At 62.1% G+C, this 111,662-nt stretch carries 117 protein-coding genes, 5 tRNA genes, 1 rRNA gene and 1 riboswitch (1 of these 124 running past the window's edge); of the genes, 86 read left to right on the plus strand and 37 right to left on the minus strand.

Annotated elements, in window-relative coordinates:
• Positions 1-183: 183 nt before the first annotated feature.
• From rrf to bfr, 51 genes are all read left to right on the plus strand, one after another.
• A 5S ribosomal RNA gene (gene rrf, locus J5M71_RS13020) occupies positions 184-299 on the plus strand.
• Between the two features lie 267 nt (positions 300-566).
• Positions 567-1,526, plus strand: a complete 960-nt coding sequence (birA, locus tag J5M71_RS13025; protein ID WP_207832713.1) for a bifunctional biotin--[acetyl-CoA-carboxylase] ligase/biotin operon repressor BirA — start codon at positions 567-569, stop codon at positions 1,524-1,526.
• Complete coding sequence (locus J5M71_RS13030) at positions 1,516-2,265, plus strand: pantothenate kinase (RefSeq protein ID WP_207832715.1); 750 nt, start codon at positions 1,516-1,518, stop codon at positions 2,263-2,265. Before birA ends, J5M71_RS13030 begins: the two co-directional genes overlap by 11 nt.
• 7 nt (positions 2,266-2,272) lie before the next feature.
• Positions 2,273-2,698: a hypothetical protein gene (locus J5M71_RS13035; RefSeq protein ID WP_207832717.1), complete on the plus strand. Its 426-nt coding sequence runs from the start codon at positions 2,273-2,275 to the stop codon at positions 2,696-2,698.
• 152 nt (positions 2,699-2,850) lie between these two features.
• Positions 2,851-2,934, plus strand: a tRNA-Tyr gene (locus J5M71_RS13040).
• A 24-nt stretch (positions 2,935-2,958) separates the two neighbouring features.
• Positions 2,959-3,032: transfer RNA gene (locus tag J5M71_RS13045), tRNA-Gly, on the plus strand.
• A gap of 29 nt (positions 3,033-3,061) precedes the next feature.
• A tRNA-Thr gene (locus J5M71_RS13050) sits at positions 3,062-3,137 on the plus strand.
• Positions 3,138-3,215: 78 nt separating this feature from the next.
• A complete protein-coding gene (gene tuf, locus J5M71_RS13055; protein ID WP_023382632.1) occupies positions 3,216-4,409 on the plus strand; it encodes an elongation factor Tu in 1,194 nt (397 codons plus the stop codon).
• A gap of 54 nt (positions 4,410-4,463) precedes the next feature.
• A tRNA-Trp gene (locus J5M71_RS13060) sits at positions 4,464-4,539 on the plus strand.
• 44 nt (positions 4,540-4,583) lie between these two features.
• Positions 4,584-4,952, plus strand: coding sequence for a preprotein translocase subunit SecE (gene secE, locus J5M71_RS13065; RefSeq protein WP_003257081.1), 369 nt, complete (start codon positions 4,584-4,586; stop codon positions 4,950-4,952).
• Between the two features lie 9 nt (positions 4,953-4,961).
• Entirely contained in the window at positions 4,962-5,495 is a 534-nt protein-coding gene (gene nusG / locus J5M71_RS13070; RefSeq protein ID WP_207832719.1) for a transcription termination/antitermination protein NusG, read from the plus strand.
• A gap of 119 nt (positions 5,496-5,614) precedes the next feature.
• Positions 5,615-6,046 carry a 50S ribosomal protein L11 gene (gene rplK / locus J5M71_RS13075; RefSeq protein ID WP_003255500.1) on the plus strand — a complete coding sequence of 144 codons (432 nt, stop codon included), beginning with the start codon at positions 5,615-5,617 and terminating at the stop codon, positions 6,044-6,046.
• Positions 6,046-6,741, plus strand: a complete 696-nt coding sequence (gene rplA / locus J5M71_RS13080) for a 50S ribosomal protein L1 (RefSeq protein ID WP_013970629.1) — start codon at positions 6,046-6,048, stop codon at positions 6,739-6,741. The genes rplK and rplA overlap by 1 nt, the downstream gene beginning before the upstream one ends.
• 197 nt (positions 6,742-6,938) lie before the next feature.
• Positions 6,939-7,439 carry a 50S ribosomal protein L10 gene (gene rplJ / locus J5M71_RS13085; protein WP_003257082.1) on the plus strand — a complete coding sequence of 167 codons (501 nt, stop codon included), beginning with the start codon at positions 6,939-6,941 and terminating at the stop codon, positions 7,437-7,439.
• Between the two features lie 78 nt (positions 7,440-7,517).
• Positions 7,518-7,886, plus strand: a complete 369-nt coding sequence (rplL, locus tag J5M71_RS13090; protein ID WP_011531883.1) for a 50S ribosomal protein L7/L12 — start codon at positions 7,518-7,520, stop codon at positions 7,884-7,886.
• A gap of 220 nt (positions 7,887-8,106) precedes the next feature.
• Positions 8,107-12,180 (plus strand): DNA-directed RNA polymerase subunit beta, encoded by a 4,074-nt coding sequence (rpoB, locus tag J5M71_RS13095; protein WP_013970631.1) that lies wholly within the window; start codon positions 8,107-8,109, stop codon positions 12,178-12,180.
• A gap of 64 nt (positions 12,181-12,244) precedes the next feature.
• Positions 12,245-16,444, plus strand: coding sequence for a DNA-directed RNA polymerase subunit beta' (rpoC, locus tag J5M71_RS13100; protein WP_063911036.1), 4,200 nt, complete (start codon positions 12,245-12,247; stop codon positions 16,442-16,444).
• Between the two features lie 211 nt (positions 16,445-16,655).
• The gene (gene rpsL, locus J5M71_RS13105; protein WP_003255492.1) at positions 16,656-17,027 is read left to right on the plus strand and encodes a 30S ribosomal protein S12; all 372 of its coding nucleotides are present in this window, start codon (positions 16,656-16,658) and stop codon (positions 17,025-17,027) included.
• A 106-nt stretch (positions 17,028-17,133) separates the two neighbouring features.
• Complete coding sequence (gene rpsG / locus J5M71_RS13110) at positions 17,134-17,604, plus strand: 30S ribosomal protein S7 (protein ID WP_003246741.1); 471 nt, start codon at positions 17,134-17,136, stop codon at positions 17,602-17,604.
• A gap of 30 nt (positions 17,605-17,634) precedes the next feature.
• Positions 17,635-19,782: an elongation factor G gene (fusA, locus tag J5M71_RS13115; RefSeq protein WP_061551336.1), complete on the plus strand. Its 2,148-nt coding sequence runs from the start codon at positions 17,635-17,637 to the stop codon at positions 19,780-19,782.
• Positions 19,783-19,809: 27 nt separating this feature from the next.
• Positions 19,810-21,003, plus strand: coding sequence for an elongation factor Tu (gene tuf / locus J5M71_RS13120; protein WP_023382632.1), 1,194 nt, complete (start codon positions 19,810-19,812; stop codon positions 21,001-21,003).
• 141 nt (positions 21,004-21,144) lie between these two features.
• On the plus strand, positions 21,145-21,456 hold the full coding sequence (gene rpsJ, locus J5M71_RS13125) for a 30S ribosomal protein S10 (RefSeq protein ID WP_003186070.1): 312 nt from the start codon (positions 21,145-21,147) through the stop codon (positions 21,454-21,456).
• 80 nt (positions 21,457-21,536) lie between these two features.
• Complete coding sequence (gene rplC, locus J5M71_RS13130; RefSeq protein WP_003257089.1) at positions 21,537-22,172, plus strand: 50S ribosomal protein L3; 636 nt, start codon at positions 21,537-21,539, stop codon at positions 22,170-22,172.
• Positions 22,173-22,184: 12 nt separating this feature from the next.
• A complete protein-coding gene (gene rplD / locus J5M71_RS13135; RefSeq protein ID WP_008089819.1) occupies positions 22,185-22,787 on the plus strand; it encodes a 50S ribosomal protein L4 in 603 nt (200 codons plus the stop codon).
• Positions 22,784-23,083: a 50S ribosomal protein L23 gene (rplW, locus tag J5M71_RS13140; RefSeq protein ID WP_003255484.1), complete on the plus strand. Its 300-nt coding sequence runs from the start codon at positions 22,784-22,786 to the stop codon at positions 23,081-23,083. The genes rplD and rplW overlap by 4 nt, the downstream gene beginning before the upstream one ends.
• 14 nt (positions 23,084-23,097) lie before the next feature.
• Positions 23,098-23,922, plus strand: coding sequence for a 50S ribosomal protein L2 (rplB, locus tag J5M71_RS13145; protein WP_015268750.1), 825 nt, complete (start codon positions 23,098-23,100; stop codon positions 23,920-23,922).
• Positions 23,923-23,938: 16 nt separating this feature from the next.
• Positions 23,939-24,214, plus strand: a complete 276-nt coding sequence (gene rpsS / locus J5M71_RS13150) for a 30S ribosomal protein S19 (RefSeq protein ID WP_003255482.1) — start codon at positions 23,939-23,941, stop codon at positions 24,212-24,214.
• An 11-nt stretch (positions 24,215-24,225) separates the two neighbouring features.
• Positions 24,226-24,558: a 50S ribosomal protein L22 gene (gene rplV / locus J5M71_RS13155; protein WP_003103908.1), complete on the plus strand. Its 333-nt coding sequence runs from the start codon at positions 24,226-24,228 to the stop codon at positions 24,556-24,558.
• A 13-nt stretch (positions 24,559-24,571) separates the two neighbouring features.
• Positions 24,572-25,258: a 30S ribosomal protein S3 gene (gene rpsC / locus J5M71_RS13160; RefSeq protein WP_003255481.1), complete on the plus strand. Its 687-nt coding sequence runs from the start codon at positions 24,572-24,574 to the stop codon at positions 25,256-25,258.
• 12 nt (positions 25,259-25,270) lie between these two features.
• A complete protein-coding gene (gene rplP, locus J5M71_RS13165) occupies positions 25,271-25,684 on the plus strand; it encodes a 50S ribosomal protein L16 (protein ID WP_003255479.1) in 414 nt (137 codons plus the stop codon).
• Positions 25,684-25,875, plus strand: a complete 192-nt coding sequence (gene rpmC / locus J5M71_RS13170) for a 50S ribosomal protein L29 (RefSeq protein WP_002555481.1) — start codon at positions 25,684-25,686, stop codon at positions 25,873-25,875. Before rplP ends, rpmC begins: the two co-directional genes overlap by 1 nt.
• Positions 25,876-25,877: 2 nt before the next feature.
• On the plus strand, positions 25,878-26,144 hold the full coding sequence (gene rpsQ, locus J5M71_RS13175; RefSeq protein ID WP_003255478.1) for a 30S ribosomal protein S17: 267 nt from the start codon (positions 25,878-25,880) through the stop codon (positions 26,142-26,144).
• A 23-nt stretch (positions 26,145-26,167) separates the two neighbouring features.
• Entirely contained in the window at positions 26,168-26,536 is a 369-nt protein-coding gene (gene rplN, locus J5M71_RS13180; protein WP_002555479.1) for a 50S ribosomal protein L14, read from the plus strand.
• Between the two features lie 11 nt (positions 26,537-26,547).
• Positions 26,548-26,862 (plus strand): 50S ribosomal protein L24, encoded by a 315-nt coding sequence (rplX, locus tag J5M71_RS13185; protein WP_013970637.1) that lies wholly within the window; start codon positions 26,548-26,550, stop codon positions 26,860-26,862.
• Positions 26,863-26,882: 20 nt separating this feature from the next.
• On the plus strand, positions 26,883-27,422 hold the full coding sequence (gene rplE, locus J5M71_RS13190) for a 50S ribosomal protein L5 (RefSeq protein ID WP_003257095.1): 540 nt from the start codon (positions 26,883-26,885) through the stop codon (positions 27,420-27,422).
• 13 nt (positions 27,423-27,435) lie between these two features.
• Positions 27,436-27,741 (plus strand): 30S ribosomal protein S14, encoded by a 306-nt coding sequence (gene rpsN / locus J5M71_RS13195; RefSeq protein WP_013970638.1) that lies wholly within the window; start codon positions 27,436-27,438, stop codon positions 27,739-27,741.
• 209 nt (positions 27,742-27,950) lie between these two features.
• Positions 27,951-28,343 carry a 30S ribosomal protein S8 gene (gene rpsH / locus J5M71_RS13200; RefSeq protein ID WP_009681971.1) on the plus strand — a complete coding sequence of 131 codons (393 nt, stop codon included), beginning with the start codon at positions 27,951-27,953 and terminating at the stop codon, positions 28,341-28,343.
• 12 nt (positions 28,344-28,355) lie between these two features.
• A complete protein-coding gene (rplF, locus tag J5M71_RS13205; protein ID WP_009681972.1) occupies positions 28,356-28,889 on the plus strand; it encodes a 50S ribosomal protein L6 in 534 nt (177 codons plus the stop codon).
• Between the two features lie 10 nt (positions 28,890-28,899).
• Positions 28,900-29,250: a 50S ribosomal protein L18 gene (gene rplR / locus J5M71_RS13210; RefSeq protein ID WP_009397496.1), complete on the plus strand. Its 351-nt coding sequence runs from the start codon at positions 28,900-28,902 to the stop codon at positions 29,248-29,250.
• A 3-nt stretch (positions 29,251-29,253) separates the two neighbouring features.
• On the plus strand, positions 29,254-29,754 hold the full coding sequence (gene rpsE / locus J5M71_RS13215) for a 30S ribosomal protein S5 (protein ID WP_003255465.1): 501 nt from the start codon (positions 29,254-29,256) through the stop codon (positions 29,752-29,754).
• Between the two features lie 2 nt (positions 29,755-29,756).
• Positions 29,757-29,933: a 50S ribosomal protein L30 gene (gene rpmD / locus J5M71_RS13220; RefSeq protein WP_003255463.1), complete on the plus strand. Its 177-nt coding sequence runs from the start codon at positions 29,757-29,759 to the stop codon at positions 29,931-29,933.
• A 3-nt stretch (positions 29,934-29,936) separates the two neighbouring features.
• Complete coding sequence (gene rplO / locus J5M71_RS13225) at positions 29,937-30,371, plus strand: 50S ribosomal protein L15 (RefSeq protein ID WP_003257107.1); 435 nt, start codon at positions 29,937-29,939, stop codon at positions 30,369-30,371.
• On the plus strand, positions 30,372-31,703 hold the full coding sequence (gene secY, locus J5M71_RS13230; protein WP_003257108.1) for a preprotein translocase subunit SecY: 1,332 nt from the start codon (positions 30,372-30,374) through the stop codon (positions 31,701-31,703).
• 28 nt (positions 31,704-31,731) lie between these two features.
• Positions 31,732-31,848, plus strand: a complete 117-nt coding sequence (gene rpmJ / locus J5M71_RS13235) for a 50S ribosomal protein L36 (protein ID WP_002555468.1) — start codon at positions 31,732-31,734, stop codon at positions 31,846-31,848.
• 131 nt (positions 31,849-31,979) lie between these two features.
• Complete coding sequence (gene rpsM / locus J5M71_RS13240) at positions 31,980-32,336, plus strand: 30S ribosomal protein S13 (protein WP_003257112.1); 357 nt, start codon at positions 31,980-31,982, stop codon at positions 32,334-32,336.
• 18 nt (positions 32,337-32,354) lie between these two features.
• Positions 32,355-32,744, plus strand: a complete 390-nt coding sequence (gene rpsK, locus J5M71_RS13245) for a 30S ribosomal protein S11 (protein WP_003255454.1) — start codon at positions 32,355-32,357, stop codon at positions 32,742-32,744.
• 15 nt (positions 32,745-32,759) lie between these two features.
• Positions 32,760-33,380: a 30S ribosomal protein S4 gene (gene rpsD, locus J5M71_RS13250; protein WP_003257114.1), complete on the plus strand. Its 621-nt coding sequence runs from the start codon at positions 32,760-32,762 to the stop codon at positions 33,378-33,380.
• Between the two features lie 22 nt (positions 33,381-33,402).
• A complete protein-coding gene (rpoA, locus tag J5M71_RS13255) occupies positions 33,403-34,404 on the plus strand; it encodes a DNA-directed RNA polymerase subunit alpha (protein WP_003255452.1) in 1,002 nt (333 codons plus the stop codon).
• A gap of 42 nt (positions 34,405-34,446) precedes the next feature.
• On the plus strand, positions 34,447-34,833 hold the full coding sequence (gene rplQ, locus J5M71_RS13260; protein WP_003255451.1) for a 50S ribosomal protein L17: 387 nt from the start codon (positions 34,447-34,449) through the stop codon (positions 34,831-34,833).
• Positions 34,834-35,005: 172 nt separating this feature from the next.
• Positions 35,006-36,445 (plus strand): catalase, encoded by a 1,440-nt coding sequence (locus J5M71_RS13265; protein ID WP_207832721.1) that lies wholly within the window; start codon positions 35,006-35,008, stop codon positions 36,443-36,445.
• A 163-nt stretch (positions 36,446-36,608) separates the two neighbouring features.
• Positions 36,609-37,073, plus strand: a complete 465-nt coding sequence (gene bfr, locus J5M71_RS13270) for a bacterioferritin (RefSeq protein ID WP_003257116.1) — start codon at positions 36,609-36,611, stop codon at positions 37,071-37,073.
• Positions 37,074-37,190: 117 nt separating this feature from the next.
• Here bfr and uvrA read toward each other — a convergent pair whose 3' ends face one another.
• The gene (gene uvrA, locus J5M71_RS13275; RefSeq protein WP_207832723.1) at positions 37,191-40,025 is read right to left on the minus strand and encodes an excinuclease ABC subunit UvrA; all 2,835 of its coding nucleotides are present in this window, start codon (positions 40,023-40,025) and stop codon (positions 37,191-37,193) included.
• A 129-nt stretch (positions 40,026-40,154) separates the two neighbouring features.
• Between uvrA and J5M71_RS13280 the strand changes: the two genes are divergently transcribed.
• From J5M71_RS13280 to J5M71_RS13290, 3 genes are all read left to right on the plus strand, one after another.
• Positions 40,155-41,549: an MFS transporter gene (locus J5M71_RS13280; protein ID WP_063911039.1), complete on the plus strand. Its 1,395-nt coding sequence runs from the start codon at positions 40,155-40,157 to the stop codon at positions 41,547-41,549.
• A gap of 9 nt (positions 41,550-41,558) precedes the next feature.
• Entirely contained in the window at positions 41,559-42,101 is a 543-nt protein-coding gene (locus tag J5M71_RS13285) for a single-stranded DNA-binding protein (protein ID WP_063911040.1), read from the plus strand.
• 166 nt (positions 42,102-42,267) lie between these two features.
• Entirely contained in the window at positions 42,268-43,137 is an 870-nt protein-coding gene (locus tag J5M71_RS13290; protein ID WP_207832725.1) for an EamA family transporter, read from the plus strand.
• Positions 43,138-43,330: 193 nt separating this feature from the next.
• Here the strand turns inward: J5M71_RS13290 and J5M71_RS13295 are convergent, their stop codons facing one another.
• Complete coding sequence (locus J5M71_RS13295; protein WP_207832727.1) at positions 43,331-44,713, minus strand: PLP-dependent aminotransferase family protein; 1,383 nt, start codon at positions 44,711-44,713, stop codon at positions 43,331-43,333.
• 198 nt (positions 44,714-44,911) lie between these two features.
• On the opposite strand from J5M71_RS13295, the gene J5M71_RS13300 reads away from it, so the two are divergent.
• From J5M71_RS13300 to J5M71_RS13340, 9 genes are all read left to right on the plus strand, one after another.
• Entirely contained in the window at positions 44,912-45,697 is a 786-nt protein-coding gene (locus J5M71_RS13300; protein ID WP_207832849.1) for a TSUP family transporter, read from the plus strand.
• A gap of 21 nt (positions 45,698-45,718) precedes the next feature.
• On the plus strand, positions 45,719-46,480 hold the full coding sequence (locus J5M71_RS13305; protein WP_207832729.1) for an SDR family NAD(P)-dependent oxidoreductase: 762 nt from the start codon (positions 45,719-45,721) through the stop codon (positions 46,478-46,480).
• Between the two features lie 257 nt (positions 46,481-46,737).
• The gene (gene fdnG / locus J5M71_RS13310; RefSeq protein ID WP_207832730.1) at positions 46,738-49,806 is read left to right on the plus strand and encodes a formate dehydrogenase-N subunit alpha; all 3,069 of its coding nucleotides are present in this window, start codon (positions 46,738-46,740) and stop codon (positions 49,804-49,806) included.
• Complete coding sequence (gene fdxH / locus J5M71_RS13315; protein WP_207832731.1) at positions 49,806-50,756, plus strand: formate dehydrogenase subunit beta; 951 nt, start codon at positions 49,806-49,808, stop codon at positions 50,754-50,756. Before fdnG ends, fdxH begins: the two co-directional genes overlap by 1 nt.
• On the plus strand, positions 50,753-51,409 hold the full coding sequence (locus J5M71_RS13320) for a formate dehydrogenase subunit gamma (RefSeq protein WP_063911045.1): 657 nt from the start codon (positions 50,753-50,755) through the stop codon (positions 51,407-51,409). Before fdxH ends, J5M71_RS13320 begins: the two co-directional genes overlap by 4 nt.
• Positions 51,410-51,413: 4 nt before the next feature.
• Complete coding sequence (gene fdhE, locus J5M71_RS13325; protein WP_063911046.1) at positions 51,414-52,334, plus strand: formate dehydrogenase accessory protein FdhE; 921 nt, start codon at positions 51,414-51,416, stop codon at positions 52,332-52,334.
• Between the two features lie 160 nt (positions 52,335-52,494).
• Positions 52,495-53,922, plus strand: coding sequence for an L-seryl-tRNA(Sec) selenium transferase (gene selA, locus J5M71_RS13330; RefSeq protein ID WP_063911047.1), 1,428 nt, complete (start codon positions 52,495-52,497; stop codon positions 53,920-53,922).
• Positions 53,919-55,841 carry a selenocysteine-specific translation elongation factor gene (selB, locus tag J5M71_RS13335; RefSeq protein ID WP_207832732.1) on the plus strand — a complete coding sequence of 641 codons (1,923 nt, stop codon included), beginning with the start codon at positions 53,919-53,921 and terminating at the stop codon, positions 55,839-55,841. Before selA ends, selB begins: the two co-directional genes overlap by 4 nt.
• Before the next feature lie 6 nt (positions 55,842-55,847).
• A tRNA-Sec gene (locus J5M71_RS13340) sits at positions 55,848-55,943 on the plus strand.
• A gap of 116 nt (positions 55,944-56,059) precedes the next feature.
• On the opposite strand, the gene J5M71_RS13345 is transcribed toward J5M71_RS13340, so the two are convergent.
• Both J5M71_RS13345 and J5M71_RS13350 read right to left on the minus strand, forming a co-directional pair.
• On the minus strand, positions 56,060-57,058 hold the full coding sequence (locus J5M71_RS13345) for an asparaginase (protein ID WP_207832733.1): 999 nt from the start codon (positions 57,056-57,058) through the stop codon (positions 56,060-56,062).
• A gap of 62 nt (positions 57,059-57,120) precedes the next feature.
• Positions 57,121-58,563 carry an alanine/glycine:cation symporter family protein gene (locus tag J5M71_RS13350; protein ID WP_207832734.1) on the minus strand — a complete coding sequence of 481 codons (1,443 nt, stop codon included), beginning with the start codon at positions 58,561-58,563 and terminating at the stop codon, positions 57,121-57,123.
• Between the two features lie 179 nt (positions 58,564-58,742).
• Between J5M71_RS13350 and J5M71_RS13355 the strand changes: the two genes are divergently transcribed.
• The gene (locus J5M71_RS13355; protein ID WP_207832735.1) at positions 58,743-59,552 is read left to right on the plus strand and encodes a helix-turn-helix transcriptional regulator; all 810 of its coding nucleotides are present in this window, start codon (positions 58,743-58,745) and stop codon (positions 59,550-59,552) included.
• 11 nt (positions 59,553-59,563) lie between these two features.
• Here the strand turns inward: J5M71_RS13355 and J5M71_RS13360 are convergent, their stop codons facing one another.
• Positions 59,564-60,409, minus strand: coding sequence for an alpha/beta fold hydrolase (locus J5M71_RS13360; RefSeq protein WP_207832736.1), 846 nt, complete (start codon positions 60,407-60,409; stop codon positions 59,564-59,566).
• A gap of 360 nt (positions 60,410-60,769) precedes the next feature.
• Here J5M71_RS13360 and J5M71_RS13365 point away from each other — a divergent pair, with 360 nt between their 5' ends.
• Entirely contained in the window at positions 60,770-61,654 is an 885-nt protein-coding gene (locus J5M71_RS13365; RefSeq protein ID WP_196176555.1) for a sugar nucleotide-binding protein, read from the plus strand.
• Complete coding sequence (locus tag J5M71_RS13370; RefSeq protein WP_207832737.1) at positions 61,647-62,579, plus strand: NAD-dependent epimerase/dehydratase family protein; 933 nt, start codon at positions 61,647-61,649, stop codon at positions 62,577-62,579. Before J5M71_RS13365 ends, J5M71_RS13370 begins: the two co-directional genes overlap by 8 nt.
• Before the next feature lie 132 nt (positions 62,580-62,711).
• On the opposite strand, the gene J5M71_RS13375 is transcribed toward J5M71_RS13370, so the two are convergent.
• Positions 62,712-63,155: a helix-turn-helix domain-containing protein gene (locus J5M71_RS13375; RefSeq protein WP_207832738.1), complete on the minus strand. Its 444-nt coding sequence runs from the start codon at positions 63,153-63,155 to the stop codon at positions 62,712-62,714.
• Positions 63,156-63,257: 102 nt separating this feature from the next.
• Here J5M71_RS13375 and J5M71_RS13380 point away from each other — a divergent pair, with 102 nt between their 5' ends.
• Positions 63,258-64,463 (plus strand): MFS transporter, encoded by a 1,206-nt coding sequence (locus tag J5M71_RS13380; RefSeq protein ID WP_207832739.1) that lies wholly within the window; start codon positions 63,258-63,260, stop codon positions 64,461-64,463.
• On the opposite strand, the gene J5M71_RS13385 is transcribed toward J5M71_RS13380, so the two are convergent.
• The 5 genes from J5M71_RS13385 to J5M71_RS13405 form a co-directional block, all read right to left on the minus strand.
• A complete protein-coding gene (locus J5M71_RS13385; RefSeq protein WP_063911057.1) occupies positions 64,451-65,134 on the minus strand; it encodes an OmpW family outer membrane protein in 684 nt (227 codons plus the stop codon). The two genes, J5M71_RS13380 and J5M71_RS13385, sit on opposite strands and share 13 nt — an antisense overlap.
• A 109-nt stretch (positions 65,135-65,243) precedes the next feature.
• Positions 65,244-65,756 carry a DUF3299 domain-containing protein gene (locus tag J5M71_RS13390; RefSeq protein ID WP_207832851.1) on the minus strand — a complete coding sequence of 171 codons (513 nt, stop codon included), beginning with the start codon at positions 65,754-65,756 and terminating at the stop codon, positions 65,244-65,246.
• Between the two features lie 126 nt (positions 65,757-65,882).
• Complete coding sequence (locus tag J5M71_RS13395; protein WP_063911060.1) at positions 65,883-67,148, minus strand: ABC transporter permease; 1,266 nt, start codon at positions 67,146-67,148, stop codon at positions 65,883-65,885.
• A complete protein-coding gene (locus tag J5M71_RS13400; RefSeq protein ID WP_207832740.1) occupies positions 67,148-67,858 on the minus strand; it encodes an ABC transporter ATP-binding protein in 711 nt (236 codons plus the stop codon). The genes J5M71_RS13395 and J5M71_RS13400 overlap by 1 nt, the downstream gene beginning before the upstream one ends.
• On the minus strand, positions 67,859-68,443 hold the full coding sequence (locus J5M71_RS13405) for a DUF2796 domain-containing protein (RefSeq protein ID WP_207832741.1): 585 nt from the start codon (positions 68,441-68,443) through the stop codon (positions 67,859-67,861).
• Positions 68,444-68,573: 130 nt separating this feature from the next.
• Between J5M71_RS13405 and J5M71_RS13410 the strand changes: the two genes are divergently transcribed.
• Positions 68,574-68,918, plus strand: a complete 345-nt coding sequence (locus J5M71_RS13410) for a hypothetical protein (RefSeq protein WP_207832742.1) — start codon at positions 68,574-68,576, stop codon at positions 68,916-68,918.
• A gap of 104 nt (positions 68,919-69,022) precedes the next feature.
• Here J5M71_RS13410 and trxA read toward each other — a convergent pair whose 3' ends face one another.
• The 3 genes from trxA to J5M71_RS13425 are packed head-to-tail and all read right to left on the minus strand — an operon-like array spanning position 69,023 to position 71,039.
• Positions 69,023-69,895, minus strand: coding sequence for a thioredoxin (trxA, locus tag J5M71_RS13415; protein ID WP_207832743.1), 873 nt, complete (start codon positions 69,893-69,895; stop codon positions 69,023-69,025).
• Between the two features lie 31 nt (positions 69,896-69,926).
• Positions 69,927-70,586 carry a 50S ribosomal protein L11 methyltransferase gene (locus J5M71_RS13420; protein WP_207832744.1) on the minus strand — a complete coding sequence of 220 codons (660 nt, stop codon included), beginning with the start codon at positions 70,584-70,586 and terminating at the stop codon, positions 69,927-69,929.
• Positions 70,587-71,039 (minus strand): YbaY family lipoprotein, encoded by a 453-nt coding sequence (locus J5M71_RS13425; protein WP_063911066.1) that lies wholly within the window; start codon positions 71,037-71,039, stop codon positions 70,587-70,589.
• Positions 71,040-71,145: 106 nt separating this feature from the next.
• Here J5M71_RS13425 and nrdR point away from each other — a divergent pair, with 106 nt between their 5' ends.
• From nrdR to J5M71_RS13485, 12 genes are all read left to right on the plus strand, one after another.
• Positions 71,146-71,610 carry a transcriptional regulator NrdR gene (gene nrdR, locus J5M71_RS13430; protein WP_009685710.1) on the plus strand — a complete coding sequence of 155 codons (465 nt, stop codon included), beginning with the start codon at positions 71,146-71,148 and terminating at the stop codon, positions 71,608-71,610.
• A 2-nt stretch (positions 71,611-71,612) separates the two neighbouring features.
• Complete coding sequence (gene ribD, locus J5M71_RS13435; RefSeq protein WP_207832747.1) at positions 71,613-72,743, plus strand: bifunctional diaminohydroxyphosphoribosylaminopyrimidine deaminase/5-amino-6-(5-phosphoribosylamino)uracil reductase RibD; 1,131 nt, start codon at positions 71,613-71,615, stop codon at positions 72,741-72,743.
• A gap of 42 nt (positions 72,744-72,785) precedes the next feature.
• Positions 72,786-73,451, plus strand: coding sequence for a riboflavin synthase (locus J5M71_RS13440; protein ID WP_003255399.1), 666 nt, complete (start codon positions 72,786-72,788; stop codon positions 73,449-73,451).
• Positions 73,452-73,469: 18 nt separating this feature from the next.
• Positions 73,470-74,561 carry a bifunctional 3,4-dihydroxy-2-butanone-4-phosphate synthase/GTP cyclohydrolase II gene (gene ribBA / locus J5M71_RS13445; protein WP_016484697.1) on the plus strand — a complete coding sequence of 364 codons (1,092 nt, stop codon included), beginning with the start codon at positions 73,470-73,472 and terminating at the stop codon, positions 74,559-74,561.
• Positions 74,562-74,653: 92 nt separating this feature from the next.
• Complete coding sequence (ribE, locus tag J5M71_RS13450; RefSeq protein ID WP_003255395.1) at positions 74,654-75,130, plus strand: 6,7-dimethyl-8-ribityllumazine synthase; 477 nt, start codon at positions 74,654-74,656, stop codon at positions 75,128-75,130.
• Entirely contained in the window at positions 75,127-75,627 is a 501-nt protein-coding gene (nusB, locus tag J5M71_RS13455; protein WP_013970674.1) for a transcription antitermination factor NusB, read from the plus strand. Before ribE ends, nusB begins: the two co-directional genes overlap by 4 nt.
• A gap of 18 nt (positions 75,628-75,645) precedes the next feature.
• Complete coding sequence (gene thiL, locus J5M71_RS13460; RefSeq protein WP_207832749.1) at positions 75,646-76,614, plus strand: thiamine-phosphate kinase; 969 nt, start codon at positions 75,646-75,648, stop codon at positions 76,612-76,614.
• Positions 76,611-77,114, plus strand: coding sequence for a phosphatidylglycerophosphatase A (locus J5M71_RS13465; RefSeq protein WP_004376077.1), 504 nt, complete (start codon positions 76,611-76,613; stop codon positions 77,112-77,114). Before thiL ends, J5M71_RS13465 begins: the two co-directional genes overlap by 4 nt.
• Positions 77,115-77,130: 16 nt before the next feature.
• Positions 77,131-77,874, plus strand: a complete 744-nt coding sequence (locus J5M71_RS13470) for a transporter substrate-binding domain-containing protein (protein WP_207832751.1) — start codon at positions 77,131-77,133, stop codon at positions 77,872-77,874.
• Between the two features lie 157 nt (positions 77,875-78,031).
• A complete protein-coding gene (ribA, locus tag J5M71_RS13475) occupies positions 78,032-78,649 on the plus strand; it encodes a GTP cyclohydrolase II (protein ID WP_003260612.1) in 618 nt (205 codons plus the stop codon).
• Positions 78,646-79,065: a hypothetical protein gene (locus tag J5M71_RS13480; protein ID WP_063911070.1), complete on the plus strand. Its 420-nt coding sequence runs from the start codon at positions 78,646-78,648 to the stop codon at positions 79,063-79,065. Before ribA ends, J5M71_RS13480 begins: the two co-directional genes overlap by 4 nt.
• Positions 79,065-79,877 carry a cobalamin-binding protein gene (locus tag J5M71_RS13485; protein WP_207832753.1) on the plus strand — a complete coding sequence of 271 codons (813 nt, stop codon included), beginning with the start codon at positions 79,065-79,067 and terminating at the stop codon, positions 79,875-79,877. The genes J5M71_RS13480 and J5M71_RS13485 overlap by 1 nt, the downstream gene beginning before the upstream one ends.
• Before the next feature lie 118 nt (positions 79,878-79,995).
• Here the strand turns inward: J5M71_RS13485 and dxs are convergent, their stop codons facing one another.
• The 4 genes from dxs to ribB form a co-directional block, all read right to left on the minus strand.
• A complete protein-coding gene (gene dxs / locus J5M71_RS13490) occupies positions 79,996-81,891 on the minus strand; it encodes a 1-deoxy-D-xylulose-5-phosphate synthase (RefSeq protein WP_063911072.1) in 1,896 nt (631 codons plus the stop codon).
• 177 nt (positions 81,892-82,068) lie between these two features.
• A complete protein-coding gene (ispA, locus tag J5M71_RS13495) occupies positions 82,069-82,956 on the minus strand; it encodes a (2E,6E)-farnesyl diphosphate synthase (RefSeq protein ID WP_207832755.1) in 888 nt (295 codons plus the stop codon).
• Entirely contained in the window at positions 82,953-83,195 is a 243-nt protein-coding gene (locus J5M71_RS13500; protein ID WP_003255380.1) for an exodeoxyribonuclease VII small subunit, read from the minus strand. Before J5M71_RS13500 ends, ispA begins: the two co-directional genes overlap by 4 nt.
• 207 nt (positions 83,196-83,402) lie before the next feature.
• The gene (gene ribB, locus J5M71_RS13505) at positions 83,403-84,053 is read right to left on the minus strand and encodes a 3,4-dihydroxy-2-butanone-4-phosphate synthase (protein WP_207832758.1); all 651 of its coding nucleotides are present in this window, start codon (positions 84,051-84,053) and stop codon (positions 83,403-83,405) included.
• 80 nt (positions 84,054-84,133) lie between these two features.
• Positions 84,134-84,275, minus strand: a riboswitch (FMN riboswitch).
• A gap of 91 nt (positions 84,276-84,366) precedes the next feature.
• Between ribB and J5M71_RS13510 the strand changes: the two genes are divergently transcribed.
• Positions 84,367-85,572, plus strand: a complete 1,206-nt coding sequence (locus tag J5M71_RS13510; RefSeq protein WP_207832760.1) for an RtcB family protein — start codon at positions 84,367-84,369, stop codon at positions 85,570-85,572.
• Between the two features lie 653 nt (positions 85,573-86,225).
• Positions 86,226-86,489 (plus strand): DUF3077 domain-containing protein, encoded by a 264-nt coding sequence (locus J5M71_RS13520; RefSeq protein WP_207832764.1) that lies wholly within the window; start codon positions 86,226-86,228, stop codon positions 86,487-86,489.
• A gap of 70 nt (positions 86,490-86,559) precedes the next feature.
• Here J5M71_RS13520 and J5M71_RS13525 read toward each other — a convergent pair whose 3' ends face one another.
• From J5M71_RS13525 to J5M71_RS13605, 17 genes are all read right to left on the minus strand, one after another.
• A complete protein-coding gene (locus tag J5M71_RS13525) occupies positions 86,560-87,237 on the minus strand; it encodes a c-type cytochrome (RefSeq protein ID WP_063911078.1) in 678 nt (225 codons plus the stop codon).
• Between the two features lie 9 nt (positions 87,238-87,246).
• Entirely contained in the window at positions 87,247-88,209 is a 963-nt protein-coding gene (locus tag J5M71_RS13530) for a copper resistance protein B (protein WP_207832766.1), read from the minus strand.
• Positions 88,199-88,498 (minus strand): hypothetical protein, encoded by a 300-nt coding sequence (locus J5M71_RS13535; RefSeq protein ID WP_207832768.1) that lies wholly within the window; start codon positions 88,496-88,498, stop codon positions 88,199-88,201. The genes J5M71_RS13530 and J5M71_RS13535 overlap by 11 nt, the downstream gene beginning before the upstream one ends.
• 14 nt (positions 88,499-88,512) lie before the next feature.
• Positions 88,513-90,306 carry a copper resistance system multicopper oxidase gene (locus J5M71_RS13540; protein WP_207832770.1) on the minus strand — a complete coding sequence of 598 codons (1,794 nt, stop codon included), beginning with the start codon at positions 90,304-90,306 and terminating at the stop codon, positions 88,513-88,515.
• Positions 90,307-90,702: 396 nt separating this feature from the next.
• The gene (locus tag J5M71_RS13545; protein WP_207832772.1) at positions 90,703-91,899 is read right to left on the minus strand and encodes an ABC transporter permease; all 1,197 of its coding nucleotides are present in this window, start codon (positions 91,897-91,899) and stop codon (positions 90,703-90,705) included.
• On the minus strand, positions 91,899-93,110 hold the full coding sequence (locus J5M71_RS13550) for an ABC transporter permease (protein WP_207832775.1): 1,212 nt from the start codon (positions 93,108-93,110) through the stop codon (positions 91,899-91,901). Before J5M71_RS13550 ends, J5M71_RS13545 begins: the two co-directional genes overlap by 1 nt.
• Entirely contained in the window at positions 93,110-93,796 is a 687-nt protein-coding gene (locus J5M71_RS13555) for an ABC transporter ATP-binding protein (protein WP_207832777.1), read from the minus strand. The genes J5M71_RS13550 and J5M71_RS13555 overlap by 1 nt, the downstream gene beginning before the upstream one ends.
• Positions 93,793-94,944: an efflux RND transporter periplasmic adaptor subunit gene (locus J5M71_RS13560; protein ID WP_207832778.1), complete on the minus strand. Its 1,152-nt coding sequence runs from the start codon at positions 94,942-94,944 to the stop codon at positions 93,793-93,795. The genes J5M71_RS13555 and J5M71_RS13560 overlap by 4 nt, the downstream gene beginning before the upstream one ends.
• Before the next feature lie 430 nt (positions 94,945-95,374).
• The gene (locus tag J5M71_RS13565; protein ID WP_207832780.1) at positions 95,375-96,076 is read right to left on the minus strand and encodes a helix-turn-helix transcriptional regulator; all 702 of its coding nucleotides are present in this window, start codon (positions 96,074-96,076) and stop codon (positions 95,375-95,377) included.
• Between the two features lie 369 nt (positions 96,077-96,445).
• Positions 96,446-96,973, minus strand: coding sequence for an inorganic diphosphatase (gene ppa, locus J5M71_RS13570; RefSeq protein WP_003255365.1), 528 nt, complete (start codon positions 96,971-96,973; stop codon positions 96,446-96,448).
• Between the two features lie 93 nt (positions 96,974-97,066).
• Complete coding sequence (locus tag J5M71_RS13575) at positions 97,067-97,882, minus strand: M90 family metallopeptidase (RefSeq protein WP_207832782.1); 816 nt, start codon at positions 97,880-97,882, stop codon at positions 97,067-97,069.
• An 8-nt stretch (positions 97,883-97,890) separates the two neighbouring features.
• Positions 97,891-98,538, minus strand: coding sequence for a DedA family protein (locus tag J5M71_RS13580; RefSeq protein ID WP_207832783.1), 648 nt, complete (start codon positions 98,536-98,538; stop codon positions 97,891-97,893).
• 248 nt (positions 98,539-98,786) lie between these two features.
• Positions 98,787-99,245: a GNAT family N-acetyltransferase gene (locus J5M71_RS13585; protein ID WP_207832785.1), complete on the minus strand. Its 459-nt coding sequence runs from the start codon at positions 99,243-99,245 to the stop codon at positions 98,787-98,789.
• 108 nt (positions 99,246-99,353) lie between these two features.
• Positions 99,354-100,172: an ethanolamine ammonia-lyase subunit EutC gene (eutC, locus tag J5M71_RS13590; protein ID WP_207832788.1), complete on the minus strand. Its 819-nt coding sequence runs from the start codon at positions 100,170-100,172 to the stop codon at positions 99,354-99,356.
• Between the two features lie 8 nt (positions 100,173-100,180).
• Complete coding sequence (locus J5M71_RS13595) at positions 100,181-101,575, minus strand: ethanolamine ammonia-lyase subunit EutB (protein ID WP_013970694.1); 1,395 nt, start codon at positions 101,573-101,575, stop codon at positions 100,181-100,183.
• Positions 101,576-101,621: 46 nt separating this feature from the next.
• Positions 101,622-103,070, minus strand: a complete 1,449-nt coding sequence (eat, locus tag J5M71_RS13600) for an ethanolamine permease (RefSeq protein WP_013970695.1) — start codon at positions 103,068-103,070, stop codon at positions 101,622-101,624.
• 227 nt (positions 103,071-103,297) lie between these two features.
• Positions 103,298-104,818, minus strand: coding sequence for an aldehyde dehydrogenase family protein (locus tag J5M71_RS13605; RefSeq protein ID WP_207832790.1), 1,521 nt, complete (start codon positions 104,816-104,818; stop codon positions 103,298-103,300).
• A 255-nt stretch (positions 104,819-105,073) separates the two neighbouring features.
• On the opposite strand from J5M71_RS13605, the gene J5M71_RS13610 reads away from it, so the two are divergent.
• From J5M71_RS13610 to J5M71_RS13625, 4 genes are all read left to right on the plus strand, one after another.
• The gene (locus J5M71_RS13610) at positions 105,074-107,050 is read left to right on the plus strand and encodes a sigma-54-dependent Fis family transcriptional regulator (protein ID WP_207832792.1); all 1,977 of its coding nucleotides are present in this window, start codon (positions 105,074-105,076) and stop codon (positions 107,048-107,050) included.
• A gap of 66 nt (positions 107,051-107,116) precedes the next feature.
• On the plus strand, positions 107,117-108,466 hold the full coding sequence (gene mpl / locus J5M71_RS13615; RefSeq protein ID WP_063911089.1) for a UDP-N-acetylmuramate:L-alanyl-gamma-D-glutamyl-meso-diaminopimelate ligase: 1,350 nt from the start codon (positions 107,117-107,119) through the stop codon (positions 108,464-108,466).
• A complete protein-coding gene (ubiX, locus tag J5M71_RS13620; protein ID WP_016715383.1) occupies positions 108,463-109,092 on the plus strand; it encodes a flavin prenyltransferase UbiX in 630 nt (209 codons plus the stop codon). Before mpl ends, ubiX begins: the two co-directional genes overlap by 4 nt.
• Positions 109,089-109,376: a YceK/YidQ family lipoprotein gene (locus J5M71_RS13625; RefSeq protein ID WP_207832794.1), complete on the plus strand. Its 288-nt coding sequence runs from the start codon at positions 109,089-109,091 to the stop codon at positions 109,374-109,376. Before ubiX ends, J5M71_RS13625 begins: the two co-directional genes overlap by 4 nt.
• Positions 109,377-109,484: 108 nt before the next feature.
• Here the strand turns inward: J5M71_RS13625 and J5M71_RS13630 are convergent, their stop codons facing one another.
• Together J5M71_RS13630 and J5M71_RS13635 are read right to left on the minus strand one after the other, a co-directional pair.
• Positions 109,485-110,129, minus strand: coding sequence for an oxidoreductase (locus tag J5M71_RS13630; RefSeq protein WP_207832796.1), 645 nt, complete (start codon positions 110,127-110,129; stop codon positions 109,485-109,487).
• A 27-nt stretch (positions 110,130-110,156) separates the two neighbouring features.
• Positions 110,157-111,662, minus strand: the 3' portion of a protein-coding gene (locus tag J5M71_RS13635) for a C13 family peptidase (protein ID WP_207832798.1). It continues 228 nt past the right edge of the window; the window shows 1,506 of its 1,734 coding nt (coding positions 229-1,734); the start codon falls outside the window, past its right edge; its stop codon occupies positions 110,157-110,159.

A 111,662-nucleotide genomic window follows, 5' to 3' on the forward strand; every position in this document is an offset into this window, starting at 1 on the left:
GCGCTGTGAGGCGTTGAGCTAACCAATACTAATTGCCCGTGAGGCTTGACCATATAACACCCAAGCAATTTGCTAGCGCAGATTGCGGTGGTGAAGACGAAAGAACCGAAAGTTCGCAACTTCACAAAATCACATATCCGGATTCGCTGGGCTGTCCATCTGGACATTCTGGCAACAGAATTTCTTGACGACCATAGAGCATTGGAACCACCTGATCCCATCCCGAACTCAGTAGTGAAACGATGCATCGCCGATGGTAGTGTGGGGTTTCCCCATGTGAGAGTAGGTCATCGTCAAGATTCATTTCGCAAAACCCCTATCTGCGCCTGCAGGTAGGGGTTTTGTCTTTGTGGCGCAAAAACTCCCGGGCATACGCGCCCCCTGTGGGAGCGGGTTCACCCGCGAACACCGGCAAAGCCGGTGCCATCCTCCGCGTCGTCTGCTTCGCCGCTAAAGCAGCTCTCACAGATTCGGCGCGGGCCCTTCGCCCTGCTGGCAGGCCCTTTTCCTATGCAAGCCAACAGCCCATAGCTATCATGCCTGCCTTATTCCAAGTCGAGACTGGCATGCTGAAGTTGTTGAATCTCCTCAAGGATGGTCGGTTCCATTCCGGAGAAGCTCTGGGGGCAGCCCTCGGGGTGAGTCGCAGCGCCGTTTGGAAGCAGCTGCAGCACCTGGAGAGCGAGCTGAACCTCACCATTCACAAGGTTCGTGGGCGCGGCTACCAGCTGGCAGCGCCACTGGCTTTGCTCGATGCCCAGGCGATCGCCGGGTTTGCCGAAGGCGAGCAGTGGCCCGTTTTCATCCATGAAACCATCGATTCGACTAACGCCGAAGGCCTGCGGCTCGCCGGGGAAGGGCAGACCGCTCCATTTTTGGTCCTGGCCGAGCGCCAGAGCGCTGGCCGTGGTCGGCGCGGTCGGCAGTGGGTCAGCCCGTTTGCCGAAAACCTCTATTACAGCCTGGTACTCCGTGTGGATGGTGGCATGCGCCAGCTTGAGGGCTTGAGCCTGGTGGTGGGGTTGGCAGTAATGCGTACCCTGCAGGCGTTTGGGGTAAAGGATGTGGGGCTCAAATGGCCCAACGATGTCCTCGTTCGGGGGCAGAAGATCACCGGCATTCTCCTGGAGTTGGTGGGTGACCCGGCAGATGTCTGTCATGTGGTCCTGGGTATCGGCATCAATGTGAACATGCAGACCAACGATCAGGTCGACCAGGTGTGGACCTCGATGCGGCGTGAAGTGGGTGCGACAATCGACCGTAACCGGCTGGTAGCGTTACTCAGTCAGCAGCTGCAACACGAATTGGCACGGCATCGTCGCTACGGTTTTGCCGCATTCCAGGAAGAATGGGAGCAGGCGCATCTCTGGCAGGGCTGCAAGGTTTCTCTGGTTGCGGGTAGTACGCGCATTGATGGCGTGGTTCTTGGCGTCGACGGGCAGGGCGGCTTGCGCCTTGAGGTGGACGGGGTGGAAAAGAGCTTCAGTGGTGGTGAGCTCAGTTTGAGGTTGCGTGATGATTCTTGAGCTCGATTGCGGTAACAGCTTCATCAAGTGGCGGGTAATCCATGTTGCTGATGCGGCGATTGAAAGCGGTGGTATCGTCGATTCCGATCAGGCGCTGGTGGCCGAAGTGGCTGCACTGGCTTCGGTGCGTCTTACCGGCTGCCGCATTGTCAGTGTGCGCAGTGAGGAAGAAAACGACGCGCTTTGCGCGATGATTGCCCAGGCGTTTGCAGTGCAGGCCCGTGTGGCGCACCCGGCCCAGGAAATGGCAGGTGTGCGCAATGGCTATGACGACTACCAGCGCCTGGGCATGGACCGTTGGTTGGCGGCGCTGGGAGCATTTCACCTGGCCAAGGGCGCCTGCCTGGTGATTGATCTGGGGACCGCTGCAAAAGCGGATTTCGTTGCGGCGGACGGCGAGCACCTGGGTGGCTACATCTGCCCGGGTATGCCATTGATGCGTAGCCAGTTGCGTACCCACACCCGGCGTATCCGTTATGACGATGCCTCCGCCGAGCGTGCATTGGCCAGCCTTGCGCCAGGGCGCTCGACTGTCGAGGCCGTCGAGCGCGGTTGCGTGTTGATGCTCCAGGGTTTTGCGCGTACCCAGCTCGAGCAGGCGCGTACGTTGTGGGGGGAGGATTTCACGGTATTCCTTACAGGTGGCGACGCGCCGCTGGTAAGGGAGGCCGTGCCGCAGGCGCGTGTCGTGCCTGACCTGGTTTTCGTAGGCCTGGCCATGGCCTGCCCATTGGATTGAGGTGCCTATGCGTTGGTTGTTTCTGCTGTTACTGGTGCTCAACGTCTTCTATTACGTGTGGCACCAGCAGGAAGCCCCGCTGAAGGTCAAGGAAGTCGCACCCTTGTCGCTGTACAAGGGGAGTCAGCAAGAGATTCGCCTGTTGCGTGAAACGGGTGTGTCGGCGCCACCCAAGCGCCGGGATGAGTGTCTGGTAGTGGGCGGTGTAACGGGGCAGGGCCAACTCGATGCACTGCGTCAGCGCCTGTTGAGCCTGGATATCGCCACGCTGCCGGTGGTAGGGCAGTTGCCTGGTGCAGATGGTCGTTGGCTCAAGGTTGCCCCGGAAAGCGAGCGTTTGCTGGACCAAACCGTCCTCGCGACTCTTTCCAACGATTTCAAAGACTTAAAACACAAAATTATTTTCTGCCAGGGTATTGCAACTGGCGAATAGCTTGATAGAATGGCGCCCGCTTCACAGGGAACACCACTCAGGTGGCAGAACTGGAAGCGGTGTCAAAGCAGCTAAGTTTCAGATTTGATTGAAAAAATTTGAAAAAACGCTTGACACTGGGGCGGCAGACAAATAGAATGCCGGCCACATCTGGAGGGATTCCCGAGCGGTCAAAGGGGACGGACTGTAAATCCGTTGCGAGAGCTTCGAAGGTTCGAATCCTTCTCCCTCCACCAGTTTTAGCGAGAGCCGCAAGCTCCGCGGGTATAGTTTAGTGGTAGAACCTCAGCCTTCCAAGCTGATGATGCGGGTTCGATTCCCGCTACCCGCTCCAAGTTTGCTGGATTTTGCACAAAGTGTTTCGCTCTTGTAGCTCAGTTGGTAGAGCACACCCTTGGTAAGGGTGAGGTCAGCGGTTCAAGTCCGCTCAAGAGCTCCATATAAACAAGGCAGATATGAAAATATCTGCCTTTGTTTTATCAGCGCAAGACTATTTCTTCTGCGGAGGATTGTATCGATGGCTAAGGAAAAGTTTGATCGTTCCCTTCCCCACGTTAACGTCGGCACTATCGGCCACGTTGACCACGGTAAGACCACTCTGACCGCAGCTCTGACTCGCGTCTGCTCCGAAGTTTTCGGTTCGGCAGTCGTTGAGTTCGACAAGATCGACTCGGCTCCGGAAGAAAAAGCGCGCGGTATCACCATCAACACCGCTCACGTCGAGTACAACTCGAACATTCGTCACTACGCTCACGTTGACTGCCCAGGTCACGCTGACTACGTGAAGAACATGATCACCGGTGCTGCCCAGATGGACGGCGCGATCCTGGTTTGCTCGGCCGCCGATGGTCCGATGCCACAAACCCGTGAGCACATCCTGCTGTCCCGTCAGGTAGGCGTTCCTTACATCGTGGTCTTCCTGAACAAGGCTGACCTGGTAGACGACGCTGAGCTGCTGGAACTGGTCGAGATGGAAGTTCGCGACCTGCTGTCCACCTACGACTTCCCAGGCGACGACACCCCGATCATCATCGGTTCGGCTCGTATGGCCCTGGAAGGCAAAGACGACAACGAAATGGGTACTACCGCTGTCAAGAAGCTGGTAGAAACTCTGGATGCCTACATCCCTGAGCCAGTTCGTGCCGTTGACCAGCCGTTCCTGATGCCGATCGAAGACGTATTCTCGATCTCGGGTCGTGGTACCGTTGTTACCGGTCGTATCGAGCGTGGTATCGTCCGCGTTCAGGATCCGCTGGAAATCGTTGGTCTGCGTGAAACTTCGACCACCACCTGCACCGGTGTCGAAATGTTCCGCAAGCTGCTGGATGAAGGCCGTGCTGGCGAGAACTGCGGCGTTCTGCTGCGTGGTACCAAGCGTGACGACGTTGAGCGTGGCCAGGTTCTGGTCAAGCCAGGTTCGGTCAAGCCGCACACCAAGTTCACCGCAGAAGTCTACGTTCTGTCGAAGGAAGAAGGCGGTCGTCACACTCCGTTCTTCAAAGGCTACCGTCCTCAGTTCTACTTCCGTACCACTGACGTGACCGGTAACTGCGAACTGCCGGAAGGCGTTGAAATGGTAATGCCAGGTGACAACATTCAGATGACTGTCACCCTGATCAAGACCATCGCAATGGAAGACGGTCTGCGCTTCGCTATCCGTGAAGGCGGTCGTACCGTCGGCGCCGGCGTCGTAGCAAAAATTATTGAATAAGTAGTTGATTTACTTGATCAGGCCGGTATAATGGCCGGCCTGATACAGCGTTACAGGTCAGTAGCTCAATTGGCAGAGCGACGGTCTCCAAAACCGTAGGTTGGGGGTTCGATTCCCTCCTGACCTGCCATTTCACCTCGGTGTGATGGCTTTCTTCTCACAGGATCCTCCTCGATGACTCCCAAAACTGAAGCCCAAGAATCGCGTTTTGATCTGTTCAAGTGGCTGGCTGTAGTGGCTTTGGTGGTTGTCGGCGTAGTGGGTAATCAGTATTACTCCGCCTCCCCGATCCTGTATCGCGTCCTCGCACTTCTCGTCCTGGCTGCTGTCGCGGGCTTTGTAGCTCTGCAGACTGCGAAGGGCAAGTCGTTCTTTGCGCTGGCGAAGGAAGCTCGTACCGAGATTCGTAAAGTCGTGTGGCCGACCCGCCAGGAAACCACCCAGACCACGCTGATTGTCGTGGCTGTCGTGCTGGTTATGGCACTGCTGCTGTGGGGTCTTGATTCCCTGCTCGGCTGGGCGGTCTCCTTGATCGTTGGCTAAAGGTGTCCCGTGGCTAAGCGTTGGTATGTTGTGCATGCTTACTCGGGTTACGAGAAGCATGTAATGCGCTCCCTGATCGAGCGCGTCAAGCTGGCTGGCATGGAAGACGATTTCGGCGAGATCCTGGTCCCGACCGAAGAAGTCGTCGAAATGCGCAACGGCCAGAAGCGCAAGAGTGAGCGTAAATTCTTCCCTGGCTATGTACTGGTCCAGATGGAGATGAACGAAGGGACTTGGCACTTGGTCAAGGACACCCCTCGTGTGATGGGCTTTATTGGCGGTACTGCAGACAAGCCTGCGCCGATCACCGATAAAGAAGCTGAGGCTATCCTGCGTCGCGTTGCTGACGGTAGCGACAAGCCGAAGCCGAAGACGCTGTTCGAGCCGGGTGAAGTGGTTCGAGTCATTGACGGTCCGTTCGCTGACTTCAATGGTAGTGTCGAAGAGGTTAACTACGAAAAGAGTCGCCTGCAGGTGGCGGTACTCATTTTCGGTCGCTCTACTCCGGTGGAGCTCGAGTTCAGCCAGGTCGAAAAGGTCTAGGCGGACAAAGCATCCCATACCCCGCAGCCCTGTGTGCTGCGGGGTTTTGTCGTCACTGGGATAAAACGCAAGTCATCCGGGGAGCCATCAGGCGTTCGTACCCGATATTGGAGTAGCTCATGGCTAAGAAGATTCAGGCTTACATCAAGCTGCAAGTTAAGGCCGGCCAGGCCAACCCAAGCCCACCCGTTGGTCCAGCACTGGGTCAACACGGTGTGAACATCATGGAATTCTGCAAGGCCTTCAACGCCCGTACCCAGGGTCAAGAAGCCGGTCTGCCGACTCCTGTGATCATCACTGTCTACAGCGACCGTAGCTTCACCTTCGAGACCAAGAGCACCCCTGCCTCGGTTCTGCTGAAGAAGGCTGCTGGCCTGACCAGTGGTTCGGCTCGTCCGAACACCGTTAAAGTCGGTACCGTTACCCGTGCTCAGCTGGAAGACATCGCGAAAGCCAAACAGGCTGACCTGACTGCCGCTGACCTGGACGCTGCTGTACGCACCATCGCTGGCTCTGCCCGCAGCATGGGCCTGAACGTGGAGGGTGTGTAATGGCTAAGCTGACCAAACGCCAAAAGGCAATCGCCGAGAAAATCGAAGCAGGCAAGGCCTACAACTTCGAAGAAGCGGCCACTCTGCTGGCTTCGCTGCCGGCTGCCAAGTTCGTAGAGTCCTACGACATCGCCGTTAACCTCGGTGTTGACCCGCGTAAATCCGACCAGGTCGTACGTAGCGCTACTGTGCTGCCACACGGCACTGGCAAGACCGTTCGCGTTGCCGTCTTCACCCAGGGCCCAGCTGCTGAAGCCGCTCTGGCTGCCGGCGCTGACCGCGTAGGTATGGACGATCTGGCTGCCGAAATGAAAGGCGGCGACCTGAACTATGACGTCGTCATCGCATCGCCTGATGCCATGCGTGTCGTAGGTCAGCTGGGTCAGGTTCTGGGTCCTCGCGGCCTGATGCCTAACCCGAAAGTTGGTACCGTGACCCCAGACGTAGCCGGCGCCGTCAAGAACGCCAAGGCTGGTCAGGTTCGCTACCGTACCGACAAGAACGGTATCATCCACACCTCCGTTGGCAAGGTCGGCTTCGAAGCTGGCAAGCTGAAGGAAAACGTTGAAGCCCTGATCGCTGATCTGAAGCGTATCAAGCCAGCTTCCTCGAAAGGTATCTACGTCAAGCGCGTTACCCTGAGCACCACCATGGGCCCAGGTCTGGTCATCGATCAGAGCTCGCTGAACGTGTAAGAACTTGGTGGCGCGACCTGTCGCGCCACCAGCAAAAATTGGGGTCCCTGCCTGGCGGGGGCTATCCAAGACCGTAGGCGGCGCAAGCCTTAAAACACCAGCCCACGCAGATGGTGCTCCCGATTCGTTACCGAATCAGACACCAAAACGACATCCGGCTTCGGCCAGATGAAACGGTAGAAACCAGGAGTAAACCCGTGGCAATTAAACTCGAAGACAAGAAGGCCATCGTCGCTGAAGTCAACGAGGCTGCCAAAGTCGCTCTGTCCGCTGTCGTGGCTGATGCCCGTGGTGTGACTGTAGGCGCAATGACCGGACTCCGTAAAGAGGCCCGCGAAGCTGGCGTTTACGTACGTGTCGTACGTAACACCCTGCTGAAGCGCGCTGTTGAAGGCACCGAATTCTCGATCCTCAACGACGCGTTCAAAGGCCCGACCCTGATTGCTTTCTCCAACGAACACCCGGGCGCTGCTGCTCGTCTGTTCAAAGAGTTCGCCAAGGGTCAGGACAAGTTCGAGATCAAGGCAGCTGCGTTTGACGGCAAGTTCCTTGCCGCTAACCAGATCGACGTGCTGGCAACCCTGCCAACTCGCGACGAGGCTATCGCACAGCTGATGAGCGTGATCCAAGGTGCAACCAGCAAGCTGGCTCGTACCCTGGCAGCTCTGCGCGACCAGAAAGAAGCTGCTGCTGCCTAAGGCACGCGCACCTCTTTCAAAATCATACGTTTAATTTGATGGCTGCGTAGGCTGTCACCCCAATACAGGATTTAAGTCATGTCTCTGACTAACGAACAAATCATCGAAGCGATCGGCCAGAAAACTGTTCTGGAAATTGTTGAACTGATCAAAGCGATGGAAGAAACCTTCGGCGTTACCGCTGCTGCCGCTGTTGCCGCTGGCCCAGCTGTTGCTGCCGCTGCTGCTGAAGAGCAGACCGAGTTCAACGTCGTTCTGACCGAAGCTGGCGACAAGAAAGTAAACGTGATCAAGGCCGTTCGTGAACTGACCGGTCTGGGCCTGAAAGAAGCCAAAGAGAAAGTCGACGGCGCTCCTCAGGTTATCGCTGAAGGCGTTTCGAAAGAAGCCGCTGAAGACGCGAAGAAGAAGCTGGAAGAAGCTGGCGCTAAAGTCGAGCTGAAGTAATCTCGACCTTGCGACTCCAGTCCGAGCGTTGAGCGAAGGGCTGATGGCTGGTGGCTTATGCCACCGGCCTTTTTCCGTTATTGGTGGCCGGTCAGGCCGGCCCCGATAACAAGCTGCAAGACACCCATGTGGGTGGCGCAAACCAAGGGGTTTGCACGATTTTCTGGCTGCTCCCGCCGGGAGAAGCCAAACAAGCAGGTGACCAAGCTGGGGAACGCTGATGGCTTACTCATACACTGAGAAAAAACGTATCCGCAAGGACTTTAGCAAGTTGCCGGACGTCATGGATGTGCCTTACCTCCTGGCCATCCAGCTGGATTCGTATCGCGAATTCCTGCAAGCGGGAGCATCCAAGGATCAGTTCCGCGACGTCGGCCTGCACGCGGCCTTCAAATCGGTATTTCCGATCATCAGCTACTCCGGCAATGCTGCCCTGGAGTACGTAGGCTATCGCCTGGGCGAACCCGCCTTCGATGTGAAGGAATGTGTCCTGCGTGGCGTGACCTTCGCGGTCCCACTGCGGGTCAAGGTGCGCCTGATCATCTTCGACAAGGAATCGTCGAACAAAGCGATCAAGGACATCAAAGAGCAAGAAGTCTACATGGGTGAAATCCCCCTGATGACTGAGAACGGTACCTTCGTAATCAACGGTACCGAGCGTGTGATCGTTTCCCAGCTGCACCGTTCGCCTGGTGTGTTCTTCGACCACGACCGTGGCAAGACTCACAGCTCCGGCAAGCTGCTGTACTCCGCTCGCATCATCCCTTACCGCGGTTCGTGGCTGGACTTCGAGTTCGACCCGAAGGACTGCGTGTTCGTACGTATCGACCGTCGCCGCAAACTGCCGGCCTCGGTGCTGCTGCGTGCGCTGGGTTACAGCACTGAAGAAGTGCTGAACACCTTCTACACCACCAACGTCTTCCACATTTCCGGCGAGAAACTCAGCCTGGAACTGGTGCCGCAGCGTCTGCGTGGTGAGGTTGCGGTCATGGATATCCATGACGAAACCGGTAAAGTCATCGTCGAGCAGGGCCGCCGTATTACCGCGCGCCACATCAACCAGCTCGAGAAGGCCGGCGTCAAGCAGCTGGACGTTCCTATGGAATACGTCCTGGGCCGCACTACCGCCAAGGCCATCGTGCATCCGGCTACCGGCGAGATCCTGGCCGAATGCAACACCGAGATGACCACCGAACTGCTGATCAAGGTCGCCAAGGCACAGGTCGTCCGTATCGAGACCCTGTACACCAACGACATCGATTGCGGTCCGTTCATCTCCGACACCCTGAAGATCGACACCACCAGCAACCAGCTGGAAGCCCTGGTCGAGATCTACCGCATGATGCGTCCTGGCGAGCCGCCAACCAAGGATGCTGCCGAGACCCTGTTCAACAACCTGTTCTTCAGCGCCGAGCGTTACGACCTGTCCGCCGTTGGCCGCATGAAGTTCAACCGTCGTATCGGTCGTACCGAGATCGAAGGTTCGGGCGTGCTGAGCAAGGAAGATATCGTCGAGGTTCTGAAGACCCTGGTCGACATCCGTAACGGCAAAGGCATCGTCGACGACATCGACCACCTGGGTAACCGTCGCGTACGTTGCGTCGGCGAGATGGCCGAGAACCAGTTCCGCGTTGGCCTGGTGCGTGTCGAGCGCGCGGTCAAGGAACGCCTGTCGATGGCGGAAAGCGAAGGCCTGATGCCGCAAGACCTGATCAACGCCAAGCCGGTTGCGGCGGCGGTGAAAGAGTTCTTCGGCTCCAGCCAGCTGTCCCAGTTCATGGACCAGAACAACCCGCTCTCCGAGATCACCCACAAGCGCCGCGTCTCCGCACTCGGCCCAGGCGGTCTGACCCGTGAGCGTGCCGGCTTCGAAGTCCGTGACGTACACCCGACCCACTACGGCCGTGTGTGCCCGATCGAGACCCCTGAAGGTCCGAACATCGGTCTGATCAACTCCCTGGCAGCCTATGCCCGCACCAACCAGTACGGCTTCCTGGAAAGCCCGTACCGCGTGGTGAAGGAAGGCGTGGTCAGCGACGACATCGTGTTCCTGTCGGCTATTGAAGAAGCGGATCACGTCATCGCCCAGGCTTCGGCCGCGATGAACGAGAAGAAGCAGCTGATCGATGAGCTGGTAGCTGTTCGTCACCTGAACGAATTCACCGTCAAGGCGCCGGAAGACGTCACCCTGATGGACGTTTCGCCGAAGCAGGTTGTTTCCGTCGCTGCGTCGCTGATTCCGTTCCTCGAGCACGACGACGCCAACCGTGCATTGATGGGTTCGAACATGCAGCGTCAGGCTGTACCGACCCTGCGCGCCGACAAGCCGCTGGTAGGTACCGGCATGGAGCGCAACGTCGCCCGTGACTCCGGTGTCTGCGTGGTTGCTCGCCGCGGTGGTGTGATCGACTCGGTCGACGCCAGCCGTATCGTTGTTCGCGTTGCCGACGACGAAGTGGAAACCGGCGAAGCAGGTGTGGATATCTACAACCTGACCAAGTACACCCGTTCGAACCAGAACACCTGCATCAACCAGCGTCCGCTGGTGAGCAAGGGTGACAAGGTTCAGCGTGGCGACATCATGGCCGACGGCCCGTCCACCGACATGGGTGAACTGGCACTGGGTCAGAACATGCGCATCGCGTTCATGGCGTGGAACGGCTTCAACTTCGAAGACTCCATCTGCCTGTCCGAGCGTGTGGTCCAGGAAGACCGCTTCACCACCATCCACATCCAGGAACTGACCTGTGTGGCGCGTGACACCAAGCTTGGCCCAGAGGAAATCACTGCGGACATCCCGAACGTGGGTGAAGCCGCACTGAACAAGCTGGACGAAGCCGGTATCGTCTACGTGGGTGCCGAAGTCGGCGCTGGCGACATCCTGGTCGGCAAGGTAACGCCAAAAGGCGAAACCCAGCTGACTCCGGAAGAAAAACTGCTGCGCGCAATCTTCGGTGAGAAGGCCAGCGACGTTAAGGACACCTCCCTGCGCGTGCCAACCGGCACCAAGGGTACCGTCATCGACGTACAGGTCTTCACCCGTGATGGCGTCGAGCGCGACAGTCGCGCCCTGGCCATCGAGAAGATGCAGCTGGACGAGATCCGCAAGGACCTCAACGAAGAGTTCCGCATCGTCGAAGGTGCAACCTTCGAGCGTCTGCGTTCTGCCCTGAACGGCCAGGTGGTCGACGGTGGCGCGGGCCTGAAGAAAGGCACCGTGATCACTGACGAAGTGCTGGACGGTCTGGAGCACGGCCAGTGGTTCAAACTGCGCATGGCCGAAGATGCACTGAACGAGCAGCTGGAAAAGGCTCAGCAGTACATCGTCGATCGTCGCCGTCTGCTGGACGACAAGTTCGAAGACAAGAAGCGCAAGCTGCAGCAGGGCGATGACCTGGCACCGGGCGTACTGAAGATCGTCAAGGTCTACCTGGCAATCCGCCGTCGCATCCAGCCGGGTGACAAGATGGCCGGTCGTCACGGTAACAAGGGTGTTGTCTCGGTAATCATGCCGGTCGAAGACATGCCGCACGACGCCAACGGTACTCCGGTCGATGTCGTACTGAACCCGCTGGGTGTACCTTCGCGTATGAACGTCGGTCAGATCCTCGAAACCCACCTGGGCCTGGCGGCCAAGGGCTTGGGCGAGAAGATCGACCGCATGATCGAAGAGCAGCGCAAGGCCGCTGAACTGCGCGTGTTCCTGACCGAGGTCTACAACGAGATCGGCGGTCGCCAGGAAAACCTGGACGAGTTCACCGACGAAGAGATCCTGGCCCTGGCCCACAACCTGAAGAAGGGCGTGCCAATGGCTACCCCGGTCTTCGACGGTGCCAAGGAGCGCGAGATCAAGGCCATGCTGAAGCTGGCCGACCTGCCAGAGAGCGGCCAGATGGTGCTGTTCGATGGCCGTACCGGCAACAAGTTCGAGCGTCCTGTGACCGTTGGTTACATGTACATGCTCAAGCTGAACCACTTGGTGGACGACAAGATGCACGCGCGTTCCACTGGTTCCTACAGCCTGGTTACCCAGCAGCCGCTGGGTGGTAAGGCGCAGTTCGGTGGTCAGCGTTTCGGGGAGATGGAAGTGTGGGCGCTGGAAGCATACGGCGCGGCATACACCCTGCAAGAAATGCTCACAGTGAAGTCGGACGACGTGAACGGCCGTACCAAGATGTACAAGAACATCGTGGATGGCGATCACCGTATGGAGCCGGGCATGCCCGAGTCCTTCAACGTGTTGATCAAAGAGATCCGTTCGCTCGGTATCGATATCGATCTGGAAACCGAATAACACGTGACGCGAAGGGGAGTGGGGCAGGTAATGCCCGCTCCCTGCTCCGCCAGGAGGAAAGGCCTTGAAAGACCTACTGAATTTGCTGAAAAACCAGGGTCAAGTCGAAGAGTTCGACGCCATCCGCATCGGTCTGGCGTCGCCTGAAATGATCCGTTCGTGGTCGTTCGGTGAAGTTAAGAAGCCGGAAACCATCAACTACCGTACGTTCAAGCCTGAGCGTGACGGCCTGTTCTGCGCCAAGATCTTTGGCCCAGTCAAGGACTACGAGTGCCTGTGCGGCAAGTACAAGCGCCTCAAGCACCGCGGCGTGATCTGCGAGAAGTGCGGCGTTGAAGTTGCCCTGGCAAAAGTTCGTCGTGAGCGCATGGCGCACATCGAGCTGGCCTCGCCGGTTGCCCACATCTGGTTCCTGAAATCGCTGCCGTCCCGTATCGGCCTGCTGATGGACATGACCCTGCGTGACATCGAGCGCGTGCTCTACTTCGAGAGCTACGTCGTTATCGATCCGGGCATGACCACCCTGGAAAAGGGCCAGCTGCTGAACGACGAGCAGTACTTCGAAGCGCTGGAAGAGTTCGGTGACGACTTCGACGCCCGCATGGGTGCCGAGGCTGTTCGCGAGCTGCTGCATGCTATCGACCTGGAGCACGAGATCGGTCGCCTGCGCGAAGAAATTCCGCAGACCAACTCGGAAACCAAGATCAAGAAGCTGTCCAAGCGCCTGAAGCTGATGGAAGCGTTCCAGGGCTCGGGCAACCTGCCTGAGTGGATGGTCCTGACCGTCCTGCCAGTGCTGCCGCCGGACCTGCGTCCGCTGGTTCCGCTGGATGGTGGCCGCTTCGCGACCTCCGACCTGAACGACCTGTATCGTCGGGTGATCAACCGTAACAACCGTCTGAAGCGCCTGCTGGATCTGTCGGCGCCGGACATCATCGTGCGCAACGAAAAGCGCATGCTGCAGGAAGCGGTCGACGCCCTGCTGGACAACGGCCGTCGCGGTCGCGCCATCACTGGCTCGAACAAGCGTCCGCTGAAGTCCCTGGCCGACATGATCAAAGGTAAGCAAGGTCGCTTCCGTCAGAACCTGCTCGGTAAGCGTGTGGACTACTCCGGCCGTTCGGTAATTACCGTAGGCCCGACCCTGCGTCTGCACCAGTGCGGTCTGCCGAAGAAGATGGCCCTCGAGCTGTTCAAGCCGTTCATTTTCGGCAAGCTGGAAATGCGTGGTCTGGCGACCACCATCAAGGCTGCCAAGAAGATGGTCGAGCGCGAGCTGCCAGAGGTGTGGGACGTGCTCGCCGAGGTGATCCGCGAACACCCCGTGCTGCTCAACCGTGCACCGACCCTGCACCGTCTGGGTATCCAGGCCTTTGAACCGGTTCTGATCGAAGGTAAGGCTATCCAGCTGCACCCGCTGGTCTGTGCCGCGTACAACGCCGACTTCGACGGTGACCAGATGGCCGTTCACGTGCCGCTGACCCTGGAAGCCCAGCTCGAAGCGCGTGCGCTGATGATGTCGACCAACAACATCCTGTCGCCAGCCAACGGTGAGCCAATCATCGTTCCGTCGCAGGACGTGGTACTGGGTCTGTACTACATGACCCGTGAAGCCATCAACGCCAAGGGCGAAGGTCGCGTGTTCGCCGACCTGCAGGAAGTCGACCGCGTATTCCGCGCCGGCGAGGCTGCCCTGCACGCGAAAATCAAGGTTCGTATCAACGAAACCGTGAAAGAGCGTGACGGTTCCGTGGTCAAGAACACCCGCATCGTCGACACCACCGTCGGCCGTGCGCTGCTGTTCCAGGTTGTACCGGCAGGCCTGCCGTACGACGTGGTCAACCAGCCGATGAAGAAGAAGGCGATCTCCAAGCTGATCAACCAGTGCTACCGCGTGGTTGGTCTGAAAGAGACCGTTATCTTCGCTGACCAGCTGATGTACACCGGTTTCGCTTACTCGACCATTTCCGGCGTTTCCATCGGTGTTAACGACTTCGTTATCCCGGACGAGAAAGCCCGCATCATCGGTACCGCTACCGACGAAGTGAAGGAAATCGAGAGTCAGTACGCCTCCGGCCTGGTAACCCAGGGCGAGAAGTACAACAAGGTCATCGACTTGTGGTCGAAGGCGAACGACGAAGTGTCCAAGGCGATGATGGCCAACCTCTCGAAAGAGAAGGTCATCGACCGCGAAGGCAAGGAAGTCGAGCAAGAGTCCTTCAACTCGATGTACATGATGGCTGACTCTGGTGCGCGTGGTTCGGCAGCCCAGATCCGTCAGCTGGCCGGTATGCGTGGCCTGATGGCCAAGCCGGACGGCTCCATCATCGAGACGCCGATCACCGCGAACTTCCGTGAAGGTCTGAGCGTTCTGCAGTACTTCATTTCGACCCACGGTGCTCGTAAGGGTCTGGCGGATACCGCACTGAAGACTGCGAACTCCGGTTACCTGACTCGTCGTCTGGTAGACGTTGCCCAGGATCTGGTGGTTACCGAGATCGACTGCGGCACCGACCAGGGCCTGCTGATGACCCCGCACATCGAAGGCGGCGACGTTGTAGAGCCGCTGGGTGAGCGTGTACTGGGTCGTGTCATCGCCCGTGACGTGTTCAAGCCAGGCACCGAGGACGTCATCGTTCCGGCCGGTACCCTGGTTGACGAGAAGTGGGTCGAGTTCATCGAGCTGAACAGCATCGACGAAGTGGTCGTGCGTTCGCCGATCAACTGCGAAACCCGCTACGGCATCTGCGCCAAGTGCTACGGTCGTGACCTGGCTCGCGGTCACCAGGTGAACATCGGTGAAGCTGTCGGCGTTATCGCTGCCCAGTCGATCGGTGAGCCGGGTACCCAGCTGACCATGCGTACGTTCCACATCGGTGGTGCTGCGAGCCGTACCTCGGCTGCCGACAGCGTCCAGGTGAAGAACGGCGGTATGGTGCGTCTGCACAACCTGAAGCAGGTAGAGCGTGCTGATGGCAACCTTGTTGCCGTATCGCGTTCGGGCGAGTTGGCCATTGCCGACGAGTTCGGTCGTGAGCGTGAGCGCTACAAGCTGCCTTACGGTGCGGTGATTTCGGTCAAGGAAGGTGACAAGGTCGAAGCTGGCGCCATCGTCGCCAAGTGGGACCCGCACACCCACCCGATCGTTACCGAACTGAAAGGTACCGTGACCTTCGTGGGCATGGAAGAAGGCATCACCATCAAGCGTCAGACCGACGAATTGACCGGTTTGACCAACATTGAAGTTCTGGACGTCAAGGATCGCCCTGCCGCTGGTAAGGAAATCCGTCCGGCGATCAAGATGGTCGACGCTTCTGGCAAGGACCTGTACCTGCCAGGTACCGACGTACCTGCCCAGTACTTCCTGCCGGCCAACGCCCTCGTCGGTGTGGCTGACGGTGCCCAGATCGGTGTTGGTGACGTTATCGCGCGTATCCCGCAAGAAACGTCGAAGACCCGTGACATCACCGGTGGTCTGCCGCGCGTTGCCGACCTGTTCGAAGCGCGCCGTCCGAAAGAAGCCTCGATTCTGGCTGAAGTCAGCGGCACCATCGCGTTCGGTAAGGAGACCAAGGGCAAGCGTCGTCTGGTCATCACCCCGACCGACGGTAGCGATCCGTACGAAGAGCTGATTCCGAAGTGGCGCCACCTGAACGTCTTCGAAGGCGAACAGGTAAACCGCGGCGAAGTTATCTCCGACGGCCCGAGCGATCCGCACGACATCCTGCGTCTGCTGGGTGTGAGCGCGCTGGCGAAGTACATCGTCAACGAGATCCAGGACGTTTACCGTCTGCAAGGCGTTAAGATCAACGACAAGCACATCGAGACCATCCTGCGTCAGATGCTGCGCAAGGTCGAGATCTCCGAGTCGGGCGATTCCAGCTTCATCAAGGGCGACCAGATGGAACTGACCCAGGTACTGGTAGAGAACGAGCGTCTCGCCGCCGAGGACAAGTTCGTCTCCAAGTTCACCCGCGTGCTGCTGGGTATCACCAAGGCGTCGCTGTCGACCGAGTCGTTCATCTCCGCGGCTTCCTTCCAGGAAACCACCCGCGTACTGACCGAAGCGGCGGTAACCGGCAAGCGCGACTACCTGCGCGGCCTGAAAGAGAACGTGGTCGTGGGTCGTCTGATCCCGGCCGGTACTGGTCTGGCCTACCACAGCGAGCGCAAGCGTCGCCGTGATGCCGACAAACCGCTGCGTGTGAGCGCCAGTGAGGTGGAAGCCGCACTGACCGAAGCGCTGAATTCCAGCGGTAACTAAGTACAGGGCAGGGCCCCGGCAAGCCCCGAACGGTCATCGATGACATGAAATGTTGCCGATGATCGGACGGGGAGGGCCGGGGCCTCGTCTTGACTGGGTGCAAGATCCTCTTTAGACTTTTGTACCCTTAAATTTGGTGAGGCTCCGTCTCGCCAATTTTTGGCTTTCTTGCAAGACAATAGAGTCGCAAGACAATCAGTGGAGCTAGTAGATGGCAACTATCAACCAGCTGGTACGTCAGCCGCGTAAGCGTTCGGTCGAGAAGTCCGACGTTCCTGCGCTGCAGAACTGCCCGCAGCGTCGTGGCGTGTGCACCCGCGTGTACACCACCACGCCGAAAAAACCTAACTCGGCACTGCGTAAAGTATGCCGTGTGCGTCTGACCAACGGTTTCGAGGTTTCCTCGTACATCGGTGGTGAAGGCCACAACCTGCAAGAGCACAGCGTCGTCCTGATCCGTGGCGGCCGTGTAAAAGACTTGCCAGGTGTTCGTTACCACACCGTTCGCGGCTCTCTGGATACTTCGGGCGTTAAAGGCCGTAACCAGGGTCGTTCGAAGTACGGTACCAAGCGTCCGAAGTAATCGGTCGTTTGCAGACATCCATTTATTTGAGTCGATAAGAGTAAGGTCGGGCAGGGGTCGAAAGACCTGGTCCCGGGCTAACCTGAAGACCGTTTGAGGGCTTATCATGCCAAGACGTCGTGTAGCAGCAAAACGTGAGATCCTTGACGATCCGAAGTACGGATCCCAGATTCTCGCCAAGTTCATGAACCACGTGATGGAAAGCGGCAAGAAGGCTGTAGCCGAGCGCATCGTTTACGGTGCCCTGGATACCGTCAAAGCCCGCAAGAACAGCGACCCCCTGGAAATCTTCGAGAAAGCTCTCGACGCCATCGCTCCGCTGGTCGAAGTTAAGTCCCGTCGTGTCGGCGGTGCCACTTACCAGGTTCCGGTTGAAGTTCGTCCATCCCGTCGTAACGCTCTGGCAATGCGCTGGCTCGTAGACTACGCCCGCAAGCGCGGCGAGAAGTCGATGGCTCTGCGCCTGGCCGGCGAGCTGCTGGATGCTGCTGAAGGCAAGGGTGCTGCAGTCAAGAAGCGTGAAGACGTGCACCGTATGGCCGAGGCCAACAAAGCGTTCTCGCACTACCGCTTCTAATTCAAGCATCAATCATTTTGCGAGGGCTTTATGGCTCGTACTACAGCAATTAACCGCTACCGTAACATCGGTATCTGCGCCCACGTTGACGCGGGCAAGACTACCACTACCGAGCGGATCCTGTTCTACACAGGTCTGAGCCACAAGATGGGCGAGGTGCACGACGGCGCCGCGACCACCGACTGGATGGTGCAGGAGCAGGAGCGCGGTATCACCATTACCTCCGCTGCCGTTACCACCTTCTGGAAAGGTTCCCGTGGTCAGTATGACAACTACCGCGTAAACGTCATCGATACCCCCGGCCACGTTGACTTCACCATTGAAGTAGAGCGTTCGCTGCGTGTACTCGACGGCGCGGTCGTTGTGTTCTGCGGTACCTCCGGCGTTGAGCCGCAGTCCGAAACCGTATGGCGTCAGGCCAACAAGTACGGCGTTCCACGTGTTGTCTACGTGAACAAGATGGACCGTGCTGGTGCCAACTTCCTGCGCGTTGTCGGCCAGATCAAGAACCGCCTGGGTCACACCCCGGTTCCGGTCCAGCTGGCTATCGGTGCAGAAGACGACTTCCAGGGTCAGGTTGACCTGATCAAGATGAAAGCCATCTACTGGAACGAAGACGACAAGGGCACCACCTACCGCGAGGAAGAAATTCCTGCGGATATGGTCGACCTGGCTAACGAATGGCGCAACAACATGGTTGAAGCTGCCGCCGAAGCCAACGAAGAGCTGATGAACAAGTACCTTGAAGAAGGTGACCTGTCCGTCGAAGACATCAAGGCCGGTCTGCGCGCGCGTACCCTGGCCAGCGAGATCGTTCCGGCTGTCTGCGGTTCGTCGTTCAAGAACAAGGGCGTTCCCCTGGTTCTCGACGCCGTTATCGACTTCCTGCCTGCTCCGACCGAGATTCCTGCGATCAAGGGTATCCACCCTGATCTGGCCGAAGTGCCGAAGGATGAAATCACCGAAGCGCAGCAGGACGAGCGTCACGCTGACGACGCAGAGCCGTTCTCGGCCTTGGCGTTCAAGATCGCTACCGACCCGTTCGTAGGTACCCTGACCTTCGTTCGCGTTTACTCGGGCGTTCTGACCTCTGGTGACTCGGTCATCAACTCGGTCAAAGGCAAGAAAGAGCGCGTTGGTCGTATGGTGCAGATGCACGCCAACCAGCGTGAAGAGATCAAGGAAGTGCGCGCTGGCGACATCGCGGCCCTGATCGGCATGAAGGACGTTACCACTGGTGAAACCCTGTGCGACGCTGACAAGCCAATCATCCTTGAGCGCATGGACTTCCCGGAGCCAGTGATTTCGCTGTCTGTCGAGCCGAAGACCAAGCAGGACCAGGAAAAGATGGGTATCGCTCTGGGCAAACTGGCTCAGGAAGACCCGTCGTTCCGCGTCAAGACCGACGAAGAGACTGGCCAGACCATCATCTCCGGTATGGGTGAGCTGCACCTGGACATCATCGTTGACCGCATGAAGCGTGAATTCAACGTTGAGGCCAACATCGGCAAGCCGCAGGTTTCGTACCGCGAGAAGATCACCAAGTCCGGTGTCGAGATCGAAGGCAAGTTCGTTCGCCAGTCGGGCGGTCGTGGTCAGTTCGGTCACTGCTGGATCCGTTTCTCGGAGCCAGAGCAGGACGACAAGGGCAACATCACCGAAGGTCTGGTGTTCTCCAACGAAGTCGTTGGTGGTGTAATTCCTAAGGAATACATCCCTGCGATCCAGAAGGGTATCGAAGAGCAGATGAAAAACGGCGTTGTTGCCGGTTATCCTCTGATCGGCCTGAAGGCCGCGGTATTCGATGGTTCGTACCACGACGTCGACTCCAACGAAATGGCGTTCAAGATCGCCGCTTCGATGGCAACCAAGCAACTGGCCCAGAAGGGCGGTGGCGTGGTTCTCGAGCCGATCATGAAGGTCGAAGTTGTAACCCCGGAAGACTACCTGGGTGACGTGATGGGTGACCTGAACCGTCGTCGTGGTCTGGTCCAGGGTATGGATGAGTCGGTCTCTGGCCGTGTCGTCCGCGCTGAAGTTCCGCTCGGAGAGATGTTCGGTTACGCAACCGACGTTCGTTCCATGTCTCAGGGTCGCGCAAGCTACTCCATGGAATTCTCCAAATACGCCGAAGCTCCGTCGAACATCGTCGAAGCACTCGTTAAAAAACAAGGCTAATCCCCTTTAGGCAAGAGGTTCACTGTCGTGGCTAAAGAAAAATTTGATCGTTCCCTTCCCCACGTTAACGTCGGCACCATCGGCCACGTTGACCACGGTAAGACCACTCTGACCGCAGCTCTGACTCGCGTCTGCTCCGAAGTTTTCGGTTCGGCAGTCGTTGAGTTCGACAAGATCGACTCGGCTCCGGAAGAAAAAGCGCGCGGTATCACCATCAACACCGCTCACGTCGAGTACAACTCGAACATTCGTCACTACGCTCACGTTGACTGCCCAGGTCACGCTGACTACGTGAAGAACATGATCACCGGTGCTGCCCAGATGGACGGCGCGATCCTGGTTTGCTCGGCCGCCGATGGTCCGATGCCACAAACCCGTGAGCACATCCTGCTGTCCCGTCAGGTAGGCGTTCCTTACATCGTGGTCTTCCTGAACAAGGCTGACCTGGTAGACGACGCTGAGCTGCTGGAACTGGTCGAGATGGAAGTTCGCGACCTGCTGTCCACCTACGACTTCCCAGGCGACGACACCCCGATCATCATCGGTTCGGCTCGTATGGCCCTGGAAGGCAAAGACGACAACGAAATGGGTACTACCGCTGTCAAGAAGCTGGTAGAAACTCTGGATGCCTACATCCCTGAGCCAGTTCGTGCCGTTGACCAGCCGTTCCTGATGCCGATCGAAGACGTATTCTCGATCTCGGGTCGTGGTACCGTTGTTACCGGTCGTATCGAGCGTGGTATCGTCCGCGTTCAGGATCCGCTGGAAATCGTTGGTCTGCGTGAAACTTCGACCACCACCTGCACCGGTGTCGAAATGTTCCGCAAGCTGCTGGATGAAGGCCGTGCTGGCGAGAACTGCGGCGTTCTGCTGCGTGGTACCAAGCGTGACGACGTTGAGCGTGGCCAGGTTCTGGTCAAGCCAGGTTCGGTCAAGCCGCACACCAAGTTCACCGCAGAAGTCTACGTTCTGTCGAAGGAAGAAGGCGGTCGTCACACTCCGTTCTTCAAAGGCTACCGTCCTCAGTTCTACTTCCGTACCACTGACGTGACCGGTAACTGCGAACTGCCGGAAGGCGTTGAAATGGTAATGCCAGGTGACAACATTCAGATGACTGTCACCCTGATCAAGACCATCGCAATGGAAGACGGTCTGCGCTTCGCTATCCGTGAAGGCGGTCGTACCGTCGGCGCCGGCGTCGTAGCCAAAATCATCGAGTAATCACTCGACCGATTGAAAAAACCCCCGCTCAGCGGGGGTTTTTTTTATTGGGTTGACACTAAATGGGGGCGTCTATAGAATCACGCCTCCTTTTAGCGGGCGTAGTGCGTCCGTTGGGAACAGCCTGGAGTCTGAAATCCAATGCAAAATCAGCAAATCCGTATCAGGTTGAAGGCTTTCGACCATCGCCTGATCGACCAATCCACCCAGGAAATCGTGGAAACCGCGAAACGTACTGGTGCACAAGTGCGTGGTCCAATTCCACTGCCTACCCGCAAAGAGCGTTTCACCGTTCTGGTTTCCCCGCACGTCAACAAAGACGCGCGTGACCAGTACGAGATCCGCACTCATAAGCGTGTTCTGGACATCGTCCAGCCAACGGATAAAACCGTTGATGCGCTGATGAAGCTTGATCTGGCGGCAGGTGTGGAAGTACAGATCAGCCTCGGCTAAGACTTCGGTCTAGTCGTGTAACGCTCTGAAATGGGCGGCCATAGCGGGTGAAAGCCCCGTACACTCATGAGGTTTACAACATGACTATTGGTGTAATCGGTCGCAAATGCGGTATGACCCGCATTTTCACCGAAGAAGGTGTCTCCATTCCGGTCACGGTCATCGAGATCGAGCCGAATCGCGTCACCCAGTTCAAAACTGAAGAAACCGATGGCTACCGTGCAGTGCAAGTCACTGTCGGCGAGCGTCGTGCTTCGCGTGTGACTGCCGCTCAGGCAGGTCACTTCGCCAAGGCCAACGTTGCCGCTGGTCGCGGTGTCTGGGAGTTCCGTCTTGAAGAAGGCGATTTCCAGGCTGGCGATCTGATCAAAGCTGAACTCTTCACTGCAGGCCAGCTGGTAGACGTTACTGGTCAGTCCAAAGGTAAAGGCTTCGCCGGTACCATCAAGCGCTGGAACTTCCGTGGCCAGGACAATACCCACGGTAACTCCGTGTCGCACCGTGTCCCAGGTTCCATCGGCCAGTGCCAGACTCCTGGTCGTGTGTTCAAGGGCAAGAAAATGTCCGGTCACATGGGCGCCGAGCGCGTGACTGTTCAGTCCCTGGAAGTAGTTCGCGTAGACGCTGAACGCAACCTGCTGCTGGTCAAGGGTGCCGTTCCAGGCGCTACTGGCGGCGACGTGGTTGTACGTCCAGCTGTCAAGGCTCGCGGTTAAGGGGAAACTGACATGCAACTCAATGTAAATGACGCTCAGGCGATCGAAGTTTCCGAACTGACTTTCGGTGGCGAATTCAACGAGACGCTGGTACACCAAGCAGTCGTGGCCTACATGGCCGGCGGCCGTCAGGGCACCAAGCAGCAGAAGACCCGTTCCGACGTGGCTGGTGGCGGTAAGCGCCCATGGCGTCAGAAGGGTACTGGCCGTGCTCGTGCTGGTACCACTCGTGGTCCGATCTGGCGTGGCGGTGGTGTAACCTTCGCAGCTCGCCCTCAAGATCACTCGCAGAAGCTCAACAAGAAGATGTACCGCGCAGCCCTGCGCTCCATCCTCGCTGAGCTGGTGCGTAGCGACCGTCTGGTCGTGGTTCAGGACTTCGCTGTTGAAGCGCCGAAAACCAAAGACCTGCTGAACAAGCTGAACGGCATGGGTCTGAACGACGTACTGATCGTTTCCGACGCTGTTGATCAGAACCTGTACCTGGCTGCTCGCAACCTGCCGCACGTCGATGTACGTGACGTACAAGGTTCCGACCCGGTCAGTCTGATCGCATACGAGAAAGTGTTGATCACTGTCTCGGCCGTGAAGAAATTCGAGGAGCTGCTGGGATGAACCAGGAACGCGTATTCAAAGTCCTCCTTGGCCCGCACGTTTCCGAGAAGGCTACCGTTCTGGCTGAGAAAAAAGGCCAGTTCGTATTCAAGGTTGCTACCGATGCAACCAAGCTGGAAATCAAGAAAGCTGTCGAAGGCCTGTTCAACGTAAAAGTTGAAAACGTGTCGACTGTTAACGTTCTGGGTAAAACCAAGCGTACCGCACGTGGTCTGGGCAAGCGTAATGACTGGAAGAAGGCGATCGTCTCCCTTCAGCCAGGCCAAGATCTCGATTTCAGCAGCAGTGCTGAGTAAGGAAGGGGTGCATCATGGCAATCGTTAAATGCAAACCGACTTCCCCTGGCCGCCGTTTCGTGGTCAAGGTGGTCAACCAGGAGCTGCACAAAGGCGCTCCTCACGCACCGCTGATCGAGAAAAAATCGAAGTCTGGTGGTCGTAACAACAATGGCCGCATTACCACTCGTCACGTTGGTGGTGGTCACAAGCAGCATTACCGTCTGGTCGACTTCCGTCGCAACGACAAAGATGGCATCCCAGCCACTGTCGAGCGTATCGAATACGACCCGAACCGTACTGCTCACATCGCCCTGCTGTGCTACGCAGACGGTGAGCGTCGCTACATCATCGCCCCTAAAGGCGTGAGCGCTGGCGACCAGCTGATCGCAGGTGCCCTGGCCCCAATCAAGGCCGGTAACTCCCTGCAGCTGCGCAACATTCCAGTAGGTAGCACCATTCACGGCATCGAACTGAAGCCGGGTAAAGGTGCTCAGATCGCTCGTTCCGCTGGTGCTTCGGCTCAGCTGATCGCTCGCGAAGGTGTCTACGTGACCCTGCGTCTGCGCTCTGGTGAAATGCGTAAAGTCCTGGCTGAGTGCCGTGCGACCCTGGGCGAAGTCTCGAACTCCGAGCACAGCCTGCGTTCGCTGGGTAAAGCTGGTGCCAAACGCTGGCGCGGCGTTCGCCCAACCGTTCGTGGTGTTGCCATGAACCCGGTTGACCACCCACATGGTGGTGGTGAAGGTCGTACCTCCGGTGGTCGTCATCCGGTATCGCCATGGGGCTTCCCAACCAAGGGTGCGAAGACCCGTGGTAATAAGCGTACCGACAACATGATCGTCCGTCGTCGCAAGTAACTAGAGGGATACGACAGTGCCACGTTCTCTGAAAAAAGGTCCTTTTATCGATCTTCACCTGTTGAAGAAGGTCGAAGTGGCGGTGGAGAAGAACGATCGCAAGCCAGTTAAAACCTGGTCGCGCCGTTCGATGATCCTGCCACAAATGGTCGGTCTGACCATCGCGGTACACAACGGTCGTCAACATGTCCCAGTTCTGGTGAACGAAGACATGGTCGGCCACAAACTGGGCGAGTTCGCCGGTACCCGCACCTACCGCGGGCACGTGGCTGACAAGAAAGCCAAGCGTTAAGGGGTAAGGAAATGGAAGTAGCCGCTAAGTTGTCGGGCGCTCGCATCTCCGCCCAGAAAGCCCGCTTGGTCGCCGACCAGATCCGCGGGAAGAAGGTGGGCGAAGCGCTCAACCTGTTGGCCTTCAGCAGCAAAAAAGCCGCTGAAATCATGAAGAAAGTCCTCGAGTCGGCCGTAGCCAACGCCGAACACAACGAAGGCGCAGACGTTGATGACCTGAAGGTCTCCACCGTCTTCGTCAACGAAGGGCGTTCGCTGAAGCGCATCATGCCACGTGCCAAAGGCCGTGCTGATCGCATCGTCAAGCGGTCTTGCCATATCACTGTCAAGGTTGCGGACAAGTAACGGAGTCGATCAGATGGGTCAGAAAGTACATCCCACTGGCATTCGCCTGGGAATCGTCAAGGAGCACACCTCCGTCTGGTACGCAGACGGTGCTACTTACGCAGATTACCTGTTGAAGGATCTGAAAACGCGTGAGTACCTCCAGGACAAACTAAAAAGCGCGTCCGTAAGCCGTATCGATATTCATCGTCCGGCTCAAACTGCACGCATCACCATCCACACCGCTCGTCCAGGTATCGTTATCGGGAAGAAAGGTGAAGATGTCGAGAAGCTGCGTCAGGACCTGACCAAGCAGATGGGTGTGCCTGTGCACATCAACATCGAAGAGATCCGCAAGCCGGAACTCGACGCTATGCTGGTTGCGCAGAGCGTAGCTCAGCAGCTGGAACGCCGCGTAATGTTCCGTCGCGCCATGAAGCGCGCCGTGCAGAACGCCATGCGTATTGGTGCCAAGGGCATCAAGATCCAGGTGAGCGGTCGTCTCGGCGGTGCTGAGATTGCTCGTACCGAGTGGTATCGCGAAGGTCGTGTGCCTCTGCACACCCTGCGTGCCGATATCGACTACAACACCTACGAAGCTCACACCACTTACGGTGTGATCGGTGTGAAGGTTTGGATCTTCAAAGGCGAAGTAATTGGTGGTCGCCAAGAAGAGCTGAAACCACAAGCACCAGCGCCTCGTAAAAAAGCTGCTAAGTAAGGGGTACGCCAAATGTTGCAACCAAAGCGTACAAAATTCCGCAAGCAGATGACCGGCCACAACCGTGGTCTGGCACTGCGCGGTAGCAAAGTCAGCTTCGGCGAATTCGCCCTGAAAGCTGTTGCTCGCGGTCGCCTCACCGCTCGCCAGATCGAGTCCGCACGTCGTGCGCTGACCCGTCACGTAAAACGTGGCGGCAAGATCTGGATCCGTGTGTTCCCGGACAAGCCGATCTCCAAGAAGCCTCTCGAGGTTCGTATGGGTAAAGGTAAGGGTTCCGTGGAATACTGGGTTGCCCAGATTCAGCCAGGCAAAGTCCTGTATGAAATCGAGGGTGTTTCTGAAGAGCTGGCGCGCGAAGCTTTCGCCCTGGCTGCTGCAAAGCTGCCTCTCGCCACCTCCTTTGTTAAGCGGACGGTGATGTGATGAAAGCGAATGAACTTCGTGAAAAATCGGCACAGCAACTGAATGAGCAACTGCTCGGCTTGCTGCGCGACCAGTTCAATCTGCGTATGCAGAAAGCAACTGGCCAGTTGGGGCAGTCGCACCTGCTCTCGCAAGTTAAGCGTGACATCGCTCGCGTGAAAACTGTGCTCAACCAGCAGGCAGGTAAGTGATCATGGCTGAAGCTGAAAAAACCGTCCGTACGCTGACTGGCCGTGTCGTCAGCGACAAAATGGACAAGACCATCACCGTTCTGATCGAGCGTCGCGTCAAGCACCCGATCTACGGTAAATACGTTAAGCGTTCGACTAAGCTGCACGCGCACGACGAAGCCAACCAGTGCAAGATCGGCGACAAGGTTTCCATCCGTGAAACCCGTCCGCTGGCCAAGACCAAGTCCTGGGCACTGGTTGAAGTCCTCGAACGCGCTGTTGAAGTCTAAGGGCGAAGGGTCGGAGAAATTTTATGATTCAGACTCAATCCATGCTCGATGTGGCCGATAACAGCGGCGCTCGTCGCGTCATGTGCATCAAGGTTCTCGGCGGTTCGCACCGCCGTTACGCCGGCATCGGTGACATCATCAAGGTAACCGTCAAGGAAGCAATTCCGCGCGGTAAGGTCAAGAAAGGCCAAGTGATGACTGCTGTTGTCGTGCGTACCCGTCACGGTGTTCGTCGCGCTGACGGTTCCATCATTCGTTTCGACGGCAACGCTGCTGTTCTGCTGAACAACAAGCAAGAGCCGATCGGCACTCGCATCTTCGGGCCAGTGACCCGTGAACTTCGTACCGAGAAGTTCATGAAGATCGTCTCGCTCGCCCCTGAAGTGCTGTAAGGAGATCCGACATGCAAAAGATTCGTCGTGACGACGAGATCATCGTGATCGCCGGCAAAGACAAAGGTAAGCGCGGTAAGGTGCTGAAGGTTCTGGCTGATAACCGTCTGGTTGTTGGTGGCGTGAACCTGGTCAAGCGTCATACCAAGCCTAACCCGATGGCGGGCGTACAGGGCGGTATCGTCGAAAAAGAAGCGCCTCTGCACGCTTCCAACGTTGCCATCTTCAACGGCGAAACCAACAAGGCTGACCGCGTTGGTTTCAAAGTAGAAGACGGTAAAAAAATTCGTGTCTTCAAGTCGACCCAAAAAGCGGTTGATGCTTGAACACTGCTAGGTAGAAGACCATGGCACGACTGAAAGAGATTTACCGGAACGAAATCGCTCCTAAGCTTAAGGAAGAACTTAAGCTGTCGAACGTGATGGAAGTTCCGCGCGTTACCAAGATCACCCTGAACATGGGTCTGGGCGAAGCGATCGGCGACAAGAAAGTCATCGAGCACGCTGTTGCCGACCTGGAAAAGATCACCGGTCAAAAGCCGGTCGTGACTTTCGCTCGTAAATCCATCGCGGGCTTCAAAGTCCGTGAAGGCTGGCCGATCGGCGTCAAGGTGACCCTGCGTCGCGACAAGATGTACGAATTCCTGGACCGCCTGCTGGCGATCTCCCTGCCTCGGGTTCGCGACTTCCGCGGCCTGAATGCCAAGTCCTTCGATGGCCGTGGCAACTACAGCATGGGTGTGAAAGAGCAGATCATCTTCCCGGAAATCGACTACGACAAGATCGATGCTCTGCGCGGTTTGGACATCACCCTGACCACCACTGCTCGTTCGGACGACGAAGGCCGCGCTCTGCTGCGTGCTTTCAAGTTCCCGTTCCGCAACTGATTGGAGTAGGAAAATGGCCAAGAAGAGCATGAAAAACCGCGAGCTGAAGCGTCAGCTCACGGTAGCCAAGTACGCCAAAAAGCGTGCCGAGCTGAAAGCGACCATCGTCAACCTGAACGCCTCTCCTGAAGAGCGTTTCGCTGCCGTTGTCGCCCTGCAGAAGCAGCCACGTGATGCCAGCGCCTCGCGTCTGCGCAACCGTTGCCGCCTGACCGGTCGTCCTCACGGTGTATACCGTAAGTTCGGCCTGGGCCGTAACATGCTGCGTCAAGCTGCAATGCGCGGTGACGTACCAGGTCTGGTCAAGGCCTCCTGGTAATCGCTGCAGGCAGGATCCCGGCGGAAGGGGAGCAATCTTCCGACCGCCGGTGACTTCGCCAACAAACAAGCCCCTATATGGGGCTTGTTTCGTTTCTGCCTTGTGTCTAGAATGACCGGCTCACCTGAGCCTGGGTTTTTTGCCCTGTCCGCTCGGGTGGTTGTGATAGCCGCAAGGCTAATAATTCTTGTATCAGGAGCATCTAGCCCATGAGTATGCAGGACCCGTTAGCGGACATGCTAACTCGCATCCGTAATGCCCAGATGGCTGAAAAGTCCGTCGTAAGCATGCCTTCCTCCACCCTGAAGGTCGCGGTTGCCAAAGTTCTGAAAGACGAAGGTTACATCGCCGGCTACCAGGTAACTGGTGAGGCCAAGCCTTCCCTGTCGATCGAACTGAAGTACTTCGAAGGCCGTCCGGTCATCGAGGAACTGAAGCGCTCCAGCCGTCCAGGCCTGCGCCAGTACAAGTCCGTCGCAGAACTGCCGAAAGTACGTGGCGGTCTGGGCGTGTCTATCGTCTCCACCAACAAAGGTGTGATGACTGATCGCGCTGCGCGCGCTGCCGGTGTCGGCGGCGAAGTTCTGTGCACAGTGTTCTAAGGGGAGATAGGCATGTCTCGCGTCGCTAAGAACCCCGTTAAGCTGCCAGCAGGTGTCGAAGTCAAATTCGCCGGCCAGCAGCTTTCGGTGAAGGGTGCCAAAGGCACTCTCGAACTGAACGTTCACTCGTCTGTTGAAGTTACCGAAGAGTCTGGCGAGCTGCGTTTCGTCGCTCGTAACGGTGACCAGCAAGCTCGCGCCATGGCCGGTACCACCCGCGCTCTGGTGAACAACATGGTCCAGGGCGTAAGCCAAGGCTTCGAGCGCAAGCTCCAGCTGGTCGGTGTTGGTTACAAGGCACAGGCCAAGGGCACCGTCCTGAACCTGGCCCTGGGCTTCTCGCACCCAGTGGACTACGAACTGCCAGCCGGTATCACCGCTGAAACCCCAAGCCAGACCGACATCCTGATCAAGGGTATCGACAAGCAGCTGGTGGGTCAGGTGGCCGCTGAAATCCGCGACTTCCGTCCGCCAGAGCCTTACAAAGGCAAGGGTGTGCGTTACGCGGACGAAGTAGTCCGTCGTAAAGAAGCCAAGAAGAAGTAGGGCCTAGCAAATGACCGACAAAAAAGTTACTCGACTGCGTCGCGCTCGCAAAGCACGTCTCAAGATGCACGAACTCGAAGTCGTGCGCCTGTGCGTGTTCCGCTCCTCGCAGCACATCTACGCCCAGGTCATTTCGGCCGACGGCAGCAAGGTTCTGGCAAGCGCCTCGACCTTGGACAAAGAACTGCGTGATGGCGCCACTGGCAACATCGACGCGGCCACTAAGGTTGGCAAGCTGGTAGCTGAGCGTGCGAAAGCCGCCGGTGTATCTCAAGTTGCCTTTGACCGTTCCGGCTTCAAGTACCATGGCCGCGTCAAAGCGCTGGCTGATGCTGCTCGTGAAGGCGGGCTGGAGTTCTAAGTTATGGCAAATAACGATCAAAAGCGCGACGAAGGCTACATCGAGAAGCTGGTTCAAGTTAACCGCGTTGCCAAAACCGTAAAAGGCGGCCGTATCTTCACCTTCACCGCGCTGACCGTGGTAGGTGATGGTAAAGGTCGTGTTGGCTTCGGCCGTGGCAAGTCGCGCGAAGTACCTGCCGCGATCCAGAAGGCCATGGAAGCTGCTCGCCGCAACATGATCCAGGTTGACCTGAAGGGCACCACCCTGCAGTACGCCACCAAGGCTGCCCACGGCGCCTCGAAGGTTTACATGCAGCCTGCCTCGGAAGGTACCGGTATCATCGCCGGTGGCGCAATGCGTGCTGTCCTGGAAGTTGCTGGTGTTCAGAACGTTCTGGCCAAGTGCTACGGTTCGACCAACCCAGTGAACGTGGTTTACGCCACCTTCAAGGGTCTGAAAGCCATGCAATCTCCTGAATCCATTGCTGCCAAGCGCGGCAAGAGCGTCGAGGAGATCTTCTGATCATGGCAACCGTAAAAGTAACGCTGATCAAGAGCGTCTCGGGCCGTCTGCCTAACCACAAGCTGTGCGTTAAAGGCCTGGGTCTGCGTCGCATCGGTCACACTGTAGAAGTCCAGGATACTCCCGAAAACCGCGGGATGATCAACAAGGCTTACTACATGCTGAAGGTCGAGGGTTAATCGATGAAACTCAATGATCTGAGTCCAGCGCCGGGTTCCCGTCGCGAGAAGCATCGTCCAGGTCGTGGTATCGGTAGCGGTCTGGGTAAGACCGGCGGCCGTGGCCACAAAGGTCAGACTTCCCGTTCGGGTGGTTCGATCGCTCCTGGCTTCGAAGGCGGTCAACAGCCGCTGCACCGTCGTCTGCCGAAGTTCGGCTTCGTTTCCCTGAAAGCCATGGACCGCGCCGAAGTGCGTCTGTCCGAGCTGGCCAAGGTGGAAGGCGACGTGATCTCCGTGCAATCCCTGAAGGATGCCAACGTGATCGGCCAGAACGTACAGCGCGTGAAAATCATGCTGTCTGGCGAAGTCACTCGCGCAGTCACCATCAAGGGTATCGCAGCCACCAAGGGTGCGCGTGCGGCTATCGAAGCAGCTGGCGGCAAGTTCGAGGAATAAATGGCTAAGCAAGGTGCTCTCTCTTCGCTCGGTAAGGGCGGGATGTCGGAACTCTGGGCTCGTCTGCGCTTTCTGTTCATGGCGATCATCGTCTATCGGATAGGTGCGCATATCCCGGTTCCTGGCATCAATCCGGACCGTCTGGCGGATCTGTTTCGGCAGAATGAGGGGACCATTCTTAGCTTGTTCAACATGTTTTCCGGTGGCGCGCTCGAGCGCATGAGCATCTTTGCACTGGGGATCATGCCGTACATCTCGGCATCGATCATCATGCAGCTGATGACGGCGGTCAGCCCGCAACTGGAGCAGTTGAAGAAGGAAGGTGAAGCTGGCCGTCGCAAGATCAGCCAGTACACCCGCTACGGCACCGTTATCCTGGCACTGGTTCAAGCCATTGGCATGTCCATTGGCCTGGCCAACCAGGGCGTGGCGTTTTCTGTAGGTCTGGGCTTCCATGTCGTCGCCGTCTCCACCTTCGTGGCAGGCGCGATGTTCATGATGTGGCTGGGCGAGCAGATCACCGAGCGCGGTGTGGGCAACGGTATCTCGATGTTGATCTTCGCAGGTATCGTTGCCGGTCTTCCGAGAGCAATCGGGCAGTCTTTCGAGTCTGCGCGCACAGGCGATATCAATATTTTCGCCCTGGTCGCTATCGGTTTGCTGGCAGTAGCGATTATCGGCTTCGTGGTGTTCATTGAGCGTGGTCAGCGTCGTATCGCCGTTCACTACGCCAAGCGTCAGCAGGGCCGCAAGGTCTTCGCTGCGCAGACCAGCCACTTGCCGCTGAAAGTGAACATGGCGGGGGTCATCCCGGCCATTTTCGCGAGCAGCATTCTGCTGTTCCCGGCTTCGCTGGGTGCCTGGTTCGGTCAGTCCGAAGGTATGGGCTGGCTGCAGGACATCTCGCAGTCGATCGCTCCTGGTCAGCCGTTGAACATTTTGCTGTTTAGTGCAGGGATCATTTTCTTCTGCTTCTTCTACACAGCGCTGATGTTCAATCCGAAAGACGTAGCGGAAAACCTGAAGAAGTCCGGTGCCTTTATTCCGGGTATCCGTCCTGGTGAGCAGTCGGCACGCTACATTGATGGCGTTCTGACCCGTCTGACCATGTTCGGTGCTCTTTACATGATGGCCGTCTGCCTTCTGCCCCAGTTCCTGGTGGTGGCAGCAAATGTGCCGTTCTACCTTGGCGGGACCTCGTTGCTGATTGTGGTAGTGGTTGTGATGGACTTCATGTCCCAAGTACAATCGCACCTCGTTTCGCACCAGTACGAATCCCTGATGAAGAAAGCCAACCTGAAAGGCTACGGTGGCAGCGGTCTGCTGCGCTGATACGCCCCTAAGGTTCGAGGAGTCGGTAATGAAAGTTCGTGCATCGGTGAAAAAGCTGTGCCGTAACTGCAAGATCATCCGTCGCGAAGGCGTCGTACGAGTGATCTGCAGCGCGGAACCGCGTCACAAACAGCGCCAAGGCTGAGTGTGATCTGCGCTTCAAACCCAGCAGCTAGTGTGCTGCTGGGTTGATTATTCGTTTCTACAGCGATATTATCTCGCGCCCTATTTCTTGGCTTCCGGGGCGTAGGTAGCTGTCAATTGGAGTCCCACTGAATGGCCCGTATTGCAGGCGTCAACATTCCAGATAACAAGCATGCTGTTATCTCGCTGACCTACATCTATGGTGTCGGTCGCACTACTGCACAGAAGATCTGTGCAGACGCTGGTGTAAACCCAGCCGCTAAGATCAAGGATCTGAGCGACGAGCAAATCGAAACCCTGCGTGGCGAAGTCGCGAAGTTCACCACCGAAGGTGACCTGCGTCGTGACATCAACATGAAGATCAAGCGCTTGATGGACCTGGGTTGCTACCGCGGCCTGCGTCATCGTAAAGGTCTGCCGGTTCGCGGTCAGCGCACCAAGACCAACGCACGCACCCGTAAGGGCCCGCGTAAGCCGATCCGCAAGTAATCGCCCAGGAATATAGACATGGCAAAACCTGCTGCTCGTCCTCGTAAGAAAGTCAAAAAGACAGTGGTTGATGGCATCGCCCACATCCATGCCTCTTTCAACAACACCATCGTGACCATCACCGACCGTCAGGGCAACGCTTTGTCCTGGGCGACCTCCGGTGGTTCGGGTTTCCGTGGTTCGCGCAAATCCACCCCGTTCGCAGCCCAGATTGCTGCTGAGCGTGCTGGTCAAGCTGCGCTGGAATACGGTCTGAAGAACCTCGACGTAAACGTCAAGGGTCCAGGTCCAGGTCGTGAGTCCGCCGTTCGTGCACTGAACAGCTGCGGCTACAAGATCGCCAGCATCACCGACGTGACGCCAATCCCGCACAACGGGTGCCGTCCGCCGAAGAAGCGTCGCGTGTAATCAGGAGACAGATAAATGGCACGTTACATTGGTCCAAAATGCAAACTGTCTCGTCGTGAAGGCACTGACCTGTTCCTGAAGAGCGGCGTTCGCGCTCTGGAATCGAAGTGCAACATCGAAGCAGCCCCAGGTATCCACGGCCAGCGCCGTGGCCGTCAGTCCGACTACGGCACCCAGCTGCGCGAGAAGCAAAAAGTTCGTCGTATCTACGGTGTTCTGGAGCGTCAGTTCCGCGGTTACTACCAGGCTGCAGCCTCGAAAAAAGGCGCAACCGGTGAAAACCTGCTGCAACTGCTCGAGTGCCGTCTGGATAACGTCGTCTACCGTATGGGCTTCGGCTCGACTCGTTCCGAGTCCCGTCAGCTGGTTTCGCACAAAGCGATCAGCGTCAACGGTAAGACTGTAAACATTCCATCCTACCAAGTTCGTCCGGGTGACGTGGTCGCGGTTCGCGAGAAGTCGCTGAACCAGCTGCGCATTGTTCAAGCCCTTGAACTGTGCGCCCAGCGTGGCCGCGTTGAGTGGGTTGATGTGGATGCTGCTAAAAAGTCGGGCGTTTTCAAGAACGTTCCTGCTCGCAGCGACCTGTCTGCCGACATCAACGAGAACCTGATTGTCGAGCTCTACTCCAAGTAAGGGCTAGAAAATAGGTGCATCCATGCAGATTTCGGTAAATGAGTTCCTGACTCCCCGCCACATTGATGTGCAGGTAGTCAGTCCGACCCGCGCCAAGATCACGCTCGAGCCTCTCGAGCGTGGCTTCGGCCATACCCTGGGCAACGCGCTGCGCCGCATCCTGTTGTCCTCCATGCCTGGCTGTGCAGTAGTCGAGGCCGAGATCGACGGCGTACTCCACGAGTACTCCGCGATCGAAGGTGTTCAGGAAGACGTAATTGAAATCCTGTTGAACCTGAAAGGCCTGGCTATCAAACTGCACGGTCGTGACGAAGTTACGCTGACCTTGTCGAAAAAGGGTTCGGGGGTGGTTACCGCTGCCGATATTCAGCTGGATCACGATGTCGAGATCGTCAACCCCGATCACGTAATCGCGAACCTGGCGTCGAACGGCGCCCTGAACATGAAGCTCACTGTAGCTCGTGGTCGTGGTTACGAGCCGGCCGACTCCCGTCAAACCGACGAAGACGAAAGCCGTAGCATTGGCCGTCTGCAGCTGGACGCTTCGTTCAGCCCGGTGCGTCGTATCGCCTATGTGGTCGAGAACGCCCGTGTTGAACAGCGTACCAACCTGGACAAGCTGGTCATTGATCTGGAAACCAACGGCACCCTGGATCCTGAAGAGGCTATCCGCCGCGCTGCGACCATCCTGCAACAGCAGCTGGCCGCGTTCGTCGACCTCAAAGGTGACAGCGAGCCTGTCGTAGTCGAGCAGGAAGACGAGATCGATCCGATCCTGCTGCGTCCGGTTGACGACCTGGAACTGACTGTACGTTCGGCCAACTGCCTCAAGGCGGAGAACATCTACTACATCGGCGACCTGATTCAGCGTACCGAAGTAGAGCTGTTGAAGACTCCTAACCTGGGCAAGAAGTCCCTGACTGAAATCAAGGACGTCCTGGCCTCTCGTGGTCTGTCTCTCGGCATGCGCCTCGACAACTGGCCGCCTGCAAGTCTTAAGAAAGACGACAAGGCGACCGCCTGATCGTCGTAATCACCGAACGTAGTGTTTGGTAAGGAATGAATCATGCGTCATCGTAAAAGTGGACGTCACCTGAGCCGTACCAGCTCTCACCGCAAGGCTATGTTCCAGAACATGGCAGTGTCGCTGATCGAGCACGAGCTGATCAAAACCACCCTGCCGAAAGCCAAGGAACTGCGCCGCGTTGCCGAGCCGCTGATCACCCTGGCCAAGGAAGACAGCGTAGCTAACCGCCGTCTGGCCTTCGACCGTACCCGTTCGAAGTCCGCTGTTGGCAAGCTGTTCAACGACCTGGGCAAGCGTTACGCCACCCGTCAGGGCGGCTACCTGCGCATCCTGAAGTGCGGTTTCCGCGCTGGCGACAACGCCCCTATGGCGTACGTCGAGCTGGTTGATCGTCCGGTCGGCGGTGCTGTAGAAGCTGCTGAGTAAGACGTTCTGTCTGCTACAAAGAACCGGGCCTAGTGCCCGGTTTTTTGTTGCTACATACATTGTTTATTTCTATTGATACAAGTCATGTAATGAATTTGTTCTTGTAACCTTGCTCGTCAATACTCTCTCCAAAGCCGATTAGCCGGCGCTTGTAGACCGATAAGGAGAGCCCATGAGCAAGATTCTCACCACCGCCAGCGGTGCACCTGTAGCCGACAACCAGAATTCCCGTTCCGCCGGCCCGCGCGGCCCGCTGCTGCTCGACGACTTCCACCTGATCGAGAAGCTTGCCCATTTCAACCGCGAGAACATTCCTGAGCGCCGCGTGCACGCCAAGGGCTCGGGCGCCTACGGTACCTTTACCGTCACCCGCGATATCACCGGTTACACCAGTGCCAAGCTGTTTGAACAGGTTGGCAAGCAGACCGAAACTTTCCTGCGCTTCTCTACCGTTGGTGGCGAGCGTGGCTCCGCCGATACCGAGCGCGACCCGCGTGGTTTCGCCGTTAAGTTCTACACCGAGGAAGGCAACTGGGACATCGTCGGCAATAACACGCCGGTATTCTTCATTCGCGACCCGCTGAAGTTCCCGGACTTTATCCACACCCAGAAGCGTCACCCGCAATCCAACCTGAAGAACGCCCAGATGATGTGGGACTTCTGGTCGCACTCCCCCGAGGCGTTGCACCAGGTCACCATTCTGTTCTCCGATCGCGGCATTCCGGACGGCTACCGCCACATGCACGGTTTCGGCAGTCACACTTACAGCCTGATCAATGCCGAGGGTGAGCGCACTTGGGTCAAATGGCACTTCAAGACCCAGCAAGGTATCAGGAACCTCGCCCCGGCAGATGCCGCGCGCCTGGCAGGTACTGACCCGGACTACGCGCAGCGCGACCTGTTCGAAGCCATTGAGCGAGGCGACTACCCGCGCTGGACCGTATGCATCCAGGTGATGAGCGAAGCCGAGGCTGCCAGCCGCGACGAGAACCCCTTTGACGTGACCAAGACCTGGTCGCAGAAGGACTACCCGTTGATCGAGGTGGGCGTGCTGGAGCTCAACCGTAACCCGCTCAACTACTTTGCCGAGGTCGAGCAGGCTGCCTTTGGTCCGAGCAACATGGTGCCGGGTGTCGGCCTGTCGCCAGACCGCATGCTGCAAGGGCGTGTATTCGCCTACGCTGACGCGCACCGCTACCGGGTGGGCACCAACCACCAGCAACTGCCGGTGAACGCACCACGCTGCCCGGTTAACAGCTATCAGCGTGATGGTTCCATGGCTGCTGGCAGTTACGGCAGTGCACCGAACTATGAGCCCAACAGCTACAGCGATGCACCGAAGCAGTCGCCGCGCCATGCCGAGCCTGCACTGGCCCTGAATGGTTCGGCTGACCGCTACGATCACCGTGAAGACACCGACTACTACAGCCACGCCGGCGCGCTATTCCGCCTGATGAGCGATGAGCAGAAAGCCCTGCTGATCAACAACATTGCCGGCACCATGGCAGGCGTCAGCCAAGACGTGGTCCAGCGCCAGCTGCAATACTTCTTCAAGGCCGATCCGGCCTACGGCGAAGGGGTCGCCAAGGCCCTGGGCGTCAATCTCGCTTAAGTCGAAGTGATAAGAAGAACCGCCCTCATTTGGGCGGTTTTTCAATGAATATCACTACTGTTTGACCGATTTTTTGCTTCTGATTGCGCGTTTTTCAGTGACCGCTGGCAAAAGCTGGTTCACACTATGTGGCATAGACGTTTTCACATGGAGAAGCAGGGCGATGCAAGGTCACCCGGACGTAATCAACTACCTCGTTACGCTGCTGAAGGGCGAACTGGCGGCGCGCGACCAGTACTTCATTCACTCGCGGATGTACGAAGACTGGGGCCTGTCCAAGCTCTACGAGCGCATCAACCACGAAATGGAAGAAGAGACGCAGCACGCCGATGCCCTGATGCGTCGCATCCTCATGCTCGAAGGCACTCCTGACATGCGCGCGGACGACCTGGAAGTGGGCAGCACCGTGCCGGAAATGATCGAGGCTGACCTCAAGCTCGAGTACAAGGTGCGCGGCGCGCTATGCAAAGGCATCGAGCTGTGCGAACTGCACAAGGACTACATCAGCCGCGACATCCTGCGTGCCCAACTGGCTGACACCGAAGAAGATCACACCTACTGGCTGGAGAAGCAGCAGGGGCTGATCAAGGCCATCGGCCTGGAAAACTACCTGCAATCGCAGATGTAAAAGCTGGGGGCTGCTTTGCAGCCCTGTCGCGACACAAGACCGCTCCCACAGGCAAATGCACTTCTCCTGTGGGAGCGGCCTTGTGTCGCAACAGGGGCGCAAAGCGCCCCCAAGGCCTCACGCCCGATCCCGCTCCAGCAGCGGTTTCAGATAATGCCCGGTATACGACTGCTTCATCTCGCTCAGCTCTTCCGGCGTACCGCAGGCAATGATCTGCCCACCTTTCGAACCACCCTCCGGCCCCAGATCCACCAGCCAGTCCGCGGTCTTGATCACATCCAGGTTGTGCTCGATCACCACCACGGTATTGCCGTGGTCACGCAGGCGATGCAGCACGTCCAGCAACTGCTGGATATCGGCAAAGTGCAGGCCCGTGGTCGGCTCGTCGAGGATATACAGGGTCTTGCCGGTGTCACGCTTGGACAGTTCGCGCGACAGCTTCACCCGCTGTGCCTCGCCGCCCGACAGCGTGGTCGCCGACTGCCCCAGCTTGATGTACGACAGCCCCACATCCATCAGCGTCTGCAGCTTGCGCGCCAGCGCCGGCACTGCATCGAAGAACTCGCGGGCATCCTCGATGGTCATCTCCAGCACCTCGTGGATGTTCTTGCCCTTGTACTTGATCTCCAGGGTTTCGCGGTTGTAGCGCTTGCTCTTGCACACGTCGCACGGCACGTAGATGTCCGGCAAAAAGTGCATCTCCACCTTGATCAGGCCATCGCCCTGGCAGGCCTCGCAACGGCCACCCTTGACGTTGAACGAGAAGCGCCCCGGACCATAACCGCGCGAACGTGATTCCGGCACACCGGAGAACAGCTCGCGGATCGGCGTGAAGATGCCGGTGTAGGTCGCCGGGTTCGAGCGAGGGGTGCGGCCGATCGGGCTCTGGTCGATATCCACTACCTTGTCCAGGTGCTGCAGGCCATCCATGCTGGCATGCGGCGCCGCTTCAAGGCTGCTTGCACCATTCAGGGCGGTGGCGGCCAGTGGGAACAGGGTGTTGTTGATCAGCGTCGACTTGCCCGAGCCGGATACACCGGTCACGCAGGTCAGCAGGCCGATCGGGACTTCCAGGTCGACGTTTTGCAGGTTGTTGCCACGCGCGCCCTTGAGCTTGAGTTGCAGCTTCTTGTTGCGCGGCGTGCGCTTGGCCGGGACGACGATCTTCTTGCGCCCGGAAAGGTACTTGCCGGTCAGCGAGTCGGGGTGGGCCATGACTTCCTGCGGCGAGCCCTCGGCGACGATCTGCCCGCCGTGTACACCGGCCCCCGGGCCGATGTCCACCACATAGTCGGCCAGGCGGATGGCGTCTTCGTCGTGTTCCACCACGATTACCGTGTTGCCCAGGTCGCGCAGGTGGTTGAGGGTGGCCAGCAGGCGGTCGTTGTCGCGCTGATGAAGGCCGATGGACGGCTCATCGAGGATGTACATCACCCCCACCAGGCCAGCGCCGATCTGGCTGGCCAGGCGGATACGCTGCGCTTCGCCACCGGACAGGGTATCGGCACTGCGGTCGAGGGTGAGGTAGTCGAGACCGACGTTGACCAGGAACTGCAGGCGCTCGCAGATTTCCTTGAGGATCTTCGCCGCAATTTCGCCACGGCGGCCGGTCAGGGTCAGTTCGCCGAAGTAGTTGCTGGCTTCACCAATCGGCAGGTTGGTCACCGCCGGCAGGGTCTTTTCACCCACCCACACATGCCGTGCCTCACGGCGCAGGCGGGTGCCGCGGCAGTCCGGGCAGGGCTGGGTGCCAAGGAACTTGGCCAGTTCTTCACGCACGGTGGCCGACTCGGTCTCGCGGTAGCGACGCTCCAGGTTCGGCACGATGCCTTCGAACGGGTGCGAGCGCTTGACGATGTCGCCACGGTCGTTGAGGTACTTGAAGTCGATACTCTGTTTGCCGCTACCCTGCAGGATCACTTTCTGGTGCTCGGCCGACAGCTGGCCGAACGGCTCCTCCAGGCTGAAGCCGTAATGCGCGGCCAGCGAGCCGAGCATCTGGAAGTAGTACACGTTACGCCGGTCCCAGCCGCGGATCGCGCCTTCGGCCAAGGTGAGTTCGGCATTGACCAGGCGCTTGGTGTCAAAGAACTGCTTCACTCCCAGGCCATCGCAGGTCGGGCAGGCGCCGGCGGGGTTGTTGAAGGAGAACAGCTTCGGCTCCAGCTCGCTGATGGCATGGCCACAGACCGGGCAGGCGAAGCGCGCGGAGAAGATCGTCTCTTCGCCTTGTTCATCATCCATCGGTGCCACCAGGGCGATGCCGTCGGCCAGCTTGAGCGCGGTCTCGAACGATTCGGCCAGGCGCTGTTGCAGGTCGGCGCGGACCTTGAAGCGGTCCACCACCACATCGATGCTGTGCTTTTTCTGCTTGTCCAGCTTGGGCAGTTCGTCGAGCTCGTAGAGCTTGCCGTTGACCCGGGCACGCACAAAGCCTTGGGCACGCAATTCGTCGAACACCGCCAGGTGCTCGCCCTTGCGCTCGCGCACCACTGGCGCCAGCAGCATCAGCTTGCTGCCTTCCGGGCGCTCCAGCACCAGGTCGACCATCTGGCTGATCGTTTGCGCCTCCAGCGGGATATCGTGGTCCGGGCAGCGTGGGGTACCGACGCGGGCGTACAGCAGGCGCAGGTAGTCGTAGATTTCGGTGATGGTGCCGACCGTGGAGCGGGGGTTGTGCGAGGTCGACTTCTGCTCGATGGAAATGGCCGGCGACAGGCCTTCGATGGTGTCGACGTCAGGCTTTTCCATCATCGACAGGAACTGCCGGGCGTAGGCCGACAGCGATTCGACATAGCGGCGCTGGCCTTCAGCGTACAGGGTGTCGAACGCCAGGGACGACTTGCCGGAACCGGACAGGCCGGTGATCACGATCAGCTTGTCCCGGGGCAGGGTCAGGTCGATGTTCTTCAGGTTGTGGGTGCGTGCCCCACGAATCAGGATCTTGTCCACTGCGGCCTCGCTCGGCGGGCATAAACAAGGAAGTATACGGCGCCCTGCCAGTACGCGGCAAAGCGTCGCGTAGATGCCGTCACGCTGTCGGACTGATAGAATCGCCGCCGGTTCACACGAGGTTAATCCATGCACGACACCCACAACGAGCGCATGAGTGGCGGCGAAACCCGCGCCGCTGGCGGCCTGGCCCTGGTCTTTGCCTTTCGTATGCTGGGCATGTTCATGGTCTTGCCGGTGCTGGCCACCTACGGCATGGACCTGGCCGGTGCCACACCGGCGCTGATTGGCCTGGCCATTGGTGCCTATGGCCTGACCCAGGCCGTTTTGCAGATCCCGTTCGGGATGATTTCCGACCGTATCGGCCGCCGGCCGGTGATTTACCTGGGGCTGGTGATCTTTGCCCTGGGCAGTGTATTGGCGGCCCAGGCCGACTCCATCTGGGGTGTGATCGCCGGGCGTATCCTGCAGGGGGCCGGGGCGATTTCCGCTGCGGTCATGGCGCTGCTGTCCGACCTCACCCGCGAGCAGCACCGGACCAAGGCCATGGCCATGATCGGCATGAGCATCGGCCTGTCGTTTGCCGTCGCCATGGTCGTCGGCCCATTGCTGACTCGTGCCTTTGGCTTGTCAGGATTGTTCCTCGCCACGGCAGGACTTGCCCTGGTCGGCATCCTGCTGATCGCCTTTGTCGTGCCCAATACCCACAGCATCCTGCAGCACCGTGAGTCGGGTGTGGCGCGCCAGGCCATCGGCCCGACCCTGCGCCATCCGGACCTTCTGCGCCTGGACGCGGGCATCTTCATCCTCCACGCCATCCTCATGGCCAGCTTCGTCGCGCTGCCACTGGCCTTCGTCGAGCGCGGCGGTCTGCCGAAGGAGCAGCACTGGTGGGTATACCTGACCGCATTGTTCATCTCATTTTTTGCAATGGTCCCGTTCATCATCTACGGCGAGAAAAAGCGCAAGATGAAACGCGTGCTGGCCGGGGCGGTCAGTGTGTTGCTGCTGGTGGAGGTGTTCTTCTGGCAGTGGGCTGACGGTTTGCGCGGACTGGTGATCGGCACCGTGGTATTCTTTACTGCATTCAACCTGCTGGAGGCATCGCTGCCTTCGCTGGTGAGCAAGGTGTCGCCTGCAGGTGGCAAGGGGACGGCAATGGGGGTTTACTCCACCAGCCAGTTCCTCGGTGCTGCCCTGGGAGGAATCCTCGGTGGCTGGTTGTTCCAGCACGGCGGGCTGAACATGGTGTTCCTCGGTTGTGCGGTACTGTGTGCCATCTGGTTGGTCGTTGCCTTGCGCATGAACGAGCCGCCCTATGTGACCAGCCTGCGCATGCCGCTGACGCCAGAGGCAGTCCGGGAAGCCGGCCTGACCGAGCGCCTGATGGCCGTGCCGGGTGTGACCGACGCCGTCGTGGTGGCGGAAGAAGCCGCCATCTATATCAAACTGGATACGAAAATTTTGGACCGTACGACCCTCGAGCGCCTGGTGAACCCGGCCTCTTCGGCGTGCGAAGCCTAGGAGAACGTTATGGCCCGTGGGGTTAACAAAGTCATTCTGGTTGGTACCTGTGGCCAGGATCCCGAAGTCCGCTACCTGCCCAACGGTAACGCCGTGACCAACCTGAGCCTGGCTACCAGCGAGCAGTGGACCGACAAGCAGTCGGGCCAGAAGGTCGAGCGTACCGAGTGGCACCGTGTGTCGCTGTTCGGCAAGGTTGCCGAAATCGCCGGCGAATACCTGCGCAAGGGTTCGCAGTGCTACATCGAAGGCAAGCTGCAGACCCGCGAGTGGGAAAAAGACGGCATCAAGCGCTACACCACCGAGATCATCGTCGACATCAACGGCACCATGCAGCTGCTCGGCGGCCGTCCGCAGGGCCAGCAGCAGGGCGGTGACCCGTACAACCAGGGTGGCGGCAACTACGGTGGCGGCCAGCCGCAACAGTACAACCAGGCTCCGCGCCAGCAGGCCCCGCGCCCGCAACAGGCTCCTCAGCGCCCGGCACCGCAGCAGCCAGCCCCGCAGCCAGCGGCTGACTTCGACAGCTTCGATGACGATATTCCGTTCTGATCGGAGCGATCAGGCGTCTAGCAAGACCAGAAGCCCAGGGCAGTTGCCCTGGGTTTTTTTATGGGCAGCCACCCCGTGTAGGAGGCTTCTGAAACTGCTGGTGCTGCAGCTCATTGTTGCCCTCTCAATTTAATATCTGTCCCTAGCAGGCAACGGGAGTGGAAACATGGACGTCATCATGGGTTTGATAGCCGCCTTGTTGTGGGGCGTCACCGATTTTCTAGTGGGGGTAAACGCCCGGGCGGTTGGCATTCGTCGAGCTGTCTTTTTTGGGCAGGTATTGGGTCTGTTGCTGATGGGGCTGATCATCTTCATATCGGCCAATCAGCTGGAAAAGATACTGGCGGCACCTGTTAGCGCATTGCTGCTTGGCGGAGTTGCGGCGCTTTGCACGGTGTTAGGGGCGCTGTCACTTTCCAAGGCCTTTGCTATCGGCAAGACGGCAGTCGTGGCTCCGCTGGTGACCTCGTATGGCGTCTTTACTACGCTGCTGGCCTGGCTAGGTGGTGATGAACTGTCGCTTTGGCAGTTTCTTGGCTTGCTGACCTGTTTCCTTGGTGTGCTGTTGGCCAGTAGCAGCGGTAACAGGGCGGGTGAGCAGGGGCGGTCGATGAGCCGTTTGCCGGTTGCTTTCGCTCTGTTGGCGGCGGCTTTCTACGGCGTCAGTTTCTGGCTTCAGGGGAAATATGCGCTGCCCTCGCTCGGCCCTGTGAACATGTTGGCGCTAGGGTATGCAGTTGGGGTGATCTTCCTGATGCCCGAAGCGCTCAGGCTGCTGAGGGGCTGGTCGGTAATCAGGCCAAGAACGTGTGCAACATTGTGCGGTGCCAGCCTGTTCAACCTGGGTGGGTTTTCCGCCTTTTCCTGGGGGGCGCTAAATGGTTCGATTTCCGTTGTCACCGTGATCAGCACGCTGTCGGGGGGAATCGCCGCGATACTGGGCTTCTTCTTCTATCGGGAGCGGTTGTCCTGCTTTCAGGTGGTGGGCGTGGGCCTGGTCTTGGTGGGTGCCATTCTACTGCACCTGTTTGGCTGATCCCGATAAGCTCAGGTGCTGGTGCGAACGAGTTCGCAAGCGATCCGCTTATCCTGTGGGAGCGGCTTTAGCCGCGAAGAATCCAGCGCGGTGCATGGCACCGGCTGTGCCGGTGTTCGCGGCTAAAGCCGCTCCCACAGGGTCCCTGCTAATTCAAAGGGTTAGGTGAGAGCGGGTTCAATAAGGCAGCGCTTCAATAGAACAACCGCGGCTCCGGCGAGTCCAGCAGGCTGACCAGCTTGGTCAGGGCAAAGCCCAGTTCCTGGCGGCTGGGCGCCATCAGGGCGATGCGCACGCCGCAGGTTGCGTGGCTGCGTTCCGGCAGGAACTGGCTGCCACTGACTACCGTGACGCCGTTGTTGCGCGCCAGGTTGGCGAATTCGTCGCTGGTCCACGGCTCCGGCAACTCCAGCCAGATGTGGAAGCTGTTGGGCTGGCTGCGGATCTTGTACCTGCCAAGGATCTCCCGGGCCATTTGCTGGCGCGCGGCCGCCTCGTCCTGCTGTACCCGCACCAACTGGTCGGCCATGCCGCTGTTGATCAGGTTGCTGGCCAGTTGCGCCATCAATGGTGACGGCATCCAGACGCTGCTGCGTACCATCGACGATAACCGCGAGAGGGTTTGCGGTGGCGCGTACAGGTAACCGATGCGCAGCGCCGGCAGCACGCTCTTGGACAGGCTGGTGAGGTACACCGAGCGTTCGGGCGCATACGCGGTCAGTGGCTGGTAATCCGCTGCGGGTTCGAGAAAACCGTAGATATCGTCATCGACGATGAACAGGTCGAACTCGCGGGCGATCTCTGCAATGGCCTGGCGCCGTGCGTGGGGCATGATCGAGTTGGTCGGGTTCTGGTGGGTGGTGACGCACACCAGCAGGGAAGGGCGGTGCTCCAGGCAGGCCGCGCGCAATGCCTCCGGAATAAGGCCGTGCTCGTCCATGGCCACGCCGCGCAGGCGGCGGCCCATGCTGTGGGCCAGGGAGATGATGCCTGGGTAGCAGAACGATTCGCACAGCACCACATCGTCGCTCTTCGACAGGCTGCTGATGGCCACCAATAGTCCATGCTGGGCGCCAGAGGTCAGTACAACCTGTTGCCAGCGAGCATCAGGCAGCCAGCGCTGAATCCAGGCTGCCCCTGCTTGTTTGTGGGAGGTGTGACCACCCTCTGTCACATAGTCGAGTACCTGCCCCAGGTCCGGAGAAGTGGCCAGCTCGCTGATCGCCGCACCCAGCCACTCACTCATGTGGGCGTCGTTGGGTTTGATGATCGAGAGATCGATCTGGCTGCTTTCGCCAGTAACGGGTGTGGGCACCGACGGGGTGGATAACCGCTGTCGCAACTGCCTGACAAATGTGCCACGGCCTACCTCTCCAACCACCAGGCCGCGTTTGGCGGCTTCGTCGTAGGCTCTTCCAACGGTGCCGGGGGTTACATTGAGTGCCTCGGCAAGGTCTTTGAGTGTGGGCAAACGATCGCCTGCTGCAAGCCGACCACTTTCGATGTCCTGTTCAAGGGCATTAGCGATCATCAGGTAAACCGGCTGGGTTTGATCGCCGTATTGAGGGACCCACATGGAAATGACACCAGATTCTGCAATTGCGCGCAGCCTAACATGAAAGCCAAGATGCGGTAATGATGGTAATCGTTGTCATTGAGTCGATTTAATTCGATATTGCATCGATTCAATTTTTGTAATTACAATCATCGCGCTGATTGGGACATGCACACTTGCGTTGTGCTTGGCAGGACACTCCACTGGATGGACTTCGCTATGGAAATTCTGGGCGCTTTCTGGGCGGAACACTGGTTGCTGGCGGTGCTCATGCTTGGGGCTATCGCTTTCGTTGCCGGCTTCGTAGACAGCATTGCCGGTGGCGGCGGGTTGTTCCTGGTGCCGGGCTTTCTGCTGGTCGGCATGCCACCGCAGGTTGCCCTCGGTCAGGAAAAACTGGTCAGTACCCTTGGCACACTGGCAGCCATTCGCAACTTCCTGGCCAACAGCAAGATGGTCTGGCAGGTGGCGCTGGTCGGCGTGCCGTTCTCGTTGCTCGGTGCCTACCTGGGGGCACACCTGATCGTGTCGATCTCCCAGGAAACCGTGGGCAAGATCATCCTGGCGCTGATCCCCCTCGGCATCCTCATCTTCCTCACCCCCAAGGACCGCCCGGTCGAAGAGCGCGAACTGTCATCGCGCATGCTGTTCACCGTGGTCCCGCTGACCTGCCTGGCCATCGGCTTCTATGACGGCTTCTTCGGCCCCGGTACCGGCAGCATGTTCATCATCGCGTTCCATTACCTGCTGCGCATGGACCTGGTCTCCAGCTCGGCCAACTCCAAAACCTTCAATTTCGCGTCCAACATCGGCGCCCTGGTGGCCTTCGTCATTGCCGGCAAGGTCGTCTACCTGCTGGCGTTGCCGCTGGTGGCCTGCAACATCCTCGGTAACCACCTGGGCAGCGCGCTGGCCCTGCGCAAGGGCAACGAAGTGGTGCGCAAGGCGCTGGTGTTTTCGATGCTCTGCCTGTTCACCAGCCTGGGCGTGAAGTACCTGGCCTGACCCTTCCATAGGAGACAACTGATGAAAACCGCATTCGTAACCGGCGCCTCCTCGGGCTTTGGCCGCGCCATCTGCCGTACCTTGATCGGCAAAGGCTACCGCGTGATCGGTGGCGCCCGGCGCATGGACAAGCTGCAAGCGCTGGAAGCCGAACTGGGCGCCAACTTCACTGCGCTGGCGCTGGATGTCACCGACCCGGTGTCGCTCGAGACGGCGGTCGAGAAGATTCGTGATGCTTCGCTGCAGATCGACCTGCTGGTCAACAATGCCGGGCTGGCGCTGGGCGTGGACCGTGCCCAGGTCAGCAGTGCGGAAAACTGGCAGCGGATGATCGACACCAACATCACCGGCCTGGCCATGGTCACCCACAAGATACTGCCGCAGATGGTGGAAGCCGACAGCGGCATGATCATCAACATCGGCTCGATCGCCGGCACCTACCCCTACCCGGGCGGTAACGTGTATGGCGCCAGCAAGGCCTTCGTCCGCCAGTTCAGCCTCAACCTGCGCGCCGACCTGGCGGGCACCCGCGTGCGAGTGAGCAACATCGAGCCGGGGCTGTGCTCGGGTACCGATTTCTCGGTGGTGCGCCTGAACGGTGACCTGGATGCCGTGCAGGCGCTGTATCGGGATGTGGAGGCCATTCTGCCCGAGGACATCGCGGCCACGGTGGCCTGGATTGCCGAGCAGCCGGCGCATGTGAACATCAATACCATCGAGATCATGCCGGTGGCGCAGAGCAGCGCGGCGCTGAACGTGGTGCGCAACCTGCCGCTTTGCTGATCGGCCGGTGGTGGATGGCACCGGCGTTGCCGGTGTTCGCGGGCACGCCCGCTCCCACATTCGGGCAGGTGCAGTACCTGTGGGAGCGGGTTCACCCGCGAATCAGGCAACACAGCGCCTTCAGCTGACCCATGTCATCGCACCTTCGCGATTCTTGGCTAGTCTTACCTGTTGGCGGCCATCAATTGGCCGCCACCGTGACTACCAAGAGGCGCCGGCCATGTTCCGTGCGTCCACCACCTGATCAGGAGTGCACGATGGACCTGAACCGTCGGCAGTTCTTCAAGGTCGCCGCCGTCGGCCTTGGAGGCTCGAGCCTTGCGGCGTTGGGCATGGCCCCGACACCCGCATTCGCCGAGCAGGTGCGTCACTTCAAGCTGGCGCATACCAAAGAAACCCGTAACACCTGCCCCTACTGCTCGGTCGGCTGCGGCCTGATCATGTACAGCCAGGGCGATGCGGGCAAGAACGTCAAACAGAACATCATCCATATCGAAGGTGACGCCGACCACCCGGTCAACCGCGGCACCCTCTGCCCGAAAGGTGCCGGCCTGCTGGACTTCATCCACAGCCCGAGCCGCCTGCAGTACCCCGAGGTACGCAAGCCGGGCAGCCAGGAGTGGGTGCGAGTCAGCTGGGACGAGGCGCTCGATCGCGTCGCCGACCTGATGAAGCAGGACCGCGACGCCAACTTCATCGAAAAGAACGCCCAGGGGCAAACGGTCAACCGCTGGCTAACCACCGGTTTTCTCGCTGCTTCCGCCGCCTCCAGCGAGGCCGGCTACCTGACCCACAAGGTCATCCGCGCAACAGGCATGCTGGGGTTCGATAATCAGGCTCGTGTCTGACATGGCCCGACGGTGGCAAGTCTTGCCCCGACGTACGGCCGTGGCGCCATGACCAACCACTGGTCCGATATCGCCAACGCGAATCTGGTCCTGGTGATGGGTGGCAACGCAGCAGAAGCGCATCCGTGCGGCTTCAAGTGGGTGACCGAGGCCAAGGCGCACAACAAGGCGCGGCTGATCGTGGTCGACCCGCGGTTTACCCGTACCGCTTCGGTGGCGGATTACTACGCACCGATTCGTACCGGTACCGACATCGCCTTCATGGGCGGGCTGATCAATTACCTGCTGAGCAACGACAGGATCCAGCACGAGTACGTGCGCAACTACACCGACGTGTCGTTCATCGTCAAAGAGAACTATGGCTTCGAGGATGGCCTGTTCAGCGGCTATGACGAGGCCAAGCGTGTGTATGCCGACAAGTCCGGCTGGGGTTATGAACTGGGTGAGGACGGTTTTGCCAAGGTCGACCCGACCTTGCAGCACCCGCGCTGCGTGTTCCAGCTGATGAAGCAGCACTACAGCCGCTATACCCCGGAACTGGCGAGCATGACCTGTGGCATGCCGCAGGACGCCATGCTGAAGATCTGGGAAGAGATCGCCACCTGCTCGGTACCGGGCAAGACCATGACGATCCTCTACGCGCTCGGCTGGACGCAGCACTCGATCGGCGCACAGATCATCCGCAGTGCGGCCATGGTCCAGTTGCTGCTGGGCAACGTCGGCATGCCCGGTGGCGGGGTCAACGCCTTGCGCGGGCACTCCAACATCCAGGGCCTGACCGACCTCGGCCTGCTGTCCAACTCGCTACCGGGTTACCTGACCTTGGCTGGCGATGCCGAGCAGGACTACGCCGCCTACATCGACAAGCGCGCCTCCAAACCGCTGCGCCCAGGGCAACTGTCGTACTGGCAGAACTACGGCAAGTTCCACGTCAGCCTGATGAAGGCCTGGTATGGCGCCAACGCTACGGCAGAAAACAACTGGGGCTACGACTGGCTGCCCAAGCTCGACGTGCCGGCCTACGACGTGCTGCGCATGTTCGAGATGATGGGCCAGGGCAAGGTCAACGGCTACATGTGCCAGGGCTTCAACCCGATTGCCGCGCTGCCGGACAAGAACCGCGTCACCGCAGCCCTGGGCAAGCTCAAGTGGCTGGTGATCATGGACCCGCTGGCCACCGAGACCTCGGAGTTCTGGCGCAACGTCGGGCCGTTCAACGATGTCGACACGGCCAACATCCAGACCGAAGTGATCCGCCTGCCCACCACCTGCTTCGCCGAGGAAGACGGCTCGCTGGTCAACAGCAGCCGCTGGCTGCAGTGGCACTGGAAGGGCGCCGACGGCCCGGGTGAGACCCGCACCGACGTGCACATCATGAGCGAGCTGTTCCTGCGCCTGCGCCGACGCTACCAGGCCGAGGGCGGTGCCTACCCAGACGCGCTGATGAACATCAACTGGCCATACAAGATCCCTGAAGAGCCATCCCCGGAGGAACTGGCCAAGGAAATGAACGGCTGGGCGGTGACCGACCTCACCGACCCGACTGGCGCAGTGCTCAAGGCCGGCCAGCAACTGGCGGGCTTTGGCCAGCTCAAGGACGATGGCAGCACCGCGTCCGGCTGCTGGATCTTCGCCGGCAGCTGGACCGAGCAGGGCAACCAGATGGCCCGCCGCGACAACAGCGACCCATACGGCATGCACCAGGTGCAGAACTGGGCCTGGGCCTGGCCAGCCAACCGCCGCATCCTCTACAACCGTGCTTCCAGCGACCCGCAAGGCAAACCCTGGGACCCGGAGAAGAAGCGCCTGGTATGGTGGAACGGCAAGGCCTGGACCGGTACCGACGTGCCCGACTTCAAGGTCGACTCGCCACCCGAGGCGGGGATGAACCCGTTCATCATGAACCCCGAAGGCGTGGCGCGGTTCTTCGCCATCGACAAGATGGCCGAAGGCCCGTTCCCCGAGCACTACGAGCCGTTCGAGACGCCGATTGGCATCAACCCGCTGCACCCGCAGAACAAGAAGGCCACCAGCAACCCGGCCGGGCGGGTCTTCGACTCGGTGTGGGACACCCTGGGCAAGCACGACGAGTTCCCGTATGCGGCGACCACGTACCGGCTGACCGAGCACTTCCACTTCTGGAGCAAGCATTGCCGCCTCAACGCCATTGCCCAGCCCGAGCAGTTCGTCGAAATCGGCGAGGTGCTGGCCAACGAGAAGGGTATCAAGGCCGGTGACCGGGTGCGGGTGTCGAGCAAGCGCGGGCACATCGAGGCGGTGGCGGTGGTGACCAAGCGGATTCGCCCGCTCAAGGTCAACAACCAGACCGTGCACCAGATCGGCATCCCGCTGCACTGGGGCTTCACCGGGGCTACGCGGCATGGCTACCTGACCAACACCCTGGTGCCTTTCCTGGGTGACGGCAATACCCAGACGCCAGAGTCCAAGTCGTTCCTCGTCAAAGTGGAGAAACTCTGATGGCCAGCCAAGACATCATCGCCCGCTCGGCCACCACCACCGTACCGCCTTCGGTACGCCAGCAGCAGGAAGTCGCCAAGCTGATCGACACCACCAAGTGCATCGGCTGCAAGGCCTGTCAGGTGGCGTGTTCGGAGTGGAACGAACTGCGTGACGAGGTCGGCCACAACCACGGCACCTATGACAACCCCCAGGACCTCACCGCCGAGACCTGGACCCTGATGCGCTTCACCGAGCATGAGCGCGACGACGGCAACCTGGAGTGGCTGATTCGCAAGGACGGCTGCATGCACTGCGCCGAGCCAGGTTGCCTGAAGGCCTGCCCGAGCCCGGGGGCGATCATCAAGCACGCCAACGGCATCGTCGACTTCAACCAGGACCACTGTATCGGTTGCGGCTACTGCATTACCGGCTGCCCGTTCAACATCCCGCGCATCTCGCAGAAGGACCACAAGGCGTACAAGTGCACCCTGTGTTCCGACCGCGTGACCGTGGGCCTGGAGCCGGCCTGCGTGAAAACCTGCCCGACCGGGGCGATCGTGTTCGGCAGCAAGGACGAGATGAAAGTGCATGCCGCCGAGCGCATCGTCGACCTCAAGTCGCGCGGCTATGACAACGCCGGGCTGTACGACCCGGACGGCGTCGGTGGCACCCATGTGATGTATGTGCTGCACCATGCCGACACGCCGAAACTGTACGCCGGCCTGCCGGATCAGCCGGTGATCAGCCCGCTGGTGGGGCTGTGGAAGGGCTTCACCAAGCCGCTGGCGCTGCTGGCCATGGGCGCGGCGGTGCTGGCCGGGTTCTTCCACTATGTGCGGGTCGGGCCACAGCGGGTGGAGGAGGACGAACGCCCGACACCGCCGGATGAAAGCGTGCATCAGGTGGACCCGTCGGTCCATGTCTATGATCCGGCCAAGCCCGGTGGGCAAGGGGAGCAGCGACCATGAACGACAACAAACCCATCCTGCGTTACAACGCCAACGAGCGCAGCAACCACTGGGTCGTCGCGATCCTGTTCATCCTGGCTGGCCTGTCGGGGCTGGCGCTGTTCCATCCGGCGCTGTTCTGGCTCAGCAACCTGTTCGGCGGTGGGCCGTGGACACGCATCCTGCACCCCTTCATCGGGGTGGCGATGTTCGTGTTCTTCCTCGGCCTGGTGCTGCGTTTCTGGCGCGCCAACTTCATCACCGCCAACGACCGCCTGTGGCTGCGCCGCGTGGACCGGGTGATGCTCAACAAGGAGGAGGGTGTGCCGCCGATCGGCAAGTACAACGCCGGGCAGAAGCTGTTGTTCTGGACCCTGCTGGCGTGCATGCTGGTTCTGCTGGTCAGCGGTGTGGTGATCTGGCGCGCCTACTTCAGCCATTGGTTCGGCATCGAGGTCATTCGCCTGTCCGCGCTGCTCCACGCCCTGGCGGCGTTCGTGCTGATCCTCAGCATCATCGTGCACATCTACGCCGGCATCTGGATCAAGGGCTCGATCGGCGCCATGCTGCATGGCTGGGTCAGCCGCGCCTGGGCGCGCAAGCACCATGAGTTGTGGTACCGCGAAGTGACCGGTGACAAGACGCCGGGCAATCACGGACGAAAAGAAGGATGAGCGCTTGAGCACGATACTCGAACCCGGGCAGATCGAAGCGTCGGCGGTGATGCCGCCGTTTCTGCACCTGCCCCCCGCCAACCTGTTCGAACTGCGGGCCGCGCGCCTGGAGCAGCTGGCCGAGGGCAATGCCCTTGGCGAATACCTGAAGCTGGTGGCCCGCTTGTGCCGCATACAGCAGCAGCTTGTGGATAACCCGCCCGCTGGCATGCCTGTGGCCGAGGAGCGTCAACGCCTGTGCATAAGTCATGGTTTGCCGCCGCTGGCGGCGGATAGCCTGGTGCGTGAAGGGCCGTGGCTGGTCTGGTTGCAGGCCTTGCTCGAGCACTTCAGCGCGCAAACCAGCGGTCCGTTGGGTGAGGCACTGCAAGCCCTGCGTGGCAGCGACGACAATCAGCGCAAGGGCTGGGGCATTGCCTTGCTCGCCGGCCAGTACGATGCAGTGCCCGCAGCGCTGGTGCCGTTCATTGGGGCGGCCTTGCAGGCGGCCTGGTCCAGTTGGTTGCTGGCGCTGCCCGCGCCAGAGCTCAAGCCCGCCGGCAGCCTGGCCCAGTGCCCGGCCTGCGGCTCGCCGGCGATGGCCGGGGTGGTGCGCAACCGTGGCAAGCACAATGGCCTGCGCTACCTGGCCTGTTCGCTGTGTGCCTGTGAATGGCATGTAGTGCGGGTCAAGTGCGTCTACTGCGAGTCGAGCAAGGACCTGCGCTACACCAGCCTCGACGATGACCGCCATGCGCCGGGCAAGGCGCCGCTGCGTGCCGAGTGCTGCCCGGCGTGCGAAAGCTACCTGAAGCAGAACTACCTGGAAAACGATGCGGCGGCCGAGCCGCTGGCCGACGACCTGGCCAGCCTGGCGCTGGACATTCGCCTGGACGAGGAGGGCTTCCATCGGTTGGCACCGAACCTGATGCTTGCGCCCGGGTAGTGGGTGAGTGTCTACACTGTAAGACCGAGTCGCCTTCTTCGCGGGTAAACCCGCCCCCACAGGTACCGCGCAAGCTTCAAAAGCTGCGCGGGCCTTGTGGGAGCGGGTTCCCCCGCGAAGAGGCCAGTACAGACAACGGATCAGTCCAAGGTAGTACCGCATGTCCTCCAGCCTAGCCAGCGACACCCCACGCCTGCCCTCCATCGACACCCTTTTGCGCCACCCGGCCTGCCTCCCGCTGATCGACCGCCATGGCCGCGACGCGGTCCTTGCCACCTTGCGCCAACTGCTCGACGACCTGCGCGACCCCGCCCGTACCGGCCAACTCAGCGCCGCCGAACTGGCCGCTGAAGTCCTGCTGGGCCGCACCGGCGAACGCCTGGCCACCCAGCAACGCAGCCAGGTCCGCCGCGTGTTCAACCTCACCGGCACCGTCCTGCACACCAACCTTGGCCGCGCCCTGTTGCCAGAGGAGGCCATCGAGGCCATGCAGACCGCCGCCCGCTACCCGCTCAACCTGGAATTCGACCTGGCCACCGGCAAGCGTGGCGACCGTGACGACCTGATCGAAGGCCTGATCCGCGAGCTGACCGGCGCCGAAGCCGTCACCGTGGTCAACAACAACGCTGCCGCCGTGCTGCTGGCGCTCAACAGCCTGGGTGCGCGCAAGGAGGGCATCATCTCCCGCGGTGAACTGATCGAGATCGGCGGTGCCTTCCGCATTCCCGACATCATGGCCCGCGCTGGCGTGAAGCTGCACGAAGTCGGCACCACCAACCGCACCCACGCCCGCGACTACGAGGCCGCCATCGGCCCACGCACCGGCCTGCTGATGCGCGTGCATTGCAGCAACTACAGTATCCAGGGTTTCACTACCCAGGTGCCCACCGCCGAGCTGGCGCGCATCGCCCACCAACATGACTTACCGCTGCTTGAGGACCTTGGCAGCGGTAGCCTGCTTGACCTCACCCGCTGGGGCCTGCCCGCCGAGCCGACCGTGCGCCAGGCCCTGGCTGACGGCGCCGATATCGTCACCTTCAGTGGCGACAAACTGCTGGGCGGGCCGCAAGCCGGGATCATCGTCGGGCGCAAGGACCTGATCGCCAGGATCAAGAAGAACCCGCTCAAGCGTGCGCTGCGGGTCGACAAGATCACCCTCGCCGCACTCGAAGCGGTGCTGGCGCTGTACCGCAACCCCGACCGCCTGGCCGAGCGCCTGCCCAGCCTGCGTCTGCTGACCCGCAGTCAGGCCGAAATCCAGGCCCAGGCCGAGCGCCTGGCCCCTGAGCTCAAGGCCCGCCTCGGCGAGCAATGGGCGGTCAGTGTGGAGCCGGCGTTGGGCATGATCGGCAGTGGCAGCCAACCGGTCGCCCGCCTGCCGAGCGCGGCGTTGTGCCTGCGCCCGCAGGTGTCGAAGAAGTTGCGCGGGCGCAGCCTGCATGTGCTGGAGCGGGCCTTGCGAGACCTGCCGGTGCCGGTGCTCGGCCGCATCGCCGACGACGCCCTGTGGCTGGACCTGCGCCAGCTGGATGACGAAGCCCAGTGGCTGGCGCAGTTGCCCGCCCTGCAGTTGGGGCCGGTACAGTGATCGTTGGTACCGCCGGCCATATCGACCACGGCAAGACCGCACTGCTCCAGGCCCTGACCGGCCAGGCCGGCGACCAGCGCCAGGAGGAGCGCGCCCGTGGCATGACCATCGACCTGGGCTACCGCTATGCGGCGTTGACCGAGGGGGCGGCACTGACCGGCTTCATCGACGTACCGGGCCATGAGCGCTTTATCCACAACATGCTGGCCGGCGCCCACGGCATCGACCTGGTGCTGCTGGTGGTGGCGGCCGACGACGGGGTGATGCCACAAACCCGCGAGCACCTGGCAATCATCGAGCTGCTCGGCATTCCCCAGGCCCTGGTGGCAATCAGCAAATGCGACCGGGTAGAGCCGGCACGCCTGGCCGAAGTGCAGGCACAAGTCAGCGAATTGCTGGCGCCGGGCCCTTATGCCGGTGCACGGCAGTTTCCGTTGTCGAGTGTGACCGGCGAGGGTATCGATGCCCTGCGCCAGGCGTTGCTGGCGGCGGAGCAGCGCGTGCGCCAGCGCAGCGTGCGCGGCGGTTTCCGCCTGGCCGTCGACCGTGCTTTCGCCGTTACCGGGGCGGGTGTGGTGGTCACGGGCACGGCGCTGGCCGGGCGGGTCAGTGCCGGCGACACCTTGTTGCTGGGCAAGGCCGGCAAACCGGTACGGGTGCGTGGCCTGCATGCGCAGAACCAGGCCGCCCTGGTGGCCGAGGCGGGCCAGCGTGTGGCGCTGAACATCGCTGCCGAACGCCTGGCGGCGGAACAGGTGCATCGGGGTGACTGGCTGGTGGCCGAGTGGCTGCATGCCCCCAGCGTGCGGGTGGATATCGAACTGAAACTGTTGCCGGGCGAGACCCGGACTTTCGAACATTTCAGCGCCGTGCACGTGCACCTCGGCACCCAGGACGTAACGGCCCGGGTGGCCTTGCTCGAAGGAGAAACCCTGACGGCGGGCCAGCGCATGTTCGCCCAGTTGCTGCTCAACGCACCGCTGCAGGCGGTACACGGCGACCGCCTGGTGCTGCGCGACCAGCGTGCCCAGCGCACCTTGGGGGGCGGCAAGGTGCTCGACCCGTTTGCGCCAAGCCGTCAGCGGCGCAGCGATGAGCGCCTGCGCCAGTTGCAGGTGCTGCGTGATACCGAGGACCTGGAGCAGGCCCTGCCGGCGCTGCTCGCCAGCGCACCCGGGGGTGTCGACCCGCAGCGCCTGGAGCGGCAGTTCAATCGCCTGCGCGAAACCTGGCAGTTGCCGGAAGATGTGCTGGTGGTGGCAACACGGCAGGGCCAACTGTTGTTTGCCCGTGCCCAGTGGCAGGCGCTCAAGCGCCTGGTGCTGGAGCAGTTGGCGCGGTTCCATGAGCAGGAGCCTGACCAGCTCGGCCCGGACCGCGACCGCCTGCGCCGCTTTGCTGCCTTGCCGCTGGAGCGGCCCGCTTTTGTCAGCCTGCTGGATGAGTTGCTCGATGACCGTGCCATTGCCAGCAGCGGGCCTTGGCTGCACCTGCCCGATCACAAGGTGCAGTTGAGTGAAGCCGACAGCGCGCTATGGGCGAGTCTGCAACCGAAGTTGCTGGCGGGGCAATACGATCCGCCCTGGGTCAGGACGCTGGCGAGTGAGGAAAACCGTGCCGAAGCCGATGTGCGCCTGTTGCTGCGCAAGCTGGCCCGGTTGGGCCTGGTGCACCAGGTGGTGCGCGACCTGTTCTACCCTGAGGCGACGCTACAGCGCATGGCAGAGCTGCTGCTGGGGCAGGCCAGTGAAACACCGATAGTGCAGGTTGCCGCGTTTCGCGATATGTTGGGCATCGGTCGCAAGCGCAGTGTGCAGATACTGGAATACTTCGACCGCATCGGTCTGACCCGGAGGGTGGCCGATCAGCGTCACATTCGCGCCGACAGCGCCCTGGCCCAGCAGCAAGCCAGGCACTGAGTTCAAGGAAGGCAATCGCGCCCGGTGGCGCGGCCGGGCTTCAAACCCGGTTGGGGACGGCAGCCGTTCCCGGGCAGGTTCGACTCCCGCTGCCTTCCGCCATTTTTTACTGGCCCATTCGCGGGCAAGCCCGCTCCCACAGGACTTCACAGCCTTCAAGGGCAGTGCTGTACCTGTGGGAGCGGGCTTGCCCGCGAATAGGCCCTGATGGGTGAAAGCTAGGCCCGCTCCCCACACAGATCCAGGGCAAACCACTGCTCAGCTGCATCCACATCCAGCCCGGCCCCCAGCAGCGCAACCATCTTGGCCAGCGCCGCCTCACGGGTCATGCCCCCACCACTGACCAGCCCGGCCCCGCGCAAGCGGTTACCCGCCGCATAGGTATCGAACACCACCGACCCCTCAGGGCACTGGCTGATAGCTGCCAGCATCACACCGCGCTGGCGCGCTGCGCTCAGCACATCCAGCAATGCCTGGTCATCCGACGGCCCGGTACCGCTGCCGTAGCACTCCAGCAGCAACCCCTGCACGCCACTGCCCAGCAGTGCCTGCAAGTGCCCGGCCTGCAGGCCCGGGAACACCGGCACTACCGCCAGGTTGACCGGCTGGCGCGGGTGCTTGTAGCCAAGCTCGGCAGGGATCGCCGTGGCGCGCTCACTGTCACGATGACGTGGCAGCGCGACAAAGGCATCGAACGCCTCGCTGCGCAGCTTCGACGCCCGGCAGCCATGCAGCAGCTGGCCATGGAAGTACAGCTGCACGCCATCTTCCAGCCCTTGTTCGAACTGGCGCAGCGCGCCGCACAGGTTGCCCCAGGCATCGCTGTCTGCGGCACCCGCCGGCAGCATCGAGCCGGTCAGCAGCACCGGCACCGGCAGGCCCAGCAGCAGGAACGACAATGCCGCGGCGCTGTAGGCCAGGCTGTCGGTACCATGCAGCACCAGCACGCCATCATGGCCAGCAACCTCTACCGCTGCGACGATGGCATCGCGCATCGCCAGCCAGTTGTGCTGTTGCATGTTGGCGCTGTCGAGCAGCGGGTTCAGTTCCTGCAGTGTCCACTGCACCTGGGGCGCATCGGGCATGTGGGCGAAGTGTTCGCGCATGCGCGCTTCGAAACCACCGGCCGGCGCCAGGCCTTCGGGGGTTTCGAGCATGCCGATGGTGCCCCCGGTATAGAGAACGAGGAGATTGTTTACTGCTCGCATGGGAAGCATCCGTAGCGGTGAGCGGAGAAAAGGTAAGCCGCCCACGGACGGGGCGGCTGGAAGGGAGAATATCAGCGCTGCGTCTGGACTTCGCCGACTGCTTTGTCAGTGGCTGTTTCCGCCTGCGGATTGGCAGGCCAGGCATTGCGGTCCAGGTCCAGGTCGGCGAACTTGGCCGAGTCGAACACCGGCTGGTCGACGCCCGCCTTGCGCTGCTCGTCGTAGTCGCGCATTACCCGCAGGCCGACCTTGAACAGCAGGGCCAGAGCCACCAGGTTGACGAAGGCCAGGCAGGTCATGGTGATATCGGCAAAGGCGAACACGGTCGACAGGTCCTGCAGCGAACCCCATACCACCAGCGCCAGTACCAGGCCACGGAACACCATCAGTACCACGCGATTGCGGCTGAGGAACTGCAGGCTGTTCTCGCCCAGGTAGTAGTTGTAGAGGATGCAGGTGAACACGAACAGCGACAGCGCGACGCTGACGAACACGCGGCCCCAGTCACCAACCACGGCGGCCAGCGAGTTCTGGGTCAGGACGATACCGTCACCTTCGAAGCCCGGGGTGTAGAAGCCCGACAGCAGGATCAGCAGCGCGGTGCAGGTGCAGATCACGAAGGTGTCGAGGAACACGCTGAAGGCCTGGACCACGCCCTGGGCACCCGGGTGTTTCACGGCGGCCACGGCGGCGACGTTCGGCGCGCTACCCAGGCCTGCTTCGTTGGCGAACACGCCACGCTTCACGCCCATGACGATGGCGCTGCCGAGCAGGCCGGCAAACGCCGGGTCAAGGCCGAAGGCGCTCTTGAAGATGGTTTCCAGCATGGCTGGCACGTGTTCGATCTGGGTGCCGATCACGTACAGGGTCACGCCGATGTAGGCCAGGGTCTTGACCGGTACCAGCAGGTCCGACACCGCGGCGATGCGCTTGATGCCGCCGATGAAGGTGATGGCCAGCAGCACGGCGAGGACGATGCCGGTGTGCTTGGGGTCGAAGGCGAAGGCGTTCTGCAGCGAGTGGGTCACGGTGTACGACTGCAGGCCGATGAAGGCGAAGCCGTAGGTGACCAGCAGCAGGACCGAGAACACGATGGCCATGCTTTTCAGCTTCAGGCCGTGCTGGATGTAGTAGGCCGGGCCGCCACGGTACAGGCCGTCGCCATCGGCGCGCTTGTAGACCTGGGCCAGGGTGCATTCGAAGAAGCTGCTGGACATGCCCACCAGTGCGGTGACCCACATCCAGAATACGGCGCCTGGGCCACCCAGGGTCACGGCAATGCCGACACCGGCGATGTTACCGGCGCCCACACGGCCGGCCAGGCTCAGCATCAGGGCCTGGAAGGAGCTCAGCTGGCCAGCCTGGCCACGCAGCGACTCCTTGAACACACCGAACATGTGGCCAAAGTGGCGGAACTGGACGAAACGGGAGCGGATGGTGAAGTAGCTACCCAGCCCTACGATCAGCACAATGAGAAGTTTCCCCGAGAGGAAATCGTTGAGTACTTCGAGCATTGGAAAATGACCTCGATTCTTATTGTTCGTGTGGAAAGACCAGCGGACGGCGGGCGCACCGCTATTCGTTGGGGCGCATGGTTGGCTATGACAAGGCCGGTTACAATTTCGCGGATTGCTCTGATTTGGTGCAACCTGATGCTATACTTGCGTCATTCGCGTCACCCGAGCCCTGTGTCATGAGCGTTCATTTCGCTACCAATCTCAAACTGGCCTGCAGCCACTACCGCTCTATCTCCGAAGTTTGCCGCAAGCTCGCGATCAATCGCGCACAGTTCAACAAGTACCTGAGCGGGCAGAGCCGTCCGACGGCATTCAATCTCAAGCGCATCAGCGATTTCTTCGGTGTCGAGGATTACGAGCTGAATTTGCCGCCCGAGCAGTTCAGCCACCTGATCGGTGCGCGTGTGTCGACCTTGGCCGAGCAACCTGGCGACCCGATCAGCGAGTTGTTTCGCCCGTTGCACGAACATGCCGGCAATCTGTCGCGTTATTGCGGCTATTACCTGGAGTATTCCAACTGCATGTCGGTGCCGGGCACGATCCTGGTGTCGCTGGTGCACCTGTGGGAAGAGCGCGGGCAGTTTCTGTTCGAGCGCCAGGAACGCCAGGAGCGCTCCAGTGCCACTGACCACCATGCCGAGGTGCGTTGCCGTTACCTGGGGGCGGCGTTCCAGTTGCAGGACCGGATGTTCCTGGTCGACTACGAGTCGCTGACTTTCAACGAGATGAGCCAGACCATCCTCATCCCCAGCTTCAAAAGCCGCATTACCCGCCTGAACGGCCTCAAGGCCGGTGTTTCCAGCGGTGACCAGCGCTACCCGGCCTGCACCCGGGTGGTGTGGGATTACCTGGGAGAGGAGATCAATCGCATCAACGCCTATCGCCAGGTAAAACTGTACCAGCCGGATGATCCCCGTATAGATGACGACATACGCGAGCGCTTGAGTGTGAGGCCGCTTAGTAACGGATTGTTTGAAATCAAGTAGTGGTCAACGCGTCAGGCGTCGTCGAGGATGAAGTTTTCCACGGCGCTCGCAACCTGATCGGCAATCGCTGGTGTACTGCGTAAGTGGGCGGCGATGCCATGGTCGCAGTCTGTAAGAAACAGGCATTGCAAACGCGACGCTGAAACTGATTGCATCAGGGCCTGGGTAACTTCTTCAGGAATCGGGCTGTAGCGCTCGGCGCCGGCCAGCCACAGGTTACCTGCGCTAGTGCCCGGATCTTTGCCAAATCGTTGTGAGTTCAGCCCGTCATACTCGCCAATTACCATCAGAACTCTGCCTTGGAACCGCTTGAGGAAGGCGTAACTGTCACAATCGAGAAAACCATAGGGTTCTCTGATCGCGGCCGTGAATGCCGGGCCGAACGGTACCTTGTGAGCACGGTCTGGATAGACCGCCGGGCAGATCAGCACGATGCTGTCCACTTGCGGCAACTGTGCTGCAAGTTTCAGCGTTATAGCCGCGCCCAGGCTGTGGCCTATTATCGTCCGACAGCGAAGCGCGATATGCGCGTGGAAACGCCGTGCTTCATCAAGGTTCGTAGCCAGTGAGGGTGACACTGCGCCTGGCTCACTGGCGAGGCTATGACCTGACAGATTGGCAGTGAGGGAACCAATGCCTGCGGCCTGCAGGCGATAGAGCAGGGGATTGAGCCGGGTAAAGTCGGAGCGCGCGCCCCCCAGGACGAATGCCGGCGCTGCGCGTTCGATATCGGGGACCAGCAAGCGGGCTTGTTGCTGGTAGTTTCCAAATACTTCGTCGATGAACAGTTCTTTGCCTGGGGCGAGTTCGTCAAACTGCCATTTCAGGCGCTGAGAAGATTCCGTTTGCAAGTGCATGGGGCCTCTGGAGGAATTGCTTGAGCCATTCGCCGAGTGGAGTTCCCGTATCGAGTAGCAGTTTGATTGCCATGATGATGCAGATACTGACCAGCAGCGGCTTTATGAGACCAGAGCCGAAACGAACGGTACAGCGCAGGCCAGCATGAACAACCAGCCGACTCCAGGGCCGAAGTTGTCATCAGAAAACCCGATGCCTGGAGCAACCTCCACACAGAACAGGTCAGTCCTTTGCCTCCGGGCGGCCCAAGTCTGCAATGGTTTGGCTTGCAATGGCTATGGCCCACGTTGGACTTCCCCGCCCAGAAACCGCAAAATGAGCCCTTTCCTTCAATCAACCTCTCCGGATCTGCTGACTCTATGCGTATGCGCCTAATGCTGTTGGGTGGTGGCAATGCCCTCGGGCAAGCGCTGATTCGTCTTGGGGCCGAGGAGGACATCGCATTCCTGGCGCCGCGCCCGCCCGAGAACGGCTGGACGCCGGCCAGCCTCACCCAGCTGCTCGACGATCATCGCCCCGATGCCCTGGTCAACCTGGCCTATTACTTCGACTGGTTCCAGGCCGAGTCGGTCAGCGAGCAACGCCTGGCTCAACAGGAGCGGGCGGTGGAGCGGTTGGCGGAGCTGTGCCAGCACCACCAGATCACCCTGGTGCAGCCCTCCAGCTACCGGGTGTTCGATGGTTCGCGGGCCACGGCCTATAGCGAAAAGGACGAGCCGGTGCCGCTGGGCCTGCGTGGCCAGGCCCTGTGGCGCATCGAGCAGAGCGTGCGCGCGGCTTGCCCGCAACACGTGCTGCTACGCTTTGGCTGGCTGCTCGACGAAAGCATCGATGGGTCGCTGGGGCGCTTCCTGACCCGTGCCGAGCAACCCCAGGAGCTGCTGCTGGCCGACGACCGGCGCGGCAACCCGACGCCGGTCGACGACGCCGCCCGGGTGATACTGTCGGTGCTCAAGCAACTCGATTGCAGCGCGCCGCTGTGGGGCACCTACCATTACGCCGGCAACGAGGCGACCACGCCGCTGGCGCTAGGCCAGGCGATCCTCGCCGAGGCCGGCCAATACCGTCAGCTGGCCGTGCAGGCACCGACGCCGCAGGCCCATGCCGCGCGCCCGGATGCCAGCGAAGAGCCGCAGCACGCGGTACTGGCCTGCAAGAAAATCCTTCATACCTTCGGCATCAAGCCGCGCGCCTGGCGCGCCGGCCTGCCGCCCCTACTGGACCGGTTCTACCGCCATGGCTGACGCCCCCATCCTGATCACCGGCGGTGCCGGCTTCATTGGCTCCCACCTGTGCGATGCGTTGTTGGACAAAGGCTACGCAGTACGCATTCTCGACGACTTCTCCACTGGCCAGCGGGGCAACCTGCAGGTCGGCCACCCACGGCTGGAACTGGTTGAAGGCGATGTCGCCGATGCCGGGCTGGTCAAGCAGGTTGCGGCTGGTTGCAGTGCTGTGGTGCACCTGGCGGCGGTGGCCTCGGTGCAGGCCTCGGTCGAGGACCCGGTGCGGACCCACCAGAGCAATTTCATCGGCACCCTCAATGTGTGCGAAGCCATGCGCGTGCATGGCCTGCGCCGGGTGTTGTTCGCCTCCAGTGCTGCGGTGTACGGCAACAATGGCGAAGGCGAGTCGATTGCCGAAGACACCCCCAAGGCGCCGCTGACCCCCTATGCCGTGGACAAGCTGGCCAGTGAGCAGTACCTGGACTTCTACCGTCGCCAGCATGGCCTGGAGCCTGTGGTGTTCCGCTTCTTCAATATCTTCGGGCCGCGCCAGGACCCGTCTTCGCCGTATTCCGGGGTGATCAGCATCTTCTCCGAGCGTGCTGTGCAGGGTTTGCCGATTACGGTGTTCGGCGATGGCGAGCAGACCCGGGACTTCCTCTACGTGGGCGACCTGGTGCAGGTGATGGTGCAGGCGCTGGAGCAGCCGCAGGTCGAAGAGGGCGCGGTGAATATCGGCCTCAACCAGGCCACGTCGCTTAACCAGCTGCTGGCGGCGCTGGAGAAAGTGGTGGGTAGCTTGCCGGCGGTCAGCTATGTGCCGGCACGCTCGGGTGACATTCGCCATTCGCGGGCGGATAACCAGCGTTTGCTGGCGCGGTTCGAGTTTCCGCAGGCGACGCCGATTGTCGAGGGCCTGGCGCGGCTTCTGGGCAAGGGCTGAAATCCTTGGGGGTGCTTTGCGCCCCCTATCGCGACACAAGGCCGCTCCTACAGAGATCGCGTAAAGCCAAACATGTCCGGTCCATGTGGGAGCGGCCTTGCGTCGCGAAAGGGCCGCACAGCGGCCCCGGAATCATCGATGCCGCACCACTTTTCGCAGGCAATCCCCGGCCGCCAGCACCCGCCCATCCCGGGCCCGCACCTGCAGTGTTTCCAGCGCCTGCCCGGTATCGCCATCCACCAACTCCGAACGCACTTCACCTGCCTCGAACAGAAACCGCTCCCCCCACTGCCTCAAGCCAACCACCACCGGGAACAGCGATCGTCCTTTCTCGGTCAGCACATACTCCTTGTAGGCACTGCCATCCGACGCAGGCTGCAGCGTCAGCAGCCCGCTTTCCACCAGCCACTTCAAACGTGAGGCGAGGATGTTCTTCGCCAGCCCCAGGTTCTTCTGGAATTCACTGAAGCGCCGCAGGCCATCGAAGGCATCGCGCAGGATCATCAGCGCCCAACGGTCTCCCAGCACCTCCAGGGCCCGGGCCACGGGGCATTGCGCATTGTTTTCATCGAGCATGGACGGGGCCTTTCATGATCATCTGGTTGCAGGTTAAAACCACATTTGCTAAATAGCCAGCATGTAGTTTCAATTCGAAACCAGATTGACGAGGCCAGCCCGATGACCCCTACGCTGACACGCTGGATAACCCTGTTGCTGGCCACCACCAGCGCCATGGCCGTGGCGACCGTGTATTTCGCCCAGCCTTTGCTCGAATCGATGGCCGCCGACCTGGGCGTGGCGCAGCAGCGGATCGGCTGGGTAGTTGGCGCGACCCAGGCGGGCTATGCGCTGGGGTTGTTGCTGATCGTGCCGCTGGGGGACCTGATCGACCGCAAGCGCCTGTTGCTCGGGCAGTTGCTGTTCTCGACCCTGGCGCTGGTTGGTGTTGGCATGGCGCCGACCTGGGCGCTACTGCTGCTGGCCCTGGCCATCACCGGGCTGATGGCGGTCATGGTGCAGGTGATGGTGGCGCATGCAGCGAGCCTTGCCGCCCCCGGGCAGCAAGGGCAGGCCGTGGGCAGCATCACCAGCGGCGTGGTGCTGGGCATTCTGCTGGCGCGTCTGGTCTCGGGCGGGCTTGCCGACCTGGCCGGCTGGCGCAGCGTGTACCTGTTTGCCGCAGGGCTGCTGATGCTACTGGCCCTGGTGCTATGGCGCAGCCTGCCCACGGGGCAGCCGGTGACGCTGCGGTCTGGCTACCGGGCGCTGATCGTTGCCCAGTTCAGGCTGTATCAGCACGATCGGTTGCTGCGTCAGCGTGGGCTGTTCGGCGTATTGATCTTCGCCGCGTTCAGCGTGCTGTGGAGTGCCATGGTCATGCCCCTGAGTGCCGCGCCATTGGCGCTGAGCCATACCGAGATCGGTCTGTTCGGCCTGGCGGGTGTTGCCGGCACATTGGCGGCAGCGCGCGCCGGTCGCCTGGCCGACCAGGGGTTGGCGGAGCGCACCACCGGGTTGGCGCTGGTTCTGCTGGTGCTGTCATGGCTGCCTACGGCTTTCGTCGGGCATTCACTGCTGGCCTTCGGGCTGGGTGTGCTGATGCTGGACTTTGCCGTGCAGGCGGTGCATGTCACCAACCAGAGCCTGTTGCTGGCCGGGCGTGGCGCAATGGCCAGCCGGTTGATCGGCGCCTACATGTGCTGCTATTCGCTTGGCAGTGGGCTTGGGGCGGTACTGGCGAGCTGGGTGTATGCCCATTGGGGGTGGGCAGCGGTGTGTGGGCTTGGGATGGGCATCAGCGCGGTCGCGCTGGGGTATTGGCTAGGGTTGCAACGAGCGAGGGCGGCCGAAGCCGCCCTGCAGTGTTCGGGTCAGAACTTGTAGCCAAGGCCGACCATGTACACCCACGGGTCGACTTCGACGTCGACCTTGGTCTTGCTGTAGCCCAGTGCGGACGGGCCGTTGACGCTGGCCTTGGTGTCGATGTCGACGTACCAGACCGAGGCGTTGACCAGCAGATTGTCGGTAATCATGTAGTCCATGCCCAGCTGGCCGGCGATGCCGACCGAGTCCTGCAGCTTCAGGTTGCTGAAGCCCTGCTGCTTGCGTGCACTACTGAGGTCTTCATCGAAGAACAGGGTGTAGTTGATGCCGACGCCGGCATACGGCTGGAACCTGGAAGTCGGCTCCATCGGGTAGTACTGCAGCGACAGGGTCGGTGGCAGTTGCTTGATGTCGGCCAGCTTGCCGTCCAGGCCGCCGCCCAGGCCTTTGACGCCGACGGTGTGCTTGAACGGGGTGGCTGCCAGCAGTTCCAGGCCGATGTGGTCGGTGAGCATGTAGGCGAAGGTCAGGCCCAGCTGGGTGTCGCTGTCCAGGGTCGCCTTGGTGCCCGAGACTTTGTTGCCGTCGAATTTCAGGTCGCCGCTGCTTTCGTTGGGAGCGGTGGTGATGGCACCGGCACGGACGATGACATCGCCTGCCTGGTGGGCGTGGGCGACAGGGGCAGCGAGCGCCAGGGCCGCGAGGGCGGCGCTGAGCAAGGACTTGTTCATGGAAGCTCCCAAAGGACGTGAGTAATCGAGTAGTCCAATGGTACGGATGCGGTTAAACAGAAAGTTTGACCCAGCTCAAAGAAGCGTCTTCACGAATTCGAAACAGATCTCACTTCAGCTCGTAAGCGTATATTTTCTCGGCTTCCATCTGGTATCCAGCGTCGGCCAGTTCGCTGCTGGATGCTCTAACCTGCAGCTTTCCCTCGATCCAGTAGGGTTGGTAGAGGTCTTCGATGCGCACGCCCATCTCGCTGAAAATGTGCACGATCTGGTTCGAGGGCGGTGGTGGCACGTGGATGCACGCGCCGTAGTAGGGGACCAGCAGGAATTCGGTGGTGCGGCCTTCTTCGCTCACTTCCAGCGGCACGATGTAGCCGGGTAGTTTGATCTGCTGGCCATCGAGGCTTTTCACCACCGGGGCGGCGGGGGCCTGCTGGCGCGCCGGTGGGGCGGATTCGGCGGACAGGGCGTTGCTGAGCTGCGACATGTCGTGCAGCGGCGCGAGTTGGGGCGGGATGACCGGGGCGCCTTCGGGGATAAGGGCGGGCCAGTCCAGTTCGCGGGGTTCCGAGGCCCACAGAGGCATCGCTACTGTCAGCAGCAGGATCAGCAGCGTGTGCAGTGCTGGCCTTTTCGCGGGCGCGCCCGCTCCCACAGGTTCTTCACACGGTTCCAAGCCTGCGGCGAACCCTGTGGGAGCGGGCATGCCCGCGAAGAAGGCAGTGAGGTACTGGATCATTGCACGCCCTCAGAGGTGAATGGACAAGCCATCGGCCAGCGACTGCCGATAGGCCCGCCACGCCGGCACGCTGCCCATCAGCAGAGCAGCCCCCAGGATAATAGCCAGCAACATCCATTCATGAGCGCTTGGCATGGCCAGCGGCAAATACAAACCATAGTTGGCCTGTACATACCCCTGGGCCAGCGCGATACCCGCATACAGCAAGCCAAGCCCGGCGCCGATCCCGACCGCCGCCAGCGACAGCGCCTCCAGCACCAGCAGCCCTGCGATATGCCATGGCCTGGCGCCAACCGAGCGCAGTATCGCCATCTCCCGGCGGCGTTCGTTGAGGCTGGTGAGAATCGCCGTGAGCATGCCGATCAGGCCGGTCAGCACCACGAACAGCGAAACCACGAACAACGCCTGTTCCGCAGTGCCCATCAGGCTCCACAGCTCCTGCAGGGCTACCCCGGGCAGGATCGCCAGCAACGGCTCGCTGCGGTATTCATTGATCTCCCGCTGCAGGCTGAATGTCGCGATCTTGCTGTTCAGGCCGAGCATGAATGCAGTAATGGCGGCAGGTTGCAGGTCCATGCTCCGTGCCTGCTCGGCGCTGATACGCCCGGCGCCGCGGGCCGGCACGCCGTTGTGCCAGTCGACGTGGATGGCCTCCATGCCGCCCAGGCTGATATGCAGCGTGCGGTCGACCGGCGTGCCGGTGCGCTTGAGCACACCGACCACGGTGAATGGCTTGTCATCGTGCTTGACCAGGCTGATCGCGGCGACGCCATGTGCCAGCACCAGCTTGTCGCCCAGCTTGTAGTGCAACGCCTCGGCCACTTCGGCACCGAGCACCACCTCGAACGGATCATCGGCAAACGCGCGACCCTGGCTCAATTCCAGGTGCTGGCGGCGACCGTACTGGTAATGGCTGAAGTAGTCGCCGGTAGTGCCCATCACCCGATAACCGCGGTGCGAGTCGCCCAGCGAGATGGGGATGGCCCATTTTACCCGCGGGTCCTTGGCGTAGTGCTCATAGCTGTCCCAGCGGATGTTGTTGGTGGCGTTGCCGATACGGAATACCGAGTACAGCAGCAGGTTCACCGAGCCGGAGCGGGCACCGACGATCAGGTCGGTACCGCTGATGGTGCTGGCGAAGCTGGCCCGGGCCTCGGTACGGACCCGTTCCACGGCCAGCAGCAGGCACACCGACAGGGCAATGGCAAAGGCGGTGAGGAATGCGGTGAAACGGCGGTTGGCCAGGCTGGCCAGGGCAAGGCGGAGCAGGTACATCAGGCCTCCCGGGGCTTGGCGGCACGGTTGAGTTCGACCAGCGACAGGTGGCGGTCGAACAGCGGCGCCAGGCTCTGGTCGTGGCTGACGAACAGCAGGCTGGCACCGGCGGCGCGGCATTCATCGAACAGCAGGCGGATGAACGCTTCGCGGGCGTCGGTATCCAGCGCCGAGGTTGGTTCGTCGGCGATCACCAGTTCGGGCTGGCCGATCAGTGCGCGGGCGGCGGCAACCCGTTGTTGCTGGCCGATCGACAGGCTGTCGGCGCGGCGGGCGAGCAGGGCGGGGTCGCCCAGCCCCAGGTGGGCCAGCAGCGTGCTGGCCGCCTGGTCGACGCTGCCATGGCGCTGCTCGGCGCGGGCTTTGCGGCTGCGCGAGAAACGGCAGGGCAGCTCGACGTTTTCGCGTACCGAGAGGAACGGCAGCAGGTTGAACTGCTGGAAGATGTAACCGGTGTGGTCGACCCGGAATCGGTCACGGGCGCCTTGGCCCAGGCAGCCGAGGTCCTGGCCGAGCAACTGGATACGGCCCTGGCCCGGCACGTTCACCCCGCCCAGCAGGCCCAGCAACGTGGTCTTGCCACTGCCGCTGGGGCCCTTGAGAAACAGGGCCTCGCCAGCCTCCAGGCGAAATGCCGGAATGTCCAGCAGCGCGGGCTGGCCTGGCCAGGCGAACACCAGGTCATGCAGTTCGATCAACGGCTGGCGCATTCAGAACGCGACCGCGGCCTTGGCCGGCGTGGTTTCCACACCTTTCTGGCCATTGGGGCCGATCAGTTGCACGTTGATTTTCTGGGTGGCCGGGAAGGCCTTGAACAGCGGCGCGAGGTCCACCTGTAGCAGTTTGTCTGGGTTGGCGCAGGTCAGCTGGTAGTGGGCGCCGATGTCGCTGTGCGGGTGGCTGTGCTCGTGCTCGTGCTCGTGCTCGTCACCGTCGTCGTCGGTTTTCGGGGCGTCACCGAACAGCGGGCTTTCCAGTTCCTGCTGGTCTTCCTTGCAGCCGGCGGCAGCGGGCAGGCCGAACAGCTTCAGTGGTTGCTCGAGCTGCTGGCGCACCGCCGCGACCTTGGCCTTGTCGGCGTCGCTGTTGGCGGCGTGTTCGAAGCCGACCAGGTTCATGGCCGGGCTGTCCAGCTCCAGCTCCAGGGTGTTGCCATCGAGCACTGCGTTGAGCTTGGCCACGCCATGCTCGTGGGCACCGAGGGTGCCATGGGCGTGGTCATGATCATGGTCATCAGCGTGGGCATGGGCCAGGGGTAGCAAGGCGATGGGCAGGGCGAGCAACAGGCGACGCATGGACGACTCCGGAGCGGGCGGGAAGATTGGGTTATGTTATAACAACTTTTCCGCGTGCTGCCAGTCTGCGTGGCTCAGGTTTCATGTTGGGGTAGCATGGTGGCATTGACTTGGGTTCAAGGTATGCAGCATGAGAATTCGTGGACAGATTGGTGATTGGCCTGTGGATCTGACCATCGAGCTGGCGCCGGAAGAGTGGGTGCAACTGGGGCGGCAGATCGAATTGCCTGCGGTGGCGCAGACCGCAGCAGCGGAACCCTTGGCGACAACTCGTCAGGATGATGGGCAATGGACTGCGGCTCGTGAGGTGTTGCGCCTGGCAGGGCAGATGAGCGGGCCGGAGTTGCTGGATCGGTTGGAGGGGCTGGCGGGGAGTACGGCGGCGGGTAAACGGCTGTTGGTGCGGTTGCGGCACAGCAGTGATGTGAAGGTGGAAAGCGGCGTGGACGCGCCGGTGTATCACTGGGTGGGATAGATCTCTATTGCCTGTGCTGGCCTCATTCGCGGGCATGCCCGCTACCACAGTGAGTACAGTGCGTACCCTGTGGGAGCGGGCGTGCCCTCGCAGAAAACTTCAGGTCAGAACATCGCCGCCGACAACTTGCGACGATACACGCTGACCAGCGGGTGATCCCCACCCAGCAACTCGAACACTTGCAGCAACGCCTTTTGCGGCAACCCGTTCTCATAACCACGGTTACGCTGGAACAGCTTCAGCAACCCCTCCAGCGCCGCCTCATACTGCTGGCGAGCCAGTTGCTGGATGCTCAGCTGATAGGCCGCCTCGTCATCCTGCGGGTTCTGCGCCAGTCGGCTTTTCAGGTCGGCCACTTCTGGCAGGCTGGCGGCCTGGCGCAGGAAGGTCAGCTGAGCCTTGGCCCCGGCCAACGCAGCCTTGTGCTCGTCGGTCTTGACCGCATCCAGCACCACCTGGGCTTCACCCAACTCCCCGCGCTCGGCCAGGCAGCGGGCGTACAGGATCAGCGCCTCGGCATTGCTGTTGTCCTCACCCAGCAGCGCCTGCAGCAGCGCTTCGGCCTCGGCAAAACGGCTTTCGGCAAACAGCGCCTTGGCTTGTTCCAGCGGCGAAGCAACGGGCGCGGCAGGCAGTTGCACGTGCGGTTCGAGCATGGCGCGGATCGCCGACTCCGGCTGTGCACCGGCAAAGCCGTCCACCGGTTGACCGTCCTTGAACAGCACCACGGTCGGCAGGCTGCGGATGCCGAACTGGGCAACCACCTGTTGCTCCACGTCGCAGTTGATCTTGGCCAGCAGCAGCTCGCCCTGGTAACCCTCGGCGATCTTCGCCAGCAGTGGCATCAGTGCCTTGCACGGCGCACACCACTCGGCCCAGAAGTCCACCAGCACCGGCTTGTGGAAGGAGTTCTCGATTACCAGTTGCTGGAAGGTGGCATCGGTGGCGTCGAAAATGTAAGGCGTGTCTTGGGTCATCGCGACTCTCGCAAACTGGTGAATTGCACCACTATAAGGTGTCGCGACTGGCGTGGTACAGGCTGACCCGGCGGAATTCGTGCGGCTCGGCCAGGTCCGGCAGGGTCAGCGCTTCCAGCACGCCCAACGGCTGGTACAGCGGGTGGCTGAAGTCGCGTACCCGCGAGTCGGCCACCAGCGCCTGGCGCCCGCGCCCGAGGAAGGCATCCAGCAGCGGCAGGTTGGCGCGGTCGTACAGCACATCGGCAACCAGGATCAGGTCGAAGCGGTCGTCTTCGGCGAAGAAGTCATGGCTGTAACCCAGTTCTACCCCGTTCAGCGCGGCGTTCGCGCGGCAAGCATCGAGGGCCAGCGGGTCGAGGTCACAGGCCACCACTTCCAGCGCACCGGCGCGGGCGGCGGCAATGCCGGCGATACCGGAGCCGGCGCCAAAGTCCAGCACGCGCTTGCCGGCTACCCACTCCGGGCGCTCGGCCAGGTAGCGCGCCATGGCCAGGCCGCTGGCCCAGCAGAAGCTCCAGTAGGGCGGGTCTTCAAGAATGCGCCGGGTCTCCTCGCTGCTGAAGGCACGGTCCATGTTCTGGTCGTCGATCAGCCACAGCTTCAGGTCGCAGCCGGGCAGTTCGCTGATGACCAGGCGCGCTTCGCCGATCAGGCCGCTGAGGGCCTGTTGCAGGGCTAGCGGCGCCACTTACGGCGCCTTCTCGAAACGCAGCGGGCCGATGGCCTGGGTCTGGGCCTGGGTAATGCGCACCGGCGGCAGGTGCATGATCAGCTGGCCGGAGCGGCTGGCGCGGCCACGCAGCTCGACCCGGGCACCGGCGGGGAAGGCCTCGGGGTTGAAGCGCAAGTGGTAGGGCAGGGCCTGGCCAGTGCCGGTCAGGTTGCTGCTGGCCAGCAGGCGTTGTGGGCGGTCGCGTTCGTCGATGACCAGCAAGGCCAGCTCCACGTCGGCACCGGCCGGGATCTCCAGCAAGGTGCCGCTCAGCTCGCGCTGGTAGGCCGGCAGCGGGCCCAGTACTTCGGCCGGCTTGGCCGCGCGGGCGGGCGTGGGGGCCGGAGGGGTGTCGGGCTTTGGCCTGTCGCTGCCGCAGGCGGCGAGCAGGGCGGCGCAGCACAGCACGACGAGCGCTCGGTAGTGCATGGGGTAGTCCTTCACGGGCAGATTTCCCATGGATGTTAACCCCTTTGGCTTGTCTTGCCAGTGGGATGCGCTACCATGGCCCTCCCTTTTTTTGTTGCCTGCCACCATGCACTGTCCCTTTTGCGGTGCCAACGACACCAAGGTCATCGACTCTCGCCTCGTCGCCGAGGGCGAGCAGGTGCGCCGCCGCCGCGAATGCGTCGCCTGCGGTGAGCGCTTCACCACCTTCGAAACCGCTGAGCTGGTGCTGCCCCGGCTGATCAAGCAGGACGGCACGCGCCAACCCTTCGACGAAGATAAGCTGCGTGCCGGCATGCAGCGGGCACTGGAAAAGCGCCCGGTCAGCGTCGAGCGCCTGGAAGCGGCGTTGGCGCATATCAAGAGCCGCCTGCGTGCCACCGGTGAGCGCGAAGTCAAATCGCTGGTGGTGGGTGAAATGGTCATGGCCGAGCTGCGCAAGCTCGACGAAGTGGCCTATATCCGTTTTGCCTCGGTTTACCGGCGCTTCCAGGACCTCGACGAGTTCCGCGAAGAAATCGACCGCCTGGCCCGCGAGCCGGCTAAAGAGTGAACATGCCCAGCCAAGCTGCCATCCTCGACGCCCACTACATGGCCCGCGCGCTGGAGCTGGCGCGCAAGGGCCTGTACACCACCCACCCGAACCCGCGTGTAGGCTGCGTGATCGTGCGCGATGGCGAGGTGGTTGGCGAAGGCTGGCATGTGCGCGCCGGCGAGCCGCATGCCGAGGTGCATGCCCTGCGCCAGGCCGGTGAGCGTGCTCGTGGCGCCTGTGCCTATGTCACCCTTGAGCCCTGCAGCCACCATGGCCGCACGCCGCCATGCGCCGAAGCGCTGGTCAAGGCCGGCGTGGCGCGGGTGGTGGCCGCCATGCAGGACCCTAACCCGCAAGTGGCGGGGCAGGGCCTGCGGCGCCTGGCCGAGGCCGGCATCGAAGTGGCCAGCGGCGTGCTCGAGGCCGAGGCCCGGGCACTCAACCCCGGTTTCCTCAAGCGCATGGAACATGGCCTGCCGTTCGTTCGCGCCAAGCTGGCCATGAGCCTGGATGGCCGCACCGCCATGGCCAGTGGCGAAAGCCAGTGGATCACCGGCCCGGCCGCCCGCTCGGCGGTGCAGCGCCTGCGCGCCCGTTCCAGCGTGGTGCTGACCAGCGCCGCCAGCGTGTTGGCCGATAACGCGCGGATGACCGTACGTGGTGCCGAACTGGGCCTGGATGCCGAAACCACCGCACTGGCACTCAGCCGCACACCGCTGCGCGTGCTGGTCGATGGCCGCCTGCGCGTGCCGCTGGATGCACCATTCTTCCAGGCCGGCCCGGCCCTGGTGGTGACCGCTGTCGCAGATGACCCGCGCTATGCCGCTGCCGGCCACGAACTGCTCAGCCTGCCGGGCGACAATGGGCAGGTAGACCTGCCGGCGCTGCTGCAGGCCCTGGCGGCCCGTGGCGTCAACGAAATCCTGCTGGAAGCCGGTGCCGGCCTGGCCGGCGCCTTTGCCCGGCAAGGCCTGGTCGACGAGTACCAGTTGTTCGTCGCCGGCACCTTCCTCGGTTCCCGGGCCCGCCCGCTGCTGGACTGGCCACTGGACAGGATGAGCGAAGCGCCGCGACTGAAAATTACCGAAATGCGCGCAGTGGGCGATGACTGGCGGGTCACGGCCATCCCCCTGCCGGCGCCCGGCGTATAATGCCAGGCTTGCCCCGCGCAAACCGTTTTTGAGGAAGACCCCATGTTCACCGGCATCATCGAATCCATCGGCACCATCCGCAGCCTGACCCCCAAGGGTGGCGACGTGCGCGTCTACGTCGAAACCGGCAAGCTCGACCTGGGTGACGTCAAGCTCGGCGACAGCATCGCCGTCAACGGCGTGTGCCTGACCGCCGTCGAATTGCCGGGTGACGGCTTCTGGGCCGACGTCAGTGTCGAAACCCTCAAGCGCACCGCCTTCATCGACCTCAAGAGTGGCAGCAAGGTCAACCTGGAAAAAGCCCTGACCCCCACCACCCGGCTGGGCGGGCACCTGGTCAGCGGCCACGTCGACGGGGTCGGCGAAATCATCTCGCGCAGCGATAACGCCCGCGCCATCCAGTTCCGCGTGCGTGCACCGAAGGAGCTGGCCAAGTACATCGCCCACAAGGGTTCGATCACCGTCGACGGCACCAGCCTGACGGTCAACGAGGTCAATGGCGCCGAGTTCGAGCTGACCATTGTCCCGCACACCCTGTCCGAAACCATCATGGCCGACTACCGTGCAGGGCGTCGGGTGAACCTTGAGGTCGACCTGCTGGCCCGTTACCTGGAGCGTTTGCTGCTGGGTGACAAGGCCGCCGAACCGAGCAAGGGCAGTGGCATTACCGAAAGCTTCCTGGCCGCCAACGGCTTCTTGAAATCCTGATTGAGAAGGGGGTGCCGCGTGGCGCTCAACAGCATCGAAGAACTGGTCGAAGACATCCGCCAGGGCAAAATGGTCATCCTCATGGATGACGAAGACCGCGAAAACGAAGGCGACATCATCATGGCAGCCGAGTGCTGCCTGCCCGAGCACATCAACTTCATGGCCAAGCATGCCCGTGGCCTGATCTGCATGCCGATGACCCGCGAGCGTTGCGAAACGCTGAAGTTGCCGCTGATGGCGCCGCGCAACGGCTCGGGCTTCGGCACCAAGTTCACCGTGTCGATCGAAGCCGCCGAAGGTGTCACCACCGGCATCTCCGCCGCTGACCGCGCGCGCACCGTGCAGGCGGCCGCCGCCAAGGATGCCAAGGCCGAAGACATCGTCAGCCCTGGCCACATCTTCCCGCTGATGGCCCAGCCTGGCGGTACCCTGGCCCGTGCCGGCCACACCGAAGCCGCCTGCGACCTGGCGCGCATGGCCGGGTTCGAGCCGAGCGGCGTGATCTGCGAAGTGATGAACGACGACGGCACCATGTCGCGCCGTGCCGAGCTGGAAGTGTTCGCCGCCGAGCACGGCCTGAAGATCGGCACCATCGCCGACCTGATCCACTACCGCATGATCCACGAGCGCACCGTGCAGCGCGTCTCCGAGCAACCGGTGGAGAGCGAGCTGGGCGAGTTCAACCTGGTCACCTACCGCGACGCGGTGGAAGGCGACGTGCACATGGCCCTGACCCTGGGCAAGATCTGCGCCGAAGAGCCGACCCTGGTGCGCGTGCACAACATGGACCCGCTGCGCGACCTGCTGCTGGTCAAGCAACCGGGCCGCTGGAGCCTGCGCGCGGCCATGGCCGCCGTGGCCGAGGCCGGCAGCGGCGTGGTATTGCTGCTGGGCCACCCGCTGGACGGCGACGTGCTGCTGGCGCACATCCGCGAAAGCGCCGGCGATGCACCGGCCAAGGCACCGACCACCTACAGCACCGTGGGTGCCGGTTCGCAGATCCTGCGTGACCTCGGCGTGCGCAAGATGCGCCTGATGAGTTCGCCGATGAAGTTCAACGCGATATCCGGATTCGATCTGGAAGTTGTAGAATACGTGCCCTCCGAGTGACTTGAGGCGGCAGTGACGCCCTCCAGCTCGAGTCCATACCCCTGTCGAGGCCGCCAGCATGCGGCCTCGCTCTTGAAGATGAGAATATCGGAATGACCCTGAAGACCATCGAAGGTACCTTCATCGCCCCCAAAGGTCGCTATGCTTTGGTGGTTGGCCGCTTCAACAGCTTCGTCGTCGAAAGCCTGGTAAGCGGTGCCGTTGATGCCCTGGTACGCCACGGTGTCAGCGAAAGCGACATCACCATCATCCGTGCCCCGGGTGCATTCGAAATCCCGCTGGTGGCACAGAAGGTCGCCCAGCAAGGCGCCTACGACGCGATCATCGCCCTGGGCGCGGTGATTCGTGGCGGTACCCCGCACTTCGAATACGTGGCGGGCGAATGCACCAAGGGCCTGGCCCAGGTGTCCATGGAGTTCGGTGTTCCGGTGGCCTTCGGCGTACTGACCGTCGACTCCATCGAGCAAGCCATCGAGCGTTCCGGCACCAAGGCCGGCAACAAAGGTGCTGAAGCTGCCCTGTCCGCTCTGGAAATGGTCAGCCTGCTGGCGCAGTTGGAGGCCAAGTGATTAGCGACGAAAGCGATCGTTTCAACCCGCGCGATCCAAAACCTGCGGATGCCGGCAAGCCCTCGAAGAGCGCCAAGCGCCGCGAAGCCCGCAAGCTCGCGACCCAGGCGCTGTACCAGTGGCACATGGCGCAGCATTCGCTGAACGAGATCGAAGCGCAGTTCCGGGTCGATAACGATTTCTCCGATGTCGACGGCGCTTATTTCCGCGAGATCCTGCACGGGGTCCCGGCGATCAAGAGCGAAATCGACAGCGCCCTGAAGCCATGCCTGGACCTGGCACTGGAAGAGCTCGACCCGGTCGAGCTGGCCGTGCTGCGTCTGTCCACCTGGGAGTTCATCAAGCGCGTCGACGTACCGTACCGCGTGGTGATCAACGAAGGTGTCGAGCTGGCCAAGGTCTTCGGTGCCACCGACGGCCACAAGTTCGTCAACGGCGTACTGGACAAGCTGGCCCCGAACCTGCGCGAAGCAGAAGTCAAGGCGAACAAGCGCTGATCCTGGCGCTTGCGGACCATGGGTGAGTTCGAGCTGATCAGCCATTACTTCGCCGCCGCGCCTTGTGCGCAGGGCGGTGAAGGTGTGGCCCTGGGCATCGGCGACGACTGCGCCCTGCTGAGCCTTCCCGCCGGCGAGCAACTGGCGGTGTCTACTGACACCCTGGTCGCCGGGGTGCATTTTCCGGCTGTGTGCGACCCGTGGTTGCTCGGCCAGCGCTCGCTGGCCGTGGCGGCCAGCGACCTGGCGGCCATGGGCGCTACCCCCATCGGTTTCACCCTTGCCCTGACCTTGCCCGAGGTCAGCGCCGACTGGCTGCAAGCCTACGCCAGCGGCCTGAACCGCATGGCCGGCCATTGCCAACTGAGCCTGATCGGTGGCGACACCACCCGTGGTCCCCTGAGCATCACCATGACCGTGTTCGGCCGGGTGCCGGCGGGGCAGGCGTTGCGCCGTGACGGCGCTCGCCCGGGCGACCTGCTGTGCGTGGGGGGGGAGCTGGGTAACGCGGCAGGGGCCTTGCCACTGGTACTGGGCCAGCGCCAGGCCGATGCCGCGCTGGCGCAACCGTTGCTCGACCATTACTGGTCGCCGTCGCCGCAGTTCGCCCTGGGCCAGCTGCTGCGCGGGCGTGCCACCTCGGCACTGGATATTTCCGACGGCCTGCTGGCCGACTGCGGGCATATCGCCAAGGCCTCCCGCGTGGCGCTCGAGGTGAGCCTGGAGCAGGTGCCGGTGTCATCCGCCTTGCAGGGTTTCCTCGGCGCCGAGGCGGCCGTACAGGCGGCGCTGACTGGTGGCGACGACTATGTGCTGGCGTTCACCTTGCCGCCAGGCGAGCTTTCATCCCTGCAGGCACAAGGCCTGGCGGCATTCCACGTCATCGGGCGGGTGCTCGAAGGGCAGGGGGTCAGCCTGCGCGACCGGCAGGGCCAGGACATCACCCCGCGGCAACGCGGCTATCAACATTTTAGGGAGACACCGTGACCGATCACCCCAACCAGGTGCCTGCGGAGTTCGTTCCGCCTTCGGTCTGGCGCAACCCGTGGCACTTCATCGCCTTCGGCTTCGGCTCCGGTACCTTGCCCAAGGCGCCGGGCACCTGGGGCTCGCTGGTGGCCATACCGTTCATCCCGCTGTGGCAGATGCTGCCCGACTGGGGCTACTGGCTGTTGCTGGGCGTGAGCATGCTGTTCGGTTTCTGGCTCTGTGGCAAGGTCGCCAATGATTTGCGCGTGCATGACCACGAAGGCATTGTCTGGGACGAGATCGTCGGCATGTGGATAACCCTCTGGCTGGTGCCGGAAGGCTGGCAATGGCTGCTGGCGGGGTTCCTGATGTTCCGCTTCTTCGACATCCTCAAACCGTGGCCGATCCGCTGGGTCGACCGCCATGTGCATGGGGGCGTCGGGATCATGCTCGACGATATCCTGGCCGGCGTGTTTGCCTGGTTGGGCATGCAGGTTCTGGTGTGGGCGGTTGCCTGATACAGGGAGTGCGTAAATGGCCATGAGGGCGATGCTGCTGGCAATGCTGCTGAGCCTTGCCCCTTGGGCGGCGGCTGCCGAGGGTGTGCCGAAGCAGGTCCACCTGGTCAGCGAGGAGTGGCTCGACTACACCAACGCCGACGGGACCGGGGTGGCCTGGGACGTGCTGCGCAAGGTGTTCGAGCCGGCCGGGGTCAAGGTGGTGATCCAGAGCGCGCCCTACAGCCGTGCCATCGGACTGGTGAAGCGTGGCGAGGCTGATGCCTGGGTAGGCTCGTACAAGGAAGAGAACGACGACAACCTGTACCCGCGCTGGCACTTCGACATGGACCATATCTACGCCCTGGGGCTGGCCAGCAAGCCCGTGCCTACCCTGGAGAGCGTGGGCAAGTACCGCCTGGCCTGGGTGCGTGGCTACGACTACGGCAGCTACCTGCCGAACGTGCACGAGTTCCGTGAAGTCCAGCGTCGTGAGGGCATCTTGCCGATGCTCGAGCATGACCGTGTGGACTTCTACATCGACGCCCTGACCGAGGTCGACTACGTGCTCGGCCAGACCTCCCAACCCGAGCGCTTCCGCCGCACCCACGTAGTCGACCTGCCGCTGTACCTGGCCTTTGCCCGCAACGACCAGGCCCGGGCCCTGCGCGACCTGTTCGACAAGCGCATGGCCGAACTGGTGCGCAGTGGCGAGCTGAAGGCGATTTTCCAGCGCTGGCAGCAGCCTTATCCGTTCAGTCCGGACAGCAAACCGCATTGAACAACCCGTTTCATGGGCTCCCACAGGATTGAGTACAGACCTCTGCTAAGCATCGAACTTTTCGATCTTAAGCCACGGTATTCAGCCAGCCCACATCCCCCAACCTGCTGATACAATCGGCCCACGAGAAATTTTCAACTTATTCCAGGAGCACAACGTGCCCGTCGTCTTTGTTGCCGCCTCTAAACTCCCGACTCCCTTCGCGACCTTCACCATGCATGGCTTCCTTGACGAAGCCACTGGCCGTGAGCATGTGGTGCTCAGCCTGGGTGACATCGCGGACGGCCAGCCGGTGCTGGGGCGCCTGCACTCCGAGTGCCTGACCGGCGATGCCCTGTTCAGCCAGCGCTGCGACTGCGGCTCGCAGTTGGAAGCCGCGCTGCAAGCCATCGCCCGTGAAGGCCGTGGCGTGCTGCTGTACCTGCGCCAGGAAGGCCGTGGCATCGGCCTGCTGAACAAGATTCGCGCCTACGAGTTGCAGGATGGTGGCGCCGACACTGTCGAGGCCAACGAGCGCCTGGGCTTCGCCGCCGATCAGCGCGACTACGCCATGTGCCTGCCGATGCTGGAGCACCTGGGCGTGAAGTCGCTGCGCCTGATGACCAACAACCCGCGCAAGGTCAAAGCCCTGACCGACATGAACATCGTTGTCGCCGAGCGCGTACCGCTGCACACCGGGCACAACCCGCACAACCGCTACTACCTGGCGACCAAGGCCGGCAAGCTGGGCCACATGCTGGGTAACGAGCACCAGGGCGAGGTGCCCCAGGCGTGACCCGCGCCGAGGTCAAGCGGCGCCTGGCGCTGGCCTGGTGGCAGTACCTGGCGGTGGGCCTGGTGCCGCTGCCGGTGATGGCCTGGGCCTTCGGTGGCGGTGATGCGCTGGCCTCGGTGCTGGCCATGCCACTGTTCATTGCCGGCGCGGCGACCATGTTCCTTAGCTTGCCGCGCTTCGGTGCCTACAAGCACGCCCTCATTGCCACCTCCAAGGTGCTCGGCACTGGCGAAGAGCCAGCCGCCTGGATCGAACTGGCGCGGGTGCGGCGCCTGGCCATGCTGTATGCCTGCTTCCCGGCCTGGGTCGCCGCCCTGTCGGTGCTGGTCGGCCTGGAGGTGGTGCCGCAGATCCTGCTGGCGTTGTCCTCCGTGGTGGTGCTGTACCTCTATCGCATTCCCCGCCAGCTCGGCTGATGCGCCTGCTGCCCGGCCTGCTGGCGCTGTTCGCCTGCTCCGCACTGGCCGGTGAACCCCTGCGGGTGGTCAGCCTGGCCCCATCGATGAGCGAGATCATGCTCGAACTGCAGGCCGATGATCTGCTGGTAGGTGTGCTCGACGGTGGCGAACGGCCGGCGGCGCTGCGCGGGTTGCCCTCGGTGGGGCGCCAGGGGCAACTGGACCTGGAGCGCCTGCTCAGCCTGCGCCCCGACCTGTTGCTGCTGTGGCCGGGCAGCGTGCCACCGGCCCAACGCGACCAGCTCAAGCGCCTGGGCATCGCCACCTTCAGCGCCGAACCCCATGATATCGACCAGCTGATCGAGCAGATCGAAGCCATCGCCGGGCGTATCGGCCGTGCCGACCAAGGCCATCGGTATGCCCAGGCCCTGCGTGACCGGCTGCGGCAGCTGCGCCAGCAGTATCGACGTGACGAGCCTTTGCAGGTGTTCTACCAGGTATGGGACCGACCGCTGTATACGCTCGGTGGCCGGCAGGTGGTCAGCGATGCCCTGGCCGTGTGCGGGGCGCGTAACGTCTTCGCCGATCTCACCCAGCCGGCGCCGCAGGTCAATGTGGAATCTGTGCTGCTGCGCAACCCGCAGGTCATTCTGGCGGGTGATGAAGCGCAGCTGGCGAGCTGGAAGGCCTGGCCGCAATTGCGTGCGGTTGCCGATGATCGTTTGCTGGTGGTGCCCGACAAAGGCCTGGAGCGGCCCAGTGGGCAGATGATCGAAGCTACGGCGCGCTTGTGTGCGCTGCTCGAGGCTAAAGCGCCAACGTCCAAGTGAGCTTTTGCGAGGGCTGCGCCCTCGATCGCGACGCAAGGCCGCTCCCACAGGGACTGCTTGCACGACCTTTGTGGGAGCGGCCTTGTGTCGCGAAAGGGCCGCAAAGCGGCCCCAGGGATTACAACCCGAGCCTGGCCATCCGAGCCTTCACCGAAGCCTCGATCCCGGCCGCATCCAGCCCACACTCAGCCAGCATCTGCGCAGGTTTGGCGTGCTCGACATAGATGTCCGGCAACCCCAGGTGCAGCAGCGGTTTCACGATCGCCTGGCTGGCCAGGAACTCACCAACAGCCGCACCGGCACCGCCCATGATGGCGTTCTCTTCGATGGTCACCAGTAGCTCATGGCTTGCGGCCAGCTCCAGCACCAGTGCCTCGTCCAGCGGTTTGACGAAACGCATGTCGACCACGGTAGCGTTGATCTGCTCAGCTACCTGCATGGCCTCGGCCAGTTGCACGCCGAACACCAGCAAGGCGACTTTCTCGCCCTGGCGACGGACCACGCCCTTGCCGATTTCCAGCGGCTGCAGGTCACCGCTGATCGGCGCGTTCGGGCCGGTGCCACGTGGGTAGCGCACAGCCGCCGGGCCGTTGTACAGGTGGCCGGTGCTGAGCATCTTGCGCAGCTCGTTTTCGTCGCTTGGGGTCATCACCAGCATGCCCGGGATGCAGCGCAGGTACGACAGGTCGTAGCTGCCCGCGTGGGTCGGGCCGTCTTCGCCGACCAGGCCGGCGCGGTCGATGGCGAACAGCACGTCGAGGTTCTGTACTGCCACGTCGTGGATCAGCTGGTCGTAGGCGCGCTGCAGGAAGGTGGAGTAGATCGCCACCACCGGCTTGCTACCCTCGCAGGCCATGCCGGCCGCCAGGGTCACGGCATGCTGCTCGGCGATGGCCACATCGAAGTAACGCTCCGGGTAGCGCTCGCTGAAATCGACCAGGTCGGAGCCTTCCTTCATTGCCGGGGTAATGCCCACCAGGCGGTTGTCGGCGGCGGCCATGTCGCACAGCCACTGGCCGAACACCGCAGAGTATTTCGGGCCGCTGGCTTTCTTCGGTGCGGCGGGCTTGTCGGCCGGCTCCAGCTTGGTGATGGCGTGGTAGCCGATCGGGTCGAGCTCGGCCGGGGCGAAGCCCTTGCCCTTCTTGGTCACCACGTGCAGGAATTGCGGGCCCTTGAGGTCACGCATGTTGCGCAGGGTGGCGATCATGGTCGGCAGGTCGTGGCCGTCGATCGGGCCAATGTAGTTCCAGCCCAGTTCTTCGAACAGGGTGCCCGGCACCAGCATGCCTTTGGCGTACTCTTCGGTGCGGCGGGCGATTTCCCAGGCGCCCGGCAGGCGCGACAGCACTTTCTTGCTGCCTTCGCGCATGCTCGCGTAGGTGCGGCTGGAGAGGATCTTGGCCAGGTAGTTGGACAGGCCACCGACATTGCGCGAAATCGACATGTCGTTGTCGTTGAGGATCACCAGCATGTCGGCGTTGACTTCTTGGGCGTGGTTCAACGCCTCGAAGGCCATGCCGGCGGTCAGTGCGCCGTCGCCGATCACCGCGATCGACTTGCGAGCGCTGTTCTGCAGGCGGGCGGCAATGGCCATGCCCAGCGCGGCGCTGATCGAGGTGCTGGAGTGGCCGACGCCGAAGGTGTCGTACTCGCTCTCGCTGCGGCGCGGGAAGGCGGCGATGCCGTCCTTCTGGCGCAGGCTGAGCATGCGGTTACGGCGCCCGGTGAGGATCTTGTGCGGGTAGGCCTGGTGACCCACGTCCCACACCAGCCGGTCGTCGGGGGTGTCGAAGACGTAGTGCAGGGCGATGGTCAGCTCGATGACGCCCAGGCCGGCACCAAAATGCCCACCGGTCTGACCCACGGTGTAGAGCAGTTCCTGGCGCAGTTCGTCGGCCAGGGTCTCCAGGTCGGCTTCGGCCAGCCGGCGCAGGCCGGCAGGCGTGTCAGCGCGGTCGAGCAACGGCGTGACCGGGCGTTCGCGGGGGATCTCTTGAAACGTCGTGGGCATCAGGCGAGTCGTTATAGGTGTGTGAAGAGGCGGCAGTTTACCCCATTGTAGGAAATACTGCCCATTCAACCACGGGTTACGCGGCCCCTGTGGGAGCGGGTTTACCCGCGAATGCGGCGGTAAACTCAACATCGCATTCGCGGGTAAACCCGCTCCTACAGGGATTGGTGTCGTTGCTTAATTGCGGCGTTCGACGATGTAGCGTGCCAGCGCCCGCAGCGGCTCGGCCTTGTCGCCGAACCCACTCAGTGCGACCAGCGCCTGGTCGCGCAGTTCGATTGCATAGGCCTTGGCCGCTTCCAGGCCCAGCAGCGCAGGGTAGGTCGGTTTGTCACGGGCGATATCAGCCCCCTGGCGTTTGCCCAGGGTGGCGGTGTCGCTTTCCACATCAAGGATGTCGTCCTGCACCTGAAACGCCAGGCCGATGGCTTGCGCGTAGGTCTGCAGGGCATCCAGTTGCGCCTGTTCGGCGCGGGCGCTGGCCAGGGCACCGAGGCGCACGCTGGCTTCGATCAGCGCACCGGTCTTGTGCCGGTGCATGAACTCCAGCGCCTGCTGGTCCAGCTTCAGGCCCACCGAGCCCAGGTCGATGGCCTGGCCACCGACCATGCCTGCCGGGCCGGCCGCCTTGGCCAGGGCCTGGACCATGGCCAGGCGAATGCTGTCGGCCTGCGGGCTCAGGCGCGGGTCGAGCAGGGCGCTGAAGGCCAGGCTCTGCAAACCGTCGCCGGCGAGGATCGCGCAGGCTTCGTCGAAGGCTTTGTGGGTGGTCGGCTGGCCGCGGCGCAGGTCGTCGTCGTCCATGGCCGGCAGGTCGTCATGCACCAGCGAGTAGGCGTGGATCAGTTCCACCGCACAGGCTGCGCCGTTGGCCTGTTCGGCCGGGGCGCCCAAGGCTTCGCAGGCCGCGTAGGCCAGCAGCGGGCGGACGCGTTTGCCACCGTTCATCACGCTGTAGCGCATGGCGGCGTAAAGGCGTGCGAGCTCCTTGGTCGGGGCGACGAACAACGGTTCGAGGGCGGCGTCGACCCGTGCCTGGCAGCTGGCCTGGTAGGTGCCGATCATGCTTCCGGCTCCGCGTCGAAGGGCTGGGCAGCCAGTTCGCCATCGCGTTCCAGCAGGATCTGCACCTTCTGTTCGGCCTGGGCCAGGGCGCCCTGGCAATCACGGGTCAGGGCGATGCCTTGCTCGAAGGCGGCCAGCGACTCTTCCAGCGACAACTCGCCGTTCTCCAGGCGCTCGACCAGTGCTTGCAGGTCTGCGAGGGATTGCTCGAAATCGAGGGAGGCTTTTTTGCGGGCCATGGCGACTGTCTCGGTGGCATTCAGAACGGCGCGACACTAGCAGAGCGGGGCGGGGGGAGCAAACTTCCGGCAGCCTGAGGTTGGACTTGCCGGCCTCTTCGCGGGTAAACCTGCTCCCACAGGTACTGCGCCGGTTCCGAGTCTGCGCGGTCCCTGTGGGAGCGGTTTTACCCGCGAATGGGCCGCAAAGCGGCCCCGTGCGGTGGATCAGGCTGGCTCTGCTTCCCGCTCCAGCATGGCTTCACGGTACCGCGCCAGTTCCTCGATGGTCAGCACCGGCAAATTGTACTGCCGCGCATACACCGCCACCTGCTCGCCACGGGCCATCGTGCCATCGGGGTTCATCAGTTCGCACAGCACCGCCGCCGGGCGCAACCCGGCCAGGCGCGCCAGGTCCACCGAGCCTTCGGTGTGGCCACGGCGGGTCAGCACCCCGCCATTGCGGGCGCGCAGCGGGAACACATGCCCCGGGCTGACGATATGGCGCTGCTCCGCGGTGGAGCGCAGTGCCGCGCTTATGGTGGTGATGCGGTCCTGGGCGGACACCCCGGTAGTGATACCTTCCGCCGCCTCGATGGTGACGGTGAAGCCGGTGCCATGGCGGGCCTGGTTGTTCTGCACCATGGGTGCCAGTTGCAGTTCGTCGACGGTGGCCTCGTCCAGGCACAGGCAGACGATGCCGCTGCAATCGCGAATCATCATGGCCATGGTCTGCAGCGAGATGTTCTCGGCGGCGGCGATGATGTCCGCTTCGTCCTCGCGGTCGTCGTCGTCGAGCAGCAGCACAGGGCGCCCGGCCTTGAAGGCGGCGATGGCGGCGCTGACATTGGGGAATTGCGGGTGGTGCATGGTGGACATGAAACGCTCCTCGTGAATGATCGATGAACGTCTCGGGGCGAACAAAATGCGCGCGCAGGGGCGCCCGGATGGCCCCTGCCTGACGCCTTCTTTCATCCGGACTATGACCGTCGGCTCTGGAGTCTCACCAGATCTGCTGACCCCCGGCATGGCCGGGGCGCTCGCGGGCTCATCTTTCGATTTACCGCCGGTGGGGACTTTCACCCCGCCCTGAAGACCGGCCAAGCATACAGCACATTGCCACCCCACTGGCAACCCGCGGCCCTACGACCTTTGGCGGTATCATGCCGGTATGCATTCGAGGAACAGCCCCATGAACATTCTCCAGGTCGCCGGCGGCAAGCCGGTCAAGTTGTGGACCGATGGCGTACCTGTCGAAGACGACGCCCGCAAGCAACTGCTCAACACGGCCAGGATGCCGTTCATCTTCAAGCACCTGGCAGTGATGCCCGACGTGCACCTGGGCAAGGGCTCGACCATCGGCAGCGTCATTCCCACCGTTGGCGCGATCATCCCCGCCGCGGTCGGTGTGGACATCGGCTGCGGCATGATCGCCGCGCGCACGTCGCTGCACGCCCGCGACCTGCCGGACAACCTGCATGGCCTGCGCAGTGCCATCGAACACGCCGTGCCACACGGCAAGACCTTCGGCAAACGTGACCAGGGCGCCTGGGCCGATGTGCCAGCCAAGGCGGACAAGGCCTGGGGGCAACTGGCCGGGCGCTTCAAGGCCATCACCGACAAGTACCCGCGGCTGGAGAAGACCAATAACCGCCATCACCTGGGGACGCTGGGCGGTGGCAACCATTTCATCGAGGTGTGCCTGGACGAGGCCGACCGCGTCTGGTTCATGTTGCACAGCGGCTCCCGGGGCGTGGGCAATGCCATTGGCAACCTGTTCATCGAACTGGCCCAGGCCGACATGCGCCAGCACCTGGCCAACCTGCCGGACAAGGACCTGGCGTACTTCGAGGAAGGCAGCCGCCATTTCGCCGACTACGTCGAAGCGGTGGAGTGGGCGCAGGACTACGCCAGGCAGAACCGCGAGCTGATGATGCTGGCGGTGGTCGGTGCGGCGCGCAAGGCGCTGGGCAAACCGTTCGAGGCCAGCCTGGAAGCGGTGAACTGCCACCACAACTATGTGCAGCGCGAGCAGCATTTTGGCCGAGAGGTGCTGGTGACGCGCAAGGGCGCGGTGTCGGCGCAGAAGGGGCAGCTGGGCATCATTCCGGGTTCCATGGGGGCCAAGAGCTTCATCGTACGGGGGCTGGGCAACGAGGAAGCGTTCTGTTCCTGCAGCCATGGTGCCGGCCGGTTGATGAGCCGGACCAAGGCCAAGAGCCGCTTCACCGTGGAAGACCAGCGGCGGGCCACGGCGCATGTGGAATGCCGCAAGGACAAGGAGGTAATCGACGAGATACCCATGGCCTACAAGGACATCGATGCGGTGATGCGCGCGCAGCAGGAACTGGTGGAGGTGGTGCACACCTTGCGGCAGGTGGTGTGTGTGAAGGGCTGACAGGTTTACCGCGACATCCCCTCAATCGCGCCGGTAATAATCAGATTTTTCCGGTTGCGCGTAGGGCGTTGCTGAAATAGCTTCCTAGCGCCCTTGAGCCATTGCGGTGGTGTTCCTGGCGGCCTAGTGTGGCCCTGTCGTTGGCAAATCAGCGACCGGGCCTGCAAGCCCGCTCAGAGAACGATTACCGATCACCAATAGCCAATGGCATGCCATTGCGCGCGCTTGATGGTGGCTGCGTACGGGAGGTTTTCGAACCTGCCGGTTTCGTTCTCTGCCGGTCTTGCAGACCTGTACGTGGTCGCCACCCATCACACTGCAGGTAATGAGTGGCGGTTCTAGCCAGTCAATTCAGAACCTCACCATGCTTAAGATTGTTCCCGATCCACCCCACGTTATTCATTCCCTTGAAGACACCCTGATCCAGGCCACGGACTATGCGCTGTGTGTTGCGACCGTTGTGCCTCAGGCCATTGAGACTCGGACTTTGCACTGAGGCTTGAGTGATGTGTTGTCTGGGCGGGCCTCTTCGCGGGTAAACCCGCTCCCACAGGTTCATTACAAGCTTCAAGACTTGCACAGCTCCTGTGGGAGCGGGTTCACCCGCGAAAGGGCCGGCCCAGGCACTCGAGAAATTTCAGGGGGATTCAACAATGACCACAGAAGACACCCAGTTCACCGTCGGCAAAACCACCTTCTACCAGGGCGAAAACGGCACCCACCCGCTGTTCCGCATCGAGCCCGGCATCCCCTGCCGCGATGCCCGCGAGCAGTCCTCAGAGTTGATGGGCTATGTCCACGAACTGACCATCACCGGCCTGATGGATGAGAAACCGATGATGATCTGGGCTGCGCACTACCTGAGTGCGATGGCCAAGGCGCTGATGGATGATGCTGAGTTGGGCATGAAGCAGTGAGTGTTTGCCTTCAGGTCTCATAGGCGCTGCAAACCTGTCGGTATACACCTGTTGGCTCGCGCAGCTGCCTTCAGTCTTTATGCATGTGCTGCTTGCCATCGCGATGAGTATGCGCCTTTGAATGCCCCTCATCACGATGGCCTGCGCCCGAGGCCTGCTCACCATGGTGGTCAGGCACGTTGTCGCCGTGCTGGCCTTCATGGTTGTGCATTTCACTTTCGCCACCACCATGCTGGTGGCCGCCACTGGCCGTGACCATTGTCTTGTACTGTTGGGCGTTCAACTGGGGTAGCTGATCCAGGAAGGCGACGATGCCCCAGATGTATTCATCACCCATGCTTTTGCCCCAGGCCGGCATGCCGGAGGCCTTGATGCCGTGCTTGATGATCCAGAACGCAGCCGCAGGGTCGCCACTGATCCCGCTCCTGGCAAGGTTGGGGGGTGATGGATACAGAGCCTGGCTGAGCTCGGTGTTCTCGACGCCAGGGGCGAGGTGGCAACCGATGCACATGGCATTGTAGTTACCGGCGCCAGTACGAATCAGCGCTTCATCTTTCAGGTCTGGCACCTCGATGTCCCTGGCCCGCACTGCGATCGAACGCTCCCGTGCCATGGCCAGAAAGGCATGCACGGCGGGGAAATGGGGATCATCGGCTCCGACATTGACCAGGCCGGAATACGCGGCACCCAGCACGGCCACACTGGCCACTGCGCCTGCTGCAACAAGCGTTGTTATTGTTTTTTTCATGTCTGGTTCTCAAAACCACAGGCGAATACCGGCCACGAAACGCGCTTCATCCACATCACCACCCTCGTCGCGGATGAAATCGGCGGTTTTGCCGTAGGAGCGGTTCCAGGTGACGCCGATGTAGGGGGCGAACTGGCGGACAATTTCATAGCGCAGGCGCAGCCCGACTTCGGTATTGGCCAGGCCGGAGCCCACGCCGCGCCCAGGGTCGTTCTTGCCATAGAAATTGGCTTCAGCGGTTGGCTGCAGGATCAGGCGGTTGGTCAGCAGAATGTCGTAGTCGCCTTCCAGGCGCGCGGCAGTCTGGCCGTTCTCACCAATGAACGCAGTGGCTTCGGCCTCGAAGTCGTAAAGTGCCATGCCCTGGATACCGAACGCCGCCCAGGTCTGGGGAGATTCAGGCTTGAAATCCTGGCGCACCCCGGCAACCACATCCCACCATGGGCTGATCGAGCGGCCGTACAGCAGCTGCAATTCGGCATCCTCGGTGACACCGTTGGTGCGTTCACCTTCGGAGCGGATCCACAGACGGTTGATATCGCCGCCTATCCAGCCAGAAGCATCCCAGGCCAGCGTGCTGCCTTCATCGGCATCCTGGTACTCGAGCTGATCCAACAGGAAGAAGCTGTTGATCGCACTGTCGTGCATCTGATGCCCGCCCAACGGCGGGAAGGCCGCCTGGCGGTCGGCATCGGTCAGCACCGGGATCGGGGTACGGCTGGTCGTCGGCGTATCCGCCGAGCCGTGGTTCATTTTCGAATGGTCCATCGCTCCATGGTTCATGGCTCCATGGTCCATAGCCCCATGATCCATGGTGCCGTGGTCCATGCCCTGCATGCTGCCATGATCCATCTTGCCGTGGTCCATCGTCGAATGGTCCATTTCTTCAGCGGCGAAGCTGTGCGCAGCCCCCAGCACGCCGAGCGAAACGGTCAATGCCAGCAGCGATGGTCGTGCCAGGCTATTGAGCATCTTTCCCTGCCTTAGCTTTATCGCTGCCATGCGATTGCATCATCTTGCCGTGGTCCATGCCTTGCATCGAGCCATGGTCCATACCTTTCATCGAGCCGTGATCCATCCCTTTCATGGCGCCGTGATCCATGCCCTTCATCGCACCATGGTCCATGCCTTGGGCGCCCTTGGCTTTTGCGGCATCGGCAGGCTGCTCGCCGTCGGACCATGATGACGGGGCATAAACGGCAAACAGGCCGGCCATTGCAGCAGAAAGGAAAAACGCGCTTCGTTTCATTGGTTTGCTCATCTCGGATCTCCAGTTCATTCGTCCACACGGACTTCGCGGAACATGCCCATTTCCATGTGGAACAGCAGGTGACAGTGATAGGCCCAACGTCCTAAAGCATCTGCAGTGACGCGGTAGCTTCGTTTTGAGCCAGGCGGCATGTCGATCGTGTGTTTGCGCACCATGAAGTTGCCGTTCTCATCCTCCAGGTCGCTCCACATGCCATGCAGGTGGATGGGGTGAGTCATCATGGTGTCGTTGACCAGGGTGATGCGCAGGCGCTCGCCATACTTGAGGCGCAATGGCTCGGCATCGGAAAACTTGATGCCGTCAAAGGACCAGGCGAACTTTTCCATGTGGCCGGTGAGGTGCAGCTCGATTGTGCGACCTGGCGCGCGGCCGTCCGGGTCCGGGAAGGTGCTGCGCAGGTCCGCATAGGTCAGCACACGGCGGCCGTTGTCACGCAGCCCGATGCCCGGATCGCCCAGTTTTGGCGTAGGGGTCATCGTCTGCATGTCGACCAGGGGGTTGTTGGTCTCGGATTCTGGGTGGCTCTGCATGGCTGCGTTGGCGCCAGCCATGTTGCCATGGTCCATGCCGGCCATGCTGCCGTGGTCCATGCCAGCCATGTCGCCGTGATCCATGCCAGCCATGCTGCCGTGGTCCATGCCAGCCATGCTGCCGTGGTCCATTCCACCCATACCGCCATGGTCCATGCCCATATCGCTCATGGAAATGATCGGCCGTGGATCGACAGCTGGAACAGGGGCTTGCAAGCCTTCGCGAACAGCCAGGGTGCCCCTGGAATACCCGGTGCGGTCCATGGATTGAGCGAAAATGGTGTAAGCCTGCTCGTTCTCGGGCTCGACAATGACGTCGTAGGTTTCGGCAACGGCGATGCGGAACTCGTCGACCGAAACGGGCTTTACATGCTGCCCATCCGCCGCGACAACCGTCATCTTCAGGCCGGGAATTCGCACATCGAAATACGTCATGGCCGAGCCGTTGATGAAGCGCAGGCGGATTTTCTCGCCCGGCTTGAACACGCCCGTCCAGTTACCGTCCGGGGCCTGGCCGTTCATCAGGTAGGTGTAGGTGTAACCGCTCACGTCGGCGAGATCGGTGGGGCTCATCTTCATCTCGGCCCACATCTTGCGGTCGGCTACCGCAGCGGACCAGCCCATTTCGCTCACGTCGTTGACGAAATCACCCACCGTGCGCTTGTGGTAGTTGTAATAGTCGGACTGCTTCTTGAGCTTGGACAGCACCCGGGCAGGGTCTTCATCCGTCCAGTCGCTGAGCATGACCACATAGTCTCGGTCATAGGTGAATGGCTCAGGCTCTTTTGCATCGATGACCAGGGCGCCGTACACCCCGATCTGCTCCTGGAAACCGGAGTGGCTGTGGTACCAGTAGGTGCCGTTCTGCTGGACCTTGAACCTGTACTCATACATGCCGTCGGGGGCGATGCCATGAAAGCTCAGGCCCGGCACGCCGTCCATGTTCGCCGGCAGGATGATGCCGTGCCAGTGAATGGAGGTATCCTGCTGCAAGCGGTTGCGCACACGCAGCGTGACGGTATCGCCTTCGCGCCAGCGCAGAATGGGCCCGGGTATGGAGCCGTTGATGGCCATTGCTGTGCGCGCAGCGCCGGTAATGTTGACCGGCAGCTCACCGATGTAGAGGTCGAAGTCGGTGCCGCTCAGCACATTCGGTTGGCCGGGGCTGGTCACGGCCCAGACCGGCGTGCGCCACATGCCCAGCCCGCCAAGTAGTCCGGTAGCGGCCAGGCCTTTGACGAAGGAGCGTCTGGTGGTTTTGCTTTGCATGCCGTTGCGTCCAGTCAGTCGAAAAGTTGCTGGTATTCAGGCGGGTGAATGCCCAGCGTGTGGGTCGAGAAGCCCCACAATCTTCCTTCACGCTAGCTGATCTGCGCTGTCAGCTGGCTGAGCTTCAGATTACTTTTCTGTCAGCTTGCGGTGGGTCAAATTCAGTAAGCGCGCCGCGCACCCTGTGGGAGCGGGTTCACCCGCGAAGAATGCGACGCGATATATGGCACCGGCTATGCCGGTGTTCGCGGGTAAACCCGCTCCCACAAGGCCCCTGCTAATTCAATGAGTTATGTGCAGTCCTGTGGGAGCGGGCGTGCCCGCGAAGGGCTGCAAAGCAGCCCCAGTAAAGCCTGTAGAAATCTTCATGCAGCGTACGGCTCATTGGCCTGGCCGCTACTCACTGCGTAGCGCCGCCACCGGATGCAGGCGGGCGGCCCGCAGTGCCGGAGCCAGGCCGGCGAGAACCCCCAGCACCGCCGCCAGCAGCAGCGCCAGTAGCAGAAACAGCGGATGCAGCGCCAAGGGCAGGCTCGGCATGGCCAGGTGCAGTAGCCCGAGCAGCAGGCCCATCAACAGCAGGCCAAGCAGCCCACCGGCCAGGGACAGCAGTGTCGCTTCGGCGAGAAACAGTCCGAGCACCTGCCGCGGGCTGGCGCCAATCGCCCGCAACAGGCCGATTTCCGCCGTGCGCTCGCCCACAGCGGTCGTCATGATGGTGAGAATGCCGACCGCGCCAACCAACAGCGAAATACCCCCCAAGGCACCGATGGCCAGGCTCAGGGTGCCGAGCACGCGGTTGAAGCTGCGCAGCATGTCATCCTGGGTGGTCAGGCTGAAGTCCTCCGCGCCGTGCCGTTCGCCAAGCACCTCGCGAATCTGCCGGCTCAACGCCTTTGAAGTGGTGCCTGCGCCGAACACTACATGGGCTTTGACCACCCCGGTGCGGTTGAACAGGCTTTGCGCCCAATCCACCGGGATGTAGGCGATATCGTCGAGGTTGAAACCGAGCAACTGGCCCTTCTTTTCCATCACGCCGATCACCCGGAAACGCACGCCGCCGACGCGAATCAACTCGCCCAGCGGATTGCGCGCACCGAACAGCTCGGTACGCAGCTGATGGCCGAGCACCACATAGGGCGGCGAACGACCGTCACGGGCCGCGGGCAGGAACTCGCCCAGGCTCAGCTGCATGCGCCAGGCCTGTGCCAATTGATGGCCACCACCGAGAATGTCGCTGCGCCGGCTCAGCTGGCCGAACTGGACATCCCCGCTACCCTGAATGATCGGCACAGCCGCCTCGACATGCGGCAAGCGCCGCAGGGCATCGGTGTCACTGATGGTCAGAGGCCGTACGCTGCCGAGCAGGCCGCCGAGGCCGCTGGTCTGGGTCTTGCCCGGGCGCACGGTGATGATCCGAGTACCGAACTGCGAGAAGTTCTCCAGCACATAGCCGCGCACGCCCTCGCCGATGGCCGTGAGCAGCGCCACGGCGGCTATGCCGATCGCTACCCCGAGCAGGGTCAGCAGGCTGCGCAAGGGGCGGCAGGTCAGCGCCGAGCTGGTCAGCCGGAGACCATCTTGCCAGCGCATCAGTGCGCTCCCGGCGGGCGTAGCGCCGCCACCGGCTCCAGCGCCGAGGCCCGAGCGGCCGGCAGCCAGGCGAACAGCAGTGCCGTGCCGAGTGCCAGCAGTACTGCGCCAGCCCGCGCCCACCAGGGTGTATAGAGCGGCAGATCGAACGCCAGGCGCCCTAGCCAGAGCAAGGTTTCGGCCAGCAGCAGCCCCGCCAGCGCCCCCGTCAGGGCCAGCAGCGCCGCCTCGCCGAGGAACAGCAGGCGCAGCTGCGCCGCCGTCACACCTATGGCTTTGAGCAGGCCGATCTCGGCGCTGCGCTGGCTCACCGCAATCCAGGTCACGTTCATGATCAGGATGCCTGCCACCACCAGGCTGATCGCGGCAATCCCGGCCACCGCCAGGGTCAGCACCGCGAGTATGTGGTCGAAGGCGCTGAGCAGGCTGTCCTGGCTGACCAGGGTGACGTCTTCCTCACCCTCGTGGCGCTCCTTGAGCGCGGCGAGTATCAGGCGCTTGCTACGGTCGAGAACGCTCGGACCATGCACCTCGACAAACACCCGCGACAACCCTTCGCTATTGAACAAGGCCTGGGCACTGGCCACCGGGATGATCAACATCTCGGCGAAATCCATGCCCAGGGATTCGCCCCGCTCACCGAGGATACCGACCACCCGGAAGCGCCGGTCGCCGGCGCGCAACCATTCACCCAGGGCCGGGCGTTCGCCGAACAGCTCGCGCCGGAGTTTGCCGCCGATCACGCAGACGGCCTCGGCCTGTTCAGGGTCCAGCGCCGGCAGGGGTTGGCCCTGGACGACCGTCAGTTGGCGAATGGCGAAGAAGTCCCGGGTGGTGCCCAGGGTCAGCACCTCACGATTGCGGTTGCCGACTATCACCTCCATCTGCCCGGCCTGTTGCGGCGCGACCCGGTGGATGCCCGGCAGCCGGGTGATGGCCTGGACATCCTGCAAGGTCAATTCGTGCGGCGTCAGGCCGGTGAGCGGGGGCATTCGCCCCGTGGTTTCCTTGCGGCCCGGGAAAACGATCAGGATGTCGCGCCCGAGCAGCGAGAACTCGTTCAGCACAAAGGCCCGCGCCCCAGCGCCAAGGCCGGTGAGCAGGTTGACCGCCACCACCCCGATGGCGATGGCCAGCAGTAGCATCAGGCTGCGCGAGCGGTGCCCACGCAAAGCGCCGAGCCAGAAGCCCAGGGCATCGGCAGCGCGCATCAGGCCAGCGCCCGCTGCGGCGCAATATTGTGGATGCGCCCGTCACGCATGTGTAGCTGGCGCTGTGCGCGGGCGCCAAGGCTGGCGTCGTGGGTCACCACTATCAGGGTCAGACCCTCGCCGTTGAGCTCTTCCAGCAGGCTGAAGACCTCGGCGCCGGCCTGGCTATCGAGATTGCCGGTGGGCTCGTCGGCCAACAACAGCGCCGGTTGCATGACCATCGCCCGGGCGATCGCGACGCGCTGGCGCTGGCCACCGGACAGCTCGGCCGGGCGGTGGGCAAGGCGATCGCCCAGCCCCAGGCGGGCCACCAATTGGCTGCTGCGCTTGCGCCGTTGCGCCGCACCGATGCCGGCGAGGACCATCGGCAGCTCGATGTTTTCCAGCACCGTCAGCCGTGCGATCAGGTGGTAGGACTGGAAAACGAAGCCTATCAGTCGGCTGCGCAACTGGGCGCGGCGCGCCTCGCTCAGCGCCGCCGTAGCCTCGCCCTGCAGCCAGTACTCGCCGGCGCTCGGCGCATCGAGCAGGCCAAGGATGTTCAGCAGGGTCGACTTGCCCGAGCCCGAAGGGCCCATCACCGCCATGTAGTCACCGGCTGCGATGTCCAGGTCCAGGCCGTCCAGCCCCATCACCCGTTGTTCGCCCAGCTGGAAGCTGCGGCTGCCGCCGCGCAGGCGGATCATTTTTCGGTCTCCGTGGCATCCAGCGGGATCACCGCCACGGTATCCTTGAGCCCCTCCTGCTCGAGGCTGGCGACGATACGCGCGTCCTCGTCGAGCCCGGCGAGCACCTCGGTCCAGCGCCAGTTGCTCAACCCGGTTTGTACCTGCACCTCGCGCAACACCCGGGCGCTCGGGTCATATCGCAGCACACGCTGCCCCTCCAGCAGGGTTTCGGTGGGGATGCGCAAAGCACTTGCGTGCTGCTCCAGGAGGATCTCGACATCGGCGCTATAGCCGGTGAGCAGGGCCAGGTCTGACGGCGGCTGGTCGAAGCGAACCTCGACATCGACGGTACGCGCCTGCTTCTCCAATTCACGCACATAGGGTGCGATGCGGCTGACGCGGCCGGTGAAATGCTGGCCACGGAAGGCATCCAGGCTGATCCGCACGGCGGTGCCGGGGTGAACCCGGGCAGCGTCCACCTCATCGATCGGTGCCTCGACATACAGGCAGCTGTCGTCGATCAGGTCGACCGCCGGTGGTGTGGGAATACCCGGCGGCGAAGGGGTGACGAACTCACCCAGTTCGCCGTTGATTTCTGCGACTACGCCGGCAAATGGCGCACGCAGGGTCGTCTGCTCCAGCAGTGAACGCTGCAGCTGCAGGCTGGCGTCGGCCTCGCGGATCAGCACGGCACTGGCACTGCACATCAGCTTCGCCAGGTTGGCCTTGGTCGCGGCCTGGTCCAGACGATCGGCGGCAATCAGCTTGCGGTCGGCCAGCTGGCCCAGGCGATCAAGGTCGCGCCGGTCCAGGAGCGCTTGCTGGCAGCGCTGTTCGCGGGTGTTGCGCTGGGCCTCCAGCCGCGCCTCGGCCTCCTGCAGCCTGGCCAGCTGCTCGTCCTGGCGCAGGCGCATGAGCACCTGGCCCGGTTGGACCCGCTGGCCCTCGCTGACCTGCAACTCGGCAACCTGGCCGCCGACATTGAAGGACAGGTGCGAGCGTCGACAGGACTTCAGCGTACCCGCGCGCGTATTGGCCACCACCGTTTCCACCGGCCCCCGCTCAACCTCCAGCAGCCTGACCGGCAACGGCTGCGGTCGACTCAACCAGCCGCCCAGCACCACCAGACAAGCCAGTATCGACGAGCCAATCAATAATTTGCGCATGGACTACACCTCCTCCCATATGGCTTGAGCCTAGAACAGGAGGATGAAAGCTCCACGCGAAACGTCATTTATCCGACGATTTTCAGATGAGCGTCAGGTTAGTGTCAGATAAATGGCGAATGAGATTATTTTCGCTCTCGCAACTGCGATTTCCCAGCCATAGGAAGGTTGCAGAGAATCACAATGGCTTTCCTTCAGGCATTAAAAAGCCGGCTTGTGGCCGGCTTCTCGGGGACGCTTCCGACTAATTTATGGTAAGCCGCAATCGCCTTAACTGTGTGGCCATCAAGGGCCTGAAAGAGATGGCAGATGCCCGTGTGGGATATCGCCGAGCCCTCTGGACCGCGGCTCGCGCCGGTCGGGGCTGAATGTGCGGCGTAGCATACAAGGGCGCGCGCAGGATGCCCAGCAAAAAATGGCACAGGTTGTTTCAGCCGGGCCGTTGCTGGCGGAAATGCGACCAGTGGAACACCCAGCCCAGAATTTCCAGCCCTTGTGCCTGGCGCTGGGCGGCAGTGTAGCGTTCTACCGCATAGGTGCGCCGGTCATGGCTGTGCAGGTACAGCGTGCCGTGCTGGCCGAGGCTGAGGTTGTTCACCCGGAGCGCGCCGTTGTGCAGCAGGGCATAGGTTTCGCCCTCGACCACCCGGGTCATGCCCAGGTCGATGGCCAGGGTGGCCTGCAGCGGAATCAGCGGGGTCATGTTGCTGGCGGGCATGGCCAGGCAGATGGCGTTGTCGGCATGCACACCCAACACTTTCAGGGCTTTTGCGGGCAGGCACAGGTGCTTGCTGGCCACAGGTGACAGCAGGCCGTTGTGCAGTTCGTAAAAGGGCACCTTCAGTGCCCGGCCGCCTTGCGCCGACAGTGGCGTGGGCGGGTTGGCGGGCGCCGGCCCTGGCGGGCAGTTGCGCAGGATCGGGTTGTGGTGTTTGGGCCCTTCGCCCGTGCGCAACCAGCGACGATGCACGCAGAACAGGTCGGCCATTTCGTCCAGCCGGGCCAGGGGCACACCGCGCTTGAACCAGTTGTTGACGTGCTGGGGTGTGACGCTGCGCTGGGCGGCGAAATCGGAAGGGGTCAGGCCACATTCGTGGAGCAGGGCTTTGAGGCGGTCGCCGGATGTGTTCATGGCGGCGAGTGTAGCGGCGGGGTGCCAGCAAGGATATGAACCGGATGTTGATGGGGCTTGTGTGAAAAGCGCCTGTTTGTAGGGCGTTGGCGTAGGACTGCGTAGGATTTATTACTCTCCCAAGCAAGTGCGCGGTTCCTGTGGGAGCGGGCGTGCCCGCGAAGAGGCCAACGCGGTAGCTGGCACCGGCTGCGCCGGTGTTCGCGGGCACGCCCGCTCCCACAGGGATCGCGCCAGCATTTAGAGTTTGAGCAAGACAGTTGCTCCCACAAAAGTGCTGCGCAGGCAGGTCATCCAGTGCCAGGGCGGCCAGCCATCCATCAGGCATAAAAAAACCCCGCCAGGGCGGGGTTCTTCATGCAACCGGTATCAGCCCTTGTAGGCAGCAACCGATTTGGTGATCGCGGCACGGGCGGCGTCAGCGCCTTCCCAGCCTTCGATCTTGACCCACTTGCCCTTCTCGAGATCTTTGTAGTTGGCAAAGAAGTGCTCGATCTGCTGGATCAGCAGGGCTGGCAGGTCGGTGTATTCCTTCACGTCGACGTACAGCTGCGACAGCTTGTCGTGAGGAACAGCGATGACCTTGGCGTCGCCGCCGCCGTCGTCGGTCATGTTCAGCACGCCGACCGGACGGGCGCGGATAACCGAACCTGGAGCTACCGGGTAAGGGGTAACGACCAGCACGTCCAGCGGATCACCGTCATCGGCCAGGGTGTTCGGGATGAAGCCGTAGTTGGCTGGGTAGAACATCGGGGTAGCCATGAAACGGTCGACGAACAGGGTATCGCTGTCCTTGTCGATCTCGTATTTGATCGGCGCGTGGTTGGCCGGGATTTCGATGGCGACGTAGATGTCGTTCGGCAGGTCTTTGCCCGCCGGAATCTTGCTGTAGCTCATTGGGCAGTGCCCCCGTGTTTGACCAAAAAAGTGGCGGCGATTATAGGCACATTCTGCATGGGCATGCCACGCCTGGCCTGATGTGCGGCCCCGTCAGGCGTGGCTTTCGCGGTATTCCGGGTGTTCGGCCTGCAGCCGGCACAGGCGCGCCAGCGGGTCCTGGCGGTAGAACAGCGACAACTGGCGGTAGACCTGTGGATAAGCCTGTTGCAGCAGGTCGGGTGCACTAAAGAAGTACTCGCTGGTGACGGCAAAGAACTCCGCGGGGTTTTCCGCGGCATACGGGTCGATGGCGGTTTCGACGTCGGGGTTGGCGTCCAGCTGGCGGTTGAGGTCGTCATAGGCCTGTTGCATGGCGGTTGCCCATTCATCCACAGGCATGCCGCTGTGCAGCGGCGGCAGGCCGTTGGCATCGCCATTGAGCATGTCGAGCTTGTGCGCCAGCTCATGGATGACCAGGTTGTAGGCCTCCCAGCCCCCACTGGCCAGCACGCCGCTCCAGGCGAGGATGATCGGGCCCTGTTGCCAGGCCTCGCCGCTGTGCTCGCCGTCCCATACGTGCTCGACGCCACTGGCATCGCGGTGGCGCTGGGGGCTCTTGAAGTCGTCGGGGTAGAGGATGATTTCGTGGAAACCCTGGTACCAGTTCAGCTCGCCCAGGTGCAGCAGCGGCAACTGCGCCTGGGCCGCCAGCAACAGGCGCTGCTCGTCGTCCGGCTCGACGCCGGGCAGGCAGGTGAGGTGCTTGTCGAGCAGGAACAGGATGCAGGCTTCACGCAGCCAGCGATCTTCTTCGTCAGTGATGCCGTCCAGCATCGGCAGGCGCTCGCGCACGGCCTGCCATTGCTGGGGGGTGATGGGGTAGCGCGCCAGGGTGCGCTTGCGCCGCCAGGCGCTGAACGACCACATTGGCAGGCTTAGTGCGCCTTGGCCGTGCGGCCCAGGCGGCTACGCAGCAGGCCGAGGATCATCGGCACCAGCGACAGGATGATGATGCCTACCACCATCAGCGACAGGTGTTGCTTGATGAATGGCACGTTGCCGAAGAAGTAGCCCAGGGTAACCAGGCCGCCGACCCACAGCAGCGAACCGGCGACGCTGAAACCGAGGAAGCGCGGGTAGTGCATGTGGGCGATGCCGGCGACGAACGGTGCAAAGGTGCGCAGGATAGGCAGGAAGCGCGCCATGGTCACGGTCTTGCCGCCGTGGCGTTCATAGAAGTCGTGGGTACGCTGCAGGTAGTCACGACGGAAGATCTTCGAGTTGGGGTTGTTGAACAACCGCTCGCCGGCCGTGCGGCCGATCACGTAGTTGGTACTGTCGCCGAGGATCGCGGCGGCCATCAGCAGGCCGGCCAGCAGGACCGGGTCCATGCCGCCACCGGCGGCCACGGCGCCGGCGATGAACAGCAGCGAATCGCCGGGCAGGAAGGGCATGACCACCAGACCGGTTTCACAGAAGATCACGGTGAAGAGGATGGCGTAGATCCAGGGACCGTAGTTGGTGACCAGCAGATCGAGGTAGGCATCGAGATGCAGGATAAGGTCCAGCGGGTTGAAATCCATGTACAGCACCTGTGTTCTTGGGCGTAGGCTCGGTTACCTGGGGATGGGTAAATTTTCACACATGACAGGTGGGCCATTATACGGCTAAGTCAGGATCATGCCCGGGGAGTTTGTAGCGGGGGGTTACGGCAGGGGTATTCCTGTTCCGGCCTCTTCGCGGGTGAACCCGCTCCCACAGGTACAGCATCGATTTCAGATGCGTCGCGATCCCTGTGGGAGCGGGTTCACCCGCGAAGAGGCCAGCACAGTCAATCCTGGCTGATTGGCAGGATATAGCTCTTGAACTCGTTATCCTCACGAAACCCGATGGATTCGTAAGTCTTGTGCGCTACCTCATTGTCCGCGCTGGTCGACACCCGCATGCGCACGGCATTGGTTTCCTTGGCCATTTTCTTCGCCTCGCGCATCAGGTGGTCGGCCACCAGCATGCGCCGCGAGTCCTCGGCCACGTAGATATCGTTGAGAATCCATACCCGCTTCAGCGACAGCGACGAGAAGCTCGGGTACAGCTGGCAGAAGCCCAGCAGTTTGCCGTTGTCATCATCGGGTAGCGCCAGGTAGATCACCGACTCATCCCGCTTCAGGCGCTTTTCCAGGAAGCTGCGCGAGCTGTCGGGGTAGGGGAGCTGCCCGTAGAACTCACGGTATTTGACGAACATCGGCGTGAGCAGGTCGAGGTGTTCCAGGGTTGCCTTGATGATGCGCATGTGCGGCCCTCAGAGTCCGTTAGGGGAAACAGCGGATTGCCAGCAGCTTTCAAGGGCATGCTGCCCAATGCGCGGGGCAAGTGCAATCCGCCTTCCGTGACATGTTTTTTACCCTTTGCCGAGCAGGAAATTACCTTTCTGGCCGGTGCTGTGTTCACTCTCCAGGCTATGGACCTCGGCTTCGTCTTTCAGATTCACCCCGGAAAGCTGGCGCCGGCAGGCTTCACGCATCAAGTACAGCAAGCGGTGCGCTGCCATGCCATAGCTCAGCCCTTCCAGACGGATGTTGGAAATGCAGTTGCGGTAGGCATCGGTCAGGCCCACCTTCGGTGCATAGGTGAAATACAGGCCAAGGCTGTCGGGCGAACTGAGCCCCGGCCGTTCGCCGATCAGCATCACAGTCATCCGTGCGCCCAGCAGTTCACCGATCTCGTCGGCCACTGCCACGCGGCCCTGCTGCACCAGCACCACCGGGGCGCTGGTCCAGCCGTCGGCGGCGGCCTGCTCCTCGAAGCGCGCGAGGAAGGGCAGGGTGTGGCGGTGCACGGCCAGGGCCGACAGGCCGTCAGCGACGACGATGGCCAGGTCGACCCCACCGGGGTTGGCCTGGGCGTGCTCGCGCAGCGCGGCAACCGAATCTTCGCTCAGGCGCCGCCCCAGGTCCGGGCGTTGCAGGTACTGGTTGCGGTCGCTGGCGGCGCTGTGCAGCACCAGGCTTTCGCGCCCGCGGTCACTCAGCTGGGTAGCCAGGCCGGCATGGTCGAAGGCCAGGTGCACGGCGTCGCGGGCCTGGGCATGGGCGAACTGGAAGTCCAGCTGCGCCCCGGTCGGCAGGCTGGTGCCGGTACGGCCCAGGGCGATGCGCGCCGGGGTCAGGTTGCGCAGGGCCAGCCAAGGGTTGTCGGGGGTAGGCGTGCGGTGGTCCATGGTCATCCCTATGCAAGCTGTGCCAAGGCCTGACGGAAGGCCGGCGGCAGGTTGTCACCAAAGCGCACCCGGCCATCGGCCTGGGTGAATATGCCGGTGCGGGCCAGCCATGCCTCGAATTCCGGCCCGGGCTTCAGGCCCAGGGTCTGGCGCGCGTACAGCGCGTCGTGGAACGAGGTGGTCTGGTAGTTGAGCATGATGTCGTCGGAGCCGGGGATGCCCATGATGAAGTTGATCCCGGCCACGCCAAGCAGGGTCAGCAGGGTGTCCATGTCGTCCTGGTCGGCTTCGGCGTGGTTGGTGTAGCAGATGTCGCAACCCATCGGCACCCCGAGCAGCTTGCCGCAGAAGTGGTCTTCGAGGCCGGCGCGGATGATCTGCTTGCCGTTGTACAGGTACTCCGGGCCGATGAAACCGACCACGGTGTTGACCAGGAACGGCTTGAAGTGGCGGGCCACGGCATAGGCGCGGGTTTCACAGGTTTGCTGGTCGACGCCATGGTGGGCGTTGGCCGACAGCGCGCTGCCCTGGCCGGTTTCGAAGTACATCAGGTTCTGCCCGAGGGTGCCGCGTTTCAGCGACAGGCCCGCCTCGTAGCCTTCCTGCAGCACGTTCAGGTTGATGCCGAACCCGGCGTTGGCCGCCTCGGTGCCGGCGATGGACTGGAACACCAGGTCCAGTGGCACGCCACGGTTGATCGCCTCGATCGAGGTGGTGACGTGGGTCAGCACGCAGGCCTGGGTGGGGATGTCGTAGCGCTGGATGATGGCGTCGAGCATTTCCAGCAGGGCGCAGATCGAGGCGATGCTGTCAGTGGCCGGGTTGATGCCGATCATGGCGTCGCCGTTGCCGTACAGCAGGCCGTCCAGAATGCTGGCGGCGATGCCGGCCGGCTCGTCGGTCGGGTGGTTGGGCTGCAGCCGGGTCGACAGGCGCCCGCGCAGGCCCATGGTGCCACGGAAGCGGGTGACCACGCGGATCTTCTGCGCCACCAGCACCAGGTCCTGCACGCGCATGATCTTCGACACCGCGGCGGCCATTTCCGGCGTCAGCCCTGGCGCCAGGCTGCGCAGGCTGTCCTCGTTGGCCTCTTCGCTCAGCAGCCAGTCGCGCAGGCCACCCACGGTCAGGTGGCTGACCGGGGCGAAGGCCTGGGCATCGTGAGTGTCGATGATCAGGCGCGTGACTTCATCATCTTCGTAGGGGATCAGCGCTTCATTGAGAAAATGCGTCAGCGGGATATTGGCCAGGGCCATCTGCGCGGCGACCCGTTCGCCGTCGTTGCTGGCCGCAACGCCCGCCAGGTAGTCCCCGGAGCGGGCGGGGCTGGCCTTGGCCATCACTTCCTTGAGGCTGTCGAAGCGGTAGACCAGGTGGCCGACCGTGTGTACGAAACTTGCCATACAGACTCTCCAGAGCCGCGGGTTGCCCCGCGGCGGGTGGCGGCGATCAGTGCAGGGCCTCTTCGGCCTTCTGGATCGCGGCGAATTCCTCTTCCGGTGTACCCGCGACCAGGTGGTGGCGGCTGTAGAAAGCAAAGTAGGCAATTAATACCGCATAGATCACTGCGGCGCCAATCACCACTCGTGGGTCGACCAGGAAACCGGCGACCACGGCGATGCAGGCCAGCACCAGGGCCAAACCCGAGGTGAAGATGCCACCGGGGGTACGGTAGGGGCGCTCCATCTTCGGCCGGCGGATGCGCAGGGTGATGTGCGCGGCCATCATCAGCACGTACGACAGGGTAGCGCCGAACACCGCCACCAGGATCAGCAGGTCACCCTGGCCAGTCAGCGACAGGGCAAAGCCGATGATCCCGGGGATGATCAGGGCCAGTACCGGGGCCTTGCTCTTGTTGGTTTCCGACAGCTTGCGCGGCAGGTAGCCGGCGCGGGACAGGGCGAAGATCTGCCGGGAATAGGCGTAGATGATCGAGAAGAAGCTGGCGATCAGCCCGGCCAGGCCGACCAGGTTGACGAAGCCGCCCATCCAGGTGCTACCGCCGTAGGCCTTGGACAAGGCTTCTACAAGTGGGTTGCCGGACGCTTTCAGTGCTTCGGAGCCCGCGCCGCCGGGGCCGACCACCAGGATCAGCAGGGCGAAGGCCAGCAGTACCAGCATGGCGCCGATCAGGCCGCGTGGCAGGTCGCGCTTGGGGTTCTTGGTTTCTTCGGCGGCCAGTGGCACGCCCTCTACGGCGAGGAAGAACCAGATGGCGTAGGGGATGGCCGCCCATACGCCGACATAGCCGAACGGCAGGAAGCTGCTGGCGCCCACGGCGTCCGTTTTGGCGATGTCGAACAGGTTGGCTGCATCAAAATGGGGCACCATGCTAACCAGGAACACGGCCAGGGCGATGGCGGCGATGGCAGTGATGATGAACATCAGCTTCAACGCCTCACCCACGCCAAAGATGTGGATGCCGATGAACACGATGTAGAACGCCAGGTAGATCATCCAGCCGCCGATGCCGAACAGTGACTGGCAATAGGCGCCGATGAACACCGCGATGGCGGCGGGGGCGATGGCGTACTCGATGAGGATCGCCGTCCCGGTGAGGAAGCCGCCCCAGGGGCCGAAGGCGCTGCGGGCAAAGCCATAGCCGCCGCCTGCGGTGGGGATCATCGACGACAGCTCGGCCAGCGAGAAGCACATGCACAGGTACATGGTGGCCATCAGCAGGGTGGCGAGGAACATACCGCCCCAGCCGCCCTGGGCCAGGCCGAAGTTCCAGCCGGCATAGTCGCCCGAGATGACATAAGCCACGCCCAGGCCGACCAGCAGGACCCAGCCTGCGGCGCCTTTTTTCAGTTCACGTTGCTGGAAATAGTCCGAGCCGACTTTTTCGAAGTCGACGGAAGAGCCTGCCGGCGAGCCGGCGGAATGATCGCTTGGCATAGATTCACCTGTTGTTTTTCTTGGTGGCCGGACGGGTTCCGGGCCGATGGTGATGTGTATTGCAGGAAGCGAGCCAGAGCGGTTGGTGCACGGTTACCGCTCTGGGTATTGTGTAAAGCAGGCCAGGCCTCTTCGCGGGTGAACCCGCTCCTACAGGGGGTGTACAGCACCTGAAGCAAGCGCAGTACCTGTGGGAGCGGGTTTACCCGCGAAGAAGACGGCGCGGTTTAGAAGAAGCCCAACGGATTGATGTCGTAGCTCACCAGCAGGTTCTTGGTCTGCTGGTAGTGATCGAGCATCATCTTGTGGGTCTCACGCCCGACCCCCGACTTCTTGTAGCCACCGAACGCCGCATGCGCCGGGTACAGGTGGTAGCAGTTGGTCCACACGCGGCCAGCCTTGATCCCACGGCCCATGCGGTAGGCACGGTTGATGTCGCGGGTCCACACGCCGGCGCCCAGGCCGAACTCGGTGTCGTTGGCAATCGCCAAGGCTTCGGCTTCGTCCTTGAAGGTGGTGACGCTGACCACCGGGCCGAAGATTTCTTCCTGGAACACGCGCATCTTGTTGTTGCCTTTGAGCAGGGTCGGCTGGATGTAGTAACCGGTGGCCAGCGAGCCTTCCAGTTTTTCCACCTTGCCGCCGGTCAGCAGCTCGGCGCCTTCCTTCTGGGCGATGTCGAGGTACGACAGGATCTTCTCGAACTGCTGTTGCGAGGCCTGGGCGCCGACCATGGTGTCGGTGTCCAGCGGGTCGCCGCGCTTGATCTGCAGCACCTTCTTCATCACCACTTCCATGAACTGCGGGTAGATCGATTCCTGTACCAGTGCCCGCGACGGGCAGGTGCATACCTCGCCCTGGTTGAAGAACGCCAGCACCATGCCTTCGGCCGCCTTCTCGATGAAGCTTGGCTCGGCCTGCATGATGTCTTCGAAATACACGTTCGGCGACTTGCCGCCCAGTTCGACGGTGGACGGGATGATGTTCTCGGCGGCGCATTTCATGATGTGCGAGCCGACCGGGGTAGAGCCAGTGAAGGCGATCTTGGCGATGCGCTTGCTGGTGGCCAGGGCTTCACCGGCTTCGCGGCCATAGCCTTGCACCACGTTGAGCACGCCAGGTGGCAGCAGGTCGCCAATGACTTCGAGCAGTACGGTGATTCCCAGTGGCGTTTGTTCGGCCGGCTTGAGCACCACGCAGTTGCCGGCGGCCAGTGCCGGAGCAAGCTTCCAGGCGGCCATCAGGATCGGGAAGTTCCACGGGATGATCTGTCCGACCACGCCCAGTGGCTCGTGGATGTGGTAGGCCACGGTGCCTTCGTTGATCTCGGCAGTGCCGCCTTCCTGGGCGCGGATGCAGCCAGCGAAGTAGCGGAAGTGATCAACCGCCAGCGGGATGTCGGCGTTGAGGGTTTCGCGGATCGGCTTGCCGTTGTCCCAGGTTTCGGTAATGGCCAGCAGTTCGAGGTTCTGCTCGATACGGTCGGCGATCTTCAGCAGAACGTTGGAGCGATCCTGCACTGAAGTGCGGCCCCAGGCGTCGGCCGCAGCGTGGGCGGCATCCAGGGCTTTGTCGATGTCTTCGGCAGTGGAGCGAGGGAATTCAGCGATCAGCTTGCCATTCACCGGGGAGGTATTTTCGAAGTACTGCCCCTTTACCGGAGGAACGAACTCACCACCGATGTAGTTGCCGTAGCGGCTCTTGAAGGAAACCTTCGCGCCTTCGGTACCGGGATGTGCGTAACGCATGGTGTGTCTCCTGGCTATTGTGTTTGTTAGGGAGTTGGAAAGCGTAGAGCAAAGGTTGGGCCAGCGTTTCGAGTGCCAGTAAAATCAATGACTTGGCTCGATTCCCAAAGCCTGCCCCACGGTTGCTGTGCCAGCACCGGTACGCGCGGGGGTGACACTTTGTGCCATTTGCGACACGTAACCGGAGGGTGCATTGCAAAGCCTTCCCGGGTGGAGGATGCTGGCGGGACTCTCTATCTGCGGAGAACTACAACAATGCAGAGCAATCTTTTCAGTCGCCATGCCCAGCAAGTCCACAGCGTTGCCCATGGTGGGGCCGGAGAGGGCGGCAGCGACCCCTCCATCGCCCGCTCCTGGCTGCGCTGCCTGGAGGACTACCACCTCGACCCGTCGGTGATCGAGGCCCCGGTGGTGCTCGAACACGGGCGCCTGCTGGAAAGCCGCGAGCGCCTGCGCCAGGTGCTGCAGATTGCCGACCATGAAATGAACAGCCTGCACCAGCAGCTTTCCGGGGCCGGCCATGCGGTGCTGCTGACCGATGCCCGTGGGGTGATCCTCAATTGCGTCAGCGCGCCGACCGAGCGGCGCAGCTTCGAGCGCGCCGGGCTGTGGCTGGGCGCCGACTGGAGCGAGGCACGCGAGGGCACCAACGGCATCGGCACCTGTCTGGTCGAGCGCCAGGCGCTGACCATTCACCAGAACGAGCACTTCCGTGGTCGCCACACCGGCCTGACCTGCTCGGCCAGCCCGGTGTTCGACCCGCACGGCGAGCTGCTGGCGGTGCTGGATGTGTCTTCGGCACGGCCCGACGTTTCCCGGCAGAGCCAGTTCCACACCATGGCCCTGGTGAACCTGTCGGCGAAGATGATCGAAAGCTGCTACTTCCTGCGCCATTTCGAACAGCAATGGCTGTTGCGTTTTCACCTGCAGGCCGAGTCGGTCGGTCTGTTCAGCGAAGGCCTGCTGGCCTTCGACGGTGACGGGCGCATCTGCGCCGCCAACCAGAGCGCGCTGAACCTGCTGGGCACGGTGCGTGGTGGCGTGCTGGGCAAACCGCTGGAACGCTTTTTCGCTTGCAGCCACGACGAACTGTTCAGCCGCGCCACGCCCGCTGGCAGCACGGCCTGGCCGCTGCGCACCCTGGACGGGCGCCAGGTGTTCGCCAGCCTGCGTGGTCAGGCGCGCGCACCGGTGTGGTCGGTGCCAGCTGCCCAGCCGCGACCCGTGCGGGACGTGGAGCCGCTTATCTGCCTGCTCGACCCGGCCTTGCAGAACGACTTCCGCCGCAGCGTGCGGGTGTTCGAGCGCGATGTGCCGTTGCTGCTGCGTGGCGAGACCGGCTGTGGCAAGGAGGCTTTCGCCCAGGCTGTGCACCAGGCCAGCGAGCGGCGCGGCAAGCCGTTCGTCGCCATCAACTGCGCGTCGATCCCGGAGAGCCTGATCGAGAGCGAACTGTTCGGCTACCGTGGCGGCAGCTTTACCGGCGCGCGCAAGGAAGGCATGCGCGGCAAGCTGTTGCAGGCTGACGGCGGCACTTTGCTGCTGGACGAGATTGGTGACATGCCACTGACTCTGCAAACCCGCTTGCTGCGCGTGCTGGAGGAGCGCCAGGTGGTGCCGATCGGTGGCGAACCGCAGGCGGTCGACGTGCGCATTGTCAGCGCCACCCACCGCGACTTGCTGGAGCGGGTGGAGCAGGGCAGTTTCCGCGAGGACCTGTATTACCGCCTGAATGGCCTGGAAGTGGCGTTGCCGGCGGTGCGCGAGCGCAGTGACAAGGCGCAGTTGCTGGACTTTCTGCTGCGTCAGGAGGCGCAGGGGCAGCTGATCGACATCGAGCCGAGGGCGCGCCAGGCACTGCTCGATTTCGCCTGGCCGGGGAATGTGCGGCAGATGCGCAATGTGCTGCGTACCTTGGTGGCGCTTTGCGAAGACTCCCGGATTGTGTTTCCGGATCTCCCCGCCATTGTTCGCGAGGGCTTCGCCCTCGATCGCCGGCAAGACAGTTGCTCCCACATCGACGGCAATGGCTTCACGCCATGTGCAAACCCTGTGGGAGCCGGCTTGCCGGCGATAGGGCCTGCCGCTTTGGAGGATGCCGAGCGCCATGCGCTGCTGGCGACCCTGGAGGCAAAACACTGGCACCTCACCCGTGTCGCCGAGCACTTGGGCATCAGCCGCAATACCTTGTATCGAAAACTGCGCAAACACGGCATCACCAGGGCCGGCTGAGCGAAACATCTGGTGCGATTTATCGCGCCCTGGGCTACCCTGCCTCGATGTTTTGCGAGGTCGACCATGCATATTCACATTCTCGGTATTTGCGGCACTTTCATGGGCTCGCTGGCGGTGCTGGCCAAGGAACTTGGCCACCGCGTCACTGGCTCGGACGCCAACGTCTATCCCCCGATGAGCACTCAGCTCGAAGCCCAGGGCATCGAGCTGACCCAAGGCTATGACCCGGCCCAGCTGGACCCGGCGCCAGACCTGGTGGTCATCGGCAACGCCATGTCGCGTGGCAACCCGGCGGTGGAGTACGTGCTGAACAAGGGCCTGCCCTATGTTTCCGGCCCGCAGTGGCTGGCCGATCACGTGCTGCAGGGCCGCTGGGTGCTGGCCGTTGCCGGTACCCACGGCAAGACCACGACCAGCAGCATGCTGGCCTGGGTGCTGGAGCACGCCGGCATGAGCCCGGGCTTCCTGATCGGCGGTGTGCCGCAGAACTTCTCGGTGTCGGCGCGCCTGGGCGATACGCCGTTCTTCGTGGTCGAAGCCGACGAGTACGACAGCGCCTTCTTCGACAAGCGCTCGAAGTTCGTCCATTACCACCCACGCACGGCGATCCTCAACAACCTTGAGTTCGACCATGCGGACATCTTCCCCGACCTGGCCTCGATCGAGCGGCAGTTCCATCACCTGGTGCGCACCATCCCCAGCGAAGGCCTGGTCATCCACCCCACTACCGAGCTGGCGCTGGAGCGGGTGATCGGCATGGGCTGCTGGACCCCGGTGCAGACCACTGGCGAAGGTGGGCAGTGGCAAGCGCGTCTGCTCAGCCCCGACGGCTCGCGCTTTGAAGTGCTGTTCGACGGCGAAGTGCAGGGCGTGGTGGATTGGGCACTCACTGGCCAGCACAACGTCGCCAACGCCCTGGCCACCCTGGCAGCGGCGCGCCATGTAGGTGTGGTGCCAGCCATGGGCATCGAAGGCCTGAGTGCCTTCAAGAGCGTCAAGCGGCGCATGGAGAAGGTTGCCGAAGTGCAGGGCGTGACCATCTACGATGACTTTGCCCACCACCCGACCGCCATCGCCACCACCCTCGACGGCCTGCGCAAGCGCGTTGGCGAGGCCCCGGTGATCGCCGTGATCGAGCCGCGCTCCAACTCGATGAAGCTCGGTGCCCACCGTGACGGCCTGCCGGAAAGCGTCAACGACGCCGACCAGGTGATCTGGTACGCCCCGGCCAACCTGGGCTGGGACCTGGCTGCCACTGCCGCGCAATGCAAAGTGCCCAGCGTGGTGGCCGACAGCCTCGAAGCGATCATCGAGCGAGTCAAGGGCCAGGCCCGCCCAGGTACCCACGTTGTGATCATGAGCAATGGCGGCTTCGGCGGCCTGCACGGCAAGCTGGCCGAGGCACTGAAGTGAGCGGGCCGGAACGCATCACCCTGGCCATGACGGGCGCCTCTGGCGCCCAGTATGGCCTGCGCCTGCTCGACTGCCTGGTGCGTGAGGACCGCGAGGTGCACTTCCTGATCTCCAAGGCCGCGCAACTGGTGATGGCCACCGAGACCGACGTGTTGCTGCCGGCCAAGCCGCAGGCGATGCAGGCCTTTCTCACCGAATACACCGGAGCCGCCGACGGGCAGATCCGCGTGTATGGCAAGGAAGACTGGATGTCGCCGGTGGCCTCGGGTTCCGGCGCCCCGGCGGCGATGGTGGTGGTGCCCTGTTCCACCGGCACCTTGTCGGCGATTGCCACCGGTGCCTGCAACAACCTGATCGAGCGTGCTGCCGACGTTACCCTCAAGGAACGTCGCCAGCTGATCCTGGTGCCGCGTGAAGCGCCATTCTCCACCATCCACCTGGAGAACATGCTCAAGCTGTCGCAGATGGGCGCGGTGATCCTGCCGGCGGCGCCGGGCTTTTATCACCAGCCGCAGACCATCGATGACCTGGTCGACTTTGTCGTCGCGCGCATTCTCAACCTGCTGAACATTCCCCAGGACATGTTGCCGCGTTGGGGTGAGCACCATTTCGGGGTGGATGATTGAAGCGAGCGCTGGCGGTTGTGCTGGTGCTGGTGCTGCTCGGTGGCTGTGCCACGGTGCGCACGCTGGATGCCAACAAGCCCGGGGCGCCGGTGGTGTATGCCGGTACCCGGCTGGATTTGTATGTGATCAATGGCGGGTGTTGCCCGCGTGATCATTATGGGGCTGATGCCCCGGCGTACCCGGGGCTGGACCTGCCCGGGAGCATGCTGCTCGATACCCTGTTGCTGCCGTTGTCGTTGCTGACAGCGGCCGGTGTAGGCTTCCAGGCCACTGGTGGCCTGTAAGGGCCCTTTCGCGGGCACGCCCGCTCCCACAGGATCTGTGTAAACCTCAAGTGATCACAGTACCTGTGGGAGCGGGCGTGCCCGCGAAGAGGCCATCACCAGTGAAGCCTATTTCTTGCCCAACCTGCGCAACTCATCCGACTCCACTATCCGCACCCCGTCTTCCTCCTCCAGCGCCAGCCGCCACAGCGCCCGGGCCAAGGTACAAGCCTCGATCCCCCGATATTTCCCGGGTATCAGCCTGGAAAACGGCGACATCAGCTTTTCCCCGAGCCGCGGCTGGACCCGCTCGCCCAGCAGCAACGACGGCCGCACGATGGTCAGCTGCGGCCAATCCTGGGCCTTGAGTGCCTCTTCCATCTCGCCCTTTACCCGGTTGTAGAAAATCGACGATTTCGGGTCGGCGCCCAGCGCACTGACCACCAGCAGATGCCGCGCGCCCAACTCCCGGGCACGCTTGCTGAAGGCCACCACCATGTCGAGGTCCACCGCACGGAAGGCCGATTCGGAGCCGGCCTGCTTCAGCGTGGTACCCAGGCAGCAATAGGCGATATCGACCCGCCCGGCCAGCTGCGGGAGGAACACCGCCGGGTCGCCCACCGGGTTTTCCAGGTGCGGATGCTCGGCCAATGGCCGGCGGGTAGGCGCCAGTACGCGGGTGATGGTTGGCTCGTTGAGCAGGCGGTCGAGCAGGTGTTCACCTGTCAGACCCGTGGCACCGGCAAGCAGGACATGCTGAGGCGTCAAATACATGATGTCTCTCCCTTGTTACACACAAGCTTAGTGGCTGCGTGGCGTTTGCGCCTGTTCCCCCACGGTGGCCTGTGCGGCGTTACGCAATGCTTCTTCGGCCTGCTGCCGGCGCAGGTGCTGCCAGTGCTCAAGCACACTCGGCGGCGCCCACAGCTGCGGTTCAGAGGCCTCGAAACCTTCCCTTTGTTCTCTTTCGGCAACGCTGGCGCGCGCCAGTTCAAACGCCTGTTTCAGGTCGTCGGTCTGGTTCAGCGCCTCGGCGAACAGGGCATCGCCAAAGTAGGTGAAATCGGCTTCTTCCGAGCAACCGAAGGACACGCGGTCGGCCCGGGCGGCGGTCATGATCACCGTGCGCTCATCCTTGAGCGCTGCGATGTAGCCCCCTGAATAGCAGGCGGATATGACGATGACCTTGTCGCGATCCTTCAGCGGTGCCAGGGCGCTGGCCAGTTCGTCGGTGGACAGGTCGGCCAGCTGCAGGCGCGGCTGGTCGAGCACCAGCTGGTGGTCCTGGCTGCCATGGCTGGTGAGGTAGATGAACACCAGGTCTTCGGGGCCGCTGCGCTCGGCCAGGGTGCGGGCAGCGCGGGTGAGGTTCTCGCGCGTGGCCATGGCGCGGGTGGTCATGTGGTCGCGGTGGTTGACCAAGGTTACCTGGCCGCGGGCGCCAAAACGCACCTTGAGCATGTTGCTGACGTAGTCGGCTTCGCGCAGGAACACGCTCTGCTGGCCATCGCCGGCCACCACCAGGCTGTATAGCTGGACCGGTGGCGTCGAGCGCGGTACCCGGGCCAGCGCCTCGTCCAGCAACCGGCCCTGATTGAGCAACGCCAGGTCCAGCGGGTCGGGCAACAGCTTGCCATTCTGGTCGCGTATGCGCACACCGTTGCTCCAGGTGCCGCTTTCGACCTTGCCGCTGGCCAGGATCAGCCGGCCCTGACCGTGGTAGGCATCATTGAGGAAGCCGCCGATGTACTTGCTGCCGTCGGCCAGTTGCAGGCTGCCCTGGCCCGACAGGCGCCAGTCGGCGAAGGTACCTTTGTAGTGGCTGCCGTCGCTGCCCAGCAGTTCGCCTTCGCCGACCAGCGAACCGTCCTTGAATTCGCCGATCCACACATCACCCTCGGCGTTTTCGTAGCGGCCACGGCCCTCCAGGCGGTTGTCCTTGAACTCGCCGATGTACTGCTCGCCGTCGACGCTGTCGTAGGTGCCGCTGCCTTCCAGCTGGCCGTTGATGAAGCGGCCGCTGAACTGGTTGCCGCTGGCATCGCTGCGCACCCCGGCACCGTTGGGCTTGCCCTTGGCGAACAGGCCCTGGTAACGGCTGCCGTCGGCCAGTTCCAGCTCGCCGGCGCCTTCATACAGGTCGTCCTTGAACTGGCCGCGGTAGGTCTGGTCGGCTTGCTTGAGGGTACCTTCGCCGTCGCGGCGGCCTCGGCTGAAGGTGCCGGCATAGTGGCTGCCCGGGGTGGTCAGCTCACCCAGCCCCTGGAACAGCCCTGCGGCGAACTGGCCACGGTACACCTCGCCGTT

The organism is Pseudomonas sp. 43(2021), assembly GCF_017490805.1.
GTDB lineage: Bacteria > Pseudomonadota > Gammaproteobacteria > Pseudomonadales > Pseudomonadaceae > Aquipseudomonas.

What these genes read in the sequence shown, in the direction of transcription:
- J5M71_RS13320 (WP_063911045.1), top strand. Translation starts at nt 50,753, where the DNA reads ATGAACGACAACAAACCCATCCTGCGTTACAACGCCAACGAGCGCAGC.
- rpmD (WP_003255463.1), top strand. Translation starts at nt 29,757, where the DNA reads ATGGCAACCGTAAAAGTAACGCTGATCAAGAGCGTCTCGGGCCGTCTG.
- J5M71_RS13550 (WP_207832775.1), bottom strand. Translation starts at nt 93,110, where the DNA reads ATGCGCGCTGCCGATGCCCTGGGCTTCTGGCTCGGCGCTTTGCGTGGG.
- mpl (WP_063911089.1), top strand. Translation starts at nt 107,117, where the DNA reads ATGCATATTCACATTCTCGGTATTTGCGGCACTTTCATGGGCTCGCTG.
- rplK (WP_003255500.1), top strand. Translation starts at nt 5,615, where the DNA reads ATGGCTAAGAAGATTCAGGCTTACATCAAGCTGCAAGTTAAGGCCGGC.
- bfr (WP_003257116.1), top strand. Translation starts at nt 36,609, where the DNA reads ATGCAAGGTCACCCGGACGTAATCAACTACCTCGTTACGCTGCTGAAG.
- J5M71_RS13535 (WP_207832768.1), bottom strand. Translation starts at nt 88,498, where the DNA reads ATGAGCAAACCAATGAAACGAAGCGCGTTTTTCCTTTCTGCTGCAATG.
- J5M71_RS13500 (WP_003255380.1), bottom strand. Translation starts at nt 83,195, where the DNA reads ATGGCCCGCAAAAAAGCCTCCCTCGATTTCGAGCAATCCCTCGCAGAC.
- rpmJ (WP_002555468.1), top strand. Translation starts at nt 31,732, where the DNA reads ATGAAAGTTCGTGCATCGGTGAAAAAGCTGTGCCGTAACTGCAAGATC.
- selA (WP_063911047.1), top strand. Translation starts at nt 52,495, where the DNA reads ATGTCCTCCAGCCTAGCCAGCGACACCCCACGCCTGCCCTCCATCGAC.
- rplQ (WP_003255451.1), top strand. Translation starts at nt 34,447, where the DNA reads ATGCGTCATCGTAAAAGTGGACGTCACCTGAGCCGTACCAGCTCTCAC.
- J5M71_RS13580 (WP_207832783.1), bottom strand. Translation starts at nt 98,538, where the DNA reads ATGGATTTCAACCCGCTGGACCTTATCCTGCATCTCGATGCCTACCTC.
- eat (WP_013970695.1), bottom strand. Translation starts at nt 103,070, where the DNA reads ATGCCAAGCGATCATTCCGCCGGCTCGCCGGCAGGCTCTTCCGTCGAC.
- J5M71_RS13405 (WP_207832741.1), bottom strand. Translation starts at nt 68,443, where the DNA reads ATGCGTCGCCTGTTGCTCGCCCTGCCCATCGCCTTGCTACCCCTGGCC.
- fusA (WP_061551336.1), top strand. Translation starts at nt 17,635, where the DNA reads ATGGCTCGTACTACAGCAATTAACCGCTACCGTAACATCGGTATCTGC.
- J5M71_RS13545 (WP_207832772.1), bottom strand. Translation starts at nt 91,899, where the DNA reads ATGCGCTGGCAAGATGGTCTCCGGCTGACCAGCTCGGCGCTGACCTGC.
- J5M71_RS13485 (WP_207832753.1), top strand. Translation starts at nt 79,065, where the DNA reads ATGCGCCTGCTGCCCGGCCTGCTGGCGCTGTTCGCCTGCTCCGCACTG.
- rpsK (WP_003255454.1), top strand. Translation starts at nt 32,355, where the DNA reads ATGGCAAAACCTGCTGCTCGTCCTCGTAAGAAAGTCAAAAAGACAGTG.
- J5M71_RS13035 (WP_207832717.1), top strand. Translation starts at nt 2,273, where the DNA reads ATGCGTTGGTTGTTTCTGCTGTTACTGGTGCTCAACGTCTTCTATTAC.
- rpsG (WP_003246741.1), top strand. Translation starts at nt 17,134, where the DNA reads ATGCCAAGACGTCGTGTAGCAGCAAAACGTGAGATCCTTGACGATCCG.
- J5M71_RS13305 (WP_207832729.1), top strand. Translation starts at nt 45,719, where the DNA reads ATGAAAACCGCATTCGTAACCGGCGCCTCCTCGGGCTTTGGCCGCGCC.
- J5M71_RS13470 (WP_207832751.1), top strand. Translation starts at nt 77,131, where the DNA reads ATGGCCATGAGGGCGATGCTGCTGGCAATGCTGCTGAGCCTTGCCCCT.
- secY (WP_003257108.1), top strand. Translation starts at nt 30,372, where the DNA reads ATGGCTAAGCAAGGTGCTCTCTCTTCGCTCGGTAAGGGCGGGATGTCG.
- birA (WP_207832713.1), top strand. Translation starts at nt 567, where the DNA reads ATGCTGAAGTTGTTGAATCTCCTCAAGGATGGTCGGTTCCATTCCGGA.
- J5M71_RS13510 (WP_207832760.1), top strand. Translation starts at nt 84,367, where the DNA reads ATGAACATTCTCCAGGTCGCCGGCGGCAAGCCGGTCAAGTTGTGGACC.
- rplV (WP_003103908.1), top strand. Translation starts at nt 24,226, where the DNA reads ATGGAAGTAGCCGCTAAGTTGTCGGGCGCTCGCATCTCCGCCCAGAAA.
- J5M71_RS13400 (WP_207832740.1), bottom strand. Translation starts at nt 67,858, where the DNA reads ATGCGCCAGCCGTTGATCGAACTGCATGACCTGGTGTTCGCCTGGCCA.
- J5M71_RS13295 (WP_207832727.1), bottom strand. Translation starts at nt 44,713, where the DNA reads ATGTGGGTCCCTCAATACGGCGATCAAACCCAGCCGGTTTACCTGATG.
- J5M71_RS13585 (WP_207832785.1), bottom strand. Translation starts at nt 99,245, where the DNA reads ATGCGCATCATCAAGGCAACCCTGGAACACCTCGACCTGCTCACGCCG.
- J5M71_RS13285 (WP_063911040.1), top strand. Translation starts at nt 41,559, where the DNA reads ATGGCCCGTGGGGTTAACAAAGTCATTCTGGTTGGTACCTGTGGCCAG.
- J5M71_RS13385 (WP_063911057.1), bottom strand. Translation starts at nt 65,134, where the DNA reads ATGAACAAGTCCTTGCTCAGCGCCGCCCTCGCGGCCCTGGCGCTCGCT.
- ribB (WP_207832758.1), bottom strand. Translation starts at nt 84,053, where the DNA reads ATGTCCACCATGCACCACCCGCAATTCCCCAATGTCAGCGCCGCCATC.
- J5M71_RS13425 (WP_063911066.1), bottom strand. Translation starts at nt 71,039, where the DNA reads ATGCACTACCGAGCGCTCGTCGTGCTGTGCTGCGCCGCCCTGCTCGCC.
- J5M71_RS13375 (WP_207832738.1), bottom strand. Translation starts at nt 63,155, where the DNA reads ATGCTCGATGAAAACAATGCGCAATGCCCCGTGGCCCGGGCCCTGGAG.
- rpsC (WP_003255481.1), top strand. Translation starts at nt 24,572, where the DNA reads ATGGGTCAGAAAGTACATCCCACTGGCATTCGCCTGGGAATCGTCAAG.
- rpsD (WP_003257114.1), top strand. Translation starts at nt 32,760, where the DNA reads ATGGCACGTTACATTGGTCCAAAATGCAAACTGTCTCGTCGTGAAGGC.
- rpsN (WP_013970638.1), top strand. Translation starts at nt 27,436, where the DNA reads ATGGCCAAGAAGAGCATGAAAAACCGCGAGCTGAAGCGTCAGCTCACG.
- rplD (WP_008089819.1), top strand. Translation starts at nt 22,185, where the DNA reads ATGCAACTCAATGTAAATGACGCTCAGGCGATCGAAGTTTCCGAACTG.
- rpsM (WP_003257112.1), top strand. Translation starts at nt 31,980, where the DNA reads ATGGCCCGTATTGCAGGCGTCAACATTCCAGATAACAAGCATGCTGTT.
- J5M71_RS13370 (WP_207832737.1), top strand. Translation starts at nt 61,647, where the DNA reads ATGGCTGACGCCCCCATCCTGATCACCGGCGGTGCCGGCTTCATTGGC.
- ppa (WP_003255365.1), bottom strand. Translation starts at nt 96,973, where the DNA reads ATGAGCTACAGCAAGATTCCGGCGGGCAAAGACCTGCCGAACGACATC.
- J5M71_RS13565 (WP_207832780.1), bottom strand. Translation starts at nt 96,076, where the DNA reads ATGAACACATCCGGCGACCGCCTCAAAGCCCTGCTCCACGAATGTGGC.
- J5M71_RS13605 (WP_207832790.1), bottom strand. Translation starts at nt 104,818, where the DNA reads ATGCGTTACGCACATCCCGGTACCGAAGGCGCGAAGGTTTCCTTCAAG.
- J5M71_RS13365 (WP_196176555.1), top strand. Translation starts at nt 60,770, where the DNA reads ATGCGTATGCGCCTAATGCTGTTGGGTGGTGGCAATGCCCTCGGGCAA.
- rpoA (WP_003255452.1), top strand. Translation starts at nt 33,403, where the DNA reads ATGCAGATTTCGGTAAATGAGTTCCTGACTCCCCGCCACATTGATGTG.
- rplW (WP_003255484.1), top strand. Translation starts at nt 22,784, where the DNA reads ATGAACCAGGAACGCGTATTCAAAGTCCTCCTTGGCCCGCACGTTTCC.
- J5M71_RS13595 (WP_013970694.1), bottom strand. Translation starts at nt 101,575, where the DNA reads ATGGCAAGTTTCGTACACACGGTCGGCCACCTGGTCTACCGCTTCGAC.
- rplR (WP_009397496.1), top strand. Translation starts at nt 28,900, where the DNA reads ATGACCGACAAAAAAGTTACTCGACTGCGTCGCGCTCGCAAAGCACGT.
- rplF (WP_009681972.1), top strand. Translation starts at nt 28,356, where the DNA reads ATGTCTCGCGTCGCTAAGAACCCCGTTAAGCTGCCAGCAGGTGTCGAA.
- rpsL (WP_003255492.1), top strand. Translation starts at nt 16,656, where the DNA reads ATGGCAACTATCAACCAGCTGGTACGTCAGCCGCGTAAGCGTTCGGTC.
- J5M71_RS13560 (WP_207832778.1), bottom strand. Translation starts at nt 94,944, where the DNA reads ATGCGCAAATTATTGATTGGCTCGTCGATACTGGCTTGTCTGGTGGTG.
- rpmC (WP_002555481.1), top strand. Translation starts at nt 25,684, where the DNA reads ATGAAAGCGAATGAACTTCGTGAAAAATCGGCACAGCAACTGAATGAG.
- tuf (WP_023382632.1), top strand. Translation starts at nt 3,216, where the DNA reads ATGGCTAAGGAAAAGTTTGATCGTTCCCTTCCCCACGTTAACGTCGGC.
- rplO (WP_003257107.1), top strand. Translation starts at nt 29,937, where the DNA reads ATGAAACTCAATGATCTGAGTCCAGCGCCGGGTTCCCGTCGCGAGAAG.
- thiL (WP_207832749.1), top strand. Translation starts at nt 75,646, where the DNA reads ATGGGTGAGTTCGAGCTGATCAGCCATTACTTCGCCGCCGCGCCTTGT.
- J5M71_RS13350 (WP_207832734.1), bottom strand. Translation starts at nt 58,563, where the DNA reads ATGCTCGAAGTACTCAACGATTTCCTCTCGGGGAAACTTCTCATTGTG.
- J5M71_RS13345 (WP_207832733.1), bottom strand. Translation starts at nt 57,058, where the DNA reads ATGCTTCCCATGCGAGCAGTAAACAATCTCCTCGTTCTCTATACCGGG.
- J5M71_RS13380 (WP_207832739.1), top strand. Translation starts at nt 63,258, where the DNA reads ATGACCCCTACGCTGACACGCTGGATAACCCTGTTGCTGGCCACCACC.
- J5M71_RS13300 (WP_207832849.1), top strand. Translation starts at nt 44,912, where the DNA reads ATGGAAATTCTGGGCGCTTTCTGGGCGGAACACTGGTTGCTGGCGGTG.
- J5M71_RS13610 (WP_207832792.1), top strand. Translation starts at nt 105,074, where the DNA reads ATGCAGAGCAATCTTTTCAGTCGCCATGCCCAGCAAGTCCACAGCGTT.
- ribE (WP_003255395.1), top strand. Translation starts at nt 74,654, where the DNA reads ATGACCCTGAAGACCATCGAAGGTACCTTCATCGCCCCCAAAGGTCGC.
- J5M71_RS13280 (WP_063911039.1), top strand. Translation starts at nt 40,155, where the DNA reads ATGCACGACACCCACAACGAGCGCATGAGTGGCGGCGAAACCCGCGCC.
- J5M71_RS13575 (WP_207832782.1), bottom strand. Translation starts at nt 97,882, where the DNA reads ATGTGGTCGTTCAGCGCCTGGCGGCGCAAGCGCACCCTGGCGCGCTAC.
- rplX (WP_013970637.1), top strand. Translation starts at nt 26,548, where the DNA reads ATGCAAAAGATTCGTCGTGACGACGAGATCATCGTGATCGCCGGCAAA.
- rplL (WP_011531883.1), top strand. Translation starts at nt 7,518, where the DNA reads ATGTCTCTGACTAACGAACAAATCATCGAAGCGATCGGCCAGAAAACT.
- J5M71_RS13030 (WP_207832715.1), top strand. Translation starts at nt 1,516, where the DNA reads ATGATTCTTGAGCTCGATTGCGGTAACAGCTTCATCAAGTGGCGGGTA.
- J5M71_RS13360 (WP_207832736.1), bottom strand. Translation starts at nt 60,409, where the DNA reads ATGCACTTGCAAACGGAATCTTCTCAGCGCCTGAAATGGCAGTTTGAC.
- eutC (WP_207832788.1), bottom strand. Translation starts at nt 100,172, where the DNA reads ATGGACCACCGCACGCCTACCCCCGACAACCCTTGGCTGGCCCTGCGC.
- rpsH (WP_009681971.1), top strand. Translation starts at nt 27,951, where the DNA reads ATGAGTATGCAGGACCCGTTAGCGGACATGCTAACTCGCATCCGTAAT.
- rpsJ (WP_003186070.1), top strand. Translation starts at nt 21,145, where the DNA reads ATGCAAAATCAGCAAATCCGTATCAGGTTGAAGGCTTTCGACCATCGC.
- rplB (WP_015268750.1), top strand. Translation starts at nt 23,098, where the DNA reads ATGGCAATCGTTAAATGCAAACCGACTTCCCCTGGCCGCCGTTTCGTG.
- J5M71_RS13410 (WP_207832742.1), top strand. Translation starts at nt 68,574, where the DNA reads ATGAGAATTCGTGGACAGATTGGTGATTGGCCTGTGGATCTGACCATC.
- ribD (WP_207832747.1), top strand. Translation starts at nt 71,613, where the DNA reads ATGCCCAGCCAAGCTGCCATCCTCGACGCCCACTACATGGCCCGCGCG.
- dxs (WP_063911072.1), bottom strand. Translation starts at nt 81,891, where the DNA reads ATGCCCACGACGTTTCAAGAGATCCCCCGCGAACGCCCGGTCACGCCG.
- J5M71_RS13440 (WP_003255399.1), top strand. Translation starts at nt 72,786, where the DNA reads ATGTTCACCGGCATCATCGAATCCATCGGCACCATCCGCAGCCTGACC.
- rplP (WP_003255479.1), top strand. Translation starts at nt 25,271, where the DNA reads ATGTTGCAACCAAAGCGTACAAAATTCCGCAAGCAGATGACCGGCCAC.
- J5M71_RS13520 (WP_207832764.1), top strand. Translation starts at nt 86,226, where the DNA reads ATGACCACAGAAGACACCCAGTTCACCGTCGGCAAAACCACCTTCTAC.
- rplC (WP_003257089.1), top strand. Translation starts at nt 21,537, where the DNA reads ATGACTATTGGTGTAATCGGTCGCAAATGCGGTATGACCCGCATTTTC.
- rplN (WP_002555479.1), top strand. Translation starts at nt 26,168, where the DNA reads ATGATTCAGACTCAATCCATGCTCGATGTGGCCGATAACAGCGGCGCT.
- J5M71_RS13630 (WP_207832796.1), bottom strand. Translation starts at nt 110,129, where the DNA reads ATGTATTTGACGCCTCAGCATGTCCTGCTTGCCGGTGCCACGGGTCTG.
- J5M71_RS13555 (WP_207832777.1), bottom strand. Translation starts at nt 93,796, where the DNA reads ATGATCCGCCTGCGCGGCGGCAGCCGCAGCTTCCAGCTGGGCGAACAA.
- J5M71_RS13355 (WP_207832735.1), top strand. Translation starts at nt 58,743, where the DNA reads ATGAGCGTTCATTTCGCTACCAATCTCAAACTGGCCTGCAGCCACTAC.
- rpsE (WP_003255465.1), top strand. Translation starts at nt 29,254, where the DNA reads ATGGCAAATAACGATCAAAAGCGCGACGAAGGCTACATCGAGAAGCTG.
- J5M71_RS13540 (WP_207832770.1), bottom strand. Translation starts at nt 90,306, where the DNA reads ATGCAAAGCAAAACCACCAGACGCTCCTTCGTCAAAGGCCTGGCCGCT.
- fdxH (WP_207832731.1), top strand. Translation starts at nt 49,806, where the DNA reads ATGGCCAGCCAAGACATCATCGCCCGCTCGGCCACCACCACCGTACCG.
- rpsQ (WP_003255478.1), top strand. Translation starts at nt 25,878, where the DNA reads ATGGCTGAAGCTGAAAAAACCGTCCGTACGCTGACTGGCCGTGTCGTC.
- trxA (WP_207832743.1), bottom strand. Translation starts at nt 69,895, where the DNA reads ATGACCCAAGACACGCCTTACATTTTCGACGCCACCGATGCCACCTTC.
- J5M71_RS13290 (WP_207832725.1), top strand. Translation starts at nt 42,268, where the DNA reads ATGGACGTCATCATGGGTTTGATAGCCGCCTTGTTGTGGGGCGTCACC.
- J5M71_RS13530 (WP_207832766.1), bottom strand. Translation starts at nt 88,209, where the DNA reads ATGCTCAATAGCCTGGCACGACCATCGCTGCTGGCATTGACCGTTTCG.
- J5M71_RS13395 (WP_063911060.1), bottom strand. Translation starts at nt 67,148, where the DNA reads ATGTACCTGCTCCGCCTTGCCCTGGCCAGCCTGGCCAACCGCCGTTTC.
- rpoB (WP_013970631.1), top strand. Translation starts at nt 8,107, where the DNA reads ATGGCTTACTCATACACTGAGAAAAAACGTATCCGCAAGGACTTTAGC.
- ispA (WP_207832755.1), bottom strand. Translation starts at nt 82,956, where the DNA reads ATGATCGGCACCTACCAGGCCAGCTGCCAGGCACGGGTCGACGCCGCC.
- nrdR (WP_009685710.1), top strand. Translation starts at nt 71,146, where the DNA reads ATGCACTGTCCCTTTTGCGGTGCCAACGACACCAAGGTCATCGACTCT.
- secE (WP_003257081.1), top strand. Translation starts at nt 4,584, where the DNA reads ATGACTCCCAAAACTGAAGCCCAAGAATCGCGTTTTGATCTGTTCAAG.
- rplA (WP_013970629.1), top strand. Translation starts at nt 6,046, where the DNA reads ATGGCTAAGCTGACCAAACGCCAAAAGGCAATCGCCGAGAAAATCGAA.
- J5M71_RS13265 (WP_207832721.1), top strand. Translation starts at nt 35,006, where the DNA reads ATGAGCAAGATTCTCACCACCGCCAGCGGTGCACCTGTAGCCGACAAC.
- J5M71_RS13525 (WP_063911078.1), bottom strand. Translation starts at nt 87,237, where the DNA reads ATGAAAAAAACAATAACAACGCTTGTTGCAGCAGGCGCAGTGGCCAGT.
- rplE (WP_003257095.1), top strand. Translation starts at nt 26,883, where the DNA reads ATGGCACGACTGAAAGAGATTTACCGGAACGAAATCGCTCCTAAGCTT.